The organism is Capnocytophaga felis, from assembly GCF_009684755.1.
Taxonomy (GTDB): Bacteria; Bacteroidota; Bacteroidia; order Flavobacteriales; family Flavobacteriaceae; genus Capnocytophaga; species Capnocytophaga felis.
This window is the reverse complement of record NZ_BLBC01000005.1, coordinates 574,649-689,991: the sequence shown is the minus strand read 5'-3', so window position 1 is coordinate 689,991 and position 115,343 is coordinate 574,649. Positions and strand designations below refer to the sequence as shown.

The window sequence follows — 115,343 nt, the reverse complement described above, 5'->3', positions numbered from 1 at the left end:
CGTTTTTTTGTTCATCTTTTTCTCTTTGATCTTGAGTGCTTTAAAAAAACATTTGTTATTTTTTGCTGACAAACAAGGTTTTAGCATTTTGCAAATTTTCAATCTTTTTAGTTTTTTTGATTAGTCTGCAACGACTTTAAAACTTCTTTCTTATTCAACACATTAACCATCGATTGTAGAAATTCTTGTTGGGCGGTGTAGAGTTGCAATTGGGCTTGTCGCAGTTCAAAACTTGTTGCCAAACCTTCGGTGTATTTGATTTGATTTTTGCTTTCGATACGTTTTGCCAAGTCCAAATTCTCTCGTAATGTATGATGTTCTTCAATGGCAAACTGCAAGTCGCTCAATGCTTTATCGTGCTGCATTTGCAATTGTTGTTTTGCCAAATTCAAATCGTTTTTTGATTTTTCCAATTCTATTTTCGAGCGTTGCACCTTACTTGAACGCATCCACGAACTGAAAATCGGGATTTCCAAACTCACTCCAAAAAGTGCACTGCCAAACCATCTTTTGTTTGTGTCGAAAAATGAAAATTTGTTGTCAAAAGCGTTGTAACTTCCGTTTAGAAAGGCACTCAAAGTAGGCAACGACTGACTTTTTTCGTACTTTACGAGCAATTCCTGCGAGCGAACACCATTGGAAGCAATTTTAAAATCAATGTTCGATTCTAAATTAAAATCATTCTGATTTTCAATGCTTTCAATTACCGTTTGTGTGGTGAGTTGCTCCAAATTATCTTTCAATTCCACGCGGTCGTCCAAATTCAAACCCAAAGTGATGTTAAGCATCTTTTTGGAAAGTTCGTACAAACGCTTGGTATTGTTGAGGTTATTGTTGATATTGGCAAGGGTGATTTGAAGTTGTTCTACGTTTTCCTCTTCGCCCAATCCGTTTTTGAAAATGGCTTTAGTTTCATTCAGATTTTTTTCCAAAACGCTTTTGTTTTCTTCCAAAATACGGATGCTTTCTTCGGAAAGCAGCACATTGGCGTAAGCATCAACAACGGCTTTTCTCAGCTCGATGTCGCTTTTCTGTTTGGAAAGTTCCGAAATTTGCAAATACACCTTGGCACTTTGCAATCCTACCAAATAAGCACCGTTGAAAATCAATTGCGAAAGCGTTGCCGAGGCGTTTACGTTTTGCTTGGTTCCGAAAGTAGCTTCGGCAAAGTCGCCTTTTTTTCCTCCGAAAAATTCTGCAGGAATAAGCGTAACTTGCTGTTTTAAAAAATGTTGATAATCTACTTTGGCATTGATTTGAGGCAATCCGGTGGCGGTGGCTTCCCATTTCTTTTTGCGAGCGGCTTCAACGTCGGCTGCCGCATTTTTTGATTTTAAATTGTTTTCAATGGCAAAGGAAATGGCTTCTTCCAATGAAAATTGATAGGTTTGAGTTTCTTGCGAAAATCCTGATAATCCGCAGAATATCAGTAAAATAAAAATAAATTTATGATTCATTGTATTTATTCTAAATTTTTAATTCTTTTCAGTTTTTTGATTTTTAATCTTTTCTTAAAATTTCTTCTAATACAGCAACACCTTTTGGAGTGGCGATACCTCGTATATGGTGTTCCAAATAAGTGGCAACGATTGTATTTTCATCATAATCACTGAAAAATAGCAAGTTATTGCCCGATTCAATCATTATATGTAAATACAGACGCATTGTGAAATCCAAATTGATGTTCTCACGATATAGTCCGAGTTTAATCCCCGTTTTGAGGTTCTGTAAAATTAATCCGCCAACCTCTTGCAACTGTTTGTTTTGTAATTCTTTATAAATTTTCGGATAGTATTTTTGCAATTGTTTCTGTGGTGAATTGTTTACAATTACTGGCTGACACGAAAAGAATCGCTCGGCTTCGTAAAGTTGCTCTATGGGATTCTGTTCGCTCGACATAATTGTTTTGGCTTGGTCGTTGAGTTCGGCACTAACGTACAACACAACGGTTCGGATAAGGTCGGTTTTATCTTTAAAATGTTGATAGAGTGTTTTTTTGGAAACACCTGCTTTTCGGGCAATATCGTCCATCGTAACAGACTTGATTCCCAAATCAATCAACAGATTTCGAGCAGTAATTATAAGTTGTTCTTTCATCGGTTTTCAGCTTGATTGCAAAAATACTCAGGAAACTCAAAAAACCAAATAAGTTTCCTTGTTTTTATAATTTATTTAACTATTGAGTTTGTAAAGAAAATTGATTTTTCATAGAAACAACATCCGTTTTTGATTTGTTTTCTTACCTTTGTCGCTGAATTTTCTACAAAAAGTTTATGCCTACGTACGAAAGTATTTTTGAGAACAACAGAAAATGGGTAGCAAAAAAGAAGGGAGAAAATGTTGATTTTTTTAAAGAATTGGCAAAAACTCAAAATCCGGATTTTTTGTATATCGGATGTTCGGATAGTCGTGTAACTGCCGAAGAATTAATGGGTTTAGGTCCCGGAGAGGTTTTTGTACATCGCAACATTGCCAATGTAGTAAACACTTTGGATATGAGTTCAACGGCTGTAATTCAGTATGCTGTGGAGCATTTGCAGGTAAAACACATCATTGTTTGTGGGCATTATGGTTGTGGAGGAGTAAAAGCAGCAATGCAATCAAAAGATTTCGGATTGCTAAATCCTTGGCTTAGAACCATTCGTGATGTATATCGTTTACATCAAACGGAATTGGATAGCATTCAAGATGAAGAGCTTCGTTACCAACGTTTGGTAGAAATAAATGTTTTGGAACAGTGCTTAAATGTCATCAAAATGGCTTGTGTGCAGGAGAGTTATCTTGAAAACAGATTTCCTACAGTTCACGGTTGGGTTTTTGATTTGAAAACCGGACGACTGATTGATTTGAATATTAACTTTGAAGAAGTTTTAAGTGAAGTTCAAAAAATTTATAATTTAACCGGGCAAGAAAAATGTAGGGATAGAAGATAGTTTCTTTTATTTTTATGAAAGAATGATATTTTACATCCTTGAAAAAGAGTTTTAATTAAAATAAAAATAATAAAAAACGACAATTATTAACGATTTGGTAACACGCATCGTTTTCGATTGACGGATATTTGCCCAAAAAGATTTGGTATGGAACAAGTGTACATCTTTATGCTATTCGTGTTTTTCGTCCTTGCTGTTGTAGACTTAACAGTGGGGGTGAGTAACGATGCAGTGAATTTTTTAAACTCGGCGGTAGGTTCAAAAGTAGCTACATTGCGAACTATTATGATTATAGCGAGCATTGGTGTGGCTTTCGGAGCTATTTTTTCCAGTGGAATGATGGAAATCGCCCGAAAGGGAATTTTTAATCCAACGGAATTCTACTTTGATGAGGTGATGGTCATTTTTATGGCGGTTATGCTCGCCGATATATTACTGCTTGACCTTTTCAATACTTTGGGATTGCCTACATCAACTACTGTTTCCATTGTGTTTGAGCTACTTGGAGCAGCAGTTTGCTTGGCTATCATCAAAATAAGTGCCAATAAAGAGCCTCTTTCAACACTCGGGCAATATATCAACACCAAGGAAGCTACCAAAATAGTAACAGGAATCTTTACCTCTATCGTAATTGCCTTTACTGTGGGTACCATAGTGCAGTACTTGGCACGTTTGGTTTTTTCTTTCCGCTATGAGAAAAGCATCAGATATGTGGGAGGTGTTTTTGGAGGTGTTGCTCTGACTGCACTTACGTATTTTATAATATTCAAAGGATTGAAGGGAATAGCCTTCATTTCAAAGGAAACAATAGCTTGGATGGATACGAATATTTTTTACATCTTAGGCGGATGTTTCGTATTTTATTCGGCACTTTCACACATTTTAATTCAACTGAGGGTCAATATATTCCGAATTGTAATTTTGAGTGGTACGTTTGCATTGGCTATGGCTTTTGCAGGAAACGACTTGGTTAATTTCATTGGGGTTCCTGTGGCTGCTTGGCAATCTTTTGTGCTTTGGCAATCATCAGGTTCGGAGCACGACAGCTTCTTGATGTCGGGGCTGAGTGAAGGAATGACGGCACCAACGGCTTTGCTGCTCTTGGCTGGAGCGATAATGGTACTAACGCTTTGGTTCTCAAAAAAGGCACGCAATGTAATGGAAACAGAAGTAAGCCTTTCACACCAAAACGATGGAGAAGGAGAAGAAAAATTTGCTTCAAATATGCTTTCCCGGCTCATTGTAAGAATTACGGTTTTTATCTCTTATGTAGTTAATGCTGTCATACCCAAATCATTAAGCCAAAAGATAGACAGTCGTTTTGAAAAACCCGAACACAATCCTGCCATTAGTAAGGAAGATTTACCTGCCTTTGATTTGGTTCGTGCAGCAATGAATCTTGTTGTTTCAAGTAGCTTGATAGCTATGGGGACTTCTTTAAAGTTACCGCTATCAACTACTTACGTTACGTTTATGGTGGCAATGGGTTCGTCATTAGCCGATAGGGCTTGGGGTAGAGACAGTGCTGTTTACCGTGTGGCCGGAGTAATCAGAGTTGTGGGAGGATGGTTTATGACGGCAATAGTAGCTTTCTTTGGGGCATTCATTGTTGCAGGTGCTCTCTATTATGGAGAAGTTATAGGTCTGATTTCGCTGATTTCTTTTGTAGGGTTTCTTTTATTCCGAAGTGCTGTGAGCTACAAAAAAAGACAAAAAGAAAAAGAAGCAAGCAGAAAACCTATGTTTGAACAGGCTGATTTGGCTACCATTAGCGGAGTTATCAAAGAAAGTTCAAATTACATAGCAAACACAATTTCGAAAATAGAAACCGTTTATAGTGAGGTTGTTACAAATTTAGGAACACAGGATTTAGGTAATTTGACCAAAGATAAAAAAACAACCAAAAAATTAGAAAAAGAGCTTGATGGATTGAAAGGAAATGTGTTCTACTTTATTAAATCATTGAATGATAGCTCGGTAGCTTCAAGTAAATTCTATATAATGATTCTGGATAACTTGCAAGATATGGCACAATCATTGCACGCCATTACCACGCACAGTTACGAACACGTTAATAATAATCATAAAAATTTGAAGTTTAATCAATTAAGGGATTTGAAGTGGATTTCTGAAAGTCTTGAAAATTTATTGGAAAATGAGGTGAAACTTTTCAAAGGAGAGAATTATGCAAATCTGAATCAAATTCTGCAAGATGGTATGGTTTTGAAGAAAGATGTTTCAAGAATGGTACAAAAGCAAATTGACAGAATCAGAACATCCGAAACAAGCCCGAAAAATACTAAGCTATATTTTAACTTGTTACTCGAAACCAATGCGTTAGTGCGTGCCAATAATAATCTCTTATTGCAGTTTAAAGAATTTCAAGAAGAACAGAAAAAATTAAAGTAAGAGAATAGCAAAACAACAAAAATGAGCTCCGCATTTTGTACAGAAATGCGGAGTTTATGTTTTTTTAAGATTAATTCTTTGTTTTCTCTGCGAAAAGATATATCTTTGGGGAATTATTAATTAGTAATTTCGGATTTTTTAATCTTTGTTTCGCTTGCATAATTATGAAAATTTTATTTACAGAACAAATACAACAAGCATATAATCAAACTACCAAAAGGCAGCGAACCACACGCAAAAAGTTGACGGACAGAGCCGCTGAACAAGTTTTCTTGTGGTTGCAAAACAATACGGATTTGAGTAAAAAAGTTGTTGTATATGCAGGCGTAGGCAACAATGGTGGCGACGGACTTGCAGTTGCCCGAATGCTTGCCAAAGCAAAAAGAAATGTAGAGGTTTATATCGTTAATTTCAACGAAAATCCAACAGATAATTTTTTGAAGAATTTAGGAGTTCTTGTGCGAGGCAAAAAGGTAAAAATCACGGATTTATATTCTTGCTCAGAGGCTCCTGAGGTTATGGCAAGCGACATCGTTTTAGATGCTGTTTTTGGAACGGGACTTAACCGATATGTTGCCGATTGGATGCAGTGTATCTTTGAAAAAATCAATGAATCAGGGGCTTACGTGGCAAGCATAGATGTTCCTTCAGGCTTTTATTTGGATAGAGTTCCAATGGAGGACGAAATTTTCATCAAATCGGATATCGTGCTTACATTCCAAACGCCAAAGTTAATTTTTCTCCTTCCTCAAACCGGAAAATATATTCCGAATTGGGAAGTTTTAGACATTGGTTTGGAACCATCTGCATTGAGAGATATTAATTCTGAATACCAGTTAATTACTGATAGCTACGCAAATGAAATTTACAAACCGAGAGATAAGTTTTCACACAAAGGTTCTTTCGGACACGCCTTGCTTGTAGGGGGAAGTTACGGAAAAATGGGAGCTATGGTATTGGGCGGAGTTGCTGTACTTCGTTCAGGTGCAGGGCTTTTGACGATGTTTGCTCCTAAATGCGGATATGAAATCTTACAAACAGCCGTACCCGAAGCAATGGTCATTACCTCTAAAAGCAAAAAATATCTTTCTCCTACTCAAATTCCGATAGTACCTTCCGTTGTAGGCATAGGTATAGGAATGGGAAATCAGCCTCAAACAGCAGAAGTTTTGTTTGAATTGTTTGAGCAATATTCAAATTTGCCATTTGTGATTGATGCCGATGCTCTCAACATACTTTCCGAAAATCCGGAGCAGGCACATAAAATTCCTAAAAATGCAATTCTTACACCGCATCCCGCGGAATTGGAAAGGCTTATTGGTAAATGGAAAGACGATTTTGATAAAATGGATAAAGCTAAAAAATTTGCCAAGAAGCACCAAATAATTTTAATCATAAAAGGGGCTTATACAATGATTACCAACGGAATACGATTTTGGATAAATTCCACAGGCAATGCAGGAATGGCTACGGCAGGTAGCGGAGATGTACTTACAGGAGTCTTAACCGGATTACTCTCGCAGAATTATAGCCCTTTAGAAGCCGCCATTTTAGGTGTTCATACACACGGAAAAGCAGGGGATAAAATCGCTTCTAAACAAGGACAAGAAAACTTGATAGCAAGTGATTTATGCAGAGAAATAAAACTTAAAACGGAATAACTATCAAATACTTGTGATGCTTATTTTTATTTGATGTAATTAAATATAAAGAAAAGGGATATTTAGTGTTTAAGTTTGCCTACAAAATCAAACAAAATTAAAATTGTGGCATTTGTTTTATTTCTATATCTTTGTCGGGTGTAAATACTAATATGGAAGAATTTACTTTTTTACAAACTCCGGAAATAGTTGCAGCTTGGGTCTTTTCATTGTCCTTTGCTGTGTGCTATTTGGCAATGCCTAGCATCATATACGTTGTGCGGAGAAAAAAATTGATGGATGCTCCCAACGAACGAAGCTCTCATTCACAAAGTACTCCTACAATGGGAGGGATTGCTTTCTATGTCAGCCTGATGTTTACTCTTTTCTTTATTCGAGAATATGATGTTGATTATGTAGGAGTTAACATAGCTTCGGCGGTTAGCGTTATGTTTTTTTTAGGGCTTAAAGATGACCTTACGGGAGTAAATCCCAGTACTAAAATTATAGGTCAGTTTTTGGCTACTTTTGTGTTGTTATTCGAGGCAAAACTAAGAATATATTCATTGGATGGCTTTTTATGGCTTGATGAAATTCCCTTTTGGTTTTCGGTTATTTTCAGCTGTTTCATAACGATGTCCATTGTTAATTCTTTTAACTTGATTGATGGAATAAATGGTTCGGCGGCAATGGTCGGTATTGTTATTTTCGGGTGTTTTAGCTATGTTTTTTACCAATCGGGAGATGAGTATTATTTCTTATTCTCGCTACTATGTGTAGGCTTTTTGTTGGCGTTTTTAAGATACAACCTGTCCTCCAGAAAGAAAATTTTTATGGGAGATGCAGGCTCAATGGTTGTGGGCTTCATTATCGGGATTTTAGCTCTGAAATTTCTTTCATTGTCTTCTTTGAGTTTGGAAAAAGCTCATATCAATCCTTCAAACAAAATGTGGGTGTTGCTTGCCATTGTATTCGTTCCGTTTTTTGACACAACGCGTGTTTTCATAGCAAGAACTATCCGCCACGGAAAACCTTTTAAAGCTGACCGAAATCACATACATCACGTAATGATTGATTATATGGGACTTTCACACGCAAGGGCGAGTTTGCTTCTGGCAACAATCAATCTGATAATTTTTCTGGTTGTTATGCTTCTCAGTACAATATCTGAATCTTTTTATTTATTTGCATACATAATGCTGATTTATACCGCATTAGTGCTGATGTTGTTCTACTTCAATAAAAGTTACATAACAAGGAAAAGCAAGCAGAAAATACGTAAAATATTAAATTCATCAGGATTAAATAAAAATCATAATAAAATAAAACAATAAACTGTGGCAAAAAATACGGCAAAAGAAACCCCCTTAATGAAGCAATACAACCAGATTAAGGCAAAATATCCGGATGCGTTGTTACTTTTCAGGGTGGGCGATTTTTACGAAACCTTTGGTGAAGACGCCGTAAAAGCGGCACAAGTACTTGATATTGTGTTGACCAATCGCAACAACGGAAGTGAGCGTACCGAACTTGCCGGATTTCCACACCATTCCATCAATAATTATCTACCCAAGTTAGTAAAGGCGGGTTACCGTGTTGCCATTTGCGACCAACTTGAAGACCCCAAAACCGTAAAAGGCATCGTAAAACGTGGCGTTACCGAGTTAGTTACTCCGGGAGTTGCGTTAAACGATGATATTCTTCATTCCAAATCGAATAATTTTTTGGCTTCGGTTTGGTTGGGAAAAACCACTAACGGAATCAGTTTTTTGGATATTTCTACGGGCGAATTTTTGGTAGCTCAGGGAGATAAAGCTAACATTGATAAGCTTTTACAAAATTTCAAGCCCAGTGAAGTTTTGGTTGCCAAAAAGCAAAAAAAAGAGTTTTCGGAAAGTTTTGGGGAGGATTTTCATCTTTTCTATTTGGAAGATTGGGTGTACAAGGAAGATTATGCCCGTCAAACCCTCACCCAGCATTTTCAAACCAATTCCCTGAAAGGGTTTGGGGTTGAGGAACTTACTGAAGCCTTACTAGCAGCGGGTTCTGTGCTTTATTATCTGTCTGAAACACAGCACAACAAATTACAACACATTACTTCCGTTCAGCGTATTGCGGAAGATGCTTACGTGTGGCTTGATAAATTCACCATTCGTAATTTGGAACTTTACACGGGAACGTCCAGCCAGTCGGTAACACTTTTAGATGTTATTGATAAAACGATTTCCGCAATGGGAAGCCGAACTCTGAAACGTTGGCTGGCACTTCCGCTGAAAGACATTATCAAGATAAAACAACGCCACGAGGTGGTCGCTTATTTTATCGGGCATATTGACGTGTTACAAAAAATCAAGGAAAATATCTCGAAAATAAGTGATATTGAGCGACTTATTTCAAAAGTAGCGACAGGAAAAATCAGCCCGAGGGAAGTCGTTCAGCTTAAAAATTCGTTAGAGATTATTCCTCCGATAAAAGAAATATGTCTGAAATCCGATAATCCCGACCTGAAACTTTTGGGCGAAAAGTTGCATTTGTGCCAATCGCTTTGCCAGCGTATCACGCAGACAATCAGTGAAGAAGCTCCTGTAAACGTTCTCAAAGGAAATGCAATAGCCGAAGGATTTTCAGCTGAATTGGACGAGCTTCGTGGGCTTTCCGTTTCAGGAAAAAACTATCTGGACGAAATGCTCAAACGCGAAACTGAAAAAACAGGAATTTCTTCCTTAAAAATTGATTATAATAACGTTCACGGATATTATATTGAGGTACGTAACACGCACAAAGATAAGGTTCCGCAGGATTGGATTCGCAAACAAACCTTGGTGAATGCCGAGCGTTATATTACCGAAGAATTAAAAACTTACGAAGCTAAAATTTTAGGAGCAGAAGAAAAAATTTCGCAGTTGGAACAAGCCATTTTTGCCGAACTGATTGCTTGGATAGGAAGTTACATTCCTAAGGTTCAGCAAAATGCAACGCTTGTGGGGCAGTTGGATTGCCTTTGCGGATTCGCCTCACTTGCCCTTGAAAATAATTACAATCGCCCTGAAATAGATGAATCGTTTGTGTTGGATATCAAAAATGGGCGGCATCCTGTGATTGAAAAACAATTGCCGGTGGGAGTGCCTTACATTGCCAACGACGTGTATCTTGACCGTGATTCACAGCAAATTATAATGATTACGGGACCTAATATGTCGGGTAAATCGGCGATTTTGCGTCAGACGGCACTCATTGTTTTGTTGGCTCAAATTGGGAGTTTTGTTCCGGCAGATTCGGCACAGATTGGCGTTGTAGATAAGATTTTTACGCGTGTGGGAGCCAGCGATAATATTTCGATGGGGGAATCGACCTTTATGGTGGAAATGAACGAAGCAGCACTGATTTTGAACAACATATCTGAGCGGAGCTTGGTGCTTTTAGATGAAATCGGGCGGGGAACAAGCACTTATGACGGAATTTCCATCGCTTGGGCAATAGCCGAATATCTGCACGAACATCCGTCGAAGGCAAAAACCTTATTTGCAACCCATTACCACGAACTCAACGAAATGACTGAAAGTTTTGAGCGGATTAAAAACTTCAATGTTTCGGTAAAGGAAACGAAAGATAATGTATTGTTTATCCGAAAGTTGGTTTCGGGAGGCTCGGCACACAGCTTTGGAATTCACGTGGCGAAAATGGCGGGAATGCCTCAGTTTGTTATTCAGAAAGCCAACAAAATGCTGAAAAAGTTGGAAAGTTCGCACGCTTCGGAAAATACTTCGCAAACGTTGAAATCTGCCCAAAAAGAAATGCAACTGAGCTTTTTCAATATGGACGACCCGCTTCTGGAAGAAATCAAATCGGAAATTTTACAACTGGATATCAATACTTTAACTCCCGTTGAAGCACTGATGAAGCTCAATGAACTTAAACGGATGATAGGACCATAGTTGAAACATTAAAATTGTTTTGTGAAATATTTAAGTTATGTCATATCATTTTTATTTCACCCGATATGGTTTCCCATATATGGAATGATACTTTTTTTGTTGGTAGCTCCTGTATTTTTGCCTGTCGAGGAGATGAAAAACGCTTGGACGATGTTAGTTATTGTTTCCGTGGCTGTTCCTACTTTGTTGTATCTTATCTTACACATTATAAATTGGATAGATTCCCCTTTTGAAGTTCCGATTGAGAAACGAAAATGGATTCTTTATGCCTATATTTCTCTTCTGATAATTATTGCATTAAAAATCATTACAATAGATAAATTTCCGATATTATATTTATACATAATAAACTTAGCGATAGGTTGCTTTGTGATTGTTTTTATGCAATTTTTAAAGTTATTAGGGAGTTTATCTGTAATGTTGATGGGAGGAATTACGGGATTTACCATTTTTTTGAGCGTCTTTTATAATATTGATTTGATGTATGTTATATCTATTTTGATTTTTGTGGGTGGTTTGGTTGCTTCTGCCAGAATATACCTAACACAACAAACTCTTTGGGCTTCTTTTTTAAGTTGGGTTGCTGGTTTTTTGCCACAAGTGATATTACTTTATTTGCTTCAGTAATGAAAATCTCTGTTTATGCAAAAGAATTACATCATTTTAGCTCATAGAAATCCAAAACAACTTGCTCGTATGATAGATAAACTTGATGACGGGCAGGCTTACTTTTACATACATTTGGATTTAAGAGTGAAAATTGATGATTTCCAGAAAGAAATTAATAAACCTAATGTTTTTTTTATTTCGAAGAGAGAGAAGTGTTTTTGGGGGGACTTTTCTATCGTAAAAGCAACGTTAAACTTGATGGAAGCCGTCAAGAATGATAACCGAAAGGGATTTGTTATATTGATGAGCGGACAAGATTATCCTATTAAAAATCAGGTGGAAATTAATAAATTCCTAAGTGTTAATAAAGACTATAATTTTATAGAAATTATACCGATAGAGAAGAAATGGAAAAAGAAAGTGGTAAAAGACAAGATTTTCCACTACCATATTTTGCATTCTTCTAAGCGTAGTGATAGTAACTCGTATGCACCTTTTTTTCATACAAATATAAAGCAGAAAATCCGTATTTTAATTCATTTTCTGAAAGGAAGGTTGTCCTTTAAAAATCTCAAAAAATTGTTTCAATTACCTAAAAGGGAGCCTATTTTTCTGAAACAATATGCAGGTTCACAATGGTGGGCTTTTAATGAACAAACATTTCAGAAAATGGTTTTCTATCTGCGAGAAAATAAGGAAAACTTAGAGGATTATTATAAGTTTACTTCTTCTCCCGATGAGATTTTTTTTCATTCTGTACTGATGCATTTGCAGGAATCGGATGTGGGAATTAAGATAAAACCTTCAGTTACATACGTAAATTGGGATAGAAAAGGTTGTCAGCTTCCTGTTTTATTTCAATCGACAGATTTACAGGAACTTATTCAACAAGAAGAAAAATTATTTGCTCGAAAATTTGATGTAGAAATAGATTCGGAAATTTTGGATTTGTTAGATGATATATAGGCAATTTATGGAATCTTTGGAGAAAAAATTAAACAATGTCATAGGGGAAATTATTAATTATCTTCCTGTATTGGGATGTCTTTCGGTGTTATCTACTGACATTTTTTATATAAGTAATACTCGTGATTTATGGTATGTGATTCCTATTACATTATTAATAGAATTTATTTATAATAAACGTTGGAAGACCTTTACTTATAACAAAATGCATATCTATTACGGAGTTGTATTTTTGTTCTTTCTGTTGTTCTTTTTATATTATCCTTTTGAGCAACATACTTTGTATTTTGATTATCTGCTAAAAACTCGTATTCCACTATCAGGGCTGGCTTTATGTGGAATTTTAGGATTTACGAATTATCATAAACTGAGTTATTATTTGAATGCAATTATAGTTGTTGCCTTGTTTTCTGTTTTTTACTTGGTTGTATTGAAGATAGGTTTTTTTGAATTTTTAAATTCGGGTAACAGAGCAGAATTGTTTACACAAACTCGTATTTCCTTTGTGAATCATCATATGAAATATAACATATACCTAAATTTGGCTTTAGTTAGTATCTGGTACATTGTTTCAAATAAATATAAGAGTCTTTCAAAAATAAAATGGATTTTTTATGTATGTAGTTTTTTGTTGATTTTTAGTATATTGCATATTTCAGAAGGGCGAAATGGCTATTTGACTTCGTTGTTTATTGTAGGATGTATTTCTTTAGTAGAAACCTGGAAAAGATCTAAATTTTGGGCAATTTTTGTAGGTGGAATTGTTATTATTCTAATTTTTTTCAAAATTTCAAGCCACGGACGACTCTCTGAAAATGATTTAAAAGAAAATCCACGAATTTTTCTCTGGGAAATAGCTTGGGAAACTATAAAGGAAAATCCTTTATTGGGAAGAGGTGCCAGCCAAGCACAATATGTCTTTACAGAAAAGAGATTAGCTCATCCTCTCAATGAAACGTATCAATATTTTTATAGTTATCTTGGTGATTATATGCACGCTGATAACCAATACTTTCAAACAACAATGGAATTTGGATTTATGGGGCTGATATTGTTACTGATTATTTACTTTTATCCATTCTTTTTAGCTGACAAAAAGCATAAAGTTTTAGCTTTTTTGATGATTTTTGTTATAGTTTTTCAATCATTTTTTACAGTTGTACTAACAGACGAGTATGCTTCCTTGGTTATGATTATGTCATATATGATTTTACTTGTCAAAGACGATGTCGTTATTCAAAGAAGCAACGATATAACCACGAGCTAAAGGCATATTTTTTGATGATTTCAGGAGCAACTTTCTCGTAATCCGAAAACAAAAAAGATTCTAAATCTGCTGAATTATCTTTGTGTAATATGAAAATATTATTCGGATTGTAGAAATCATAATTTACCACCGAGGCGTTATTTGTAATTATTTTCTTTTCATATTTTAAGGCTTCAAAAAAACGTAATGAAAGTCCGTTGTGTTTTTTCATTTTGAAATCCAAAAGAATTTTAGCTTGTTTTACCTGTTCCAAATAGTCAAAAAAGTTCATTTGCTCTTGTAAAAACTGAATATTTTTGTTGATAAAGGGTAACGTTTTTCTATGATAAACCAGTTTGACATTAAGAGGGATATTATATTTTTCTAATTCTTCTACTGCATAAATTACATCATCAACTCTATTTTCTATGTAACTTCCCATATAAAAGATAACATTTTTTTCCTTTTCTTTTAATGTATTTGAATCAAAATCAAAATAGAAATTACTATTGAGTTTAATATTTGGGTATTTTTTGACATACTTTTCAAAGTCATTCGGGTCAAAAACATAAAATTTTTCAAATTGGCTAATGCAGTCAAACACGGAAGGAAAACGCTCTAATCCATCCCATTGGTATGCTACTACATTTTTTCCAATTTTCAAAATATGGTTTAAAGTTGATTTTGAAAGTAGGTCGGGGCGAATGACAAAAGCATAATCAACCGATTTTTCTTTTAGAGATTTAATTTCATTAAGGATGTGTTCCGAATAATAGGCTTTGATGAGTTTTTGTTTATAAGTTCTGTCGCCTAAGAATGTTTTTTTTACAAAATTAATGACTTTATCTTTCGTTTTATATTTAAAACTATGTGGTTTTAAGGGAATCAGATTAAACCCAATATTTTTGAGGTTATGAGCAAAAACTTCATACAAATTGAAGTCGTTAGGCATAACAAACAAAAAATTTTTATTTTTAAATATACTCAAATCCATTAATTGTAACTTTTATTCAATTCCTGATATTCATAAATCTTTGCTAAACAGGAGAATTTATATTGTGCCTTAAGACAGGCAAAGATGAATCCTTTTTTTCCGTCCAGAAATCCTTTTTTGATGAAGTAATATTTTAGAAACCAAAATAATGGAGAAAAAATAAGACTGAAAGTTGTGACTTTTTTATTCTTTTTACGCTCAATTTCAGCATTGCTATAAGTGTCAGTTTTTCTTAAAATTGTGCTGATAGAATCATTTGCTAAATGGTCAGAAGCTAAATCAATTCTTCTTCTGGGAATTTTTATTACATCGCCTTTTACCTTTACAGTGGAATGAATCTCATTAGGCCAATATGCTCCTTCTTTTCTGAAAAATCGCAATTTGAAGTCAGGATATGCCGAACGCATCCATTTGCCTATAAAGAAATTCTTAAACGGAATATAAACTCCTCCCAAGTTGGGAGTTTTGATAATGTTATATAGATATTCTTTTAACTTTGGAGGGACAGTTTCATCAGCATCAATTACCAAAACCCATTCGTTTGTAGCTTGATGAATAGCGAAATTCCGAGCAGGTTCTACATACGTAAAACGCTCGTGATAAACGATTTTGCAATTGTATTTCTTAGCAATTTCGATGGTTTTGTCTGTGCTATACATATCACAAATCACAATTTCATCAAAATCTTTTACTGTTTCCAGAACCGTTTGTAGGTGTTTTTCAGCATTATATGTATTGATGACTACGGATATTTTCATTCATTTTTTATTTACGAATTATTTGATTGTTCTGATTTTAAACAAAGAAGTAAAGAATATTCCCGTATCGCAAAGATATGTTTTTTTGTTGAATAAACGGATTCTTTTGCAAAAGAAAGAGAGTGACAGAAATAATATAATTTTGTTTTTCTTGAAAATATTCATACATTTGTCGCAACAATTCACATACTTCTCAAAAATAGTAATCTGCCCATTTGATATTTAAAGTAGGGGAGGTTGCTTCCTGTTGAAAAATACGTAATAAATTGCTTTGTTGGCAGTATGCCAATTGGGGTAGTCATATGTAAATGTAATTGAGATGGAAAAACGAAAATTAAGTTTTTGGGAAATATGGAATATGAGTTTTGGTTTTTTGGGTATCCAATTTGGGTTTGCCTTGCAGAATGCCAATACCTCACGGATATTTGAAACATTGGGAGCCAACGTGGAAAGCATTCCTATCTTGTGGATTGCCGCTCCCGTTACGGGACTGATTATTCAGCCCATTATCGGGTACATCAGCGACAGAACTTGGACACGTCTTGGGCGTCGCCGACCGTACTTCTTAATCGGTGCGATTTTATCTTCTATCGCACTGTGTATTATGCCAAATTCGCCTTCACTCTGGATTGCCGCCGGAACGCTTTGGATGATGGATGCCTCTATCAATATTTCAATGGAGCCTTTTCGAGCTTTTGTTGGCGATAATCTTCCTGACAGCCAAAGAACTACGGGATTTGCGATGCAAAGTTTTTTCATCGGAGTGGGAGCGGTTGTAGGTTCGGCATTGCCATATATTTATACGAATTATTTCGGAATCAGTAATACGGCTCCCGAAGGGGTTATCCCCGATTCGGTAAAATGGTCGTTCTATGCCGGTGCGATTGTGTTTTTGGTGGCAGTTTGCTGGACGGTTTTCTCAAGTAAAGAATATTCTCCCGAAGAACTAAAATCCTTTGAAAATCAGAAGAATGAAGAAAAATACACTGAAACGGTTACTCCAACAGAAAAAGCCAACCGATTAACCACGGCAGGAACTATCGCTTTGGCAGTTGGGTTGCTTTTAACTTTTGCTCTCTTTCAAATAGAATTAGAAAAAGAATTATTCATACTTTCTTTCGGGTTGATAGGTTTGGGAGCTTCCTTTTTGCTGACGGCTTTTGCCCATCGTAAAGGATTTTCCGAAAACGGTTTCGTAACCATCACTACCGATATGCTTTATATGCCCAAAACGATGAAACAACTGGCTTGGGTGCAATTTTTCTCGTGGTTTGCCCTTTTCTCGATGTGGATTTACACTACGGCTGCCGTAACAGGGCATATTTACGGAGTTCCCGAAAAAGACACTACGTCAGAGCTTTACAATCAGGGAGCAGACTGGGTTTCAGTACTTTTTGCCGTTTACAACGGTGTAGCGGCGTTGGTAGCGTTTTTGCTTCCGGTGATGGCGAGAGCAACAAGCCGAAAGGTAACACATCTTATTTGTTTGGTTTTCGGAGGATTAGGATTGATTTCTATTTATTTCATTTCCGATCCTAATATGCTCATTCTCTCAATGATAGGCGTAGGGATTGCGTGGGCAAGTATTCTTTCGATGCCGTATGCGATTCTGTCGGGAGCATTGCCTTCCAACAAAATGGGATATTATATGGGCGTATTTAATTTCTTTATTGTACTTCCGCAGATTGTTGCCGCTACGATTTTGGGTTCTATCGTTAGTAAATTCTTTAACCATCAACCTATCTATGCTCTGATAATTGGCGGATGTGCAATGATTTTAGCAGGATTTTTAACCCTTCGGGTGAGAGATTCCATCAAGTAGGCAATAGGGATTAGTGGTTAGTGATTAGGGATTAGCGGTTAGTGATTAGATATTTGTCCTTTACACTTGTAACTTGGTTCTTTATCCCTTACACTTTATCCTTTATCCTTGCAACTTGGTTCTTTATCCTTGTAACTTTACACTTTATAACTTAATATTTAACAAATGAAAGCATACATATTTGATTTGGACGGCGTAATTGTCGATACGGCAAAATTTCACTTCTTGGCGTGGAAAAAAATCGGGGAAGAATTTGGGTTTGAACTCACACACGAACTCAACGAACAACTTAAAGGTGTGAGTCGTGTGGATTCACTCACAAAAATTCTCGGCTGGGCGGGCGTTTCGGTTTCTTCTGAAAAGTTTGATGAGCTTGCCACCCGAAAAAATGCCGATTACCTGAGCTATGTAGAGAAAATGAACGAAAACGACATCTTGCCCGGAGTAAAAACCTTTCTGGAAAAAGCCAAAAAGGAAAATATTGGTATCGCATTGGGTTCGGCAAGTAAAAATGCACGTCCTATTTTGCAGAAACTTGGAATCATTTCCTACTTTGATGTCATTGTGGACGGAAATGACGTTACCAAAGCCAAACCCGACCCCGAAGTTTTCGTGATTGCTGCACAAAAGTTGGGCGTGGATAACGAAAAGTGTGTGGTTTTTGAAGACTCCGAAGCAGGCATTCAAGCAGCTAAAACAGCAGGAATGAAAGCCATAGGCATTGGTTCGCCCGAGGTTTTAACACAAGCCGATGAAGTCTTTTCAGGGTTTGATGCGATTCTAAATCAGTAGAGAAACTACCGTTTTATATACGTAATCCCAAGTTTATTGGAGTGTTTTATCAGAAGATATATAGTAAGATATATTAACAAGCTACAAAAATGGAAAAGTTAACAAACATACGTTTGATGGAAGTAAGTGAATATCCACTATTAGAGAATTTTCTCTATGAAGCTATCTTTTTGCCCGAAGGAGTAGCTCCACCGCCACGAGATATTATTCTTCTGCCTGAATTACAACTCTATATTGCAGGCTTCGGAACGCAAAAGGCTGACATTGCTGTCGTAGCCGAAGTAGGCGGAGAAGTTATTGGTGCAGCGTGGTCGCGTATCGTTAATGACTATGGGCATATTGACAATCAAACACCCTCACTTTCTATCTCGCTTTATTCGGCATATCGAAATCAAGGTATTGGCACAAAATTATTTCAAAAATTGCTTGACCAACTTGCCAACGAGGGTTACGAAAAAGCGTCATTATCTGTACAGAAAGCCAATTATGCAGCAAGAATGTATTTAAAAATGGGTTTTCGTATTGTTAAAGAAAACGAGGAAGATTACGTAATGGTAATTGATTTGAATTCGGCAAAAAAACATTAGCAATCAAACGAAATCCGAATGAGATGACAGAGTTACAGTTACTGATGGTATTGCTTCCTGCGGTGTTTATGGTGCACGATTTTGAGGAAATTATAATGTTCGAGGCGTGGCTTTCCAAAAATCGGGAAGAATTGAGGCAACGTTTCCCGAAACTCGAAAATTTCCTTGCCCGAAACGGATTTTTTGCCTATTCCACAGCCGATTTTGCCGTAGCAGTAGCCCACGAGTTTTTATTGCTTTCAGTCGTCTGTTATTTGTCAGTTTGGTTTGGAAGTTATGGTTGGTGGTTTGCCGGATTTATGGCATTTTTTGTACATTTGTTTATGCACATCGGGCAGTGGCTGGCGTACGGAAAGTATGTTCCGGTGATAATTACCTCCCTGCTGTCGCTTCCGTACTGTTTCTATACCTTTTGGGTCTTTTTTGAAGCAGAAGTTTTAACAATCGGACAAATGCTATGGTGGACGTTGATAGGAACGCTGTTAATGCTTGCGAGTTTTCCGTTGGCATTCTTTTGGGCATCAAAATTTCATAAATTTCGGAAAGAAACACAAAGGTAACGCAGTTCAACAGCTTCAGAATGCAGATGTACTTTTATAAAACAATTAATTTCTGTTTAGAAATTAGCAGAAAGTAGTTAGTGATAACCAATTTCTGTTTAGAAATTGATAGAAAGTAATTCATTTTAGGAAATTTCTGTTTAGAAATTAACGAAAAGTAACTCAGGACAACAAATTTCTATTTAGAAATTGATAGAAAGTAATTCATTTCAGGAAATTTCTGTTTAGAAACTGACAGAAAATAATTAGGAATAAAAAATTTCGGTTTAGAAATTGATGGTATCTGTCGCAAAATAATAAAATATGAATCAAAAACCGTTTACATTGGAAACTGCTTTGGAAGCCGTGAGCGAACGCTTCTGTAAAGGGCATCATTATAAGCATAAACCCGTAACCGATGCGATGGTTGAGCAGATTTGTCAAGTGAAATCACTGGTAAATATGGGCTTTATCGGAACATAAATTACCGATGAGGCACTCAAATATTTGGCAACGCTGCCCAAATTAAAACTTTTGTTTCTTGAAGAAGATAAAAAGATTACGGGCGAGGGCTTTAAGCATTTCTTACAGCATCCGAAGCTCGAACATTTGGGACTTGACAAAACCAATGTCAATGACGAAACATTAAAAATCATCGTTCAGATTCCGAAATTGAAAACGATTTCGCTCAAAGGCACAAAAGTTACTTTTGAAGGGCTGATGGCAGTTGCTTCCTCCCGAAAAATCGTTTTCTATTTAGAGGGTTCATTTTCAGAAGAGCAAATAAAAACTTTTGAACAAGCTCAACGCAATGCGGGCAAAAAGAAACCTGCCGTCAATCAAGAAGATTTTGAGCATAACAAGCAATTATTACTCAATTTCTTTGACGAAATGACCAAGTGGGAAGCCTTTGCAGGTAATAGAGATGCTCTTGAAGATGCTTATGACGGATATGATAGTCAAAACAGGGAGCTTCAAAGCCGTTGCCGAGAAATTTTTAAAAAATATTGTACGGATAAAAAACGAAGCGGTTATCGCCCGGAAGGAATTTCGTATTCACTGATGAAAGGCGGCACATACGGAAGACATAAAATCATTGATAGCGAACAGATAACCAAGAATAAAATGTATATTTATACACAAGATGAATCAAATCTGCAACATCGTTTCTTATTCATTCGAAAAGAAGACCAATGGCTGATAGATGACGCTCAATGTAACTTCGGAGGAAGATGGGATAAATGCGGTTTGTAATTTAACGGTTAAAACATTCATCAAGAATTGCAATTGCTGTTTAAAAATAGATAGAAAGTAAATTAAAATAATAGGTTGTGTTATAAAAGTATGATGGTGGTTCTGATTGTCAGGCTGAGCGTAGTCGAAGCCCTGTAATGATAAGGCTTCGTTACATACTCCGTTTTCAAGGGCTTTGCTCAGCCTGACAAAAACACTTCTTTTTTAAGGCATCATACTTTTACATCACCTCCAAACAATAAATTTCAGTTAGAAAACTTATTAAACACAGACATAAAGAGTTATAAAATCATAATTGTTAAACAAAAACATACATAAAATGAATCAAGATTATATCGTACCGGATAATTGGTGCATCATTGAGGAAGGATTTGAGAAAGACCGCGTTATGCAGTCCGAGAGTTTGTTCAGTTTGGGCAACGGTGCGATGGGGCAGCGTACCACTTTTGAAGAACATTATTCAGGAAAAACTTTTCAAGGAAGTTATATCGGAGGTGTCTATTATCCCGACAAAACCAAAGTAGGTTGGTGGAAAAACGGCTATCCGGAGTATTTCGCAAAGGTGTTGAATGCACCGAGTTGGGTGGGCATTCGCGTAAAAATCAACGGAGAAGAATTGGATTTGAACACCTGCAAGTCAGTAAAGGATTTCAAACGTGTATTAAATATGAAAGAAGGTGTTTATACGCGTTCGTTTGTGGCGATTTTGCCAAACGACACTGAGGTTCAGGTCAAAGCTACCCGATTTTTGTCGTTGCAATACGATGAGGTGGGCGTTATCCGTTATGAGGTTACGCCGCTAAATTGCAATGCTGAAATTACTTTTGAGTCGTATTTGGATAGTTCCATCGAAAACCACGACACCAACTGGGAAGAGAAATTCTGGAACACTCTCGAAGTGGCAAAATCAGACAACAGAGGGTTCATCGTGGCAGAAACCAAAAAAACAGCCTTCCGTGTGTGTACCTTTATGGAAAACCGATTGGAGGTTGCCGGGCAAAATGCAGCCCTGAAAGAAGTAAAACAGGAAGAAACGTACATTGGTTTTGTGTATGAAGTTTCGGCAGAAAAAAACCAAACTGCCCGATTTGAAAAGTACGCAGGATACGTAACTTCGTTCAATCATCCGAAAGAAAAATTGATTGACGAAACCGAACAATTACTTCTGAAAATAAACGCATTGGGCTTCGATGAATTGCTCAAAAATCAAAAAGAAGATTGGGCGGAAGTATGGAAAATGGCAGACATTACCATCGAAGGAGACGTGAAAGCCCAACAGGCAATCCGCTTTAATATCTTCCAACTGAATCAAACCTATTCAGGAAAAGATGCCCGTTTGAATATTGGTCCGAAAGGATTTACGGGCGAAAAATACGGCGGAAGCACTTATTGGGATACTGAAGCCTATTGTTTGCCTTTCTATATGGCAACCAAAAATGCCGAAGTGGCTCGCAACCTGCTGAAATATAGATATGACCAACTCGGGAAAGCTATCGAAAATGCGGAAAAATTAGGCTTCAAAAACGGAGCGGCACTCTACCCGATGGTAACAATGAACGGGGAAGAATGCCACAACGAGTGGGAAATTACCTTTGAGGAAATCCACCGAAACGGAGCCATTGCCTTTGCCATTTACAATTATGTGCGTTACACGAACGACTTTTCGTACGTTCCTGAAATGGGCTTGGAGGTGCTTATCGGAATTGCACGTTTTTGGCATCAGCGGGCAACATTCTCAACGGATAGAAATAAATATGTAATTCTCGGAGTAACAGGACCTAACGAATACGAAAATAATATCAATAACAATTTCTATACGAACTACATCGCTGCTTGGTGTATCAAATATGCCAAAGAATGTTTGGATAAAGTGAAAACTTCTTATGGTGATGATTTTCAGAGAATTTGGAAGAAAACTAACATTTCCGAAAAAGAAATTGTCCAATGGCTTGAAGTAGCTGAAAATATGTATTATCCGTTTAGTGAAAAACACAATGTGTATCTGCAACAAGACGGCTTTTTGGATAAAGAACTCATCACGGTAGCGAACTTGGACAAAAAAGAACGTCCTATCAATCAGCATTGGTCGTGGGACAGAATTTTACGTTCGCCTTACATCAAACAAGCCGATACATTGCAAGGTTTCTACTTCTTTGAAGATCATTTCACGAAGGAAGAATTGGAACGTCATTTTGATTTCTATGAGCCGTTCACGGTACACGAGTCATCGCTTTCGCCTTGTGTACATAGCATTTTGGCGGCTTCACTTGGCAGAATGGAGCAGGCGTACACATTCTATTTGCGTACTTCTCGCCTCGATTTGGACGATTACAACAAAGAAGTTCACGAAGGATTACACATTACCTCAATGGCAGGAACGTGGATGAGCATCGTGGAAGGTTTTGGTGGTTTGCGTATGCGAGACGGAAAACTCCATTTCACACCGCAAATTCCTAACCAATGGGAAGGATATTCGTTTAAAGTGAATTTCCGCGGACAGATTTTGCAAGTTTCTGTTACTAAAAAACAAGTAAAACTCTCATTGGAAGGAACATCTTTATCAGTGAATATCAACGGAAAAGATGTAACTGTTGAAAACGGAAAAGAAGTTATTGTGAATTTACAATAATAAAAATAGAAAAGGCTACTTGAATAAAGTAGCCTTTTTTATAAAAATATTATTTTGATTTTTTCGTTTTTATTAATCTCTTGAAGAGGTTAAAATTCTGAATGCCCAGTATAATAATGTAGCAAGTGAACCTAATGCGGCTACGAGATAAGTTCTTGCAGCCCATTTTAAAGAATCCTCAGCACCTGCGTATTCTTGTTGTGAAACCATATTTTTGTTTTTAAGCCACGCCAAAGCTCTGTTACTGGCATCATATTCAACAGGTAATGTGATGAAACTGAATAAGGTAGCCAATGCTGACATAATAAGTCCAGCAAGTGCCACATAAATCCCGAATTTAGAAGCTGCCATTAGCATCAATCCTCCCATAATTACCCAAGTAGAAAGATTGGAAGAAATACTAACAATAGGCACCAGCTTGGAACGCATTGTAAGCCATTGATAAGCCTGAGCGTGTTGCACTGCGTGTCCGCACTCGTGAGCAGCAACAGCTGCTGCGGCTGCATTACGCTGATTATAAACAGCTTCGCTTAAGTTTACGGTTTTGTTCATTGGGTTGTAATGGTCGGTAAGCATACCGGGAGTGGAAACTACTTTTACATCGTAAATGCCGTGATCGTGTAACATTTTTTCGGCAATTTCCGCCCCTGACATACCGTTACGCAAATGCACTTCCGAATAGTGTTGAAATTTTCGTTTTAGTTGCCAGCTTACTGCCATACTAATCAGCCCGAAAAGACCAAGAACAAGGTAATATCCCATCATAATAATTTGTGTTTTTTAGGTTACTCCGTTTTGTGTAGCAAAATCTTTGCCAAATTTGGTGCAAATATATTGTTTTTTATAAGAAACTGACTTTTTTACAGATTTATTTTATGAAATTTTGCCAACAATGATTTTTGACTATATTTGCTGACAGTATAAAACATAATGTATGAGAAAGAATATTTTTATTTTTCTGTTACCATTTCTTTGTTTTGCACAAAAGCAGTACAATTATGAGAATATCAAACTTAATTCTCCTTATCTTTTTTATGAGGATAAACGTGAGGAATAAGAAATTATTTTATCACTCATAGATGCCTATTTTTCCAAAAATCTTTCCCATCAAGACAAAATAACCTTTTGGAAAAAACCTGAGAATTTGTTTGCATTAAAAAATGATGACTTATATTGGATAGAAAATGAGGCTGATAACGGAAATTACATACCTACAATTTTGTCAATGCTTTATATTGATGAAAAATATCAAATTCGAATAGCTTGGTTGGGAAATACTCCTGAAGATGACAAAATATTGGCTACTTACAATTTTTTGGTAAATAAAGATTATCAGTTCGAAAATATGTTTGATAATCATTTTGATACATTTACAAAAAGAAAAATTAAAAATCTGACATTTTATTACAAAAACTCGAAACTTTTCCGTAAAGAAGATGTGAAAAAAGCTTTGAAATTTAACAAGCAAATGGCGGAGTTTTTTGATCTACCCGAAATTGATTTTTCGTGTTTTATTTTTGATAATTATTTCGAGCAAAAACACTTGAGAGGTTTTGATTTTGATACAGATATGAGGGTAGGAAGTGAAAAAGGAGGTATGGCCTTTCCTTATTTAAAAGTTATTTTCTCGGGCAATGGCACGGCTTATTATCCACACGAAATAGTACATTTGTACACTCGCCAAAAGGCAAAACACAAAAATTCATATCTTGATGAAGGGATAGCTGTCTATTTTGGTGGTTCAGGGGGACTCTATTTCCCTCAAATTATGCGAGAACTATATTCATTTTTGCAACAAACAGATATTGATATTTATCAAATTATTGAAGCAAATGACAATCTATTTGTTAAAACGGATATAGACTTCCATTATGCTTTTGCTGCTTTGTTATGTCATACCATTTTGGAACATCATAGCAAAGAAAAACTTTTCGAACTACTTGATTCAGGTAACGATAGGGAAGAATTTCTGTGCAAGATTGAAGAAACTTTTAATATACAACCTTCTGAATTTCATAATTTCTTTTTGAAAGAATTGGAGAAATATGTAAAAAGCAAACCATAAAAAACTCTGTAACGATGTTAAAATATTTGAAAATCATTTTATTAATCCTTTTTCCTGTCTTTTGTTTTGCACAAAAGCAATATAATTACGAGAATATAAAGCTCAACTCTCCCTATCTTTTTTATGAGGATAAACGTGAGGAACAAGAAATTATTTTATCACTCATAGATGCTTATTTTTCCAAAAATCTTTCTTATCAAGATAAAACAACCTTTTGGAAATACAATGGAGAGGAAATAGACGTTAGAGGAGGAGATTTATATTTTATAGAAGAAAAGGCAAAGATGGGAAGTTACACACCCACCATTTTGTCAATGTTATATATTGATGAAAAATATCAAATCCGAGTGGCTTGGATGGGAAATACTCCAGATGATGACAAAATACTGACAACGTATAACTTTTTAGTAAATAAAGATTATCAGTTCGAAAATATATTTGAAAATCAAATAAATACATTTACAAAAAGAAAAATCAGAAATCTAACATTTTATTACAAAAACCCTAAACTTTTCCGTAAAGAAGATGTAAAAAAAGCCTTGAAATTTAACAAGGAAATGGCTGATTTTTTTGAGCTACCCGAAATTGATTTTTCGTATTTTATTTTTGATAATTATTTGGAGCAAAAAATTTTGAGAGGTTTTGATTTTGACACGGATATGAGAATAGGTGAAGCTTATGGAGGCTTAGTTTCCACAGAGCAAAAAGAAATTTTCTCAGGAAATGGCACAGCCTACTATCCACACGAAATGGTACATTTATATACGGCTGAAAAAGTCGAAAACAAAAACCATCTAATAGATGAGGGTATTGCTACCTATTTCGGAGGTACACGAGGGCTAAACTTTTCTGAACTGATGCAAATCTTTTATTCATTTTTAGAAAAAGAAAATGTTGATATCTACACGATGCTTAATAAAGGAGAATTTACTGTCATCAATACAAAAGCTGATTCGTATTACGCTTTCTCGGCTTTATTATGCCACACCATTTTGGAATATCACGGCAAAGCAAAACTTTTCAAACTACTTGATTCAGGTAACGATAGGGAAGAATTTCTTTGTAAGATTGAAGAAACTTTTAATATACAACCTTCTGAATTTCATTCGTTCTTTCTAAAAGAGCTGAAAAAATACATCCAACATAACAAATTAGCAAAAAGATAAATATTTGAAGAATAATTAAAAAGGTTCAGACGTTTAAACGCCTGAACCTTTTTATCATTTATTATAAAAATTACTTTTAATTTGATTTTTTACGCATTCGCATATTAAGGAATTCAACTCCTAACGAGAAGGCGATTGCGAAATACAAGTATCCTTTTGGAACGGCTCCAACTTCTTGTCCTGCAAGTACTGCGTGTGATAGGTGCATACTTTCTGTAATAAGCATAAAACCAATCAAAATCAAAAAGGCAAGCGCCAAAATTTGGATAGAAGGGTTGCGGTTTACGAAACTTCCGACAGGATTTGCAAACATAATCATAATGCCCACCGAAACGACCACGGCAATAATCATAATGTACAAAGCTCCTTCAAGTCCGTTAGTCATACCCACAGCAGTTAGGATACTATCCACCGAGAAAATCAAGTCAATCGCCAGAATTTGAGCGATGATATTACTAAAAGAAGCACCTCTGGATTTTTCAGCTTCTTTTGAGTCGGTAACGTGGTCAATATGATTTACTTTTGAATGAATTTCTTTTGTGGATTTATACAACAAGAAAATTCCTCCAACCAGCAGAATGAGTGCCTGACCATTGAATGCTGCACTGAACCAACCCCAGTCAAAACTTATCCAAGGTTCTTTAAGTTGAACTAATAACGAAATACTGAAAAGCAACGCAATACGCATAAACATTGCCAAGAAAAGCCCCAAACGAGTGGCTTTTTTACGTTTTTCTTCAGGAAGTCGTCCTGTTACGATAGAGATAAAGATAACGTTATCTATCCCAAGAACTATCTCTAAAAAGGTTAGAGTAAGTAATGCTACAATGGCATCGGCTGTAAATAGAAATTCCATATAAATAATTTAAATATAAAAACAGGGTTAAAATTCTGATTTTTTGTGAGTTGCTTCCTGATTTCGGTTTTTCATTGCTTTGAAAAAAGCCGCTCTGCTCAGAGGTTCGTAAGTGTCTTGTTCCCCAAGCATATATAAGTTTTCATTCTCAGTTTTTCGAAAACTAAAATTTGCTAAATTTCCGGTGCGTGTGCAAACGGCGTGTACTTTGGTTACATACTCAGCAGTTGCCATTAATGCAGGCATCGGACCGAAAGGCTTTCCTTTGTAATCCATATCCAGTCCGGCAACAATTACACGCATTCCTCTGTTTGCTAAATCATTACAAACATTTACAATTTCATCATCAAAAAATTGAGCCTCATCAATGCCTACCACATCGCAACCATCTGCTAAAAGCAAAATATTGGTAGCCGCAGGCACGGAAGTAGATTGAATTTCAGTGGCATTGTGAGAGACTACTTTATCTTCGTTATAACGTGTGTCAAAAGCAGGTTTGAAAATTTCTACTTTTTGTTTTGCAAACTGAGCACGCCGTAGCCTTCGGATGAGCTCTTCCGTTTTTCCGGAAAACATAGAGCCGCAAATGACTTCAATCCAGCCAAATTTTTCTGTATGATTTGTAGTATTTTCTAAAAACATTTTAAGTTGAATGATTTAACAATTAAATTCCAAGAATATGACTCTTGCATTTAAAAAGTGTACGAAAGCCCAATTCCTAAAACTTGTTTTAATTGAGTTCTTGCACCGTACTTGTGTGTTTGTCCGCTGGCGTCTTTATATGAATAGAATTTTACATCGTCATCATATTTTATATGTAACCCGATTCTGGCTTGTACGTAACTATTGACCTTAAAATTCAGGTTTGCTTCCCAATCCAAATCAATATTACCGAAATCTTTCAAATAATCGCCATAGAAATTGAAAATATTTTCCAAACGGATATTTTCATCGATTTTTTCGTTCCATCTTCCTGAAACAGAAAAACCAAGCTCTGAATTAGTTTTCTTTCCGGATTTGATTTTTCTTCCATCGGGGGCATAAACAGCTCCTTTAACACCAAACACGCCTTGGTCTGCCAAATCATTATCCAAAACCAAAGTTGTTTTCATTGTCAAAGGAGATAGAAACAAGTTGAATTTGTTTTTATTGTTAGGAGCATATTCAACCCCCAATCCTAAGAAAACATAGGCAGGAGCCAAAAATTTCGAAATTGCTTTTTCCGTATTAGGGTAAGAATAACCATTACTAAGTTGGGTAAGAAATTGAAAACGAGCTGTATAATACCAGAAAGATTTCGCATTTCCTCTGTAACCCAAAGCAGAAATCAATGACAATTTGTCATCTGTTTTGCGAGGTTCTCTTCCTTTTTGAGCATTTACACCATAATTTATTTCCAATTCATTATCCCAGAAGTAGGTACGCTCAGAATACCGACGACGAAATTTTGCGTTAAACAATGCCGAAATAGAATTTTCACCCCCAGCACTCCAGTTTGAAAAAGCTACCTCACTCAAATTTAGGTTTACTTGGTTGAATTTGAACCATTTTTCTTGGGCTTTGTTAAAACGAGTGAACACAAGCTTTAAGGCTTCTTCATCTTCTTGTACTTGAATGGTGTCTACTTTTGCTGGAAGTTCCACGCCCTTTGCACGACGAATTTGTGCAGAGATTGTAGCAACACTCGAACTAATAGTAATAAGTAATAACAATGTGATTTTTTTCATTTATGTATTGATTTTTAAGGTTCAAATATTTTTTATTACGTTTTCCGTTTTTAACATTTCACTTATAGATTTATCATCTAAAGCAGTCATTTTTTGTAATTCATCAACACTTCCGTGTGAAATGAATTTATCTGGTATTCCTATGATTTTTAAAGGTTTGCTGTAATTGTTTTTTGATGCAAATTCGGCAATGGCACTCCCTAAACCGCCTTTTTCCGAGCCTTCTTCAATGGTAAAAATAATTTTATAGGTTGCAAAAATAGTATGTAAAAGTGATTCGTCCAAAGGTTTTAAGAAACGTATGTCAAAATGGGCATAATCTTCAGGATTTTTTAACAAACGGATTGCCTTTGTTACATTTTGCGAAATAGTGCCGATGCTCAATATAGCATATTTTGAACCTTCTTTGAGTTGTTCTGCCGTTCCGATTTCAATTTTTTGAAAAGGTCGTTGCCAATCCATTTCGCTACATCTTCCTCTTGGATAGCGAATTACAAAAGGGAAATTCACACCAAGTTGTGCCGTGTAAAGCAAATTCCGAAGTTCGGAAGCATTTCGTGGTGAAGCAATTACCAAATTAGGAATAGGACGCAAGAAAGCCATATCAAACACACCGTGATGTGTGGCTCCATCTTCTCCTACAAGTCCTGCACGGTCAATGCAGATAATTACAGGAATGTTTTGCAAAGCCACATCGTGAATAATTTGGTCATAAGCACGTTGCAGAAAGGTAGAATATATCACACAAAACGGAATAAAGCCTTCCAAAGCCAATCCTGCCGAAAATGTAACTGCGTGTTGCTCAGCAATTCCCACATCAAAAACACGCTCAGGAAAAGCACGTTGCATAAAAGTGAGTGAACTGCCGCTGGGCATTGCGGGCGTGATGGCTACAATTTTATTATTTTCTTGAGCTAATTCGTTTAATGTCAGTCCGAAAATATCTTGATATTTGGCTGGGAGAGAACTATCTTCCGAAAATTGCTCGCCCGTGATTTTGTCAAATTTTCTGGGTGCGTGATATGTAATTTGTTCTTTTTCAGCTTTTTCAAGTCCTTTTCCTTTGGTGGTAATTACGTGTAGTAATTTTACGCCTGGTTCATTTTTGAGCAATTCAAACGAATTGATGAGTTCAGTGAGATTATGTCCGTCAATTACTCCTTTGTATTTGATATTCAGGTTATTGAAAAACGTTTCGTTTTTGCCTTTTTCAGATTTCATTTTGGCAAAATAATTTTTCAGAGCTCCTACCGACGGGTCAATCCCCATTGCGTTGTCATTCAGTATGATAAGAATGTTGGTCGGAGTTGTTCCTGCGTGGTTCATCGCTTCAAATGCCATTCCGCTCACGATGGAAGCATCGCCAATAACTGCGATGTGATTTCGATGAGAATTTCCTTGTAAAGTGGAAGCCATTGCCATTCCTAAAATTGCTGATATTGAAGTAGATGAATGTCCTGTTCCAAATGTATCGTACGGGCTTTCGTCTATTTTTGGGAATCCACTAATTCCTCCCAACTCCCGATTGGTGTGGAATTGTTCTTTTCTGTTTGTCAATATTTTATGAGCGTATGCCTGATGTCCCACATCCCAAATAAGTTTATCGTCAGGCGTATTGAAAACATAATGCAAAGCAATGGTAAGTTCCACCACTCCCAAACTTGCTCCTAAATGTCCTCCTTTGCCGGAAACTACGTCAATGATAAATTCACGCACCTCCCTTGCCAAAAAAGGAAGTTCTTCTTTCGGCATTTTACGTAAGTCATCGGGTGAATTTATGTTCGATAAAAGCATAGGGCAAAGGTATGTAAAATTTGAAAACTGAAGAGAAATATTTTTTAATCATTTTGTTGATGTTAAAATTTTTAAGAAATGTAAATTTAACAAAAAAGAAATGTAAATTTGCATCTGTTATTTTAATTTTCTCTTTAATGTCAAGAGAGTATCTTGTTAATCAATTATCTGAAAATATAATTAAAATTTTGAATTCAATGAAAACACTAAAGAAAATCAAATCATTAGGCTTAATTTTTTTGGGAATTGTAAGCCTGCTACTAACATCTTGTTCAAGTACCCCTGAAGGGTTAAAAACAGTTCCTAACAATGCTAATTTTGTAGGAGTTATTGATGTATATTCTCTCTACAAAAAAGGAGATTTGCAGCAAGTCAGGAACTTTGAGGCGTTCAAAATGTTGCAAAAGGAGATTAGAAGCGAAAGTAAAAATCTTTCTGATTTCATTGATCAAATTCTTGAAGACCCTACAAAAACAGGTATAAATTTGAAAAAAGATGTGTTTATTTATAATGTTGGTAACTTTCAGGAAGGTCAGGCTTTTTGTATGTCTTTTGAACTCAGCAGCGAATCGGATTTTTCTAAATTTCTTCAAAAAATATTGGATGAGACCAAGATGGGATTAGAAATAAAAAAATCTGAAAAATATAGCTATATAAATTATACAACTACGACTATTGCTTGGGATAAAGATAAGGCTTTGATTGTGAGTGATATGAGATATGGAGGTCAGGACGAGTCGGAAAAATATGTTTCAAAATTGATGAATTTGCCTGCGAGTGAACAAGTCTCAAAAGATTCATCATTTAAAAAATTCTATCAAGATAAAAAAGATGTGAGTTTTTGGTTAGGAATGGAAAATTTTCAAAAACAAATTGGTGGAGCAAGTGTTTTACAAGAATTTGGTTATGATCTTACGGATTCGTACCTATCCCTCTTCTTGTCATTTGAAGATAAACATATCTCGTTGAAAACCAATTTCCAACCTGGTAAAGAATATGCAAAACGCTTGAAAGAATATAATATGTATGGAAAATCTTTTAATAAGGATTTATTAAACTTTCTTCCTAAACAAACTTATATGACATCGGGTGTGGCGATTAATCCGCAAGGATTTTATAAATATTTAAAAGACTTAAAGAATTTCAATTTTATTGAACAGCAAATCGACGGGAATGAATTTGGGTTTACTCTCAAAGAAATATTTGATGGTTTAGGCGGAAGCTTTTTATTTAGTCTTTCTGGATTTGAGAAAATTAAATACACTCGTGAAAGATTTTGGTATGAGTATGAAAACCAAGATGAAAGACAAGAAGAACTTATAGAAGATGAAAGATTATTCCCAATAATGGGATTGGTTTTCGATTTAAATGGAAGTCAAGTTGTTGAAAAAATACTTAAGATATCTGGAAATAAAATAGATAAAACAGAAGATTACTATTATTTCTTATTTGACGGAAAGTACCCGATGTATTTTACATTTAATGACAAAACTTTCTTCATTACAAATAGTGAAAAAGGCATTAAAAGCTTCAAAAACGGAGGATTGTCTTCTGAAAATTTAAAAGAAACGGAGATTGCTTCTCAAATTTCAAAACATTCAACATATTATTATTTAAATTTGAATTATGATGAGTATCCGGAATTGCTTAGAAAAGAATTGAATTTCACACAAAACGCAAATGTATCCAAAGTTTGGATTGATATTTTAAAAGAAGCTGAATTTAAACAAGTGGATAATTATTCAGGAGAATTAATCATCAAATTTAAGAAAGATGGCAATAGCTTGAATACCATTTTACAAGGAATTGACCAAACCAGTAGCAATTTCTTAAAATTCTGAAAATGAAAATTGAACTTAATCGCATCAAACCTATTTATATGTCAGAAGGAGAAATCACTCCTTCTGATATTTATTTGCAGGAGCAGGTTTTGTTTGAAAAAGGTAAGAAATATCTCATTAAAGCTCAGTCGGGACACGGAAAAACTTCATTTTTAAATTTCATTTACGGAAGTAGTTTTCATTATGAAGGAAGTATAAAATACGATGGAGTTTTTAATAAAAAAGATGTTTTTGAGTTCAGAAAGAATAAATTGAGTTATGTTTTTCAGGATTATAAACTCTTTCCAACTCTGACAGCTTACGAGAACATACAACTTAAAAACGACCTTACACAACATAAAACCGAACAAGAAATTAATTTGTTGATTGACAGGGTTTCACTCTCACATAAGCGTGATACTTTGGTGCAAAAATTATCACTTGGGCAACGCCAACGAATTGCTATTATTAGAGCGTTGTGCCAACCTTTTGATTATTTGCTTTTAGATGAGCCTTTTAGTCACTTAGATAATAAGAATATTGAAATTCTTGCAGAAATCATAAGCCAAGAGCTTCAAAATCAAGAAGCGAGCCTAATTATGACTTCACTTGAGTTAAGTCAGGTTTTTGAATTTGATAAAATTTTGAATTTGTAACACGTTTATTTCCAGCAAAAATGCTTCTTAAATTACAGAAAAATACCTTAGTCAAATCACAAATTGCAGGATATGCTCTCACATTATTTGTTGGGGTAGTTATCATATTGATTACTATTCAGTTGTATTTTGATGTTCGTCCATTACTTGAGCAACAATCCGATGTGTTTAAAAATCAAACTGTTGTTATCAGTAAAAATGTATCTATCTTTAAATTAACTAATAAAGACCGAATTTATTTTACGGAAAATGAAATTCAAGAGCTTCAAAAACAGGATTTTATAAGTGATGTGGCGGCTTTTAAAAATGCGTCGTTTAAGATAGGAGCTTTTACCAAAGGAACAGGTGAAATTCCCCGATTTTACACAGATTTATTTTTTGAAAGCATTCCCGACAGATATTTAGATGTACAACCTGAAGACTGGCAATGGGATGTTTCTCAGGATTTTGTCCCGATAATTATTCCTGAAAATTATTTGAGTTTGTACAATTTTGGATTTGCTGAAAGTCAGGGACTTCCCGTTCTTTCAAAAAATATGATTTCGCAAATTCAGTTTAATATTGAAGTGGAAGGAAATGGGAAAACCAAGCATTTTGAAAGTAAAATTGTCGGATTTTCTAACAAAATTAATTCAATCTTAGTTCCAGATGAATTTTTACGTTGGGCAAATGTAGAATTTGGTAGAGGAGATGGAGACAAAATTAATCGTTTATTGATTGACTTCAAAAACCCGTCTGATGAAAGAATTTTACAATTTTTCAATGAAAATAATTATTCTATTAATAAAGATGAGTTAGAATTCGGAAAAATGGTGTTTTTCTTTAAAACTGCATTGTTTTTTGTATTTTTTATAGCTTTCATAATTGTTACTTTGTCTGTTGCCTTTATTTTGTTGAGTGTTAATCTGATAATTCAGAAAAATAAAGAATTGCTTTTGAATTTGTATCAAATCGGATACAGTCATTGGCGAATAGCTAAATTTTATGGTATTGTTATTAGTGTAATTACTTTAATTTCAGTTGTTTTTGCTGTTTGGGTAAGTAATTCTGTTAGAGGAGTGTATCTGACGAAACTCAAAAATTTCTTTGACTTTTCGCAGCAACATAATGAAATTTATTTTATAGGTTTTTTACTTTTAACTTTGTTGATTTTTATGTATAATGTTTTGTTAATCAGAAATGTAAGAAAGGCTGTTGGAGCTTAATTGTAATGGTAAATTATTTTTCTGTGCCAATGCTTTATTTTTAGAAAAAAATTAATATCTTCGGCACGAAAAAATGTATTCAAGAATATTTCTTGAACTTATTTGAAGATGAATTTTAATAAATAAAATAGGAGATTTGAATATGCAAAAAAGAATAATTCCTTTAGGAAGTTTGCTTTTGATGGTGGCTTGCCAAAATACGCAACAATCAGAAGATGTTAAGGTTACATATCCTGAAACTAAAAAAGTGGATACGGTTGATGTGTACTTCGGAACAGAAGTAAAAGACCCTTATCGTTGGTTGGAAGACGACAGAAGTACTGAAACTGCCGATTGGGTAAAAGCTCAAAATGAAGTAACTTTTGGGTATTTATCACAAATTCCATACAAAGAAACGATTAAAAAACGTTTGGAAAAATTGTGGAATTATGAAAAAATTGGGGCACCTTTCAAAGAAGGCGATTTTACGTACTATTATAAAAATGACGGATTGCAAAATCAGAGCGTGCTTTATCGTAAAGATAAAGATGGAAAAGAGGAAGTATTTCTCAATCCTAATGAATTCTCAAAAGACGGAACTACTTCATTAGGAGGAATTAGCTTTTCTGATGATGGTTCTTTGGTGGCATATTTGATTTCTGAAGGTGGAAGCGATTGGCGTAAGCTTATAGTTATGAATGCTTTAACAAAAGAGATTGTAGGTGACACTTTGGTAGATATTAAATTCAGTGGAGCTTCTTGGAATGGAAATGAAGGGTTCTATTATTCAAGTTACGATAAGCCCAAAGGAAGTGAGCTTTCTGCAAAAACCGATACACATAAGTTATATTATCATAAATTGGGAACTCCTCAAAAAGAAGATAAACTAATTTTTGGTGGCACGCCTGAACAAAAATATCGCTATGTTTCAGGTTATGTTTCTGATGATAAGAATTATTTATTCATTTCAGGAGCGAACTCTACTTCTGGTAATAAAGTGTTTGTGAAAGATTTAAGAAATCCAAAATCGGAATTTATAGCCATCACGGAAGATTTCAATAATGACACGCAAGTAGTAAATAATAAGGGTTCAAAGTTGTTTATGATTACAAATTTGAATGCACCGAACAAGCGTTTGGTTAGTGTGGATGTTTCTAATCCCAAACCTAATAATTGGAAAGATGTTATCCCTGAAACTGAAAATGTTTTGTCAATTTCATTAGCAGGCGATTATCTTTTTGCAAAATATATTGTTGATGCTGTTTCAAAAGTAAAACAATATGATTATGAGGGGAATCTAATCCGTGACGTGGAATTACCCGGAGTTGGTTCAACCGGAGGTTTTTCTGGAAAAGAGGAAGATAAAGAAGTGTATTTTTCATTCACTAATTACAATACGCCAAGTAAAATCTATAAAATGGATTTAAATTCCGGTAAATATGATTTGTATTGGGAGCCTAAAATTGATTTGAAGTCAGAAGATTACGAATCCAAACAAGTTTTCTATACTTCAAAAGATGGCACAAAAGTCCCGATGATTATAACATATAAAAAAGGAATTAAGTTAGATGGGAAAAATCCTACCATATTATATGGTTATGGAGGGTTCAATGTTAGTTTGACTCCGTCATTTAGCGTTTCAAATGCGGTTTGGCTTGAAAACGGAGGTGTTTATGCCGTTGCTAATCTTCGAGGAGGAGGTGAATATGGGAAAAAATGGCACGATGCAGGAACAAAAATGCAAAAACAAAACGTGTTTGATGATTTTATTGCAGCAGCGGAATATCTGATTGCTGAAAAATATACGTCTTCAAATCATTTGGCAATTCACGGAGGCTCTAACGGCGGATTGTTAGTGGGGGCAACAATGACGCAACGCCCTGATTTGATGAAAGTAGCATTGCCTGCAGTTGGTGTATTGGATATGCTTCGTTATCATACATTTACAGCGGGTGCTGGTTGGGCTTATGACTACGGAACAGCCAATGACAGCAAAGAAATGTTTGAGTATTTGAAAAAATATTCACCAATTCACAATGTAAAAGAGGGAGTTGCATATCCTGCAACGATGGTAACTACGGGTGATCACGATGACCGTGTGGTGCCGGCACATAGTTTTAAATTTGCAGCGGAATTGCAGGCTAAGCAATCTGGAAATAATCCCGTTCTTATTCGTATAGAAACTAATGCAGGACACGGAGCGGGAACACCTGTAAGCAAATTGATAGAACAAGCTGCTGATATGCAATCTTTCATTCTTTGGAACGTCGGTGTTAAAGAGCTGAAGTAATAAAAACATAAAATAATTGAGGAAAAGCAGCCATTATTTGGCTGCTTTTTTCTGTGAAAGCAGTTTTTTTATTGTGAAAAGAAAGCTAAAATTTACACTTTAAGAAATATTTGTTTTTTTTGTTTTTGTTTGTTGATAAAAAGTGCTTTTTTGTTAAAAAATAATTCAGATGGTTGGTTATCAATGCTAAAAATTTTTAGATATCGCAGGGATTAATACTAAAGAATTCTAAATATAGTGTTAAACTTAATTCGGTAACATTAAATAAAAATGAATAGTTATTGCAGATTTCAAAATAATTATATAGGTTTGCAACCTGAAATAATGTGAATTTAAACAATGTTTATGGCAAGGAAAATATTTGTAATGCTACTAATGCTTACTGTAGTTTATGCGTGCGGTCGTGGTGGAGATAACAAAGGAGAACTTGTAGGCGTTAAAGGGAAGAGTTGGAAACAGCCAAGACCTTATGGAATGACCCTTATTCCAAGTGGATCTTTTATTATGGGTAGCTCCGACGACGATAAAGCAGGAAGCTTAAATGCACCTGTCAAAACAGTCAGTGTAGGTTCGTTTTATATGGACGAAACAGAAATTACAAACAGTGAATATCGCCAGTTTGTTAATTGGGTACGTGACTCCATTATCAGAACAAATCTTGCAGAATTAGCTGACGAAACGGGGCAATCTCAAGGGGGAGGAGGCATAGGTGATTATGCTTATCTGGACGCAAATACTGAGAATATGAGTGCTTACGAACAGTACTTGCAGAATACTTACGGCGATGAGCGTAAACGTAAGTTGAACAGAAAAGTGAATTTAATTTGGGATACTAAGAAATTTCCCGATGAGTACTACTCAGAGGTAATGGATAAAATGTATCTGCCAGAGGAAGAATCTTATAATGGAAAACGCATTATGGATGTTGAAAAATTTGTTTTCAAGTACCAATGGTTGGATATGGAAAAGGCAGCTCGTGCAAAAGGTAACAGAAAAGATTTCTTCAGAGAAGAGCTGATAAAAGTATATCCTGATACAACAGTTTGGGTTCGTGACTTTAATTATTCTTACAACGAACCAATGCATAATCAATATTTTTGGCACGAAGCTTATGGTGATTATCCTGTAGTTGGGGTTAACTGGATGCAAGCTAAGGCGTTTTGTGAATGGAGAACGTTAAATAAAAATACGTACCAAAAGGCTAAAGGGCAAGATGAAATTAATGCTTTCCGTTTGCCTATTGAGTCTGAATGGGAATATGCTGCCAGAGGAGGGCTTGAAGGAGGTACATATCCTTGGGGAGGACCTTATACTACGGATGATAGAGGTTGTTTCTTGGCTAACTTCAAGCCACTGCGTGGAGATTATGCATCAGACAATTCTTTATACACAGTAGAAGCAAAATCGTATGAACCAAATGGTTATAATTTGTACAATATGGCTGGTAACGTATCAGAATGGACAAATACATCATACGACCCAAATTCATACGAATATATGTCAACAATGAATCCAAGTGTTATTGATGAGAAAAATAAACGTAAGGTAATTAGAGGAGGTTCTTGGAAAGATGTAGCCTATATGTTGCAAGTTAACACACGTGATTTTGAATATCAAGATTCTGCTCGTAGTTACATTGGTTTCAGAACAGTTCAAGACTTTATGGGAGTTAGTGACGGAGCAAAGAGTAAAGGAGTAAGAGGTTTTAGATAATATAGAAATTGAAATCAGTTCCATTTAGTAAAGTTTAATAAACAAAAATATAATTAATAAACATTTAAATACTTAATCTTATGGCAAAAGGGAATAAAGGAAGAAAAAAAATCTTTAACGCAGTTTACAGTCTTGGAGCATCAGTTGTAATCCTTGGTGCATTATTTAAGTTGACTCACTGGAGTCTTGGACCTCTTAACGGAACAGTTCTGTTGGCAGTGGGGTTGATTACAGAGGCAATTATATTTTTCATTGCGGCATTTGAGCCAGTTGAAGAAGAATATGATTGGTCATTGGTTTATCCTGAGTTGGCTGGAGGTATGGCTCGTCAGAGTGTTGTAAAATCTGCTCCTGTTCAAGAAAAAGAGGATAAATTATTGAAAGAATCTCTTTCTGAGAAATTAGATGGTATTTTAGCAGAAGCTAAAGTTGATGCTAATTTGATGCGTACATTAGGAAAATCAATTGAGAATTTTGCTGGTGCAGCGAAAGAAATTACTCCGGTTGCAAATTCAATGGCGGCTACTCACAAGTATGGAGAAGAGCTTTCATTGGCGGCTACTCAATTGGAATCATTAAATAGTCTTTATAAATTACAATTAGAAAGAACAGAAAATCAAGTTACTGCTCAAGCAGGAGTTGTGGATAACTTAAATTCATTGAATGAGCAAATGTTGTCCTTCAAGAATAACTTGAAATCTTTGAACACAGTTTATGGGGGAATGCTGTCTGCTATGGGAAAATAATTTAGTTTTTTAATCAACAACTTAAAGAAATAATACTATGGCAGGAGGAAAATTAAGTCCCAGACAGAGGATGATTAACCTTATGTATTTGGTCTTTATCGCAATGCTTGCATTGAATATGGGTAAAGAGGTTTTGAATGCATTTGGATTAGTCAATGAGAAATTCGAGTCGTCAAATGTAAGAGCTAAGGCTACTAATGAGGCAGCAATTGACGCTTTACACAATAATGCAAAGGAAAATCCTGAGAAGTACGAAGCAGATTACAACAAAGCAAAAGAAGTGAAGGCTTTGTCTGACAGTTTCTATGAGTACATTGAGAAAATCAAGGATGGATTGAACAAGGAAATCGGGCAACAAGACAAAGCTCCGGCAGAAAGAGATTATCAGGCAATGGATAAATCTCAGTACACTGATGATTTGTTTTTCTTGGGAGAAGGATATGCTAAAGATGGAAAAGAATTCGTTCAAAACATAGACGATTATAGAAATAAATTTTTAGCTATCTTGGGAGATAATCCTAAATATGCATCTTTGGCTGAAAAGGTGAAAGCTAATTTTAGTACAGAAGATGTTAAAGATAAAGATGGAGTTAAGAAAAAATGGTTGAATTACCATTTTGAAGGATTCCCTTATATTGCTTCCTTAGCTAAATTCTCTATGATGCAATCTGATATCAGAACAAATGCTCAAGAATTCTATGGTATGTTGATGGAAGGAAACTTGAAAGCACAAATTTCAATGACCAACTATACAACTTTGTTAGAACAAGGGAAAGGAGCATACTATCAGGGAGAAACTTTTGACGGAGCTATCGTGCTTGGAAGAAAAGATGCTTCAACAAAACCTAACGAAGTAGATTTATCTTTGGATGGAAGAAAGTTATCTGCTTCTGAGTATGAAATTCAAGAGGGTAAAGTAAGATTAAAAGTGGGTGCAGGAAACGCTGGTGAACACAAAATCACAGGTAATTTGCACTTTGACCAAGATGGAGAACGAATCTCTGTACCTGTTGAACAGTCATTCTCAACCATTCCAAAACCAAATTCTGCAGTTATTTCAGCTGATAAAATGAATGTGGTTTATCGAGGAGTATCTAACCCGATTACAATTTCAATGCCTGGAGTGCCAAATAACAAAATATCGGCTTCCGGTTCAGGTTTAAGCAGAAGTGGTAATGGCTGGGTAATGAATCCTGGTGCTGGTCGTGAGGTAACAATCAATGTTTCAGGAGAAATAGATGGTCAAAAGTTCAGCTCTTCAAGATTGTTCAGAATCAAAAATATTCCTCGTCCGTTGGCTTCAATTGGAGGGCAGGTGGAGAGTGTGAAATTACCTAAGTCAAACTTGGGAGCAGCCACGATAACAGCTAAGTTCGAAGATTTTGATTTTGATTTGAATACAAAAATTACTTCATTCAAAGTTTCAATTCCTGGGCAACCAACTATTTCTGTACAAGGAAATAAAATGAATGATCAGGTAAGAAATGCTTTGAACAGAGCGAGAAAAGGGGATATAGTAAATATATTTGACATCAAAGCTGCTATTGTAGGAAATTCGGATTACAAAATGCCAACCGTTATTCCTATAAATGTTGAAATAACAAATTAGAAACTGTATTATTATGTTTAACTGGAAAAATATCGGCTTATTAGTTGCTGCAATTTTCACATCTCAAATATCTTTTGCTCAATTTAACATCTTAAATGCAAAAGAAGTTGAGGAAATTGGACAGAAAAGTGAAGCCCAAATAGAGTCAGACAATGACAAACCATTACCTTATGGATATGTAGATGATAGGGATATGCTTTGGTCTGTGGAGGTCTGGGAAATCATTGACTTAAATGAGAGAATGAATTTTCCGCTTCTATTCCCTACCGATACGATGGACGTTGATAAATACAGACGTTCTTTGTATGATGTTTTGGTAAAGAATATGAAAAATGGAAAGTTAAAAGACACCTACGCTGATTCTTATTTTACAGAGAAAAGAACATATGATCAGCTAAGTAGTGCCCTATCTAAAATTGATACATTATCAGCAGGTTACGATCAGTTGAATGCCGGAGAGGCGATTGACCCAGTGAATATCGCTAAGAGAGATTTGACAGCTGGTGATATAGTTCAGTATCGCATCAGAGGGATTTGGTACTTTGATAAGCGTCAAGGGGAATTAAAATATCGATTATTAGGAATTGCTCCTGTAGCTCCGGATGTACACTATGTTGACTCCGAAGATGCTCAAAATAGATTGGTAGAATTGTTTTGGGTGTTCTATCCAAAAGCAAGAGAGATTCTGCACGAAGCGAAAACGTTTAACCGAAAAAATAATGCAAGACCAATGTCATTTGATCATTTGTTAAACGCAAGATTGTTTAGTGCTGTAGTTTACAAAGAGGCGAATGTGTACGGTGATAGAAAAATTAGAGACTATTTGCCTGATAATTCACTCTTCCAGCTTTTGGAATCGGATAAGATTAAAGAGTCTGTTCGTAATAAAGAGCAAGATATGTGGGCGAACTAATTTAAATTCACAGAAATATCCATAGAACTGTTTTAAGACATAACTGTTTTAAAACAGTTTTTTTTTGAAAGATTAAACTTTTTAGCTTATATGTTTGATTTTATTGTAGTTGGTGCAGGATTAGCAGGTGTTTCTTTTTGTAATGTGTTGGAGCAAAATGGTAAATCATTTTGTTTGATTAGTGATAATTCGCAGATAGCAAGTTTGGTTGCAGGAGGTGTTTACAATCCTGTGGTTTTAAAGCGATTTACGTCTGTTTGGAAGGCTAATGAGCAGATGAGTTTGTTGAGTTCCTTTTATGATGAAATTGAAAGGAAAATCAACAAAAAAATTAATATTTCAATTCCCATTTTGAGAAAATTTGCCTCGGTGGAAGAGCAAAACAATTGGTTTTTCGCCTCTGATAAGGAGGTACTTTCTACTTATTTGAATCCTGAAATAATTTCGGAAAAAAATAAATATATTCAAGCTCCTTTTGGATTTGGTAAAGTGCTTAAAACGGGTAGATTGGATGTAAAAACCTATCTGCAAGAATGTACGAAGCGATGGAAAGATGAAAGCATATTTCATCATAGGAAGTTTAATTACGAAGAACTTGATATAAATTCAGATAGAATTGATTATCAAACTGTTTCTGCTCGAAATTTGGTGTTTTGTGAAGGATATGGCGTTGTGCAAAATCCCTTCTTCAATTATCTTCCAATGAAGCCTTGTAAGGGAGAAACTTTAACATTTTATGCGCCTGATTTACAACTTGAAGAGATTGTGAAAAGCGATGGAGTGATTCTCCCAATCGGGGATGATTTTTATAAAATAGGGGCTACATACGAATGGAACGACCTTAGTGATACCATTACAGAAAAAGCAAAAAATGAGCTTTTAGAGAAACTTAATAAGTTGATTTCGTGTAAGTATGAAGTTACGGAACAAGAGGCATCTGTTCGACCAACGGTATCTGACCGCAGACCATTAGTTGGAAAACATCCTGATTATAACAATATTTGGATTCTGAATGGTTTAGGAACGAGAGGTGTAATGAACGCTCCTTTTGCTGCAAAAAAACTTTATGAAATGGTTTATGAAAACAAACCGATAGACAAGGAAATGAACGTGGAAAGATATACAAAGTACAAAGTTTGATGTTTGAAAAAGTTTTAAAGTTAAAATGATATGAAAATACTTCACTTGGATACAAATCATCCACTGATGATTGCCCAACTTGCTGAAAACGGATTTGAAAATTATGAAGATTATAAAAGTTCCAAGAGCGAAATTGAGTCAAAAATACATTTGTATGACGGCATTATACTTCGAAGCCGTTTTTCAATTGACCAAAATTTCATAGAAAAAGCTACAAATCTGAAATTTATAGCGAGAGTAGGAGCGGGATTGGAAAATATTGATTGCGAATTTGCTGAAAGTAAAGGGATTATGTTGATTTCTTCTCCGGAAGGAAATCGTAATGCGGTGGGGGAACACACATTAGGGATGTTATTGGCGTTACTCAACAAATTCAAAAAAGCAAATGCGGAAATTAAAACAGGAAAGTGGTTACGTGAGGAAAATCGTGGTTGGGAGTTGGATTATAAAACCGTGGGAATCATTGGTTATGGAAATATGGGAAAATCCTTTGCTAAAAAACTGAAAGGTTTTGATTGTAAAGTGATTTGTTATGACATAAAACCCAATATGGGCGATGAAAATGCCATACAAGTTTCATTGGAAGAATTCTTTAGTCAAGCAGAAGTTGTAAGTTTGCATACACCACAAACTCCGTTGACAATGAGGATGATAAATACAGACTTTATTAATAAATTTTCAAATCCGTTTTGGTTTTTAAATACGGCACGTGGCAAAAGTGTAGTTACGAATGATTTGGTAAGTGCTTTAAAATCAGGCAAAATACTTGGAGCAGGATTAGATGTTTTGGAATATGAAAAGTCATCGTTTGAAGATTTTTTCACAGAGGATAATTTTCCTGAAGCATTTGGATATTTGTTAGGAGCTGATAATGTGATTCTTACGCCACATATTGCCGGTTGGACAATGGAAAGTAAAGAAAAATTAGCTCAAGTTATTGTAGATAAGATTATTGAGAATTTTAAGAAGAAATAGATATAAACATAAAAGTGATGAAGCAAATGCTTTGTCACTTTTTTTATTAATGATTGTGTATAAATCCACCCATATCAGCGAGATAAATCAATAAAAGTGATAGTAAAAAAGAGATAATTGGTGCAATCATCCACATAGTGAAAAAGCGTTTTACTTGGGTTTTGTTAAAGATATTTTTAGTCCCCATTTTTGCAACACCAATTCCTAAAATAGCGGCTACATTTACCTGTACCAACGATGATGGAATTCCTTTCGTTACAGAAGCTAAAAGGAGTAAACTTCCTGATATAAAAGCAATTATAACAGCTTCAAATTTTCCGAAAAGAATGATTTCTTTTCCTGTGTTTTTTACAATTTTATGACCAAACAGAGAGCTTCCAATACCAAAACAAGGAGCAACAATTAATGAAGATAATATCAAAATAACCATAAAATCATTTTCATTTTGTAATTCTAACTCATTGATAGTCATTGCTGCAATAGGTCCTGCACCATTAGCAACGTTGTTCGAACCAATGGAGAAAGACACATAAATTGACATCACAATCAAAATAGTATTCCAAACGGGTTTAAGGTTTTCATTTTGAGCTCTTTGCATAGTAAATCCTCTTCTCCGCATAGGTTTGTAGATATATTTTCCGCACAAATAACTCAAAAAGTACGAAATAACAGGAAGAATAAACCAAGCAGGAATAATTTCGTAAAACAATTTTTCGGAATCTAACTGATTGAAATATAGAGAAGGAGCTGCAAAAGCAAGAACAGCCGCCTGGCTTGTTGATTGAGGAATTCCTGAAATGTTAGCTATCAAAAGTGTTATCGCAATGGAAAGCAAAGCTACAGATACAGCCGTGAAAGTCATATAGTTAGCGGGTAAAATACCATTTCCCATTGTTGTAGCTGTATTTTTTCCGGCAACAAAAGCTCCTAAAAAAACTGCGATGCCAAAAATTCCCGGTATTAAACTTTTTCTTATTACATTTGCTCCGTAACTTGCTGAAAATGCAGGCGCTGTGCCACTTCCACCCATAGTTATGGCAAGAGCCATTGCTATGAGATAGGGTATTAGTAATTGGTTATAAATGGGTGCCATCTTTTTATCTTCAAATCTTTAAATAAACGATAAAATGCTGGGTTTAAATTCTAAAGAAAATAATTCAAGGCAATTACCGAGCCTAAATGCATACTTTCGTGGGTATTATTAAAATTAATAGCGTCTTCTACGGAATTGAGCTCAAAACCATAGCTGGTCATATATGTGTTAAATTCTTTAAAAATACCCTTTTTGTAGTCTTTTTGAAGTTGTTCTTGTGTAGAAAGAAGTAATTCTTTCAGATTTTTGATTTCTTCTTCTGAAGGAATATGCCCGTCAGGAGCAGTTCCTTTTCTGTAAGTGTTTATAAAATCATCGGAAACCAAAGGGGTAATTCCGCTGAGTTTGTAGCACAAAAGTTGTTGAGTAACAATGCAATGAGCGATATTCCAAAAAACGTTGTTGCGAAAATTATTTGGGATTTTTGCTAATTTTTCAGGTGATAAATTTTCCAGATAATTTAAAAGGTTTGAACGTGTAGCTTTATGTAGCTCAAAGGTTTGTTTTGTTAGTAACATAATTTGTTCTAATAGGTTATTGTCGCAAAAATAGGAAAATTTAATGGATAATTGATGTTTTGTAGTGAAAAAGTTTATAAAAAGAAGGCAATTTGTTCCAAGTCATTCTCTTCAAAAAGATTAATATTTTGCTACATTCACCTTTTTTCGCTACTTTTACGGCTTCAAATTAATGTTGAAAAGATGACAAAAATACGCATTACCAAAAAATTTGAGTTCGAGGCGGGACACGCTTTGTACGGTTATGACGGAAAATGTAAAAACCTGCACGGACACAGTTACAAATTGCACGTTACCGTGATTGGCACGCCCATAGATAATCCCAACGATGTAAAACACGGAATGGTGATTGATTTTGGCGATTTGAAACGCATCGTAAAGCGGGAAATCATTGACGAATTTGACCATACGATGATTTTCAATGCCAATTCACCACATTTGGAGTTGGCAAATGAGCTGAAAGCCAAAGGGCATCATATTATTTTGGTGGATTATCAGCCTACGAGTGAAAATTTGGTGGTCGATTTTGCTGAGCGTATCAAAAAATATTTGCCTGAAAATGTAGCTTTATTTTCGCTTCGTTTGCAAGAAACGGAAAGCTCTTACGCCGAATGGTTTGCTTCGGACAATCCGTAAGAATAGGCAATATGCAAAGGATGATGAGGTAGATTTGCCTTTGGTTCTTTATCCTTTTAAACTTTGTTTTTTATCCTTGTTTCTTGTCCCTTTTCCCTTGGCTCTTTGTTCTTTATCCTTTTAACTTTATCCTTTTAACTTTGAACATAGAATTACTTTCCGATAAAAAGATTTATTTCGCTTCTGATAATCATTTGGGAGCACCTGATTTCGTGGCAAGTCGCAAGCGGGAATTGGCTTTTGTGCGGTGGCTCGACAAGATTGAAGCCGATGCAGGGGCGATTTTTCTGCTCGGGGATTTGTTCGATTTTTGGTTCGAATATAAAACGGTGGTTCCGAAGGGGTTTGTACGAACGTTAGGGAAATTAGCTTCGTTGACCGATAAAGGAATCCCGATTTATTTCTTCGTTGGGAATCACGATTTGTGGATGCGTGATTATTTTCAGAAAGAATTGAATATTCCCGTTTTTTATAAACCGCTGGAATTTGAATGCAACGGGAAGCGTTTTCTGGTAGGGCACGGAGACGGACTCGGACCGGGCGACAAAGGTTTTAAACGGATGAAAAAAGTGTTTACCAATCCGGTGGCAAAATGGTTTTTCAGGTGGTTACATCCGGATATTGGGGTGCGATTGGCACAGTATCTTTCTGTAAAAAATAAATTGATTTCTGGCGATGAAGATGTAAAATTTTTAGGAGAAGATAATGAGTGGTTGGTGCAATACTGCAAACGCAAATTGACCCTTAAGCACTACGATTATTTTCTGTTCGGGCATCGGCATTTGCCTTTGGAAATTGCACTTTCCGATACTTCCAAATACATAAACACCGGTGATTGGATACATTATTTTACGTATGCCGTGTTCGATGGAGAGAAAATGAATTTGGAAAAACACTAACACAAATCCGCAACCATTCTGATGTTTAAAAAGCTACTCAGTTATATTATTCCTATTACCGTTCACAAACAAAAATCGTCAATCAATAAATCAATTGATGTGGTGATGCGGGGTGGGCGTTTGGTTTTGGATACGCCTAATACAAATTATTCTTACGGAAGTTTGCAGCGAATTTTGCGATTGGGTTTGAGGAAGATAGGTTTTTCTGGAGTACAAAAAATGCAAAACATTTTGGTTTTGGGTTTGGCAGGAGGAAGCGTTGTAAAAACTTTGGTTGATGAGATTGGTTACAAGAAGAAAATAACGGCAGTTGATATTGATACAGAGATTGTTAATGTGGCGAAAACCTATTTTAATCTTGACAGAATCAACAATTTGGAAATTATTATTGATGATGCTCAGCAGTTTGTACAAAAAACAAAATCAAAATATGATTTGATTATCATTGATATTTTTCAAGATGATATGATGCCTGAATTTTTGTTTTCCCAAAAGTTTATAAATCAAGCACTTTCTTTGTTGACTTCCAACGGAAAAATATTGTTCAACACAATGAAAAACAATAAGAAGCAAGCCGAAAGGAACGCAGATTTTATCGAATTTTGCCAACAAACGAATTTTGTAAAAGTAATTTCAAATGTGGAAGGAAGCAATGAACTAATAATCATTTCAAAGGAAGAAAAATAGTTTTCTTGAGGAAATTTCGTGTTTTAAACTTGATTTTTCGTGTAAAATTTGTGAGTTTCAAAAAAAAAGTGGATATTTGCACCCCAAATGAGAGGAGGTGTATAGATTATGTTAATAATACCAGTAAAAGACGGCGAAAGCATCGACAAAGCGTTAAAACGTTACAAAAGAAAATTTGACAGAACGGGAGTTGTTCGTAAACTTCGTGAGAAACAGCATTTTACAAAAAATTCTGTAAAGAGAAGAAATGAACTACAAAAAGCTCGATACATCCAATATTTGAGAGATCAAGAGGAAGTTTAGTCATTTTAAAGATAAATTAAAAATCCGTTTCTAAAACAGAAGCGGATTTTTTTTGCGTAAAATTTATAGAATAAGTTCAGGCAGAGATTTTTCTCTGCTTTTTATTTTTCTTCTTTTTCCTTTGCACTTTTTTCGTATCTTTGCCAATTACAACAAATTGAAAACAAGAGAAATGAAAAACATACGCAATTTTTGCATCATTGCACACATTGACCACGGAAAAAGTACGCTGGCTGACCGACTTTTGGACTTTACCAAAACCATCACCGAACGCGAAAAACAAGACCAACTTCTTGATAATATGGACTTAGAGCGTGAGCGAGGCATCACCATCAAGTCCCACGCCATTCAGATGGAATACGAATACAAAGGCGAAACCTATATTCTGAACCTCATCGATACGCCAGGGCACGTGGATTTCTCTTATGAAGTGTCGCGTTCCATTGCTGCCTGTGAAGGAGCTTTACTGATTGTTGATGCCGCACAAAGCATTCAAGCTCAGACGATTTCTAACCTGTATTTGGCTTTGGAAAACGATTTGGAAATTATCCCTATCTTGAATAAAATCGACCTTCCGTCAGCAAATCCTGAGGAAGTGAAAGACGATATTGTCGATTTGCTGGGGTGCGACCCTGACGAAATTATTCCCGCCAGTGGAAAAACAGGTTTGGGCGTGGAGCAAATCCTTGAAGCTATCATCGAACGCATTCCTGCCCCAAAAGGCGACCCAGAAGCTCCGTTGCAAGCCCTGATTTTTGACTCGGTTTATAATCCGTTTCGTGGCGTGGAAACTTATTTCCGCGTGATGAACGGAAAAATTTCCAAAAATGACAAAATCAAATTTATGTCTTCCGACAAAATTTATCAAGCCGATGAGGTGGGAACGCTCAAACTCAATCAAGTACCTAAACCTTTTGTAGGTTGTGGCGATGTGGGCTATCTTATCACAGGAATTAAAGACGCTCGTGAAGTGAAAGTGGGTGATACGATTACTTTCGCTCAAAACGGTTGCACTGAAGCCATTGACGGATTTGAAGATGTTAAACCGATGGTATTTGCAGGAATATATCCTGTTGATACAGAGGATTATGAAGAACTTCGGGCTTCAATGGAGAAACTCCAACTTAACGATGCATCTTTGGTTTTTACTCCTGAAAGTTCGGCGGCGTTGGGCTTTGGTTTCCGTTGTGGTTTCCTCGGAATGTTGCATTTGGAAATCATTCAAGAGCGATTGGAACGCGAGTTCGATATGACGGTAATTACTACCGTTCCGAACGTTAGTTATCTGGCTTACACCAAGAAAGACCCCGAAACTCCGATTATAGTAAACAACCCTTCCGACCTTCCCGACCCGTCGAAATTGGACAGAGTGGAAGAACCGTACATCAAGGCATCGGTGATTACCAAAGCGGATTTTGTGGGGCAAGTGATGTCGCTTTGTATCGAAAAACGCGGACAAATTACCAATCAGACGTACCTGACGCCCGAGCGTGTGGAACTGAATTTTGATATGCCACTGGCGGAAATCGTGTTCGACTTTTACGACCGATTAAAAACAGTATCAAAAGGTTACGCTTCGTTTGACTATTCGCCTATCGGGATGAGAGCTTCCAATTTGGTAAAAGTCGATGTGCTTATCAATGCCAATTCGGTGGATGCCCTTTCAGCTTTGATTCACGCCGATAATGCGTATAATATTGGGAAGAAAATGTGTGAAAAACTTCGCGAACTGATTCCGCGTCAGCAGTTTGACATTCCGATTCAGGCGGCTATTGGGGCGAAAATCATCGCTCGCGAAACCATCAAAGCTCTCCGCAAAGACGTTACCGCCAAATGTTACGGTGGCGACATTTCTAGAAAACGAAAACTCCTTGAAAAACAGAAAAAAGGTAAAAAACGTATGCGTCAAATCGGAAATGTAGAAGTGCCGCAAAGTGCGTTTATGGCAGTGTTGAAACTTAATGACTAGTATGTGTTTTATGAGTAAAAAAGAAAATAGAAAAAAAGGACAAGAAAATACATTGGAAAATGTAAAATCAATAGGAGATTATCTTTCTAAAATTAAAGAAATACAACCATCAGGAAATATATTTTACAGAGGGCATTCTGACAAGAGTTTTCAATTAACTCCTTCAATTTATAGGAAGGATAGTTTCATTGAAAATGAACATTTGATATATCGTGAAATGATTAGTAAAGTTCCCTATGATTTCAATGGTAAATCAACCATAGAGTCGTTGGTTCTGATGCAACACTATGGAATACCCACTCGTATTTTAGATTTGACAACTAATGCGTTGGTGGCTCTGTATTTTGCTTGTGTTGATAATGAAGACAAGGATGGAGAAGTAATAATTTTTGATATTTCTCAAAAAGATACTTGTTATTTTGATAGTGATAGGGTTACTATTTTAGCTAATTTAGCGAAATGTGATAGTGAATTTTATTACACTTTTGGAAATTTGGATAAAATGGAAGCATATAAAGAAAAGTTATCGGAGTTAAAAGATAAAAATAAAGTATATAGCTATGATAAAGAATTAGAAAAAAAAGTTGATTTTGAATCGGTAATAAACAACCTCCCTAATTATTTTTATATAAATCCAAATGAAATAGAGACTCTTATAAAACAATTTATGGAGGATAAAGCAGGATTTTTGGAAGAAGATAAATTATGCTGTATATTTATATTACTTGATAGACTTGAGAGGAAAATTGACTCACTAATTTGGGAAGATAGACTATATAATAATAAGAAATTCTTTGGAAAGCTATTACATTATATAAGAGAAGACAAATCATACTTTCAAGCCATAATAGATACTAATGATATAGGAAAGGTTTTTGCCGTCAAACCTAAATTAGATAATCCTCGTATAGTAAGGCAACACGGAGCTTTTCTAATTTTTGGAACAAAAGAAAAAGCAATTAGTCTATATGCGAATAAAGTTTTAAAAGGAGAGGTTAATTCAATGCCTCAAGTTCCCTCAGAATGGATTAAAACAAAAATAGGAATTGATGCAAAATCAAAAGAAGACATTTTAAAAGAACTCTCTCAATTGGGAATAGATAAAAGTACATTGTTCCCAGAAATAGATAAAGTAGCAGAATATATAAAAGAAAATTTCTAATTAAAAGAATCCACAAAATCTGAAAGAAGCACCGAAGTTTTATGCCAGTGCCAAAGCCGATGGCGAAATCACCCTAAAGGCAAAAAGCAATTTTCAAATTAAAAAATAATAATAAAGTTTTACTACCCCCACAAACCTCCAAACCGCGGAAATAGAAAACAAAATAGACGGAAAATAAAAACAAATCAGTTATGAAAAAGCCTCCGTATTCGTACACTAAAAGTATGTTCAAAGAGCGTCGTCCTGTAAGAACAGCCGTGCTTACTGCGATGTTGCGATGTGTGCATATTTATAAGGTTCGGGATGCGTGTTACCAATTGTTCAAAAATCCTAAGTCGGACGAGTATGCAGAGTTGATGACGCATCTTATCAATCTGATTTACCAAGACGATATTTCGCAAGAGGAACTCTTCCCTTCCGCAGATATTGCAGTAAACCGAATTATCGACTTTACCAATGCTTTGACTCAGCTCAAAGAGTCAATGCTTGAAGGTCTTTGCATCGAAAAGGAATACGTGGACTATTTCACCGAAAAGGCTAAAGTTTGCGATGAGTTGTACAAATCCATTGGGCAAATTGGCGGGGAGGCCTGTTCCATATATGAACTAATTTGGCAGTATGAATTGGGGAAGTTTACAAAGCAAGAATGCGAGGAGAAAATCCAATCCTTTGTGAATCATAATCCGAGGGGGGAAATAACAGGAGCCAAACTTCGTCGAATGTACGTGCAATTAGAAGCCCTTTTTTGGGAAACTTTTGAGCAATTCTACGATACGGATGTGAACGCTCCCTTTATTGAAGATGAGGCTTCCGAGTGAGATTTTATAATAAGATACCGTCATTATAATAATCCTTGAGCAATACTTGCTTTCTTATAAAAAATCTGTATTTTTGTAGAGTTAAATTTTAAAAAAGATAGAACAATGGCTGAGATAGAAAAAGTGAAATGCCTGATAATTGGCTCAGGACCTGCGGGATATACAGCAGCAATTTATGCCTCGCGTGCTAATATGTATCCCGTTTTGTATCAGGGCGAGCAACCTGGTGGGCAATTAACCACAACCAATGAAGTGGAGAATTTTCCCGGTTATCCTAACGGAATTACGGGTACGGCAATGATGATGGAATTACAACAACAGGCTGAACGTTTCGGGGCAGAAATACGCAACGGATGGGTAACGAAGGTGGATTTTTCACAAAAGCCTCATAAAGTGTGGATTAATGAAGAAAAAGAAATCCACGCACAAACGGTAATTATTGCCACAGGAGCTTCTGCCAAGTATTTAGGCTTGCCATCGGAGCAACATTATTTGAAAACAGGCGGAGGAGTTTCGGCTTGTGCCGTGTGCGACGGTTTTTTCTACCGAAAGCAAAAAGTAGCTATCGTTGGGGCGGGCGACTCGGCTTGTGAGGAAGCACTTTATCTGTCGAATATCTGTGAGAAAGTAACGATGTTGGTGCGTCGTGATGAGTTCCGAGCTTCTCGAATTATGAAAGAACGTGTGCTGAAAGCGTCTAATATTGAGGTGCTTTTTAATACGGAAACGGAAGAAATCTTGGGAGACGGACAGGTGGTAAGCGCCTTAAAAGTACGTAATAACAAGACGGGAGAAATTTCTGAAATTCCGATTACAGGTTTCTTCGTGGCTATCGGGCATAAACCAAATACGGATGTTTTTAAAGAATTCATTACACTTGATGAGGTAGGATATATCAAAAACGTACCAGGAACATCTTTGACCAATGTGGAGGGAGTGTTCGTAGCCGGAGACGCTGCCGATAGTCGTTATCGCCAAGCAATTACAGCCGCAGGTTCAGGATGTATGGCTGCTTTGGATGCAGAGAAATATTTAATGACTTTGGAAGGTTAAAAGAATTTGAATTTATATTTTATGAAGAAAGGGAACGCTTTTGTGTTCCCTTTTTTGTTTTTTTAATTACTTTCTTTGCCTAATTTTCTTTGTATAATCCGATGCATATAATCCTGCATAAAGGCTTGTAAATCTTTGATTCCCTTTTCTATTTCAGAATTATTTTCTTTCTCCAAAAGATTGTTAGTCAGTCCTTCATCTTCCTTTTTAAAGATGCCATTAACGCTTCCGTCTTCATTTAAAATGTATATGTAATTGCCTTGCATCATTCGGTACACGTGGGCGTCGGAAATGTAGGCTCTGGGAGTTTCTTTCTTGTCGGAAAACAAACTTCGTCCCCACGAACGGAAAGGTTTGTTATATCCCATTAAATCAACCACAGAAGGATAAAGGTCTATCTGTTGACTAATTTCTGAAGAAATACCTTTACCGACCAATTCCGGATTTGGGCTAAAAAACATAAGGGTAGCTCCGTTTCCTGTTATAGGTTGTTTATACATAGGATAATACACTTGGTTGTGATGGTCATTTGTGAATACAAAAATAGTATTTTTATACCATTCTTCCTTTTTTGCACTTTCAAAGAATTTTTTTAAAGCGTAATCTGTGTACTGAATGCATTGGTGTATTTCTACATTTCCTTTGTCGAATTTTCCTTCGTATTTATCGGGAATTTTGTATGGATGATGTGACGAAACTGTGAAGATTGTCCCCAAAAAAGGTTGTTTTTTCTTGCTCAATTCTTGATTCATAAATTGTAGGAAAGGTTCGTCCCAAATGCCCCAAAAGCCATCAAAATCAGCATCATTGCCATATTCAGTCATTCCGTAGTAGTTATCAAACCCCAAAATATTTGAAAATCCTAAGAATCCCATTGAACCATTGGGTGCGGAATGAAAAAAAGATGTATTGTATCCCATTTCTTTGGCAATAGAAATCACGGATTCAGTGGGTTGCTGCACGTAAGGTGATGAGGTGTAGGCTACTTGAAAGGTGGGAATTCCTGCGTAAACTGAGGACATTCCGTGTATGGATTGCCTTCCGTTGGCATACGCATTATCAAAAACGAACGAATGTTTCGATAAAGAATCTAAAAAAGGTGTGTATGATTTGTAATCGGGGATATTTCTATTCGTATTCATACAACCTACATATTCTCTTCCGAAGCTCTCCAGAATGAATATCACAACATTGGGTTTTATTGCTACTTCCCGATGGTAATTTTTGATAGGTTTGATGTTTTCTTGGATGTAATCTTCTGAAACAAAGCTATATTCTTTAAAGCTTTTATTCTTCCCGATGGTTCGGATAAGTGTAAAAGGGGTATTGAGAATTACATCAGCGTGTGAAGAAATGGTTACGTGTCGGCTTGCGTCTAAAATGTTAATGGGACGCGATGAATGTGCCAAGCTTCCACCTCGAATTCCAGCTAAAACACCTACGCCTATCACTCCCAAAATCAAAACAGATGATACAAAATAAGGAACGTTGGCAATTTTAGCGGCTTGTACTTTTTTCTTTTTATAGAGGAAAATCCACAAAGCGATGAGCATAATAAACAGCAAAGCAACATACCAGTACATACCCAAAAAGGTAAAAAGCATCGTAGTTTTGTTCTGTTCGTTTTCAACTACGGCAAATGAAGCGGTGGTCAATCGTGATTTGCTGAACGGATAATAAATCATATCCACAAAATTGGTGGCATAAGCAATTCCGTTTGTCAGGAAATAAATCCAAAATAAAAATTTTTGATATGTTTTTGTTGTGTTAATTCGTAAAGGGATGATACTCATTAAAATAAATAACAAATTAACATATAAAATAGCTGTTGTATCGAACTGAATCCCAAAAAGGAATAGCTTTGAAAACTGACTTGTGCCAAGTTTTCCTATGATTTCTTTATTAAATAGAAAAAATAAAAGTCGGGCGATGAAGTAGAAAAAATACGCTAAAAATATTCGATAAAAAAATACAGAATATTCATTGGTTCGAATGTGTTTGCTCATTTTTTAGAAATTAGAAAGCAAAGATACAAATAGTTTTAAAAATATCTTTAACCGTAAGATGTTTAAAATTATTGTGAAAAAAAATGCAAATCAAAATCGGATAGTTGTCATTTTTAATTGTACTAAACTAATTTTAAGGAATTGAAAATTAAAGAGAATTAATTTTTTATAAGTTAAAATTATGCTAATTTTACAATAATATACGTTTTTTTTATACATTTGTTTCGTGGAAGACAGATCTTAATTAAAAATCATTGCATATGAAAAGAAATTTCTTATTATTCGTGTTGTTGCTTACAATAATGTCGTGCAACAAAAGTCCATCTGAAGAAGTTCAACCTAAAATTGAGGAAAAATTATCGTTTTCAATGGGAATTCGAGAAAGTGTAAATGTTACCAATTTTCGGGTAGGTAGCCACATTCCTGTTGATGTAACAGAAATTGTTGATTCTCACAAAGGGAACGATTTTATTTATCAGCTAAGAGTTGTGGGAAATGATGCTACACGGCATCAGGTGCTTGGTGTGGACTATGATATGAGGGTCAAAGAAGGTTCTGTTTTTAAAGATGTAGCTTCTTTTGAAATTACAGATATTTCAAAAATGCCCTCATTCGTTATCATTCCAAAGGTTCCCGGTACATTTCAGCTTGATTTTTACTTACAAAAGTATGACAAAACCAATCAACGAAATGTAGGTGAGCCTATTGCTAAGCAGTTGATTTTTAGCGCTGTAAAAATCAATTTCAGTTTTCCTGCTACGGAGGTAAGAGAGGCTGATTTCTGGAATCATTCCGTTCATCGTAGGGAATTTAAGTTTTCAATCGATGATGGTAATCGGGAGTATGACACTTATTTGAGTAACTTGTCAAGCAGTAAGAGGTATGAATATTACACGTCTTATGACGGACAGGTAAGGCAGGGAGAGTTTGTGCAAGGGCAATGGTATGAATTTAGGGATAGCATTGAAAGAAAAAAAGGACCTACCCCAATACAAGAAATGCCACAAACGATAACCATTTACATTACACAATATTTGAATAATGGACTTAAAAACATTATCAAATATGAAAATGTACAACTTGAATATTAATTAAAACACTTAATGAATATGAAAAAAAGAATTCTGAGCTTGTTGGTAACAACAGCAATCGTAATGATTTCGTGTGGCGATAAAGGAGACGACACGCCTAAAACCATTGAGCAATTAAAGCCGGTGGTGTACGAAAAAGAAGCTCCTAAAACTATTGCCAGCAAAAAAACAGGGAATGTAGTGATTGACCCTACCACGGGTAAAAATCAGTACGAATACCTTTCCACCGTACAAGAGCAGTACGCTATCACGCCGCTTTCAATAGTGTCAGAAACAATGAGCGATGTGATTTATCCGGGTAGTATGTTGCGAGGAGATTCATTTGTTAAAGGAAAATACGATCCTTTAACGCTCCGAAATGAATTTGCACCTGTAACCTTGTCAATATCACTAAGGGGAGACATTAAAGTCTCTGAGACAACAAAACCTACGCTAAGTGATGTGAGGCAAGTTATGAATGACTTGATAACTCTTCAGGCGAATAAGGTAAATTATCATTTTGTACCTACTGTTTTTGCTTATGAAAGTAATACGGTTACAACTGAAGAGCATTTCAAAACCTCGTTAAAAGTTCATGCTGAGGCAAATGTGATAGCCGGCTTGCTAAAAGCAAACTTTGATTATCAAAAGGATAATAGTAACTCATTAACTAAAAGTTACGTGATGGTGGCTTTCCGCCAACATATTTACAATGTGTCAATTGACCCGAAACACTATTCTACTTGGGTGATAGGATACATTGATGTTAAAGATATGGGCGAATATGAGCCTCTTTACATTAGTAGCGTGGATTACGGACGTGTGGGTTACATTTTTGTTGAAACTAATAAATCTGCCGAAGAAGTGCGTAAAATGGTGAAAGCCTCATTGGAGGTGGCGGTGAAATACATTGATGCCAATGCCAATGCACATTACACTAATGAGTTTCAGCGTCTGTTCCAAGAAGGAAAGGTAAAATTAAAAATTTCAGGAGGACCTGTTGAATTGGGCAACAAAGTGGATAATTATGAAAGTTTCAAAAAATTCGTGCAGATGCCAAATGAAAAAAACATCACCGAAACTTCTGTGCCTATTTCATACAAAGTACGTCGTTTAAAAGATAATACTGAGGTACAAGTAATTGATACTTATACACATAATATTGTGGAGTTAAAGAAAAATTAGGAAGTTAAATTGATTTTGTTATTTTTAAAGCTCGTAATATATTTCATAAATATGTTACGAGTTTTTGTTTTTTATTTATTGTGTAAAACAAAAATCTAAAAGAGAGAAAGAATTTTGTATATAAATGTTTTATTTTGAAGGTAATGAGTGAAAAACAATTGCAAATAAACCATATTGAATATCAGAAAATTAAATGTAATAGCTGCACCATCGTTGGCTGGTGATATTTCTGAGTAATTATCAATTTGAATTAATGAAAAATTAAAATGTATTAAAGTTGATTTATTAATGGTTAAAAAGAATTAATTTTTCAGGGGCACTTCTTTTCCTGTTAACAAACTATTGAGAAGCAAGGTTTTGATTTTGTGAGGAATTATTATCTTTGCCCCCGGTTAATTTTAAGCAGAAACTATTTCACTATGTGAAAGCATCGTAAGTCTTAAAGAAATTAAATGAGATGATTAATGCAAAAAGGAGGTATCTTTTTACAATTTTGGGATTGCTTAGTTTTGTTTGTATGTGTTTTACAATCAATGATGAACAAATCAAAGAAATTCAAGTTCATAGGAATTTTGTTGTAGAAGAGCCTCAGTTGGCAACTGTACTGCCAGAAGAAGAAAATGAAAAAAACATTACTTTAAATCCGCCGTTAATTGGAAAAACATTTATTGGTTTCAAAGAAGCGTTGGCTTACAGAGAATCAAGAGGTAATTACTTTATTGTGAATGAGTTCGGTTATATGGGGAAGTACCAATTTGGTAAGTCGGCATTGCGGTTTTATGGTGTTAAAAATGCTGATGAATTCCTAAAATCGCCCGAACAACAAGAAAGACTTTTTACATTGAGCGTAAAAAGAAATAAATGGGTGTTGAGAAAAGAGATAAGTAAGTTTGTAGGCAAGCGAATTAATGGAATACAAATTACTGAGTCAGGAATTTTGGCTGCTGCTCATCTTGCAGGAGCTCAGAATGTTAAGAATTATTTTAAAAGTAGAGGAAATTATGCCTTTGCTGATGCTAACGGGACGACTTTGCAGAATTACTTGAAAAATTTTGCGGGCTATGAAGTAGAACACATTATTCCTGAAAAGTTGCCAAGATTTTAACTATTTATTCCCGCTTTAAGAAGCTATCCTAAAAAGGATGGCTTCTTTTTTTTAATAAAATACGTATATTTGCAACACAAAACGTAGGTAGATTGGCGTAATTGGTTTTAAAATTGAGAAATGCAGTTGTTTTATCACACATATAATGAAGCAGGAACAGATGAGGCGGGCAGAGGTTGCCTTGCCGGTCCTGTTACGGCTGCTGCGGTAATTTTGCCAAAAGATTTTAAAAACGATGTACTTACAGATTCCAAGAAACTTACCGAAAAGCAGCGATTGTTGTTAAAAACTGTCATTGAAGAGGAGGCGATTTGTTATGCGGTAGCACACGTGTTTCCTGCTGAAATTGACGAACTAAACATTTTGCGTGCTTCCATTTTGGCGATGCATAAAGCTTTGAAACAACTTTCAAAAAAACCTGAATTTATTGCCGTTGATGGAAATAAGTTCGTGAAATTCAGCAATATTCCGCACGCTTGTGTAATAAAAGGAGATGCCAAAATACAAACAATTGCGGCTGCTTCCGTTTTGGCAAAAACGTATCGAGATGCTTATATGGAGCAAATTGATGAAGAATTCCCGATGTATCAATGGAAGAAAAACAAAGGGTATCCTACCACAGAACACAGAAAAGCAATTGAGAATTACGGAATTACGCCTTACCACAGAAAAACATTTCAGTTATTACCTTCGCAATTGAAGTTAGAATTTTAGAGATTAATCAGTGTTAAAAATACGGATATGAAAAAATATTACAACTCACTTTTTGTGGCAATGCTTCTGTTAGTGTCACTAAAAGTACAGGCACAGGAAAAGAAATTTATGGTTAGAACAATCGCTTTTTATAACGTGGAGAATTTGTTTGATACGATTAATGATCCTCGAAAATTTGATGACGACCGTACTCCGGAAGGAGCAGATCGTTGGATGTCAAAGGTTTATAATGACCACGTTCAGAAAATAGCAAAAGTGATTTCGGAAATAGGAAGTGACGTAACTAAGCAAGCTCCCGATATTGTAGGATTATGTGAGGTTGAAAATGAAAATGTTATAGTCGATTTGATAAACACAGATTACCTGAGAAAGTATAACTACGGCATTGTGCATTTTGATTCTCCTGATAGTCGTGGGATTGATGTTGCTTTGATTTACAAAAGAAATGTGTTCAAGCCTATTTCAGAATCAAAACATCCTTTGAAAATCTATGATGCTGACGGAAAACGCAGATACACACGTGACCAGCTTTTGGTAAGCGGAATGTTTGATGGTGAGTTGATGCATTTTATCGTAAATCACTGGCCTTCAAGAAGTGGAGGAGAAGCGGTAAGTCGCCCGAAACGCGAAGCAGCGGCAACATTGAATAAGACAATAATTGACTCGCTTTTGGCAAAAAATCCTGATGCAAAAATACTAAGTATGGGGGATTTTAATGACGACCCTACCAACACAAGTTTTAAAAAAATACTGAAAACGGAAGGCAAAAAAGAAAAGGTAAAGTCGGGTGGGTTGTACAATCCTATGGAAGAAATGCTGAAAAAAGGCATTGGCTCGCTTGCGTATCAGGACGGTTGGAATTTGTTTGACCAAATTTATTTCACGCAAGAGTTATTAAAAGAAGATAAATCAACCTATCGTTATTGGAAGGCCGCCGTGTTTAACAAATCTTATTTGGCAAATCCTCAGGGGCGTTACAAAGGATATCCCTTCCGGAGTATGTCCAACGGGAATTATACTTGGGGATATTCCGACCATTTCCCTGTGTATCTTTACCTGATTAAAGAGAAAAAGTAAACTAAAAAGAAGTTTGAAAAACATTCCCGTTCTTCAAACTTCTTTTTTTATCAAAATTTAATGTGGTAGGTTGATTTTACAACGAAAAATAGAAAACTATGTTGAAAAGAATTAAATTATCAGATAATCAGGTTTATACAATAAAAATTTCGGAGGAAATTTTTAGCATTGTACAACATCGTGAAAATACTTTTTTTGAGTTCTTCGATATTTTCTTTAATCAACCCAACGACAAGAAATTATTACATTTGGACTTAAACACAATTCCTGTGCTTTGTACGTACTCGTTGGCTACTAATAAATTAAAGGATTTTTTCGTGCGAAGAGAAACTTTGATAAAGCCGAACGAGCGAGAATGTAATCGCATTTTTTTTCATCCGTTTCATTATATGATGGAAAGTTTACGGCAAGGGAAAAATCTTCCGGAGGGTATAGCTTTGATTCAACGAAAATCATTACAGAGTGTTGATTATGAAGTTTTAATAGAGTATTTAAACAGAAAAGACCATTTGAATGAAATTTATCAGTATAATAGTTTGGGAATGGCAGGAAGCACCCAAAAGCTACAAACTGAATTGCTAAAATATGTCCGAACAGGTGAGTTTTGGAGTGAATCCAAAGTGAGTTTATTTCCTGAGGTAGCTCCTTATCAAAAAGGTAAACCTATTTTGCACGAGGTAAGCGAATTTGAAAGCGAGAAATAATTCAATTTTGAAATAAAAACCGCCAAACTACGAAAAACTTCATACTATTTTAAAACGATTTTTGCACAATTTTTTATTGAAGCAATGGTCATCGTCATCTTGATTTTCTACAATCAAATAATAAATCATCTGTTTTTTTAAGGAATTTTTCTTTTCCAAAAGAATGTTGTTTGGGAAATTTTTAATATATCATAGTGGTTTTAGTAGAAAAATATTTTATGATTTGTGAAATAATACATATTTTTGCACGCTAAAATTTTATTTCTGTATTAAAATGTCTTTAAAGAAAGAGTCGGGGATTGTTTCGGTAATTCCGTTACTGGTTTTTGTTATTATCTTCTTGGGAGGAGGAATTTACTTTGATGATTTTTATTCTTTGCCAACGCCTTTGGTGGCTTTGATAGGGGTTATTGTGGCTTTGCTGATTTATAAAGCTCCTTTTGCAGAAAAGATGGATGTCTTTTTCAAAGGGGCAGGGAACAATAATGTATTGACAATGTGCGTTATCATTTTGTTTGCCGGAGCATTTGCTACCGTGGCGAAAGCCTCCGGAAGTGTGGAAAGCATCGTCAATTTGGGGATATCGTACATTTCACCACAATATTTTCCGTTAGGAATTTTTGTAATAGCTTCATTTTTATCATTTTCAACAGGAACTTCCGTGGGTACAATCACCACATTGGCTCCTGTTGTAATTAGTTTGGCAGAACAAAGTGATTTGAATGCTTCTTTGGTTGGGGCTTGCTTACTTTCGGGGTCGATGTTTGGCGATAATCTTTCTCTGATTTCGGATACAACTATAGTAGCCACACAAACGATGGGCTGCAAGATGGACGAAAAGATGAAGGCCAATGCACGAATTGCCTTTCCAGCAGCGGTATTAACTGTGATAATCCTTCTGTTTTTGGGGAATTCTCAGGCGAAGGAAATCGCTATAGAAACACAGCAAGATGTTAATTATGTTTTGATATTGCCCTATTTGGCGGTTGTCGTGCTATCTTTATTGGGAATAAATGTTTTTGTTTCACTGCTTTTGGGAGTGTTTTTTTCCGGAACTCTTGGAATGATTTACGGAAAATTCGATTTTCTGGAGTTTGTAAATCACACCTACCGAGGTTTTACTGATATGTCTGAAATTTTTCTTCTATTCTTCTTTACAGGAGGATTGGCAGCCTTGGTGGAGCATTTCGGAGGAATTCAATTTATGATGAAATTCATTCAAAAACGCATCAAATCACCTAAAACAGCATTATTGGGAATGGGAACTCTGGTCGGAACTACTGATTTTTGTGTAGCAAACAACACGGTTTCCATTCTGATAGTATCAAAAATTTCCAGAAAAATAGCCAATCAATTTCATCTTTCCGGTAGAGATGTTGCTTCTGTTTTGGATATCTTTTCGTGCTATGTGCAGGGAATTATTCCATATGGGGCACAAATCATAGCCTTGATTGAACTGAGTAAAGGCACGATTAGCTATCCGGAAGTGGCTGGTTATGCCATTTATTTGCATTTGTTATTGCTTTCTGCGTTAGTGTATATTTTTATCAGAAAATACAAAAAGTCTGATTTTCAAATGTCTTTATAATGTTTAGTGAATATAAAATTCTCCCTCATAGCAAAGTTTGAGGGAGAATTTATTGTTTAATTTAAAGTTCTATTTTACATAGTTTTCAGCTTCTTTTAGTGCTTCTTCAATTCCCGCTGGGTTTTTACCGCCCGCCGTGGCAAAGAAAGGCTGTCCGCCTCCACCTCCGTGAATGTATTTGCCCAATTCGCGAACCACTTTGCCTGCGTCTAAGCCTTTTTCTGTAACTAAATCTTTGGATATGTAGCACAACAACAAGGCTTTACCGCCTTCCTGTTCAGAACCGAACAAAATAAACGCATTCGGTACTTCATTTCCTAACTGAAAGGCGAGGTCTTTCAAATTGGCAATGTCTAAATTTACTTTTTGCGATAGAAATGCTACTCCGTTTACTTCCTTAAATTCGTTTTTAAGGTTGGATTTGAGATTTTTAGCTTGCTCTTTTTTCAAATTTTCAAGTTCTTTTTGTAAACGAGCGTTTTCTTCTTGTAGGTTTTCAACGGCTTTGAGCGGGTCTTGCGTGTTTTTCGTTATTTGACGAAGTTTTTCCACAATTGCCTCTTGCTCTTTGAAATATGCTAAAGCAGTTTCTTGTGTGATGGCTTCAATTCGGCGAATTCCTGAAGCTACTGCCCCTTCCGACAAAATTTTAAAATACCAAATATCTCCCGTGTTTTTTACGTGCGTTCCTCCGCAAAGTTCCTTACTGTCAGAAAATTGAATCATACGTACTCTGTCTCCGTATTTTTCTCCGAAAAGTGCCATCGCTCCGGCGTCCATTGCCTGCTGAATCGGTATGTTTCGATGTTCTTGCAGTTCGATTTTTTGTTCAATGCGTTCGTTTACAAGCTTTTCAATTTCGGAAATTTCTTCGTTAGTTAATTTCTGAAAATGAGAAAAGTCAAACCGAAGACGTTTAAAATCAACCAATGAGCCTTTTTGTTCCACGTGCGTTCCTAATACTTCACGAAGTGCTTGATGCAGAAGGTGCGTTGCGGTGTGGTTAGCCTGCGTCAGTTTTCTGCTTAAAGGATGCACTTCTGCTTTGAAAGGGTCGGTAAGATTATCCGGTAGGGTTTCGGAAATGTGAATAATCAGGTTGTTTTCTTTCTTAGTATCAACGATATAGATAACTTCTCCGTTTGCCGATTGTAGCGTACCTTTGTCGCCTGCTTGTCCACCTCCTTCCGGATAAAAAGGCGTTACGTTGAATACCAATTGGTAAAACGTTCCGTCTTTTTGGCTTTCTACTTTGCGATATTTTACCACCCGCACGATGGCTTCCAAAGTATCATAACCGATAAATTCTTCTTCCTCATCATCACGAAGAACCACCCAATCATCAGCTTTTACCTGTGCTGCAGCTCGCGAACGTTCTTTTTGTTTTTGAAGATTTTCCTCAAAGCCTTTTTCGTCCAAAGTTAATCCTTTTTCGGAGAGAATTAACGCTGTAAGGTCGATAGGAAATCCGTACGTGTCATAAAGTTCAAAAGCCTTACTTCCAGAAAGTTGCTTATCCGTAACATTGTTTATCATTACATCAAGCATTAATAAACCTTGCTCCAAAGTACGTAAGAAAGAGGCTTCTTCTTCTTTGATGACGTTTTCCACCAAAATTTGCTGTTTTTCAATCTCCGGAAAAACTTCACCCATTTGTAAAGCTAAGGTTTCCACTAATTTATAGATGAAAGGTTCTTTTTGATTTAGGAATGTAAATCCGTAGCGAATGGCGCGACGCAAAATACGACGGATAACGTAACCAGCTCCGTTGTTGGAAGGTAGCTGTCCGTCAGCAATAGCGAACGAAACCGCACGGATATGGTCGGCAATTACGCGTATGGCGATGTTTGTTTGCTCTTCTTCAGAAGAAACCTCGTTTCCTTTGGTGTATTTATGTTGGGTAATTTCTTCAATTTTGTGAATCAAAGGCGTAAAAACATCGGTGTCGTAATTGGATTGCACGCCTTGCAGTACCATACAAAGTCGTTCAAACCCCATTCCGGTATCTACGTGTTGAGCAGGCAATTTTTCGAGCGAACCGTCTGCTTTACGATTAAATTCCATAAAGACGTTGTTCCATATCTCAATAACTTGCGGATGGTCTTTATTAACCAAATCACGCCCTGCCGTTTTGCTTTTCTCGCTTTCCGAACGCAAATCCACGTGAATTTCAGTACACGGACCACACGGACCTTGGTCTCCCATTTCCCAGAAGTTGTCTTTTTTATTTCCGAGCAGAATGCGGTCTTCGGCGATAAGTCCTTTCCAAATGTCAAACGAGTCTTGGTCAAACGGAACATTATCTTCCTTACTTCCTTCAAAAACAGTTACGTACAGATTTTTTTTCGGGATTTTATATACTTCGGTTAAAAGTTCCCACGCCCACGAAATGGCTTCCTTTTTGAAGTAATCGCCAAACGACCAGTTTCCGAGCATCTCAAACATTGTGTGGTGGTAGGTGTCTTTTCCAACTTCTTCCAAATCATTGTGTTTTCCTGAAACTCGCAGACATTTTTGGGTGTCGGCAATGCGTTTGCTTTTGGGTTTTCCGTTGCCCAAAAAATATTCCTTGAACTGATTCATTCCGGCATTGGTGAACATCAGTGTGGGGTCGTTTTTAATAACCATAGGAGCAGAAGGAACAATCAAATGCCCTTTGCTCTCGAAAAATTTCAAAAATTCTTGACGTATTTCCTGTGAAGTCATATTAATGTGTGTGTTTTTTTGAAAAACTTGATTTTTCGTGCAAAAATAGAAATTATTTGCAAATCATCTTGTTAGATTGTAAAATAATTTTATGAAATATTTTTCTTGCTTAATGTTGAGTAAAAAGTTGTTTTACAGTGAGTTAAAAATATCGCCTATTTGCCGAGGTTTTGTTTTTTGATTTACTTGGTACTTTATCGGCTGATTACGTAAGGCAGGGACATCGCATTAATCCAGAAATCATCGCTGCACCTTACATTCGTTGGTTCTTTCCCTTCGTTGAAAAGATAATCGTACCAAGGCATAAAGTAAAGCCAACATGTTCCGTTTGCCCATTGTTGCTCAATTGAGGCTTGTTTTTTGATGATTGTTCTTCCTGCCAGCAAATTTCCGCATTCGCTGAGGCTAATCATTTTCTTCTTGTGTAACTTCTTTATTTGTAGCCAATTATTGTGATTTTGAGATACATTTTTTCCGTAAAGGTCTTTTCCTATAATATCAACATAATCATTACCCGGATACCACTGGGAATCACCTTCTTTTTCCGTAGTCCAAACCCATATTAAGTTGTGAATTCCTTTCTGTTGCAGGTAGTTATATACATACTTCCATAGGCGTACATAAGCTTCAGCTCCCTCTTTTCCCCACCAGAACCAAGCTCCGGAAGCTTCGTGAAAAGGTCGCCAAAGGGCTGCTATCTTTTCGGATTGTAATTTGGATAACGTATTGCAAACCTTGTCCAATTGTTCGTGAAAGAAACGACTTTCCCACGTGTTTGACAGAAAAATATTAGAAATTTTGAATTTAGTGTCCGTTTTGTAGGTGTAAGAATCGGAATTTTCAGATTTTGGGACGTAAAAATGCCACATAAGAGAAACAATTCCTCCTGCATTTGCCCAATCTTTTACCGGAGTAATGTCAGAATAATCAATCCAATTTGCGGGAGAGTGATGAATGTGAATGAAATCAAAACAGTTCATTGCCGGATATTTCCCGGTGAGTTTATAAACGTTTTCGGCTTCCGTTGTATTCCAATTGACGTTTGCCATTGTTGAAGACAAGATTTTCTTTCCGTATATGGAACGAAGGTAATTGTAGAGGTTTTTAGCTTCCTCAGATGCTTGATTATCAGCAAGGGTAGAAGTTATTTCTTCAGTGGGCTCATCGCTGATATCCTCCTTGCGGCAAGCATTGAAAATAAATGATAGTAACATAATGATAATTAAGTAAATAACAGACTTCATTACAGAAAAATATAGCCATTGTGTGAGACAAAAATAAATAAATTTATTTAAATATGATTGACTTCAAATCGGTTAAAAAATCAAACAGAAAATGTTATGTTTTTCAATTTGTTTGAAAAAATTTTTACCTTTGTAAAATCTGACAAATTTTTTGAGAGAAATTAATTGTCGGGATTTTTATCACAACTAACAAAGATGAAAAAAATTAAATATTATTACGACCCGGAAACACTCTCTTACAAGCGGATTATCAGTAGAAAACGTACTAAAGTACGAAATGTCCTTCTTTTTTTGACGGCTTCGGCTCTTTTTGGAGGCATTGCGATGTTTTTGATGGTTAATACGCGTTTTTTTTACACTCCGCGAGAAGTTTCTTTGCAACGTGAAATAAAGCAATACGAAACCAATTTCCAGATTTTAAACAAAAAAATGGAACATATGGAGGAAGTTCTGGCAAATATCCAAGAACGAGATAACAATATGTATCGGCTTTATTTTGAGGCAGCTCCGATTCCTGAAGAACAACGGCGTAGTGGCTTTGGCGGAGTGAATCGGTATGAGCATTTGGAAAACTACGATAATTCAAAATTGATTATCAGTACCACAAAACGATTGGAAATTCTTCAAAAACAATTAGTTGTTCAATCAAAATCGTTAGATGAAATAGCGGATTTGTCCAAAGAAAAAGAAAAGTTTTTGTCCTCAATTCCTGCAATACAACCTGTTGATAATAAGGATTTAACCCGAATGGCTTCAGGGTTTGGTTGGCGTAATGACCCTTTTACTAAAGCTCGTAAATTTCACAACGGAATGGATTTCACAGCTCCTCAAGGAACACCGATTTACGCCTCAGGCGACGGAGTTGTAATTCGTGCCGATGATGCTTCTTCCGGATACGGCAAACACATACGCATCAATCACGGTTATGGTTATGTAACCTTATATGCTCATTTACACGAATATAAGGTGAAAGTGGGTCAGAAAGTAAGAAGAGGAGATATGATAGGAACTGTAGGAAATACAGGACGCTCCCAAGCTCCGCACCTGCATTATGAAATCATCAAAGACGGAGAACATATCAACCCAATTCATTTCTATTACGGAAATTTAACCCCAGATGAATATGCCGAAATGATTCGCGTTTCAACTCAAGAAAATCAATCAATGGATTAATAAATGGAAATCAATTTACCTGAAAAATTATATTACACCATAGGCGAAGTGGCGAAGGCTTTCAACGTAAATACTTCGCTGATACGTTTTTGGGAAAAGGAGTTTGAAATGATTAGCCCAAGAAAAAATGCTAAAGGGAGCCGAAAGTTTTCTGCCGATGATGTAAAAAAATTGCAATTAATTTATCATTTGGTGAAAGAACAAGGGCACACTTTGGAAGGGGCCAGACAAAAACTTCAAGAAAATACACAAAAAACATTTTCCAATTACGAAATTGTTGAAAAGTTGGAACGCGTCAAACAAATGTTGATATATTTGAAGGAAGAAATGGATTAATTGTGTCATTTTAAAATAAATTGTTTTGAATAAAATATATTACCTCAGCACTTGCGACACTTGCAAGCGTATTCTTAAAGAATTAGATTTTTCCGAAAAGTTTGATTTACAGGATATTAAGAAGAATCCGATTTCGGAGGAAGAACTCAGTTTCCTGAAAGACAAAGTAGGAAGCTACGAAAAGCTTTTCAATAAACGTTCACAACTTTACAAACAACGAAATTTGAAAGACCAAAATTTATCCGAAAATGATTACAAAAACTTCATTTTGGAACATTACACGTTTTTGGTTCGTCCTGTGATGATTGTTGATAATCAGGTGTTTGTGGGGAATTCTTCAAAAGTGATTTCAGAAGTGAAAGATAAACTGCAAATATTACATAACCAATAAGTTACAGCCTCTTATGTCGGCATTGTCAAATCTGCCTAAAATCTCAAAAGAGCCATCGTTGTAAACTTTTCCCAAATCTTGAGTGGCGATAAAACTGCACGAATGCACATTCGCCAAATCAATGACATTTACGCCGCCACTTTTCCCATTAGGAAGAAAAGACAAAGCGTCGTTGGTGTCACGAATCAGAACTTTCATCCAAGGAACGGTTTTGAAAATTCCGTTTCCTTTTGAATATCCTTGTGAAAGTAATTCCGTCATACCATATTCAGAATGAATATTTTGCAATCCGAATCCATCACTCAGAATTTGATGCAGTTCCTCTCGGATGAGTTCCTTTCGGCGTCCTTTCATTCCTCCAGTTTCCATTACAATGGTGTTTTTCAAATTAAATTGATGTTTTTCAATCAAATCCAATAATGCAAAAGAAACGCCAATTAGCAATGTTTTTTGTCCTTTTTTGTCCAAATCTTTAAGAATTTCGGCTAATTTATCCAATTCGTAAAGATAAAATCCACTATTTTTATTTTTTGATTGCTTGATAAGGTCTTCCACCATATAAATTAATGAAGAACCAGACCGTTCCAAATAGGAGGGAAGAAGTGCCAAAATCGCATATTCCGAAGGCTTTCCGTAGAACAACTCAAATCCTTTTCGGAAACTTTTCTCATAAACAGCAATATCTTTCACAAAATGTTTGGAGGTAACCATTCCTGTTGTTCCGCTACTTGTAAATACTTGTTTTTCAAGATTATTTCCACAGAAAATTCGTTTTGATTTGAAGAATTCAATTGGTAAGAAAGGAATGTCATAGACAGAACGCACATTATCAGGATTTTTCTTCAAATAAGAACAAAATTCCTTGTATATCACATTATTTTTAAATTGATAATCAAATATTTCTAAAGAAATTTGTTCAAATTCTTTATCTGTTTTGATAGAAAAAATACGCTCCTCAAGTTTCATTTTTGATTTTGAAAAATAATTCTTTGCAAAGATAAGAGAGTTTTGAATAAAAAATAAAACTGCCCGAAAAACATTTTGTCTTTCAGGCAGTGATTGAGTGTTAAGAAACTATTGTAAAGAGAAATTTATTTTCGTTCTGATATCTGAAGATGAACTTCCTATAATGGCTTCAAATTCACCTTTTTCGGCAATCCATTCGTGTTTTTTGTCATCAAAGAATGAAAGAGCTTCTTTGTCGATGGTAAATTTTACAATTTTGCTTTCACCGGCTTTTAAATACACTTTTTCAAAACCTTTGAGCTCCTTGTACGGGCGCATCACAGACGATTTCACATCACGAATATACAACTGAACCACTTCGGCTCCGTCTCTGTTTCCTGTGTTTTTTACGCTAACGGAGAAAGTTATTTTGTCATTGACTGACATCGTTTTTTTGTCGGCTGAAACTTTTCCGTATTCAAACGTGGTGTAGGAAAGTCCGTGCCCGAAAGCAAATAACGGTTTGATTTTTTTGGTATCTGCCCAACGATATCCCACCAAAATTCCTTCGTGATAAGTTTCATTTTCGCCTCCGGGATATTCGCCCATAGCGTGAGCACCGTTGTCTTCCAATTTTACAGGAAACGTAAAGGGAAGTTTTCCAGAAGGATTCACATCGCCTACCAAAATATCAGCTAAAGCATTTCCAGCCTCTGAGCCTAAATACCAATTCTGTACGATTGCCGGAACTTCTTTTACCCAAGGCATTGCCACAGCATTTCCTGAAATCATCACTACAATCAGGTTTTTGTTGGCTTTTGCCAAAGCACTGATTACAGCATCTTGTCCGTAAGGTAATCCGTAAGATTTTCGGTCATTGCCCTCACAATCTTGCCCGTCGTGTTTGTTTAATCCGCCGATGAAAATCACATAATCCGCACTTTTGGCGACGTTTACGGCTTCTGAAATCATTTCAGAAGCAGGGCGTTTGTCTGCAATGTTCTGACCCGCACTAAGTCCGTCTTGGTCTTTATAATCATCACTGGCATAGCCTCTTGCAAAAATAACTTCTGCTTCATTGCCGATGCGTTTTTTTATTCCGTCGAAAGGAAGAATTTCGTGAACAGCTTTTAAAGAAGAACTTCCGCCACCAACAGTCATCACTTTAATTGCGTTTTCACCAATGATGGCGATTTTTTTAGCTTTTTTCAAGTCTAAAGGCAATACGTTTCTTTCATTTTTTAGTAAAACAATTCCTTCCTGACCGATTTTTCGGGCTACTGCGAAATGTTCAGGCGAAGCGAACGAACCAAAAGGACGATTTGGAGCCATATTGGTACGGAACACCAAGCGTAAGATGTTCCTTGCCTTTTCATTTACGACTTCTTCTTTAATTTCACCTGATTTTAATTTCTTTAAGAAAGGTTGAGCCAAATAATAGCTATCATAAGCATTTTTAGTGTTTTGGGTCAGCCCATCTGTCCAAGTACCGAATTCCATATCCAATCCGTGGTGTGCGGCGTGGTCGGTGTTATTTACAGCTCCCCAGTCGGAAATCACAGCTCCGTCAAAATTCCATTCCTTACGAAGAATATCCACCAAAAGGTATTTATTCTGGCTTGCCCATTGGTCTTTGTATTTGTTGTAAGCTCCCATAATTGACCACGTTTTTCCTTCTTGAACGGCAGCTTTGAAGGCAGGAAGATAAATTTCGTACAAAGCACGGTCATTTAGCTTAACATTAACGGTATGGCGATTGATTTCTTGGTTGTTAAGAGCAAAATGTTTCACACAGGCTGCCACTCCGTTGGACTGAACTCCTTGAATGTAAGGTACTACCATTTTAGAAGCCAAATACGGGTCTTCGCCCATATATTCAAAATTACGTCCGTTTAATGGTGTACGATAGATGTTAATTCCGGGACCTAAAAGTACATTTTTATTTCGGTAGCGAGCCTCTTCCCCGATTGCCTTTCCGTAGAGTAATCCCATTTCAGGATTCCACGAAGCGGCAAGGCAGGTAAGAGCAGGAAAAGCAGTGCAGGAATCGTTCGTCCAGCCGGCTTGGTTCCACTCGTCCCACAGCACCTCGGGGCGTATTCCGTGAGGTCCGTCGGTCATCCAATTTTCAGGAATTCCCAAGCGAGGAACGCCCGGTGAGCTGAATTTGGATTGAGCGTGGCACATTGCTACTTTTTCTTCCAACGTCATTCGTGAAAGTGCGTCTTCAACACGCTTTTCAATGGGCTGGGAAGTATCTAAATATACGGGGAGTTTTTCTTGTGCCGAAAGAAATCCTACCGCACAAAAAAGAAAAATGGTTTTTATCGTTATTTTTTTCATTTCGTTGGATATTTTAATAAGTTGTTGTTTCTTTTTAAGGAATTTGATAATCAGTTCTGTAAGAGAAGAGCTTTAGAGTTACTACAAGCTCTTCCTCTTACATCACCGGAACTACTAACCCTAAATTTTACCACTAATTATGAAAAGTATTCTATTTTACTAAATAAGGCTTAATTATTTCAGTCCAAAGTCGGTAGCCTTCGGCATTGAGATGTAATTTATCTTCCACAAAAATATCTTGGCGTAAATTTTCTTCTGCATCGTACATCACTTTGGTAATATCGATATAAGTGTAATTTTGTTCTTTGGCATTTGCTTGCAAGAAACTGTTTACCAATAATTGGTCAGGCAATTGGTCGGCTTTGTGTTCGGAAGGTTTTAGCGATACAACGTAAAGCGATGCATTTGGGTAATCTTTTTTTAGCTTGGATATAAAAATTCGGAATAAATCAAAACATTTTACTGCCGAAACACTTTCTTTGTTAAATCCTAAATCATTTTCAACATAAAGTACGATTTTTTTAGGATTGTATCCTTTGGCAATCACTTTGTAATTGTAAATCATATCACGAAGCGTAGAACCTCCATACGAACGACGAATAATCTTCAAAGGAGCAAAATCTTCATAGATTGTTTTCCAAAGGTTTATGGACGAACTTCCAAGGAAAAGTACATCGCACGAACGATTGTTTAATTTTTTGTTTTCCTCTTTGTATTTATCGATATCGTGTTGATAACGTTTAATCCAAGCCGTTTCGTCGGTTTGTTTGAAAGGAATTTTAGTTTTGATAGAAGTAGTTTGTCCCCAAATGATTGCATTTGAGAATAATACGAATAAAAGAAATATTTTTTTCATTGTTATTTTGAATTTTTATCAAATATTTTAATTATTTCCATCTGAATGAAGCCACTGCATTGGCAGGAACGTTGTAAGAAAAATGTTTCTGACCATCGGTAACAACTATCTGAGTTTCTTGTTTGTTTTTGTTAAGCAATACTAAAGCGTAACTTCCGTCGGTATTTTGGAAAGAAGTACAGAGAATATTTTGGTCTGTATTTTTCTGGTTTTCAATCCGAATTGCGTCGGGTTTTATCACTGACGACAGATGCCCAATAACGTAATAATGCGAATTTTTGGTGATGGTTTTGTAATCACTTGATGAAATATCAACTGCTCCGTAGCAAGTTTTGCAACCGCCTTCACGATTGGGAGCTCCGTTTTCATCGAGCATTAAATTCCATACAATCACCGCTTTACACCAATTGTTTAACGTTCCGAAACCTATTTGTTCCATATCATCAGTCAAACGATGAGAAAGATTGCGACCGTCATTCCAGGTACCGATAGAGGTTTCGGTGAAAATCAATTCTTTATCAGGGTATTGATTGTGAATTTTTTCCAATTCGGAATAGTGCCCTCCGTAGTTGTGATACGCCGCTCCTGTGATGTATTTTGAGGCTTCTTCATCTTTGTAAATATGCGTTGGATAGCCCTGTTGTTCAGGCATATTGTCGTAATTGTAATTATGGTCAAACAGGTATATTTTATTGGAAAGATTATTTTCTTTCAGTGTTTTTCCTAAAGCTGTTTTTACAAAATTCAGCTGTTCTTGCCAACCCATAAACATTGATGCCGAATTTCGTCTATTAAGTGGTTCGTTTTGAATGGTAACTGCATCAATTTCAATGCCGTAACTTTTCATCGCTTGAAGCCATTTCACGAAATATGTAGCGTAATCCTGATAATATTTCGGGTTGAGACGACCGCTTGTCCATTGATTATGAGGCTGTAAATCTTTCAAATTATTGACTTTCATCCATCGAGGAGGTGTCCAAGGTGAGCCTATAATCTGAATATCAGGGTTTATTTCCAGAATTTCTTTCAAAATTGGGATAATGTACTGTGTATCTTCTTCTTGCAAAGCAAAATTTTCAATTCCGGGCGTATCGCAACAAGTGTATTCGCTGAGTGAAAAGTCAGAACAACCTATCGGAACACGGAGGTAACTCTGTCCAAGCCCTTCACTGACCGAAAAAGTTTCTTTTAAGAAAGATTTTCTGTCTTCTGGATTCATCTTCAGAAGGTTGTAACAAGTAGAACCTGTGATTGCCGAACCAAATCCGTATATTTTTTGAAATTTTCTGGCTGGATTTAACGTAATATTTGCCTGAATTGACGTTTTGTTTTCTTTAAGTGTAACTTCCTCTTTATGAAAGCTTTTCTCGCGATTTCCTGTGGAAACTAAAACCATTGCCTTGCCCAAATTATTACTAATCGGTGGCTGAGGAACTTCCGGGTCTCCAACGTTTTTATTTGATTTTGGGGTAGAACAAGCTACCCCAAAAAAACAAACTACAAGTAATGAATATACACTTTTCATTAGTATCCGGGATTTTGTGTTAACTTCGGATTGTTTTCAATTTCCGATTGCGGAACAGGGAATAATAAAGTGTCTTCCGTTAAAGGATATTTCATTTTTAAACGACCAGAATCTCTGGTATTAAGAGAGTTAATGGTTTCAATAGCCATATCGTTACGTACCAAATCAAACCAACGATGTCCTTCAAAAGCCAATTCCAAACGACGTTCGTTTAAAACGGCTTTCTTGACCTCTTCTTGTGAGTTTGGAGCAATGGGAGGTAGTTTTACTCTTGCTCGAACTCGATTAACCAAAGCCGTAGCATTTTGTAAATCGCCCAAAGCGGCATATGCTTCGGCTTTTAGCAAAAGGATATCCGCTAAACGCAGTTTTATAACGCTATTGGCACCGGAACGAATTTTGTACATAAACGGGTAGTTATCCGAAGGGTAGTAAATACTCCACGAGGGTTGCCCCCAAATGATGGCTTGATTTTTACGTATTTGGTCATTTTCAGCATCAAAAGCGGTAATCAAATCGCGTGAAGGAGTTACCCATTTTGCCCAATCGTAACGGCTTTTTGGGTTGATGTAATTTTTACCAAAGAGAGAAGTCAACCAATTTTGTCCGCCGGTTGAATAGGTAATTTCAAAAATTGACTCTGCCGAATTTCGTATTTTCACATCGGTACTAAAACCATCGGCACCGGGTTCATTAAGCTGAAATAAATCGGCATAATCGTTTAAAAGTGTAAAGCCATACGATTCCACGGCGTTACAATATTCGATGGTTTTGCTGTAATTCCGAATCGGTTTTTCCGCATACACTTTAGCCAGAAGTGCATTGGCTACTGCTTTATTCAGAACAAACTTGTCATTTGCTTGTACTTCAGGAGCATCGGCTAATGCTGCCTCAAGATTACTTTTAATTTCGGCATATACTTCCAATACGGGTTTTCTTTCTGGGAAAAGCAACTCATAGGTTTGAGCTATATTTCCCGATGAAATTTCGGGTATTTCCAATGAAGGAATTGGAATATCTCCCCAAAAACGAACCATATCGAACAACATCCAAGCCTTTAGAATGCGAGCTTCTGCCTTCCATTTTTTGCGTTCCGTGGGGGTAAGTGTAGGGTCCGTTACCCGATCTACATTAACAATTACGGCATTCGCTAAATTTATTCCTTGCAAGTATTTATTCCAATCACGTTTTATATTTGAATTGGATTGATCTTGACTGTGTTCCTCTATGCTAACGATACTGTTTGTGGTGGCACCAGCATAGGCGTTATCGGCACGAGTTTCTGTGTTTTGTAAAAGATCCAAAGTCCAAAACTCTTGTCCACTTTGTTTCATAAAGCTATAAATAGCTTCGTATTGGGTTTTCATTTGGGCTTTTGTTTCTATCTTAGAAGACTTGCTTTGCTGTTCCATATTCTTTTCGCTGAATTCGGAAATAGGATCTTTATCCAAATCACAAGCAGTTAGCAAGCTCAACGAAATTCCGATATAGTATATGTGCTTTTTCATAACATAATCATTTTAAAAATCAATGTTTAAACCAAATATAAGTGTTTTAATTTGAGGATATGTTCCCCAATCAATGCCTTGAACAGGGCCGCTCAAACCTTCGTTTACCTCAGGGTCAAAGCCTTTGTAATTGGTCAATGTCCACAAATTTTGCCCCGTTATGTAAGGTTGAATTTTATTTATGCCATATTTTTTAAGTGTTTCATTCGACAGGTTATAGGAAAGGGTTATTGTTTTCAATCTTAAATAAGAACCATCTTCTACCCAACGAGAGGAAGCTCTTACGTTTTGTAGGCTGTTAACAGCTCTGGGAATATCGGTGATTTGCCCTTTTTTTCTCCAACGATTTAGAACAACAGTAGATTGATTTTGGTCTTTGTACATACCTTCGGTTTCAATTCGAGAGGCATTGTAAATGTCATTTCCGTAAGAACCTTGTAAAAATATGCTGAGAGCGAAATTTTTATAAGAAAAATCATTGGTCATACCAAAGGTAAAGTCAGGATTGGGGTCGCCAATATAGGTTTTATCCGTAACTGATATTTTTCCGTCCCCATTTAAGTCTGTAAATTTGATATCTCCCGTATTTGGGTCAACGCCTTCACTGATAAGTCCCCAAAATTTACCAAGGGGTTCACCTTCCGTGATACGAACCACTTGTTCGGAGGTAGACTCGGAGGTATTTCCGTAATAGTAAGTTTTTTGCAGACTCAGTTTTGTAAGTTCATTTCGGTTAAATGAAATGTTGAAAGCAGTATTCCAAGTAAAGTTATTTACAAGATTTTGGCTGCTTAAGGCGAATTCTATTCCTTTATTAACCATTTCTCCTTCATTTCGATATATATTCGGAATTGGAGAAGTTGCCGGAAGCGGCACGTCCATCAACAAATCGGTTGTCTTTTTATAATAAGCATCTACGGTTAGGGAAAGTCTGCTTTTAAATAACGATAAATCTAACCCGATATTGGACTGGGTAGTGGTTTCCCAAGTTAAATTGGGGTTGGAAAAGGAGTTAGGGGTGAGGGTTATCATAGCATTTCCTTTGCCGGGCTCCCACCAATTTTGACGCCCAATGCTATAGCGTTGTAAATAACCATAATCAGAAATACCTGCTTGGTTACCCACTTGCCCCCAGCCTCCGCGTAATTTTAAATCGGATAACCAGGCAACGTCTTTTAAGAATTCTTCTCGTGAGATTCTCCAACCTACCGATACGGAAGGGAAATACCCCCAACGCTTACTCGGAGCCAATTTTGAGGAGCCGTCGGCACGGAAATTAGCCGTTAGTAAATATTTTCCGTCGTAATTGTAAGAAAAACGCCCCAAATAAGACATTATTGCCCACTGTGCCGCTTTTGTTCCGCTTCCCTGCAGAACTTTATTTCCGGCATTTAGTGTTTTAATATCGGAAGAGAAAAAGTGAGAAACATACAAGTAGCTTTCATTCCAATCGGAGGTAGTTCCTGAAGTACCTGCCAGAAACGACAACGAATGTTTATTGATATTTTTGTCGAAGGTTAGCAAATTATCAAAGGTAAGTACCGTATTATTGGTACGGGTATCACTGGCCAACCCGAATATACTTCGTCCGTAAGAGGTGGCTATAGGATCCGTCCAACGGGTGTCTTTTCTAACTAATCGGTCAATAGCAAATGTTGATTTGAATTTTAATCCGGGTAATAGCTGTATGATGGCTGAACCACTTCCGGTGAAACGATTGTTTTTCCAAGTGTTATCTGAATTTCTTGAAATATTTTCAATTGGGTGCGTTAGGTTAGCTCCGTAAAAATTGTAGTAATACCAGCCTTCTTCACCGGATTTGTTGCTCCAAATAGGAGCATATTTTGGTGCATTAATAACTGAAAGTACCACACCGGCTCTATTTGAACCCAGCCCCGTGATAATACCGTTTGACGAATAATCACCATAAGAAACATTAGCCTCAAAGCTGAGCCAATCTCTTACTTTGTTTTCCAAATTTAAACGTACGTTATAACGTTCAAAAAATGAAGTCCTGATAACCCCTTCTTCTTTTGAATGCCCTAAAGAGATGTAATATTTGGTTTTCTCAGAAGCATTAGAGAGGGCAAGTTGTTTACTTTGAGTGATACTCTTTCTGAAGGTTTCATCAAACCAATCGGTTTGGTCGGTAAGCCCATCGGGAAGCACAATTATCCCGATTTCGTCCATCAATTCTTTGTATTGAGCTGTGTTTAAGGATTCGATTCTCTTTCCTACCTGAGATAGCCCAACATAGGAATTGAATGAAACTTTAGGCTGATCTCCTACCCCTTTTTTGGTAGTGATTAAAACTACGCCATTGGCTGCACGAGAACCGTAAATAGCTGATGATGACGCATCTTTTAAGATTTGCATATCTTGAATATCGGTAGGAGCGATACCGCTAATGTCCTGTACCGGAACGCCATCTACCACATAAAGCGGGTCGTTTGAAGCACTGATAGAGGTATTCCCACGAATGCGTACTATCAATCCTGCTCCCGGTGAACCATTGGGCTGCACGACCTGAACCCCCGCGGCACGCCCTTGAATAGCCTGAGCCGCTGACGTTACCGGACGTTGGTCAATATCCTTCGTGCTTACTGAAGTGATGGCAGTAGTTACATCGCCTTTTTTCTGAGTACCGTAACCAATGACAACAATTTCGTCCAGTTCCTCGGTTTCTTCCTGCATTTTTACGTTAACGGTATTTCCCGTTACTCGCACATCAATAGTTTTGAAACCTATAAATGAAAATTCCAAAATGGCTCCTTGCGGGACATCTTTTAATTCAAATTTTCCATTAAAATCTGTTGATGTACCTTTGGTAGTTCCTTTCACCATTACAGAAACTCCTGAAAGAGGCATTCCTGTATCGTCGTTCACTGTTCCTGTTACTTGGAGGACACTTTGTGCCTCAACCGAAGCTATCCATCCGAGTAACAACACAAAACTAACTACATATTTTTTTAGTACTTTCATAAATAAAAATATTTAGATTATTAGTAACTCCTTGTGATGAAATTTAATCAATTCTTTCACAACCCAAAATTAATGAAAAACCAAATCCTGAAAATTTAGTGGAGTATAAAAGTACCGGTTTAAAAATACATTTATTTGTTTTTTAGTGAATTATGTTTTAAAATATGTTGAAAAAAGTACTAAAAATGAAATAAAAAAACAAATCGAAATAAATTTTATTTCGACTTGTTTGCGGTTGTTTTCGTTTTGTTTCGATGTTTTATGTTGCTTTCCACTGTCCGATGGTTTTTACTTTCTCTTCGAACTCGTCGCGTTCACCTTTGGCTTTGTTTCGTACTTTGGTGCGATAGTTATAAACCGTTCGCAAGGAATAACGTAAGAACTCTGCAATTTTGTTGCTATCGGTAATCCCTAAGCGAATTAAGGCGAAAATTCGCAATTCGGTGTTCAGCAATTCCCCTTTTTTGGGAATGATTTTTTCTTCTTCCAATAACAAATCATTAAATTCTTCTACAAAGGTTGGATAAATATTCAGAAAGATAGTGTCCAAGTTTTTGTACAATTCTTGAATTTCCTTTTCTTCTACTGTGTTGGATTTCAGTAATTTTAATAATTCATCAAACTGTTTCCTACTTGCCTTTTTATACAAAAACTTGCGATAGTTTTCAATTTTATCAATATAAGCCGAACATAAATCAAAAAAGTGGGCTATGTAATGTTCTTTAATGTGATTTACTTCTTGCAGATTTCTGTTTATTTCTGAAAGGTCAGCATTGAGTTTGGCAAGTTGTTTGTTGCTGTAATGCAGTTCTTTACGGATTTTCACAAGCTTTTTTACTTGTTTGTAAACATATACGAAAGCCCCAACCAAAGCCAAGGACAAAATACTAATTAAAGCCAAATATATTTGTAGCGTTTTTTTCTGTTTTTCTTCCTTTTGTTGGTATGCGGTGTTGATAATCGTATAAAAAGAAGTTCCTTCTTCAGCCCGATGACGCACATTGCAGAAAATAGCATCTTCTATTGCCATTTTTATGAACAAATATGCCATATCAAGATTGCCTTTTTCATAATGAGTTAGGGCAAGACTTTGTAAAGAAGCGTTATTTTTAATAGTATTTTGAATATCTGTGATGGCAGACATCGAAAAATAAGCTTCTTGCATATCAATATTTCCTTTTTCTTGATGAATTTTACCTAAAAAATATGCAATTAAAGCCCTTTCCGGATTTTTATCTGTAGTTTTTGGTAGTAAATTTAGAAATTGTACTTCGGAAAGTTCCTTTTTTTGGGAGAAAAAGTTCTTAATGGCACTTTCTATTTCAAATTCGATACTTTCAGGCGGAAGATTGAGTAAAAGCGAGTCGCGATATCGATTGCTTTGATTGAAATAACTGATATTGTTGGTACTTTGCCCATAATGACTATAAAAAGAATAGTATGAATCGTAATATTCACATAGCATTTTTTGGCTCAAAACAGATTTGTCAATGGACTTTAATAAAGCCAACGCTTCAACGTACATTCCTTTGATGGAGAAAAGCCTTGAAAGAAGTATGTTTACTTCATTTTGTAAAATAGGTTCACTAAGTGTGGTTGCTATTTTCTTGTTTTTCAACAGATATGCCACGGCGGAATCCACCTTATATTTCTGATATTCTTCATATAATTTTAAATTTATATGATACACCTCAGAAGTTGGCAGTCTCTTATCAGACAATAATTCTTTTAAGGAATTGATTTTGGCTTCTTTTTTGTTTGTATATATCTTGCTGTTTTCGATGATGTTAGATAAATATTTTACAATGGAATCTTTGTTTTGTTGTGCATAAAATCTATTACAACAGAACGTTACAAAGAAAATTAGCAAAATATGTTTTTTCATAGCGATTTCTGCAAAAAATTAAAATTCCAATTCCGTTTGTCCATTACTTTCATCATCATCTTCTATAATTTCCTCGTCACCCAAATCCTCTTCAATGATTCCTGTTTCTTCCTCCTGCTCGTACGGAAGCGATTCCAAAGCTATAATTTCTTTCACTTTGTCAGTAGTGAGTTGATTACCAAGAGCTTTTATTCCTTTTACGGCGATAAATTCCTCCAAGTTTACCGATATGTTTTCCTTTTCTGGTTTTCCTCGTTCTTTAGCAAAAATTACCTCAGCCATTGGTCGCCAATCGGAAGAAATGAACAATAGTTGCGATTTTGGATGTTCCGTAATGATTAATTCTTCCTTGTTTTCATTTTCAATTACGAAACGTTTTACGAAACAACGCTCCTTTTCTCCGTCATAATAAATTGCTGAAAGAGGTTTTTCAGGAATCCATTTTTCCATAATCAAAATATTGTCATCGAAATGCAAGCTTAAGTCAGGAATAACGGTTTTTACATTGCCATCTTTTGTTGCTAAAAGCAATCGGTCACTGCCTTTGAAGGCTCCTAATAGCTTTCCTCTTTCGTCTGTATTTAAGCGTTTTACGATGTCGTCATACCAAATTTTTCGCGGTTTGAGAGTGGAAACGCCTTTTTCCTTCAGCTCAATGCGTTTAATTGGATATTTTGAAACGAGATTTCCTTTTACGCCACGCCCTTTAATGAGTGTGTCGGCGAAATCAATGTCCCATTTCAGTTTGCGAATGCTTCCTACTTGACGTAAATTCACGGTAACAATTTCTGCTTCTCCATTCGGATTAGCGCTGAAATACAATATTTTAGAATTTTTGTTTTTTGGAATAAGCTCGTATTCTTTATCGCGGATAACTCCCGTTACGCTAAAACGTTTGATGTACGAAAATCCCGTTTGCCCGTCTTTGTAAATGAGATTATAAATGGTGCGTTTGTCGTCTTTTTTGAAAACCGCAGCGTGAATGATATTTTTATCAACATAAGTTTTGTCGCTGACTTTCACTACTTTCATTATTCCGCTTTCGGTGAAAACAATCACATCATCAATGTCGCTGCAATCACCTATGTAATCGTCTTTTTTGAGTGATGTTCCCACAAAACCTTCTGCTTTATTGACGTATAATTTGATGTTACGAACAACTACTTTGGTAGCTTCGATATTGTCAAATGGTCGAATTTCAGTTTTGCGTTCTTTTCCTTTTCCGTAAGTTTCCTTTAAGCGTTTAAAATGATTAATTGCGTAATCAATCAGATTTGCCAAATGATTCTTAATCTCTTCAATGTCAGCCTCAATTTTAAGCATATTTTCGTCTGCTTTGAAGGTATCGAATTTGGTGATACGAATCATCGGGATTTGCGTCAAACGTTGCAAATGGTCGTTTGTGATTTCTTTGATAAGTTGTTCTTTGAAAGGTTCGAAACGGTTGCGCAAATATTGGTAAAGTGCCTCTCTTTCAGAATATAATTTAAAGTCAATGTACATTTCTTCTCGGATAAATATCTTTTCTAAAGAAGAAAAATGCCATTGTTCTTCAAGTTCGCGAAGTTCTACTTCCAATTCTTTTTTCAGAAGTTGAACGGTGTTGTCAGTGGAACGTCGCAGAATTTCCGAAACGGTCAAAAAATGTGGCTTGTTGTCTTGAATTACACACGCAAGCGGAGAGATTGATGTTTCGCAAGCGGTAAAAGCATAAAGGGCATCAATGGTTTTGTCTGGTGAAATTCCTGACGGCAAATGGATGAGAATATCTACATTTTTGGCAGTATTGTCATCAATTTTTTTAACTTTTATTTTTCCTTTATCGTTCGCTTTCAAGATAGATTCAATTAGTGAACCTGTTGTGGTTGAAAAAGGAATTTCGGTAATACGAAGCGTACTTTTATCCACTTGTGAAATTTTTGCCCGAACCCGAACCCGTCCGCCACGTTGCCCGTCATTGTAGTTGCTTACGTCCATAATTCCGGCAGTTGGGAAATCAGGATAAAGCTCAAAAGGCTGATTTTTCAGATATGAAATGGAAGCGTCAATAAGTTCTAAAAAGTTGTGTGGTAATATTTTAGTAGAAAGACCTACCGCGATTCCTTCTGTGCCTTGTGCCAATAACAAAGGGAATTTTACGGGTAAGTTGACCGGTTCTTTTTCCCGACCGTCATAACTTACTTGCCATTCGGTTACTTTTGGGCTAAAAACCACGTCTAACGCAAATTTGGAAAGCCTTGCCTCAATGTAACGTGAAGCAGCAGCGGCATCTCCCGTTAGGATATTTCCCCAAGCTCCTTGAGTATCAATTAGTAATTCTTTTTGTCCGAGTTGTACCAATGCATCGGAAATACTGGAATCACCGTGTGGGTGAAATTGCATTGTATGTCCTACGATTTTGGCAACCTTATCCAAATGTCCTTTGTATAACTCCTTCATAGAGTGCATAATACGGCGTTGTACAGGTTTGAATCCGTCCTCTATGGCTGGTACGGCACGCTCCAAAATAACGTAGGAGGCATAGTCCAAAAACCAATTTTGGTACATCCCTGTAATTTTGATGATGCTTTCGCCTGATTGCTGTGGAGTTTGCGGTGTGTTTTCTTCGATTGACATAAGGTAAGGATTTTGATAGCTCGCAAATATATGGAAAAATTGGCAAACTTCGGAATTTTGATTTTTGTTTTTGGTGTAGATAAAAAATACTCAGAAAAGAACTTTTTGAACAGATGTTAAATGTTTGATTTTTTTGCTGAACAAATTTTTCACTAACCATAAAGGTATAAAATTAGTGTTACGAAGTTTAAATTTCTTAGGAGATAATGATTTTTGGCTTGAATTTTGATGGTTCGCTGAGGTTGAAATGAAAAACAATGAGAAAGATATTTTTTATAGTTTTATTTGGTGTCCTGACAGCCTTCACACCTCAAAACGATTTCAGAAGCAAACTTTCCGAAGCAGCCATTAATATCATAAATCCTTCGGTTAGGTATGTTTCTGATTATGTGTCTATTTCATATCCGGGCGGAGATGTGCCAGCAAATACGGGAGTTTGTACTGATGTTGTTATAAGGGCTTATAGGAAATTAAATATCGACCTTCAAAAAGAAGTTCACGAGGATATGAAAAGAAGATTTTCTGCCTATCCAAAAATATGGGGACTTAAAACTACTGATAAGAATATCGATCATCGTCGGGTTCCAAATCTGCAAACTTTCTTTAAAAAACACGGAAAAGAGCTTCCGATAACTAAAAATCCGGAGGATTACAAAGCAGGAGATATCGTAACGTGGATGCTTTCAGGCAAATTGCCTCATATAGGAATTGTAATTAGCAGAAAATCAAATGATGGTAAACGACCGTTGATAGTACATAATATTGGGAATGGGCAAGTTGCTGAAGATGTGCTTTTTAAATATCCGATAACAGGGCATTATTTTTATGACGGTAAATAATTTTGAGTGAAATGCAAGAGAATCAGGAAAATAGAGATTTTTATTATTCCGAAAGAGGATATAAAATTTTTACGGAAGAGTATCTTTTAAAAAGAGGATATTGTTGTCAAAGTGGTTGCAAACATTGCCCGTACCGATATAATAAAAAGACGGGAAATTTTGGTAGAAATAAATCCGAAAAAAACATTGATTCTTCAACTAAAAATGAAGATTAATTTTTTTGGGCAGAAATTTTGCAAATAAAAAAAGAATTATTACCTTTGCACCTGCAAATGAGATGGTGGTTTTAGCTCAGTTGGTTAGAGCGTCGGATTGTGGTTCCGAAGGTCGCCGGTTCGAGCCCGGTATTCCACCCGAAACATTTTCCATTTTAAAATTTTATGGTTACTGAAAAGGAGTGATTTTTGTGAAAAAGTCACTCTTTTTTTGTATAGAGAAAAATGAAAAAGACAAACATTGCGTTTGTCTTTTTACTTATAATTTTCTAAAAGATTAGTATCTTATTGTGCTAATTACGTATAAATCAGTAAAATCCTCCTTAGTCCAGCCATATTGAGTGATTTCTCTTTGCCCAAAAGCAAAAAGTTTGTCCTCGTAAAAAATCAAATCTTTGAAACTTTTGTTTTCTGAGTGAACAAGTGTCGGATTTGTCGGGTCTGCAATATTGAAGAATTTTAAATCATCGTCGCAAACCGCTAAGTAATTGCCTTTTAGAGCAAGCCCTTTGGGTTGAGTTAAGTTTCTTTCGTGAATTTTTACAGGGTTTTTTAAATCTCCGATGTCGTAAATCTGCAATACATTCAAATTGTTGCCACAAAAGCTGTTGGAATGTAATGTAACGAAAGCGTGTGAGGCATTTGCAACAATGGGGTCACAAGCATTAAAGTGCCTGTACTGAGAAAGTTTTTCGGGTGCTTCGGGTTTTGTGATGGAATAAATAAACATTCCGTTTCGTGAACCAATGAACAAAAACTCGTTTAATGAGAATAATGTTTCAATGTCAAAACCTACATAAATAGTGTTTACCTTTGACGGATTTGTAGGGTTTTGAACAGAAAAAACATTTAACCTTCCTGAATCCACGACGTACAAATAATTACCAACCAAAGCAAAAGTAGCTAATGACCCGCCAACGCTATCCGAACTCTTGCTCATATCATTGCCGGAATCTTTACTGCAAGCAATGAGCATCACGGCAATCAGTAAAAAACAAATAATTTTTTTCATATTCTAAGGAATTTTAATTATGCTTAACTCTTTTGTGCCAATCTACAACTACTTTACCTTCCGAGGAAATTGGATAATAACCATCAGGAGACCTCAGGACAGGAAAAGTATTCCGGATACGGTCGTGAATTGTGATTTTGTTTTGTGATAAATCAAAGCTAAACGCCACCAAATCTACCGCCTGATTTACATACATAATATCTCCTCTTATAGCCAAATCCGTAGCTCCGGGAATTTTTAAAAAGGCTATAAGAGTTGGTTTTTCAGGGGTATTATTGTTGTAGATATAAAATCCTTTGTTGGTGTCCCCGATGAACATATAATTATCTTTAAGGTAAATTTTTCCTGCATTCTTTACATTTGCATTTCCGGAAGTTTTGCTTAAAGTGATTGAATTTTCAAAAGCAGAACGTTCCATATTTTCGGGTTCATAATCAGAGTAATAGATGTCGTCTCTGTTATGAGGACAAGAATAAAGAATCAAACTTGTCAGAGCAAAAAGTAAGTAAACTTTCATAACTTTATTTTTAAGGGTTAATATTAAGAAAGATATTCCCCACAAAAATAAATATTATTTTGTGAATAAGCAATTTATAATGAATAAAAATAATTAAAATTTTATTTTATGAAAAATTTAATAAATATTTGTTTTTATTATTTTAACAATAATTTTATATTATTACATAATGACATTTTTAAATTATCCATATTTTTTTAACATTTTCAATTTAAAATATTTTCAATAAAACAATAGTTTTATTGAAAATATTTTAAATAAATGTGTTTAAAAATTTGTATATTAATGTTTATTCTCTATATTTGCAAAATAAAAATAAGTATGCATACTCAAATCAGGTAGAATTAAATTGACAACCGAAAATCAAAGACTGCCTTGAAGTGTTAAAAACACATCTGAGATTGTAGGCTATTAAATTATTTTTTTATTATGAATAAATTTAGAAATTTTTTGAATGTATTCCTTTTTAGTGGAATTATTGCTTTTGCTGTTAGTTGTAATGAGAAAAGAGATGATGAGCCTTCTGTTTACACAGAAGTTGTGGAAACTGTGCTTGAATTGCCACGTAAGGAAGGTAACGGAATAGAAAAACTGAACGTTACTTTTAAAGGAACCTTTGACGAGGAAGGTAATTGGATAAGTAAGGAGGTTTCTAAAAATGTACTTGATTATTTTGGATTGGATTCTCAACTCTCTTTTGAAAACTTTATAGAAAATAAAGTAGCTGAACAACAAATGGCACAAGCCCTTGCAGCAAGGAATGCTAATTTCCCTGAAGTCTATATGGAAGCAACAGGTGGTCATTCAGACTGTATTGAAAAATGTAATGATAAATACACAGATGAAGACGGTAATAAAATAGAAGGAAGAGGGAAATGCAAGTTTAATTGTTGGGTAGATACTGGAATAAAAATCTTAACAGTTGCGGCAACAATTGCAGCAGCCTTAAAGTAATATCCATTTTTGATATCTGAACAAAGTTAAAGTAATTTTAGCCAACTTGAGTTTTTAATAAAAATTCAGGTTGGTGTTGTTTAAAAATGAACATACTTATGAAGAAAATCATTTTAATAGTACTATTAACCTTAACACTTAGTTCTTGCCAATGCTTATTACTGAAAACTTTTGCAATAACCAAATCAGCATTAAAACACAAACGAGTGATGGTCAAGGGAGACAGAGAGATAATTTATATCCCAATGGCTCACTTAGGCAAGCAGGCATATTATGATGAAGTTAAAGCTTTTGTTACAGAAAAACGCAACCAAGGTTACAAGATTTATTATGAAGCGGTTTTAGTAGATACTTCAGCTGTTAAAAAAGGACAGTTAGATACATTATCTTTAAAAGCAAGAAAATTAATAGGACACCATTTATCTTTCAATTATGCTGACAAGGATAATAAATCACTACCAAAGTGCTATAAAAAATATGTAGGGCAAACCTTGGAAAATACAGGGGTTTTGCAAGGGATAGATGTAAATGCAGACCTACATTTTGAGGAAATCATTGCCCGTTATGAAGCAAAATACGGGGAAATTCCGTTAGATGAATGTGATTATAATACACCTTTAAATGCTCCTTATCAATGCAACCCTATACCTAATGTACGCAAAAGTAATAGCAGATACGGCTTTACAAAAGAGTTTCGTGATGAGCATTTGAAGCAATTACTAATAAATAGCGAGGATAAGAAAATCTTGTTGCTTTACGGAAAGGCTCATTGGTTACAAGCAATATGGCCTGCCTTGCGTGATGAAGGTTTTGAGCTTGTGGAAGGAAAAATTTAAAGTTTTTAGGTTTGTTAATTCACATCAAAACAAGGAATAAAACTTCAATTTGTTAAAAAGACAAAAACTTTTATTCCTTGTTTTTCTCCTTTTTTCCTTTTCTCAAAATATAAAAAATCTGTACAAAAGCCAGAAAAGCATTCGGCAAAATAATTGGGATGCTATCAATGGCAAAGCCGTAAAAGACAAATAAAATACAGCCAACCAAATTGGTCGTGCGGATGTAAATGAGGTTGTCTTTTATCAAAAAACTAAGAACCACGAAAAAGGAAGCTGCATAGCCAATAAAGTCAGTCATATATATCATATTTAAGAAGTTATAAAGCTTTTGAATCAGAAATTTTCACTCTTGAAGAAGCTAAAAATGAAGCCAATATGCCCAAAATTACAATCGTTCCAAAAACAATAAAAATGTTAGTCCATTCAATTTCAACAGGATACGGAAGCGATGAACTTATCATAATCCATTGAAAATGCTTTTGTAACAAAACAATAATAATTCCCAAAGCCACCCCGACAAAAGCTCCTATCACAGAAACCATCGTCCCTTGCAAAAAGAATATTTGTTGCATCTGTTTTTCAGTCATTCCAAGGGCATATAACGTTCTCAAATCGTTCTTTTTGTCCAGAATCATCATTATGATAGCTCCCACCAAATTAAAAAGAGCGATAATTAATACAAGAGTGAAAATGAGATAGATAGCTATATTTTCCGTATTTAACATTCGGTACAGAGCATTGTTGAGTTGAGCTCTGTTTTTTACGATAACAGAATCTCCAAAAATCCGAGAAATTGCTTCAATAGCTTGTTTTTCAGGAATATTCGGAGAAAGTTTTACCTCAATTGCCGATATTTCATTGGGTTGTAATCCTAAAATATCCCGAGCCTGTGAAAGTGAAGAAAATACGTACTTCTTGTCTAATTCTTCGGTTATCTGATAAATTCCCGAAATAATGACAAACGCCTCCCGATAAGGTTTCGTTTCCTGCATAATACTTCCTTTACCTGCCTTAGGTACAACAATTTGCATCGGTGAAGAACCATCAAAGAAAGCTAATCCTAAGTGATTGAAAATAGTTGCCCCAACCACCACACTTGGCGGACTGACGTCCCAACTTCCTAAAACTAAAATGCTATCAACCTTATTTACAGAAGAATAATTTTCATCAACGCCTTTTATGTAAGCAATGTGATTTTTCTCTTTATGGTTTAGAAATACTTGTTCTTCAATTATTTGGCTGAAACCGACGATTTCTTTGGTATTTCTTAATTTTGTGATTTCTCTTTCGGAAATTGAAATGGTTTTTCCCGTTTTAGGAAATATCTTTAAATCGGGGTCAAAAAAAGATGAAAATGAAAGTGTAAAAGTTTTCAGTCCGGCAAATCCTGCCAAAACAATGAACAATGCCGCTCCGCCTATCACCACTACCAAAGCCGTAATTCGGTTGATGATATTGATGACATTCTGCGAACTTTTCGCAATCATATAGCGTTTTGCTATGTGAAAGACGGCTTTCAACAGCTTATGACTTTTTTCGTTTGTAAAGTAAGTCGCGGTTTTCTATCGGATTTTCTTCTCCTTTAAGAGATTTCTCAATGCCTTCGATATATTGCAGAGAATCATCTACATAAAAGAGCAAATCAGGCATACGTTTGAATTGGTTTTTTGTGATTTGTGATAGTTCGTGTTTAATCATCGGGGCGTTGGAAGTCAATCCTTTAAGAATTTCGGGAGCTTTTTCTTCAGGAAATACGCTTAGATATACTTTCGCTACGGATAAATCTACTGTGATGTTTACTTTCGTTACTGAAATTAGTAAATTATGCTGCCCTGCATCGCGGATTGATTGCTGCAATACTTTGGCGAGTTCTTCCTGAATAACTCCTGCTATTTTTTTTTGTCTGTTACTTTCCATAAGGCAAAGATAAGGTATTTAAATTTAAAAAGACGGGAATGAAATTTAAAATGTGTTTAATTGACTGATTTAGAAAGATGAATTTCTAATTGTTTTGAATTGACAGAGCGAAAAGTGTACTGTCTTTTTCTGAGAATCCCATTCGTTTGTATAGGCGATGAGCTGCTTCTCTTTTTGGATTAGAATATAAAAGTAATGTATTTACTTCCAGTTCTTTAGCTTTTTCAATTAATGATTGCACCAAACGCTCACCAATTCCTCTTTTCCGATGATTTGATGAAACCACCACATCTTCAATCCAAGCCTTTCGCCCAGAAATTACCTCATACACAGCCATTGTAGCCATTCCCACGATTTTATTCTCATCGGTACATATCACAATATGAGGAGGTTCGGCGAGTTGAAAAAGTTTTTCCACAGGAGTTGTTTGAATGTCAGAAAGTTCGGAAAACAGAATTTGTATTTGACTTTCAATTGTTGGTGTCAAATCTGTTTTTTTGATGAAATGTATTTCCATAGAGATAATTTTTTTGATTTTCAGATGATAAGAATCACATTTTGTGTATCCAATATTCCGGATTTAAGCGGGTTGTATTCTTGTATAGGAAAAATTTCATTTCGGTTTTTCCGTTACTGTCAGTGAAAATTTTCCCCAAAGATTCTTTTGTTTTCACTTTATCTCCCTTTTTTACATACACATCTGTTAGATTGTAGTAAATGGAAATATAATTTCCGTGACGTACCTGAACTACTTTATTACTTCCGGGAATAGACTGAATGGCAGACACTTCGCCTTCAAAAACAGACCGTGCTTCGCCTCCTTTTTCCGTAGCGATAGTTACACCGTTGTTGTAGTGCTTTACATCGGGGTACACAGGGTCGCTATATGTCCCGAATCCTTGTGATTTATAGCCTTTTACCACAGGCCAAACCAAATTTCCTTTGTTAGCTTCAAAATTGTTAGCCACTTTTTTAGATTCGGGAGTAAGTACAAAAGAAATTTCACCTGAGCTTATCGCCTGGCTTTCCGTTGTATTTTTCCCTTTTGAATTGAGTGCTTTTTCTCTTTTGTTAGCTTCAATGATTGCTAAGCGGATAAGCCTTTGGATTTCACGGTCAATGGCATCGGCTTGTTTTTGTTTTTCTCGGATTTGCTTCTCGTAGTTACGTTCCTTTTTGCGTATGTTGGTCGCCAACACTTCCAATTCTTTTTTTTCTTGCAGAAGGGTTTGCTCTTCTTTTCTGTTTTCTTCCAAAACAACATTCTTCTCGTTACGTTGCACTACGAGTTGATTGTTAATTTGTTTTATTTTTTCCGATTTTACTTGAATTTCGCTTACTTGCTTCTTACGATAATCAGCATATTGTTTCATATACGAAAATCGTTTGTATCCTTGCCAAAAACTTTCGGAAGAAAGCAAAAACATCAATCTATTTTGTGAAGATTTGCTTTTGTATGATTGTTTTATGAGTTTTGCATATTCTTGTTTGTGAAATTTTAATTCCTTTTGCAAAACGCCCAATTGCTTTTCGTTGTCATCGATTTCCTTTGAAATGAGATTGGCTTGCTGTTGTGTGATTTGAATCAATCTTGTACGAGCTTGTATTTTTTCATTGGCTTCCTCAATCTGCAAAACGGTGGATTTGCGTTGTTGAGTTTGTTGAGCACGCAGTTCGGACATTTGCTTAATTTGTTCAATAATAGCCTTTTTTCGTTCTTCTAAATCTTTTTGTTTGGTTTGTGCAGAAAGAAATAAAGGCAGAAACAAAAGCAATATTTGAAGATGAGCAATGCTGAATATTTGAAATTTAAAATTCCAAATATTCAAGTTGCAAAAGTTCCAAGTTTGAAGGTTATTCCATTTTTTCATTTTCAAAAATTACTTAATTTCTTTCGTTCCTGACGGAATTTTGAAAGGGAAGTTTACATTTTCATTGAGTTTCATTCCGTTAAAAGTAAGTTCAATGTTTGTGTTTCTGTTTCCGTGTAAAGTGCTAATTTTTACGGTAGCAGGAATTAGCACATTATCAATCTGTTGGTAAGAAAATTCGGCTTTGCCCTTTGTTCCTGAATTTCTTTCAAGAACGTCAAAGAAACCGAGACGGAAATTTCCCGGATTAATTCCGTAAGTAACATCAATATCTGGATTTTGTTTCGCTTCCAAAATGTAATGCTGATTGCTTCCTTGCAAAAGTTGTGCTTCTTTTGTTAGCGGATAGATAGATTGTCCCAACAATAAATTTTGTAAATTTTCAAAATCCACATCAAATCCCAAAAGCTTACTGATGTATGAAAAATCTCCATCAAAATGCTCATTCTCCAACCTATTGTAATAACTTGCTTTTTCGGGAGTTATGAGTGCTTTTGCAATTCCTAATGGGGCAGAAAGCCAAATGGCTTTGTCTTTTTCCATTCGGAAACTCAGTGAGATGGATTGCGAGCCTTTTCCGTCATCGTATGAAGCCAAAACACTTCCGCTGAGGGTTTTGAATTCAGGGAAAGAACGTTTGTGCCACTCTACAATGTCTTTGGCTTTCAAATTTTTGTTTACTTCTTCTGAAGATACTAATACTTTTTTTGATTTACAACTTGCTAAAAATAGGCAAACTGCAAAAAATGTAATTATTTTTTTCATTGTTTTAATCTGGTTTTGTGGAAGTTTTATTTCTGTCCTGTACTTCCAAATCCGCCTGCTCCTCGCTGGGTTTCAGTGAGTTCTGTTGCTTCTGTAAGCTGTGCTTTTTCATATTTTGCAAAAACCATTTGGGCTATTCGCTCTCCGTTTTCAATAGTGAAAGGCTCGGAAGAAAGATTTACTAAAATCACACCGATTTCACCACGATAATCGGCATCAATAGTTCCGGGGCTGTTCAAAACGGTAATTCCGTGCTTGGCAGCCAATCCGCTTCTGGGGCGAATTTGTACTTCATAGCCTTTCGGGATTTCCAAAAATAAGCCTGTTTTCACTACCACTCTTTCCAAAGGCTGCAAAACAATAGGCGTTTCCAATGAAGCTCGGATATCCATTCCGGCAGAATCTTCCGTTTGATAACAAGGTAACGGATTTTGAGAAATATTTTTAATTTTTACAATCATATTTTTTTACTATATCAGAAGGGCAAAAGTACCAAAAATAGTTGAAAAGTTGAAAAAAATCTATACCTTTGAAACGTGTAATAAATAAATTAGTAGAGATGAACTTAAAATACACTGTTTTTTCAGCGTTAAGCATTTTGTTTTTAACCTCTTGTGAAGATAAAAAAACAACGAATCAGAATGTTGAACAACAACCTCCAAAACCGCTTACAAGTTACGTTGATCCTTTCATCGGAACGGGCGGACACGGGCATACCTACCCCGGAGCTACAACGCCCTTCGGAATGGTGCAAGTCAGTCCCGTAAACGGAATCAGCGGTTGGGATTGGTGCTCGGGCTATCATCACAGCGATACGCTTTTGATTGGCTTCGGACATCTGTCGCTCAGCGGAACGGGAATTGGCGACCTGAATGACATCTTGCTAATGCCCGTAAATCAAAAATACGACCTTTCCCAACTTTCCACCGGAAAAAAAGACCAATATCCCAAAGCTGCTTTGGAGTTCCGAAACCAAGTGCCGTATAAAGCACGCTATTCGCATCAAAACGAAAAAGCCCAACCCGGTTATTATCAAGTCTTTTTGGAAGATTCTAAAGTGAATGTAGAACTCACCGCCGATACATATTTCGGTTACCATAAATATTCGTTTCAAAAAGGCGACAAGCAATCCGTGATTTTGAATTTGGGATTTGCCATCAATTGGGACAATCCTACAGAAACTTTTATCAAAAGAGAAACCCGAAAACTTGATATAAATAATAACGGAAACATCATTACGGGGCATCGTTTCAGTACGGGGTGGGCAAAAAATCAAAAAGTGTTTTTCGCCATTGAGTTTTCAAAACCCATTCAGGAAATTCAACTGCAACAAACGGATAAACAAATCACTTCGGGGCAATTTTTCTTCGATGAAACCTCTGGGGAAGAACTAACGGCTCGTGTGGCGATTTCTTCCGTAAGTGAAGACAATGCGTTGGCAAATTTGGATTTGTACGACAAGCGTTCGTTTGAAGAAGTCCGTCAGAAAGCTCACGATATTTGGCAAAAGCACCTTTCTTCCATAGAAATTGAAACGCCTGTCGATTCGCTCAAAACCATTTTCTACACGGCTTTGTATCACACGCAAATTGCTCCCGTAACGTTTTCCGACAGAAATGGGCAGTTCCGTCAGCAGAATGACAAAATCACCCAAACAGATGGTTTTACGGCATATTCAACGCTTTCTCTTTGGGATACGTTCCGTGCTGAAAATCCGCTGATTACTTTGCTTCAACCTGAAATTGCTGCCGACATTGTCAAATCGATGTTGGCCTATTCGGATGTGATTGGAAAATTGCCCGTTTGGACGCTCTACGGAAATGAAACCGATTGTATGACGGGCTATCATTCTATTCCTGTGATTGTGGAAGCCTATTTAAAAGGCGTTCGTTCGTTCGATGCCGAAAAAGCATACCAAGCAATGAAAAAAACGATGATGGGCGAGGAACGCGGACTGAAATTCTACAAACAATACGGCTACATTCCGTTTGATAAATGGGACGAGTCCGTAACCATTTCGTTGGAATACGCCTACGATGATTGGTGCGTAGCTCAAATGGCAAAAGCCTTGGGCAAAACCGATGATTACGAGTTTTTTATGAAACGAAGTGAGGCCTACAAACATTTGTTGGACACCGAAACGGGCTTTATGCGAGGCAAATCATCAGACGGAAAAAGGCGTACGCCTTTTGACCCGAAACACTCCAACCACCGCGAGGCAACCGACTACACCGAAGGAAACGCTTGGCAACATTCGTGGTTTGTGCCTCACAATCCGCAAGGATTTATCGATACTTTCGGTGGAAAAGAAAAATTCGTACAGCATTTGGAAAAACTCTTTACCGAAAGTTCCGAAATTACGGGCGATAATGTTTCGGCGGATATTACGGGGCTTATCGGTCAGTACGCTCACGGAAACGAACCGAGCCATCACATTGCCTATCTTTTCAACAAAGCAGGAAAACCGCATCGCACCCAATATTGGATAAACGAAATTTTGAAAACGCAGTATAACACTACGCCCAACGGTTATTCAGGCAATGAGGACTGCGGACAGATGTCGGCTTGGTACGTGTGGAGTGCAATGGGCTTGTATCCGATGAATCCCGCTTCGGGCGAGTATGAAATCGGGCGACCGCTATTTCCGAAAGTGAAAATCAATCTTCCTAACGGAAAAATATTTACTATTATTGCCGAAAACGTTTCTGCGGAAAATATGTACATTCAGTCGGCAACGCTCAACGGACAAAAATTAGAGAGAACCTTTATCACCGATGAAGAGTTAAAAGCTGGTGGCGAGTTGAAATTCGTAATGGGGTCAGTAGCACCAACAGGCAAATAAATAAATAATAATGTAGGGGCGGAATATATTTCTTCTCTACATCCGAAAGTGTATAAATCTAAATTATAAAAAAAATAAATTTAAATTATAAATATATGAATATCAAAGAGATTAATCCGAATACAGTTGTAGTAACCACCTCTTATGTTACACAAAATCAACATCCTATTGTTTCTGTTTTTTATGATGAAGATGGTGATCTTCAGGTTTTTAGCCAAGAAGGTGCCGATATGGAAAAAGTACAACTCATTACCTTTCAACAAATACTTACTATTGACCCAAGCCTTCTTACAATTGGCAACCTCAACAAAGGTGAACAATTTTACAGAGATAGTCCTAAGGAGCAATGGAGAAAAAAATAAACCATTTACAATCGAACATATGAAAATTTTTGAATCAGAAATACAAAAATATTTAAATGAGGCTAATTTAGGTATGAGAACATACATAAAGAAGGAGTATAGCAAAAGTATTTTTAAAAGCTACTATGCCTTTTTTGATGATTTTTTGTTCAAATATGGAGTTATATCCATTAATATTCACGGAATTACAGATAAAGAAAATAAATTTATACCTTACTTAAAGTTCGCTAAAAAGAATATTTTTAGAGAAAATGAAGGCTTTTTGGATTTGTCAAGTCAAGGAGTTAGTGGAGATGTAGCTCAAAGATTAATGGCGAATTATTTAATTTCAAATTTGAATTTTGTGCCATTGGATAGACTTGAAAATTGGTCTGATGATTGATTTGATAAAATAGAAATTCATAATATCCATTCTTTATACTATTTTCTTCAATCATCGTGAGGGAAGCAATAGGAAAATTCCCAAAGGTCAAATCAACGTGAGGGAGGTAATGGGAAATTTCCCAAAGGTTAAATCAACGTGAGGGAAGTAATAGGAAAATTCCCAAAGGTTAAATCATCGTGAGGGAGGTAATGGGAAAATTCCTAAAGGTCAAATCATCGTGAAGGACGTAATGAGAAAATCCCCATTATGGCATTCAAGGGAGGGTTAGCGATTTTTACTTAAAATTTCTGAAAAGATAAATTTGTTTTCTAAAAAAATAGAAATATCTTTGTGATATCAAAAATGTTTTTGTTATGAAAAAATTAAACTCAAAAGCACGTGTATCGGAGGTGGCAGACGTCGCTCACCGTCTTGTAGGGCAGTTTGCTCAGGAAACCACATTGCAAAATGATGCTTTCCTAAAAGGAGTATTTACCAAGATGGAAGCCCAAACTACCGAAATTTCGGTAGCTCTGAAAAAAGAAGCCGCCATTTCCAGATTGGAAGAAGCCGATGACCTTCGTGATGAAACCATCGGGAACTTCAAACAGATTCTGCTGGGGTACAAAGCGATGCGTTCTGCTGAAATTAAAGGATGGGCAGAGCGGTTGTACGCCGTTTTTGACCGTTACGGAATGCGTATTACGCGGGAGAATTATTCGAGTGAATCGGCACATATTGAGTCGCTCTTACGAGATTTGTCAGCGTCAGATTTGCAGGATGCCATTAATGGACTCTCGGGCGTGGCGGAAACCATAGAGGAGCTTCGCACGCGTCAAACGGCTTTTCATACCGAGCGAATGGCGTACGAAAAAGCCGTGTCGGAACAAGGAGCAACGGCTTCGGCAACCTCGCTGAAAAATCCTTTGTTGGAGCTTATCAATACCAAATTAGTAAGTTTTCTCACCGCAACGCAAGAGGAAGAACCCTACAAGAAATTTGCCGGCGTAGTGGCACAAGTTATCGGTGAGATGAACGAAACCGTTTCCCGACGAAACAAAAAGTAATCCTCAAAAGAGCGAAAAATTTTTCGCTCTTTTGTTTGTATTGCTATCAACATTAAAATCACTTTAAGAGTACTAACAATTAAATATATAAATACAATGAAGAATTTACTGTTATTTTTAACGAGTTTCTTGTTTTTGATGGCTTGCCAAAAGGAAGAAAATCCGCAAAGCGAGGAAACAGACATTCCACAGACTTCCGTTTTTGCTACCGATGACGGGGCGATAGCCTTAAACGGAACAAAAATGGAAAATTTCAAACAACTTTTGGAAAAGACCGATCTAAAATACATTTCCACACCATACGAACCGCACCTTACTGCCTCTCAAATACGTGAAATAAAAAAAATAACCGACGATTTAACAGTGCAGGGTGATGCATCGAAAACTTTTAAGAACATCTTCGACTGGGTACATAAAAACATCCGATACAATCTTTCAGACAATGAACCCTATGCGGTGTTTCGCAATCGTGTGGCGGTATGCCAAGGATATGCTAACTTGTTAAAAGTGATGCTTGAAACGCAAAACATACCGGCTATCGTTGTTTATGGTAATCTGAAAGACCCCAATGCAAGAGGTGCTAACGACACGTCGTTAGGACACGCTTGGAACTATGTGTTAATCAACGGAAAATGGATGGTCAGCGACCCTACCAACAACAGAAATTTTAAAGCCGATGAATTTAAAACGTATGCCCATTTAGAGCCGATGTATCTGAATACTCATCTGTTTGAAGACGATAACTTTGCGTATGCTTATAACGAAGGAAGATTGTCAATCCGGAAGGTAAAAAAAGGCAATGAAAAATTGATTGTTCCGTTTAGTGTGATGGGATTTCGCATAACGGCATTTAATCCTGACCAAGAACTTCCCAATACTATTAAAGAGATTTACATCGGTAAAAACATTACCTCTCTGGGAAAAAACATTGTGGGGCTTAAAGCGTATGCCGGTAACATCGAAAAAGTATTGATAGATACGCAAAATCCGCAATTGGAAGAATACAAAGGAGTTGTTTACCAAAAGGGCGAATCTCTACCTTATCTTATTCCTAATAAGTTGCAAAAAATGGAGTTGAAAGGCATTGAAAAAGTTGGGAAAAATACAATTTTTGGGCATAACTCGCTCACCGAAATTATTTTTTCAAAAGAGACCAAACTCATTGAATCATACGCCGTAGAATCTTGCCCGAATCTTAAACAAGTACACGTCCATAAAGATACGGAAATTAAAGAAAATGCCTTTTATGGCTGTTCGCCCAATCTCAAAATTATAAAATTCTAAGTAAAGTTACTTTAATTTTTAAATTTCTTATAAAGAATTCTGTCAAAAGAGCGAAAAAACTTTTTCGCTCTTTTTGTTTTTCTTTCAAAATAATACGATTTTTTCCGTTGGTAACGTGTTGTCCGGTAAGGGCAGAATATGTTTTGTCTCCTCGTATGTTCTGCATTTTGTAGAAGTTTATTACATAAATCCGAAATCAATGAATATAATGGGAAAATTCTCACGAGTTAAATCATCGTGAGGGAAGCAGTGGGAAAATTCCCACGAGTTAAATCATCGTGAGGGGAGCAACGGGAAAATTCCTACGATTTAAATCATCGTAAGGGAGGCAATGGGAAAATTCCCAAAGGTTAAATCATCGTGAGGGAAGCAATGGGAAAATTCCCAAAGGTTAAATCATTGTGAGAGAGGCAATGGGAAAATTCCCAAAGGTTAAATCATCGTGAGGGAAGCAATGGGAAAATTCCCACGAGTTAAATCATCGTGAGGGAGGCAATGGGAAAAAATTTTCTGTGAGAACAAAAGATAACGTAATCTATGAAAAATACCCTCATTTTTGATGAGGGTTGTAATTTTTTCATTCTGAAGAAATTTTGGGAAGATTCTGGAAAAATAAATATTTTTGCATACAAAAACGAAGAAATGAAACAAACAATTACTAAACTACTTACACTTTTGTTTCTGATAGGGAGCGTAACGGCTTGTAGTGGGCAGAAAGTCTATAATGAAAATTCGAAAAAACAAACCGTAAAAACAAACCGTGCAAAAGCTCATAAAAAGAAGGTTTCAACCAACAAAAAAAGTACAAAACCTCAAAAGAAAAGCGTTTCCAAAAAAATAACTCATCAACAGGAAGCAAAATCTGCTCCGGTCAAAAATGCCGTACTTCTGCCTACGGAAACTTATAAAAAACAAGTAATTGCCACCTATTATCACGATAAATTTAACGGACGCAAAACTGCCAATGGTACTATCTTTGACAATACCAAACAAACCGCAGCACATCGTACGCTTCCTTTTGGTACTGTGGTTAAAGTGATTAATCGCATAAATGGTAAGTGGATTTATGTTACGATAAATGACAGAGGTCCCGTGAAGAAAACCAGAGAAATAGACCTAACCCGAAGAGCTTTTATGGATATCACAGACAACAAAAACAAAGGGGAATTATTAGTGGATATAGAAATAGTCAAAGAAAATTAAGTCTTCAATACGGAAGTTTTTTCAATTTGAAAGCATAAAAAGGGTAGGGTAAACGCACGAATTTTTTGATAAAGCAAATAAATGTGTATCAAGAACAAACACTCTTTGATACGCTTTATTTCGCAAATTACTCGAAATGATGAGGTAAAACGTCTTTTGTATAAACCGACATTGAAAATAATTTTGTGCGTTTGACTTAAAAAAAGAGGCGTAACGTCATCATATATCTTCTTTTATTTTACATTTGCACCCAAATTAATTTTAAATTTCTAATAATCATTATTAATTATGGAACTTTGGGTTGTTACCATCTTTTTTATCGGCTATCTTTTTATTACGATAGAACATCAGGTAAAAATTGACAAAACGATTTCGGCTTTGGGAATGGCTTCGGTTTGTTGGGCATTGTTGAAAACGACAAATCTTACGGTTTTTGACATAGGAAGCGAAGGACTCGAACCGATTAATATTGAAGATAATACGTCGGCTATTGATGGTATTTTATTGCATCATTTGGGTAAGGTAGGAGAAATTCTTTTCTTTCTTATCGGGGCGATGACCATTGTGGAAATTATTGATATGCACCGAGGGTTTGAAATAATTAAGAAAATCATAAAAACCAGAAAGAAGAAAAAGCTTCTTTGGATTTTGGGTGTGGTGGCGTTTCTTCTCTCGGCTTTAATTGATAATCTTACGGCAACAATTGTATTGATATCTATCGTTCGTAAATTGGTTCCGCTTCGTAACGAACGTATGTGGTATGTTTCCCTCGTGGTTATTGCTGCCAATGCGGGCGGTGCGTGGTCGCCCATAGGTGATGTAACCACAACAATGCTTTGGATGGCGAATAAAGTAACTCCTGCAAAATTAACGGAATATGTGCTTATACCTTCAGTTATCTGTTTTGCAGTTCCCTTTTTGGTGGCTTCTTTTCTGCCGGTGTTTCAAGGGAGATTGGATATTCCGCGTTCGGACAAAACGCAAGCTTTTAAAAGTAGTATGCCAGTGCTCATCATAGGATTTGTATCGATTATTTTCGTTCCTATTTTCAAAACGGTAACTGGATTGCCTCCGTATATGGGAATGCTTTTTGCTTTGGCTACGATGTGGTTTTTTTCGGAATTGCTTAAACCAATTAAAGAGTTAGATGAGGATAAAGCCATTTCATTTTCTCCGCACAAGGCACTATCTCGGATTGAAATGTCAAGTATTTTATTTTTCTTAGGAATTTTGCTCGGAGTGGCTGCGTTGGAATCTATCGGAGTTTTGTATAATTTTGCCAACGTATTGAAAGAAACCATTCCAAATCAAAACATTGTGGTGGCGTTATTGGGAATTGGTTCGGCAGTAATTGATAACGTTCCGCTTGTTGCGGCGAGCATCGGTATGTTTCAAGAACCTATTGATAGCGGATTGTGGCATTTTATTGCTTTTGCAGCAGGAACGGGAGGAAGTTTGCTTATTATCGGTTCGGCAGCGGGAGTGGCAGCAATGGGAATGGAAAAAATAGACTTCTTTTGGTATGCTAAAAACATCCTTTGGCTGGCGTTATTAGGTTTCGTTAGCGGATTCTTATTTTTAATATTGTTGGAAACTTTCCACGTTTTTGGATAAAATCTTGACTTTTTCGGGTTAGTAATATATTTAATTTTTTAATAGTTATGAGAAAAGTAAATTATGTTTTTGGGTTGCTTATTGTGTTGGCAATAAGTGTATTGAGTTGTAAAAAAGATGATAATTCGCAGGAAGTTCCGCAATTGGAGCCGCCATATATTCGTATGAAAGTGGACGGTGAATGGTGGATTTCAAAAGAGAAGTTAGACGATTTTACCGTGTATCCGGCAGGAGAATCAAATGCGAAATATCCTTGGGAAATGGAAGCGAAAGGTATTAATAAAGACACTTGGGAAGATGATTTGTATGAATTCAAAATTCGTTTTCCGTTCAAAGAAAAACCTCAGGTAGGAAAAACGTATACTTTTCAGGTAACTAACCCTAACCAAAGTGAAACAAATTTCGAGTTGAATTTTCGCGAAAAACCTAAGGGAAAAAATACCTCTGGATATACCAGATATTCGTCGCACTTTGTAACTTATGTTAATGGAGTCCCTAAGAAAGTAGATTCACATCCTATTACAGTAACGATAACAGAGCTAAAACAATTGCAATCATCTCCTGACGGTTATACAGAATATCTTGTTTCGGGTACATTTTCTGGCAAAATGATACATAAAGAGAGCAAAAAAGTAATTGAAATTACAGACGGAGAATTTAAATCGGTAATCAAGAAATAGTTTTAAAGTTTAGATAGAAAACTTTTTAGAAAAACGAAAGAGTCATTCTTTTCAAGGAATGACTCTTTTTTAGTTTGTGTTTTTTGAAGTACAACTCTTCAAATTTATTGTTATTGTTGTCAGAAATTCATTATTTTTGCGTCTTTAATCAGATTATTAACCATTTAATAAAAATTCCCTCTTTTTCGGAGAGGGTTATGGAGAGGAATGAACTACAATCACAAAGACATCGAAGCCAAATGGCAAAAATATTGGGCAGAAAACCAAACTTTTAAAACAGAAAACAATTCGGAAAAGCCGAAATTTTATGTATTAGATATGTTTCCGTATCCGTCGGGAGCGGGCTTGCACGTGGGGCATCCGCTGGGGTACATCGCTTCGGATATTTTCGCACGATACAAACGCCACAAAGGCTTCAATGTGTTACATCCGCAAGGGTACGACAGTTTCGGGCTTCCTGCCGAGCAATACGCCATACAAACCGGGCAACATCCTGAAAAAACCACTCGTGAAAACATAGCTCGTTACCGCGAACAGCTCGACAAAATCGGGTTTTCTTTCGATTGGAGCAGAGAAGTAAGGACTTCCAATCCTGATTATTACAAATGGACACAATGGATTTTTATTCAACTTTTTCACTCGTGGTACAACAACACAACCGACAAAGCCGAAAGCATTGATACTTTAATTCGGCATTTTGAGCAATTCGGAACCGAAAACTTAAATGCTGCTCAGACCGAAGAACTTCATTTTACTGCTGAGCAGTGGAAAAATTATAGCGAAGAGGAAAAACAAAACATTCTCCTCAATTATCGTTTGGCGTTTCGTGCCGAAACTACGGTGAATTGGTGTCCGGCTTTGGGAACGGTTTTGGCAAACGATGAGGTGGTAAACGGTGTTTCGGAGCGTGGCGGACATCCTGTTTTCCAAAAGAAAATGATGCAATGGAGTATGCGTATTACCGCTTATTCCGAGCGATTGTTACAAGGATTGGATACGGTGGATTGGAGCGAATCCATCAAAGAAAGCCAACGCAATTGGATAGGGAAATCGAAAGGGGCATCAATCAAGTTTAAAGTTCTAAGTTCAAAGTCCCAAGACCTTGAACCTGAAACTTCAAACGTTGAACATATTACTGTATTTACAACAAGACCCGACACCATTTTTGGCGTAACGTATTTAACTCTTGCTCCTGAACACGAATTGGTTTTAAACATCACAACCGAAGCACAAAAGCAAGCTGTTTTGGATTACATCGAAGCGACTTCCAAGCGTTCGGAAAGAGATAGAATGGCGGATACGAAAACCATTTCGGGCGTATTCACGGGAGCTTATGCGGTCTGCCCAGCAACAGGTTATTACTTGCCAATTTGGATAGGCGACTATGTGTTAGCAGGTTACGGAACGGGGGCGGTAATGGCGGTTCCTGCCGGAGATGAGCGTGATTATGCTTTTGCAAAACATTTTGCAGGTGCGGAAGGAATGCCTGAAATCATCAATATTTTTGATAAAGATATTTCACAAGGAGCTTATACGGAAAAGGGTGGTTTCAAATTGCAAAATTCGGATTTTCTCAACGGAATGGATTACGAAGAAGCCACCGAAAAAATCCTTGAAGAATTGGAAAAATCGGGAGTAGGGAAAGCTAAAATTAACTACCGACAAAGAGATGCTATTTTCTCGCGTCAGCGGTATTGGGGCGAACCTGTGCCTGTTTATTACAAAAACGGCGTACCTTATACGTTGCCGCTTTCTGCCTTGCCGTTGGAACTTCCCGAAGTGGAAAAATACCTCCCCACAGAAGATGGCGACCCACCATTAGGAAACGCAAAAGAATATGCTTGGAATGAAGCGGAAGAGGAAATCGTAAGTACTGATTTGATTGACAATCAAACGATTTTCCCTTTGGAACTTTCCACAATGCCGGGTTGGGCGGGGTCGTCTTGGTATTGGCTTCGCTATATGGACGCACACAACGAAAACGAATTTGTTTCGCAAGACAGCGTAAATTATTGGCAAAATGTAGATTTATACATCGGTGGAAGCGAACACGCCACAGGGCATTTGTTGTACTCTCGATTTTGGAATAAATTCCTCAAAGACAGAGGGTATATACAAGCCGAAGAGCCGTTTAAAAAGATGATTAATCAAGGAATGATTTTAGGAACGAGTGCGTTTGTGTATCGATTGGAAGGCACAAATACTTTCGTTTCCAAAGGGCAAATTGGGGATAAAAAAGTACAAGCTATTCACGTAGATGTGTCACTTGTGAATGCTTCGTCCGAACTTGATATTGAAGGATTTAAACAATGGCGACCTGATTTTGCTGATGCTGAATTTATTTTAGATGAAAACGGAAAGTATATCGTAGGACACGAAGTAGAAAAAATGTCAAAATCCAAATATAATGTTGTGAATCCTGATGATATTTGTGAGCAATACGGAGCGGATACGTTGCGTTTGTATGAAATGTTTTTAGGTCCGTTGGAGCAGGCAAAACCTTGGAACACCGCAGGAATTACGGGCGTTTCGGGCTTCTTGAAGAAGTTTTATAACTTGTATTTTGAGGGTGATGCTGCGGCAATCTCTAACGAAGAACCTACCAAAGAAGAATACAAAATCTTGCATACGCTCATCAAAAAAGTGGAGTACGACATTGAGAATTTCTCGTTCAACACTTCGGTATCGGCGTTTATGATTGCCGTGAATGATTTGCAAAAATTAAAGTGCAACAAACGAGCGATTTTAGAACCGATGGCAATTTTGATTTCGCCGTATGCACCGCACATTGCTGAGGAATTGTGGGAAGTTTTAGGGCATAATGGAAGTATTTCGCGAGTGCCGTTTCCTGCCTTTGAGGAAAAATATTTGGTGGAAGATTCCAAAGAATATCCAGTGTCGTTCAACGGAAAAGTGCGTTTCAAAATCGAATTGCCATTGGATATGCCCAACGAAGAAGTAGAAAAAATCATCTTAGCAGATGAACGCACCCAAGCCCAACTCGGTGGCAATTCTCCGAAGAAAATCATCGTGGTAAAAGGAAAAATCGTGAATGTGGTGGTGTAGGTATATCCATTTCAAAAATATTTATAAGAAATAGATAGAATTAGAAAGTAAAATGAAACTCATAGAAATTTTAAAAGATACAAATTATAAGCTCACACAATTTAGCGAAGAGCATATCGCTGATTTTGAGAAAAATATCATCGTTAAGGAAATAAAAGGCAAACCAACGCCGTATGTGGCTTGTGCTATTCGCAATAAGGAAATTAAGCTCACGCCAGAGGAGGTGGTACGTCAGTTGTATGTAAACCTTTTAATGCAAGATTTTAATTATCCTAAGGATAGGATAGTTTTGGAATATGAAGTTACATTTGGTAGAGAGAAAAAGCGTGCCGATATTGTTATTTTAGACAAAGACAACATCACCTCACCTTACATTATTGTAGAGGTCAAAAAGCCTAAGCTCAAAGATGGAAAGGAACAATTGCGTTCATATTGTAATGCCACAGGAGCTCCTATAGGGGTGTGGACAAATGGCGATTCTATTTCCTACTATCATAGAAAAGACCCTAATTATTTTGAGGATATTTCACATATTCCCTCTGTATATCAGAAATTATCCGATATTTTAAATGAGCGTTACACCATTGAAGATTTAATCAAGAAAGATAAATTGGTTAATGAACGAAAGTCGCTCAAAGACCTGATTTTAGAAATGGAAGATGAGGTGTTGGCAAATGCAGGGGTTGATGTTTTTGAGGAATTATTTAAATTGATTTTCACGAAATTATTCGATGAAATGCAAAGTGGAAGAAATAAATCTCGTTTCTTAGAATTCCGAAATAGTGGCGATACTGAAACCGAACTCAAAAACAAAATTCAAAAACTCTTTGACCAAGCCAAAAGCAAATGGGAGGGCGTTTTTTCTGATGATAGCAAAATTCAGTTGACACCTTCGCATCTTTCGGTTTGTGTATCTTCGTTGCAAGATGTAAAACTTTTCAATTCCAATCTTGATGTGGTAGATGAAGCCTTTGAGTATCTCATCAATAAAAGTAGCAAAGGTGAGAAAGGGCAATATTTTACGCCTCGCTATGTGATAGATATGTGCGTAAAAATGCTCAATCCGCAACGGCATGAGACTATTATCGATACAGCTTCTGGAAGTTGTGGTTTTCCTGTGCATTCCATTTTTTATGTTTGGGAACAGATTTTAAAAGAAAAAGGACTTTCCAAAAGTCATCTTTTTACTTTGGAAGATAAACCCCAAGAATGCACAGATTATGTGGTGGATAAAGTTTTTGCCATTGATTTTGACGAAAGGGCGGTGCGTGTGGCTCGTACGCTCAACCTCATTGCAGGGGACGGACAGACCAATGTTTTACATATCAACACCCTTGATTGGGAACGATGGGATGAAAAAACAAGCGATGAAGATTGGATAGACACCTATAATGAAGGTTGGAAAAAACTCAAAAAGTTAAGAGAAGATAAAAACAGCAATCGCGATTTTCAGTTTGATATTTTAATGGCAAATCCACCGTTTGCAGGTGATATTAAAGAAAGTAGAATATTAGCCAAGTACGATTTAGGCAAGAAATCCGATGGAAAATCTCAAAACAAAGTAGGGCGTGATATCCTTTTTATTGAACGAAATTTGGATTTCCTCAAAGAGGGAGGGCGTATGGCAATCGTACTACCACAGGGGCGTTTTAATAATAGTTCCGACAAGGCTATTCGTGAGTTTATAGCCGAGCATTGCCGTATTTTGGCAGTGGTAGGTTTGCACGGCAATGTGTTTAAGCCTCATACAGGCACGAAAACTTCGGTGCTTTTTGTACAAAAATGGGATGATGAACTTTGCCCAAAAGTAGAAGATTATCCTATTTTCTTTGCCACAATGCAAGAACCGAGCAAGGACAATAGCGGAGAAAAAATCTATGTTACACAGCGTTTTATCCGTTATTTTGAAAATGGAGAAATAGCAGAGTTGTTGGAAGAAGACTATATCCAAAAATACGGCTCTATTGAAGAAAATACTTTGTGGTTGCCTAGAATATACGCCAAAAACATTGGGAAAATATCCAATAAAAGCAATGCTCTTGAATTGGGAGCGATTAACAATATAGAGTATAAACTCTTAGATGAAGAGGAACAGAAAAATTATGTAAATTTATTTACTCCTATTTTAGAAACAAGATATAAACTTGATAGTCACGGACACCTTATCGTAAAACACGACCTCTTTAATCACGACGGACTCACCCAAGACGGCATCGCCGAAGCCTTTATAGAGTTTGCTAAAAAAGAAAAACTCTCTTTCGTGGGAAAGAACTAAGCCCTTTTGATAAAGAAAAATACAACGCTTTATTAAAAGGGCTGGAAGTGAGTGAGGTTTTGTTGTCAAAGGTATTTGAAAATAAAGATTTTCGTTTTGATACGGATTTTTGGACAAAAGAGCCTAAAATAAATCCTTCGCTGAAATATATGAAAATAGGAGATTGTTTAAAAATATCTCAATATGGTATTTCAATTTCAATGAATGAGGAGGAAAGAGGAATTCCAATTTATCGTATGAATGAAATTCATAATATGCTATGTGATTTTTCTGTATCTAAATATGCTGATACTACTGAGAAAGAGTTAGAAATATTTAGGTTAAATGACAGAGATGTTTTATTTAATAGAACAAACTCATTCGAATGGGTTGGTAGAACAGGTATTTTTTACGAACAATCTAAACAAGATTTCATTTTTGCTTCATATTTAGTTCGTTTTGTACCCAATGAAGAAATTATTTTGCCTGAATATTTAACAACATATTTAAATACGAGATATGGGATTTGGGATTTGAAAAGAAGAGCGAGACAATCTATCAATCAAACAAATATAAATCCCGAAGAAGTTAAGGAAAGTTTAATTCCAATCCTTGATAAAAGTTTTCAGTTACAAATAAAGTCATTTTTTGAAATATCAAGAGATAGCCTAAAACTCTCTCAACAAAAATACACCGAAGCTGAAAACCTACTTTTAGAAACGCTTAATTTAAAAGATTTTCAGCCTACCAATGAGTCGGTAAATATCAAAACCCTAAAAGAAAGTTTCTTGCAAACAGGCAGGTTAGATGCTGAGTTTTATCAGAAAAAGTATGAGGAATATTTTAATATTATCAGTAAAAAAGATTATTCTACAATAGGTAAAGAATATGAACAGATTAATGATAGGGTAGAAAATTTTTCGGAATATAACTACATTGAGATAGGTGATGTGAATGTTTCAAATGGAGAATCAAAACCCAATATCGTTTTGGCGGAAGATTTACCTGCCAATGCGAAAATCAAAGCTAAAAAAGGAGATGTTCTAATCTCAAAAGTTAGACCTTACAGAGGTGCGGTTTCCATTATTGAAGAAAATTATTCTAATTTGGTGGTAAGTGGAGCATTTACAGTTTTACGACCAAAAAATAATTCCGTGTATAGTGCTGAATTTTTGAAAGTCCTTTTGCGAACAGAATTATACAAAGATTGGTTGTTGCAATTTAATGTAGGAACAAGTTATCCAGTTATCAAAGATGAGGATATTTTAAATTTGCGAATTCCTATTGTGAGTGAGAGTGTTCATTTAAAAATCGCCGAGTATATCCAAAAAGCCAATCAGCTCCGAACCGAAGCCCAAAGTCTGTTGCAAAATGCTAAACTTTCGGTAGAAAATGCTATCGAAAGCCAACTTGCTGAAAATCAAAATATCAGTGGGGGAGGGTAAATCGCTTAAAATCAATTAATTATGAAATATTGTATTACGAGCGATTAGCCCAATGGACACTATATGAAGATCTTTTTGGTTTGGCCGAAAACCGATTTTCGCACCTCAGTATTGCCGTTCAAACCCTGCAAAATTCTTTTGCGAAAACAGGACGCTTGGATGCCGAGTATTATCAACCGAAATATGAACGACTAATTCAAAAACTCAAAAATCATACTTGTGAAAAGCTCAAAAATGTAGTAGATATAAGAAAATCGATAGAGCCAGGTTCTATTGCCTATGATACGGAAGGGATGCCTTTTATTCGTGTTTCGGATTATAGTAAGTTTGGACTTTCTACTCCCGATAAATATCTATCAGAAACCTATTATCGCGAAAATCAAAAGACTTTGGATAGGCTGAAACCAAAAAAAGACACAATTTTGTTTTCCAAAGATGGAAGCATAGGGATTGCTTATCAACTCACGGAAGATTTGCAAGGCATTACATCGGGGGCAATTCTGCATTTGCAAGTAAAGAACAAAAAGGAAATTTTACCCGAATATCTGACCTTGGTTTTAAACTCTTTAGTGGTGCAGATGCAAGCTGATAGAGATGTGGGAGGGTCTATTATTCAGCATTGGAGAGTAAACGAAATAGAAGAAGTTATAATTCCTGTTGTCAATAAAGATTTTCAGCAAAAAGTAGCCCTTTTGGTACAAGAAAGTTTTACACTGAAACAAGAAAGCGAAAAACTTTTACAACAAGCCAAACAAATGGTAGAGGCAGAGATAAAAGTCTTTCCGAAAAAACACTTGTAGCCTTAAATTTGAAAGAAGTATTGAATTTTTTGAGAAAATATACGGATTTTAAGTAGTATTCTTGAGAAAAAAGATGCTTGAAAATGTTAAATTTTTTTATAAAAACGTATTAATTTTTTTCTAAATAGAATAAGTTTATTTCGATTTATTGTTTTGTGAATGAGTGTTTTATGTTTTGATTGGTGTGAGTTTGCCAAAGGTTAGGAAGTTAAAATGTGTGGATTATAACTTTTATTATAGAAAGTTTTGCTATCTTGCACCCGAAATTTATGTTAACAATATAGGTTTACTATGAAGAATAATCTGTTTAGAATTTTCGTTGTAGTGGCTATTTTTTCAGGTTTGTCTTTGGCTACAAGTTGTGGAAAGAAATCTGACAAAAATATTTCAAATGCAACAGGATGGAAAATTAACTCTAAAGAGGGTGGCTTTCAGTACAATACTGATTTTAAAGAGCAGGAAGCCGCTCCGGGACTTGTGCTTGTAGAAGGAGGGACATTCACTATGGGGCAAGTTCAAGATAATGTGATGCACGAATGGAACAACGTTCCTACTCAGCAACACGTACAATCATTCTATATGGATGAAACAGAGGTTACCAACAAAATGTATATGGAGTATTTGGATTGGTTGAAGCACGTTTTCCCTCCAGACCAAGAACAATACAGAAACATATATGTAGGGGCTTTGCCAGATACTTTGGTTTGGAGAAGTTCACTCGGTTTTAATGAATCAATGGTAACCAATTACTTGCGTCATCCGGCTTATGCAGAATATCCTGTTGTGGGCGTGAATTGGGTACAAGCTGTTCAGTTCAGTGTTTGGCGTACAGACCGCGTGAACGAAGCTATTTTGGAAAAATCTGGGTATTTGAATAAAGATACTCGTTATCAAGTAGATTCAGAAAGTACTTTTAGTACAGATGTATATCTTAACACGCCATCAAATTCATATGGAGGAAAAGTTTCTGAATTTGCAGGTAAAAAAGCAGTTACTAAGGAAGGAGAGCCAACTTATGCAAAACAAACAAGCGGAATTTTAGTTCCTGAGTACCGATTGCCTACTGAAGTTGAGTGGGAATACGCTGCCAAATCATTGAACGGAATTCGTGAGTATAATAACATCAGAGGAAGAAAGAAATATCCTTGGGATGGGGCGTATAGCCGTTCAACAAAACGTGCTACACGTGGTGACCAATTGGCTAACTTCAAGCAAGGAAAAGGAGATTACGGCGGACTTGCAGGATGGTCAGACGATAGAGGTGATATAACAGTTGCGGTAAAAACGTATCCGCCAAATGACTTTGGGTTGTATGATATGGCAGGAAACGTAGCTGAGTGGGTAGCCGATGTTTATCGTCCGATAATTGATGACGGAGAGAGCGACTTCAATTACTATCGTGGTAACGTGTATATGAAACACGCTATCGGAGAAGATGGTAAACAAGTTGTCGTAACAGCGGATAATATCAAGTATGACACACTTAGTAATGGTAAAATTGTTGCAAGAAATCTTCCAGGAAACTTAGCGACAGTTCCTATTGATGAGAATGAAACATACTTGCGTTATAACTTTACAAGAAGTGATAACAGAAGTTTCCAAGATGGGGACAGATCTTCTTCACGTGCTTATTACGGAAGTAGAGATGATCTAACTTCTTCAAAAGAGGATAAAGATTACAGAAATACAATGTACAACGCTCCAAAACATAAAATTGAAAAAGATTCTATGGGATTGAGCCGTATATTTGATAAATCAAATGAACGTACAACCTTGATTGATGACGAAGTACGTGTTTATAAAGGAGGTTCTTGGAGAGACCGCATATTCTGGATTGACCCTTCACAAAGAAGATATTTGCCTCAGTACATTGCAACTGACTACATCGGATTCAGAAATGCAATGAGCCGTGTGGGAGCAAAATCATCTAGAAAAAATAAAACTCCGAAAGGTTAAACTTATTCCAATACTAAAATTGAAAACTCTGTAGATATATATTTACAGAGTTTTTTTAATGAAATATAGATTTATTTTATGGAAGATTTGTATAGAAAATTTCTTGCTTCATCGGGCGTTTGTACCGATAGCAGGAATATTACCGATAATTGCATTTATTTTGCACTAAAAGGGAATTCTTTTGATGGGAATTTATTTGCAGAAGAGGCTCTTGAAAAAGGAGCGTTATTCGCTGTTGTAGATAATCCTAATATAGAATTATCCGAAAAGATGATTCTGGTAGAAGATGTGCTCACAACCTTACAAAAATTAGCAAATTACCACCGCAGAAAACTCAAAACACTCATTATAGGCATTACAGGAAGTAACGGAAAAACAACAACCAAAGAGCTTATAAAATCCGTTTTGTCAGAAGCTTTTAATGTAGTGGCAACACAAGGAAATCTGAATAATCATATCGGAGTGCCTTTAACACTTCTTTCAATTACGCCAGAAACAGAAATTGCGATTGTTGAAATGGGAGCAAATCATCCTAAGGAAATAGCGTTTTTGTGTTCAATTGCTGAACCTGATTATGGTTATATTACAAGTATCGGAAAGGCTCATTTAGAGGGATTTGGCAGTTTTGAAGGTGTTGTAAAAACAAAAGGAGAACTGTACGATTATCTTAAAAAGAATAATAAAACTATCATTTTCAACAATAATGATGAACTTCAAAAGAAATTGTTGAGAGATTATCAAAATGTGTATTCTTTTGGAAATCAGAAGGGAGCGAATGTTTTTGTTGAGTGTTTGGCAACCAATCCGGTTGAAGTTTGTTTTAAAGAAACTTCCGTTAGGGAAGAACTGAAAACTTCTGAAGTAGTGACAGAAATTCCTGAAATTGAGGGTTTTTCTGATGAGAAAATACAATTAAAATCTCATTTGGTAGGGAAATACAATTTTTCAAACATTGCAGCAGCGATTGCTTTTGCAAAGTATTTTAAAATATCATCGGAAGCAATTAAACGGGGAATAGAAAAATATATTCCTACAAATAATCGAAGTCAAATTCTTCATCAAGGTACAAATACGATTTTGTTGGATGCTTACAATGCTAATCCCAGCAGTATGTCAGAAGCTATTAGTAATATAGTTGATTTAGAGGGGTTTGAAAAGAAAGTTCTTGTGCTTGGCGATATGTTTGAGTTGGGTGATTATGCGACTCAAGAACATCAAAATATTGTCAATTTGGTTGAAGAGAATCACTGGGAAAAGGTGTTTTTCATCGGAGAGAATTTTTATAAAACAGAGAGCAAACATTTAAAATTTAAAACTTTTGAGGATTTTCAGAAAGTCTTTTCTTTGAAAGATTTTTCAGATAGTTTTATTCTCATCAAAGGCTCAAGAGGAATGGCTCTTGAACGAATATTAAAATAAAGTATTGATACAAACAGCGGATAGTTAAACTTTTAACTATCCGCTGTTTGTATGGTTAATTTACTATTGAATCCAGAGAATCTTTTACGATATTGGGCTTTGTTAGCGAGTCATTTTCAATAGTTTCATAATCTTCAAAATCATCTTCACTTAGGAAGGGAGAAATTAGCTTTTTGAGTAACTGATATCTCTCGTTATATAACTTCTTGTCAAATTCCTCTATTTCAACAAGTAATCCCATATAATATCTTATTGTAGTGTCAAGATTTTCATATTGTTGATAAATTTCATTTGCAGGAAGTTGAGTGTAATATTCCAGCTCTTCTTCGTATTTTTTCATCACTTTTAGAGCCAATTCACGTCCTTTTTCAGCCTCACCTACCTGATAATAGCCTTGAATGAAAGGAGAAAGGAATGTGTAATAACCATAATGCTCCATTGGCATATTTTTCATTGCCAAATTGATGATGTTTTTGGCTTTGTTAATTTTCTTTTCCTCAATTAATTTTTCAAGCAAACGAGCTAAATTTATACGGAAAGAAATTGAACTTCTGCGAGTTTCAACGTCGTGATAGATGTTTGAATCTCCCATATTACCCCATTTCCACTTCGTTACAATATCATACATCAAATCGCTGTCAATGCGTCCCATTTCGGAAGAATTTTTCTTAACAGGAGTTTTGATAGGTACTAATTTGTAAACCAATCCGTCCATTTGCAGATAATCTTTCATCCAAATGTATTCTTCGTCGTCAATGCTTCCGCCTGTGAAGTAAATAGGGCGTTTCCAATCGTTATTGGCGATTATATCAAGCATCATCAAGCGGGCTTTATCAATGCCATTAGGTAATTTAATATCAATATAATCAACAATTAGATGAGCATCTTCAGGTTTTACAACGCCGCTTTTCAGAACATTTTCTTTATTGACCGGAATGCGAATTTTGTTGGTTGGATAGTAATGAATTGTTCTTCCGTCTTCGAGTACGTTTTTAGTGTTTGGGTCATCGCTGGCAATCCAATTCATTAGGTCTTTTACATTCCACACGTTTTTGGTTCTTTCTATGAAATAAATACCTTCACGAACTCCGTAAGCATACTGACTATGTTTTAATTGAGACGGAATTGGCTCACTTTCGTAGGCTTTTCGTTTCATTTGGTCAATGTACCAATCGGTTTGAAGCAAACTTGTGTTGATGGTTCGCACATCAGTTCGGTAACCTTCAATTTCTTGGGCATACCAAAGCAAGAATGTGTCATTATCTCCAATGGTAAAAATCATAGCTCCTGTATCTTCAGAAACAGAATCCAAGTAACAATGTGCGATTGCTTGAGCCGAATATTTTCCAGAGCGGTCGTGGTCGTCCCAGTTTTGGTAAGCCATCAGGGTAGGAACACACAAAAGAGAAGCGATAACAGCAATTGGAGCGGATAACTTCTGGCTTGTTATTCTTTTAAGAAGTTCAAAAAGAGCATATACGCCCAAACCAATCCATATTGCAAAGGCAAAAAATGACCCAACCAAAGCATAATCACGTTCTCGTGGTTCAAACGGTTTTTCGTTGAGATATACTTTCAAGGCTAAACCCGTGAACATAAATAACACGAATACTACCCACGTTTTTTGTTCACTTTTCAATGACATAAACACCAAACCTAAAATACCTAAAATCAGTGGTAAAAAGAAATATGTGTTTCGTGCTTTGTTATTCAAAACATCTGAAGGAAGATTGTCTTGCGAACCTAATCGTATCGAATCAATAAAGTTGATGCCACTAAGCCAGTTTCCGTGACCATTGTGCATTTTTCCTTGTATATCATCTTGTCTTCCCACGAAGTTCCACATAAAATAACGCAAGTACATATAGCTCATTTGGTAGCTGAACATATATTGCATATTTTTAAAGAAACTCGGTTTTTCAACATTTAAATAACTGCTAAATCTGCTCAGGAATAACTCATATTCGTTAGGAGTAACTCTTCCTAAATTTACTTGTTTTTTGAATTCGTTTACCGCCTGATGAAGTTCTTTATTTGAGAAATATTCCGGTTTAATTGAAAAATCAAGAAAATCAGTAAGCATCATATAATTTGCGGCGTGTTGCGGATGCCACATACGCGGAAGCAAACCTGTGTGCTTTGAGTTGGGCGAAACTCGAGCGTTTTCATAGTGATTTACAATAATGTATTTGTTGTTTTCGTAATCCCTTTCGTATTTGGGTTTATCGTCCTTATACGGATTTTCTTCATCTTGTCCGGCATATTTGTCTGAAAACATTGGTCCGTAAAACAAGTGAGTTTCAGGATATTGCTCTAACTTATAATAAGCTAATAACAAACGTGCATCGGTAGGGCTATTTTCATTGATAACTACATCGGCATTGGCACGAATGGGAATCATCAGCCACGATGAAAATCCTATGAAAACAAACATTATGCAAAGCGTAATTGTCTGTAAATAAACCTTTTGTTTTTTAGCTGCATAACGAAGTACGAAGAAAAAAGCAATAATAATTGAAAGTCCTGCCGCAATTGTTCCCGAATTGAAGGGCAATCCTAACGAATTTACGAAAAAGACTTCCAAATTCCCGAAATAAGCCAGTGTATAAGGAAGTATTAGTTTGAAAATCAGTAATAAAATTGCAATGGAAATCACATTTGCAATCACAAAGTTTTTAAAATTCTTTTTGTAATTACTGTTAAAGAAATAAAGCATCCCGATTGCCGGAATGGTAAGCAATGCCATAAAATGCACACCGAATGATAATCCTATTACTAAAGAAATTAAAATCAGCCATTTATCGCCTCTTTCTTTATGAAGATTGTCCGTCCATTTAATTCCAAGCCAAAACATTGCTGCCATAAAAAGCATCGCCATTGCATAGACTTCAGCTTCAACGGCATTGAACCAAAAACTGTCGGAAAAAGTATAGGTCAAAGCTCCTACCAAGCCACTTCCTAAAACAGCAATTGCTTGAGGTACAGGTAATCCTTCTGTTTCTGAAATATTTTTGAAAGCAATTTTTTTTGTGAGATTTGTAATGATAAAGTATAAAAACAGAATCGTGAAGGCACTTGAAAATACGGACATATAATTCACGAATAAAGCTACTTTTCCGGGTTCAGGAGCAAAAAAAGCGAAAAAAGCTCCCATCATCTGGAAAAATGGTGCTCCTGGCGGATGTCCTACCTCTAAC

97 protein-coding genes and 1 tRNA gene (2 of these 98 running past the window's edge) are annotated in these 115,343 nt (G+C 36.1%); 64 read left to right on the top strand and 34 right to left on the bottom strand.

Translation table 11 applies throughout. From position 1 onward, the window contains the following. From GN105_RS04400 to GN105_RS04390, 3 genes are all read right to left on the bottom strand, one after another. Window positions 1-15 carry the 5' portion of a hypothetical protein gene (locus GN105_RS04400; RefSeq protein WP_155284198.1) on the bottom strand. It extends 681 nt beyond the left edge of the window, so only the first 15 of its 696 coding nucleotides appear in the window; it begins with the start codon at window positions 13-15; the stop codon falls past the left edge of the window. Window positions 16-107: 92 nt separating this feature from the next. Continuing rightward, complete coding sequence (locus GN105_RS04395; RefSeq protein WP_155284197.1) at window positions 108-1,457, bottom strand: TolC family protein; 1,350 nt, start codon at window positions 1,455-1,457, stop codon at window positions 108-110. A gap of 43 nt (window positions 1,458-1,500) precedes the next feature. Further along, window positions 1,501-2,097, bottom strand: a complete 597-nt coding sequence (locus GN105_RS04390) for a TetR/AcrR family transcriptional regulator (RefSeq protein ID WP_155284196.1) — start codon at window positions 2,095-2,097, stop codon at window positions 1,501-1,503. Window positions 2,098-2,273: 176 nt separating this feature from the next. On the opposite strand from GN105_RS04390, the gene GN105_RS04385 reads away from it, so the two are divergent. From GN105_RS04385 to GN105_RS04350, 8 genes are all read left to right on the top strand, one after another. Continuing rightward, complete coding sequence (locus GN105_RS04385; RefSeq protein ID WP_155284195.1) at window positions 2,274-2,933, top strand: carbonic anhydrase; 660 nt, start codon at window positions 2,274-2,276, stop codon at window positions 2,931-2,933. Between the two features lie 147 nt (window positions 2,934-3,080). Then, entirely contained in the window at window positions 3,081-5,342 is a 2,262-nt protein-coding gene (locus GN105_RS04380; protein WP_155284194.1) for an inorganic phosphate transporter, read from the top strand. A gap of 164 nt (window positions 5,343-5,506) precedes the next feature. Then, window positions 5,507-7,003: an NAD(P)H-hydrate dehydratase gene (locus GN105_RS04375; protein ID WP_155284193.1), complete on the top strand. Its 1,497-nt coding sequence runs from the start codon at window positions 5,507-5,509 to the stop codon at window positions 7,001-7,003. Window positions 7,004-7,155: 152 nt separating this feature from the next. After that, window positions 7,156-8,316: a glycosyltransferase family 4 protein gene (locus GN105_RS04370; protein ID WP_227977312.1), complete on the top strand. Its 1,161-nt coding sequence runs from the start codon at window positions 7,156-7,158 to the stop codon at window positions 8,314-8,316. Window positions 8,317-8,352: 36 nt separating this feature from the next. Then, window positions 8,353-10,917, top strand: coding sequence for a DNA mismatch repair protein MutS (mutS, locus tag GN105_RS04365; RefSeq protein WP_173014964.1), 2,565 nt, complete (start codon window positions 8,353-8,355; stop codon window positions 10,915-10,917). A 21-nt stretch (window positions 10,918-10,938) separates the two neighbouring features. Beyond that, window positions 10,939-11,544 (top strand): hypothetical protein, encoded by a 606-nt coding sequence (locus GN105_RS04360; RefSeq protein ID WP_227978805.1) that lies wholly within the window; start codon window positions 10,939-10,941, stop codon window positions 11,542-11,544. Window positions 11,545-11,559: 15 nt separating this feature from the next. Further along, a complete protein-coding gene (locus tag GN105_RS04355) occupies window positions 11,560-12,492 on the top strand; it encodes a beta-1,6-N-acetylglucosaminyltransferase (protein ID WP_155284191.1) in 933 nt (310 codons plus the stop codon). Beyond that, window positions 12,482-13,759: an O-antigen ligase family protein gene (locus GN105_RS04350; RefSeq protein WP_155284190.1), complete on the top strand. Its 1,278-nt coding sequence runs from the start codon at window positions 12,482-12,484 to the stop codon at window positions 13,757-13,759. The genes GN105_RS04355 and GN105_RS04350 overlap by 11 nt, the downstream gene beginning before the upstream one ends. Here GN105_RS04350 and GN105_RS04345 read toward each other — a convergent pair. Both GN105_RS04345 and GN105_RS04340 read right to left on the bottom strand, forming a co-directional pair. Then, complete coding sequence (locus GN105_RS04345) at window positions 13,725-14,690, bottom strand: WaaS/CpsH family glycosyltransferase (protein ID WP_155284189.1); 966 nt, start codon at window positions 14,688-14,690, stop codon at window positions 13,725-13,727. The genes GN105_RS04350 and GN105_RS04345 overlap by 35 nt on opposite strands. A 41-nt stretch (window positions 14,691-14,731) precedes the next feature. Beyond that, window positions 14,732-15,490 carry a glycosyltransferase family 2 protein gene (locus GN105_RS04340; RefSeq protein ID WP_155284188.1) on the bottom strand — a complete coding sequence of 253 codons (759 nt, stop codon included), beginning with the start codon at window positions 15,488-15,490 and terminating at the stop codon, window positions 14,732-14,734. A gap of 319 nt (window positions 15,491-15,809) precedes the next feature. Here GN105_RS04340 and GN105_RS04335 point away from each other — a divergent pair, with 319 nt between their 5' ends. The 7 genes from GN105_RS04335 to mdxK all read left to right on the top strand — a co-directional run bounded on the left by GN105_RS04335 (window position 15,810) and on the right by mdxK (window position 23,113). After that, window positions 15,810-17,312 (top strand): MFS transporter, encoded by a 1,503-nt coding sequence (locus GN105_RS04335; RefSeq protein ID WP_155284187.1) that lies wholly within the window; start codon window positions 15,810-15,812, stop codon window positions 17,310-17,312. A 165-nt stretch (window positions 17,313-17,477) separates the two neighbouring features. Further along, the gene (gene pgmB / locus GN105_RS04330; protein WP_155284186.1) at window positions 17,478-18,104 is read left to right on the top strand and encodes a beta-phosphoglucomutase; all 627 of its coding nucleotides are present in this window, start codon (window positions 17,478-17,480) and stop codon (window positions 18,102-18,104) included. Between the two features lie 89 nt (window positions 18,105-18,193). Continuing rightward, the gene (locus GN105_RS04325; protein ID WP_155284185.1) at window positions 18,194-18,691 is read left to right on the top strand and encodes a GNAT family N-acetyltransferase; all 498 of its coding nucleotides are present in this window, start codon (window positions 18,194-18,196) and stop codon (window positions 18,689-18,691) included. A 23-nt stretch (window positions 18,692-18,714) separates the two neighbouring features. Further along, complete coding sequence (locus tag GN105_RS04320; RefSeq protein ID WP_155284184.1) at window positions 18,715-19,251, top strand: HXXEE domain-containing protein; 537 nt, start codon at window positions 18,715-18,717, stop codon at window positions 19,249-19,251. Between the two features lie 303 nt (window positions 19,252-19,554). Next, a complete protein-coding gene (locus tag GN105_RS12945; RefSeq protein WP_227977314.1) occupies window positions 19,555-19,713 on the top strand; it encodes a hypothetical protein in 159 nt (52 codons plus the stop codon). A gap of 24 nt (window positions 19,714-19,737) precedes the next feature. Continuing rightward, on the top strand, window positions 19,738-20,484 hold the full coding sequence (locus GN105_RS04315) for an NTF2 fold immunity protein (RefSeq protein ID WP_227977315.1): 747 nt from the start codon (window positions 19,738-19,740) through the stop codon (window positions 20,482-20,484). A gap of 319 nt (window positions 20,485-20,803) precedes the next feature. After that, entirely contained in the window at window positions 20,804-23,113 is a 2,310-nt protein-coding gene (mdxK, locus tag GN105_RS04310) for a maltose phosphorylase MdxK (protein ID WP_155284183.1), read from the top strand. A 72-nt stretch (window positions 23,114-23,185) separates the two neighbouring features. On the opposite strand, the gene GN105_RS04305 is transcribed toward mdxK, so the two are convergent. Next, window positions 23,186-23,878, bottom strand: coding sequence for a zinc metallopeptidase (locus GN105_RS04305; RefSeq protein ID WP_095895814.1), 693 nt, complete (start codon window positions 23,876-23,878; stop codon window positions 23,186-23,188). Between the two features lie 379 nt (window positions 23,879-24,257). Between GN105_RS04305 and GN105_RS04300 the strand changes: the two genes are divergently transcribed. Both GN105_RS04300 and GN105_RS04295 read left to right on the top strand, forming a co-directional pair. After that, window positions 24,258-25,178 (top strand): hypothetical protein, encoded by a 921-nt coding sequence (locus GN105_RS04300; RefSeq protein WP_155284182.1) that lies wholly within the window; start codon window positions 24,258-24,260, stop codon window positions 25,176-25,178. Between the two features lie 14 nt (window positions 25,179-25,192). Continuing rightward, entirely contained in the window at window positions 25,193-26,344 is a 1,152-nt protein-coding gene (locus GN105_RS04295; protein WP_155284181.1) for a hypothetical protein, read from the top strand. Between the two features lie 76 nt (window positions 26,345-26,420). Here GN105_RS04295 and GN105_RS04290 read toward each other — a convergent pair whose 3' ends face one another. The 4 genes from GN105_RS04290 to GN105_RS04275 are packed head-to-tail and all read right to left on the bottom strand — an operon-like array spanning window position 26,421 to window position 30,721. Next, complete coding sequence (locus GN105_RS04290) at window positions 26,421-27,200, bottom strand: TerC family protein (RefSeq protein WP_155284180.1); 780 nt, start codon at window positions 27,198-27,200, stop codon at window positions 26,421-26,423. A gap of 27 nt (window positions 27,201-27,227) precedes the next feature. Beyond that, the gene (locus GN105_RS04285) at window positions 27,228-27,842 is read right to left on the bottom strand and encodes a thymidine kinase (RefSeq protein ID WP_155284179.1); all 615 of its coding nucleotides are present in this window, start codon (window positions 27,840-27,842) and stop codon (window positions 27,228-27,230) included. Window positions 27,843-27,892: 50 nt separating this feature from the next. Continuing rightward, on the bottom strand, window positions 27,893-28,927 hold the full coding sequence (locus GN105_RS04280; RefSeq protein WP_155284178.1) for a DUF3078 domain-containing protein: 1,035 nt from the start codon (window positions 28,925-28,927) through the stop codon (window positions 27,893-27,895). Window positions 28,928-28,948: 21 nt separating this feature from the next. After that, window positions 28,949-30,721: a 1-deoxy-D-xylulose-5-phosphate synthase gene (locus GN105_RS04275; RefSeq protein ID WP_155284177.1), complete on the bottom strand. Its 1,773-nt coding sequence runs from the start codon at window positions 30,719-30,721 to the stop codon at window positions 28,949-28,951. Window positions 30,722-30,918: 197 nt separating this feature from the next. On the opposite strand from GN105_RS04275, the gene GN105_RS04270 reads away from it, so the two are divergent. From GN105_RS04270 to GN105_RS04225, 10 genes are all read left to right on the top strand, one after another. Beyond that, entirely contained in the window at window positions 30,919-32,562 is a 1,644-nt protein-coding gene (locus tag GN105_RS04270) for a DUF4836 family protein (protein ID WP_173014963.1), read from the top strand. Between the two features lie 2 nt (window positions 32,563-32,564). Continuing rightward, window positions 32,565-33,197, top strand: coding sequence for an ATP-binding cassette domain-containing protein (locus tag GN105_RS04265; protein WP_227977316.1), 633 nt, complete (start codon window positions 32,565-32,567; stop codon window positions 33,195-33,197). A 20-nt stretch (window positions 33,198-33,217) separates the two neighbouring features. Beyond that, window positions 33,218-34,402, top strand: a complete 1,185-nt coding sequence (locus tag GN105_RS04260; RefSeq protein ID WP_155284175.1) for a transporter — start codon at window positions 33,218-33,220, stop codon at window positions 34,400-34,402. Window positions 34,403-34,544: 142 nt separating this feature from the next. Continuing rightward, the gene (locus GN105_RS04255) at window positions 34,545-36,671 is read left to right on the top strand and encodes a prolyl oligopeptidase family serine peptidase (RefSeq protein ID WP_155284174.1); all 2,127 of its coding nucleotides are present in this window, start codon (window positions 34,545-34,547) and stop codon (window positions 36,669-36,671) included. A 339-nt stretch (window positions 36,672-37,010) separates the two neighbouring features. Then, a complete protein-coding gene (gene porK, locus GN105_RS04250; RefSeq protein ID WP_155284173.1) occupies window positions 37,011-38,384 on the top strand; it encodes a T9SS ring complex lipoprotein PorK/GldK in 1,374 nt (457 codons plus the stop codon). A gap of 80 nt (window positions 38,385-38,464) precedes the next feature. Next, entirely contained in the window at window positions 38,465-39,130 is a 666-nt protein-coding gene (gene porL, locus GN105_RS04245) for a type IX secretion system motor protein PorL/GldL (protein ID WP_155284172.1), read from the top strand. A gap of 37 nt (window positions 39,131-39,167) precedes the next feature. Further along, window positions 39,168-40,739, top strand: a complete 1,572-nt coding sequence (gene porM / locus GN105_RS04240) for a type IX secretion system motor protein PorM/GldM (RefSeq protein ID WP_155284171.1) — start codon at window positions 39,168-39,170, stop codon at window positions 40,737-40,739. 13 nt (window positions 40,740-40,752) lie between these two features. Beyond that, window positions 40,753-41,652 (top strand): type IX secretion system ring subunit PorN/GldN, encoded by a 900-nt coding sequence (gene porN / locus GN105_RS04235; protein ID WP_155284170.1) that lies wholly within the window; start codon window positions 40,753-40,755, stop codon window positions 41,650-41,652. Window positions 41,653-41,742: 90 nt separating this feature from the next. Next, complete coding sequence (locus GN105_RS04230) at window positions 41,743-42,792, top strand: NAD(P)/FAD-dependent oxidoreductase (RefSeq protein WP_155284169.1); 1,050 nt, start codon at window positions 41,743-41,745, stop codon at window positions 42,790-42,792. Between the two features lie 30 nt (window positions 42,793-42,822). Beyond that, a complete protein-coding gene (locus GN105_RS04225) occupies window positions 42,823-43,767 on the top strand; it encodes a 2-hydroxyacid dehydrogenase (RefSeq protein ID WP_155284168.1) in 945 nt (314 codons plus the stop codon). A gap of 46 nt (window positions 43,768-43,813) precedes the next feature. Here GN105_RS04225 and GN105_RS04220 read toward each other — a convergent pair whose 3' ends face one another. Both GN105_RS04220 and GN105_RS04215 read right to left on the bottom strand, forming a co-directional pair. Continuing rightward, window positions 43,814-44,860, bottom strand: a complete 1,047-nt coding sequence (locus GN105_RS04220; protein WP_155284167.1) for an inorganic phosphate transporter — start codon at window positions 44,858-44,860, stop codon at window positions 43,814-43,816. A 50-nt stretch (window positions 44,861-44,910) separates the two neighbouring features. Beyond that, a complete protein-coding gene (locus GN105_RS04215) occupies window positions 44,911-45,378 on the bottom strand; it encodes a DinB family protein (protein ID WP_155284166.1) in 468 nt (155 codons plus the stop codon). 183 nt (window positions 45,379-45,561) lie between these two features. Between GN105_RS04215 and queD the strand changes: the two genes are divergently transcribed. The 8 genes from queD (at window position 45,562) to trxB (ending at window position 52,905) form a co-directional block, all read left to right on the top strand. Continuing rightward, a complete protein-coding gene (gene queD, locus GN105_RS04210; protein WP_155284165.1) occupies window positions 45,562-46,014 on the top strand; it encodes a 6-carboxytetrahydropterin synthase QueD in 453 nt (150 codons plus the stop codon). A 140-nt stretch (window positions 46,015-46,154) separates the two neighbouring features. Beyond that, complete coding sequence (locus GN105_RS04205; RefSeq protein WP_155284164.1) at window positions 46,155-46,913, top strand: UDP-2,3-diacylglucosamine diphosphatase; 759 nt, start codon at window positions 46,155-46,157, stop codon at window positions 46,911-46,913. A gap of 21 nt (window positions 46,914-46,934) precedes the next feature. Further along, a complete protein-coding gene (locus GN105_RS04200; protein WP_155284163.1) occupies window positions 46,935-47,600 on the top strand; it encodes a spermidine synthase in 666 nt (221 codons plus the stop codon). Between the two features lie 108 nt (window positions 47,601-47,708). Continuing rightward, complete coding sequence (rpsU, locus tag GN105_RS04195) at window positions 47,709-47,903, top strand: 30S ribosomal protein S21 (RefSeq protein WP_018278300.1); 195 nt, start codon at window positions 47,709-47,711, stop codon at window positions 47,901-47,903. 172 nt (window positions 47,904-48,075) lie between these two features. Further along, window positions 48,076-49,872, top strand: a complete 1,797-nt coding sequence (lepA, locus tag GN105_RS04190; protein WP_155284162.1) for a translation elongation factor 4 — start codon at window positions 48,076-48,078, stop codon at window positions 49,870-49,872. Window positions 49,873-49,882: 10 nt separating this feature from the next. Then, window positions 49,883-51,034: an FRG domain-containing protein gene (locus GN105_RS04185; RefSeq protein WP_173014962.1), complete on the top strand. Its 1,152-nt coding sequence runs from the start codon at window positions 49,883-49,885 to the stop codon at window positions 51,032-51,034. Window positions 51,035-51,225: 191 nt separating this feature from the next. Further along, a complete protein-coding gene (locus GN105_RS04180) occupies window positions 51,226-51,852 on the top strand; it encodes a hypothetical protein (protein ID WP_155284160.1) in 627 nt (208 codons plus the stop codon). Window positions 51,853-51,957: 105 nt separating this feature from the next. Continuing rightward, window positions 51,958-52,905, top strand: a complete 948-nt coding sequence (gene trxB / locus GN105_RS04175; RefSeq protein WP_155284159.1) for a thioredoxin-disulfide reductase — start codon at window positions 51,958-51,960, stop codon at window positions 52,903-52,905. Between the two features lie 62 nt (window positions 52,906-52,967). Here the strand turns inward: trxB and GN105_RS04170 are convergent, their stop codons facing one another. Next, on the bottom strand, window positions 52,968-54,911 hold the full coding sequence (locus tag GN105_RS04170; RefSeq protein WP_227977317.1) for an LTA synthase family protein: 1,944 nt from the start codon (window positions 54,909-54,911) through the stop codon (window positions 52,968-52,970). A gap of 260 nt (window positions 54,912-55,171) precedes the next feature. Here GN105_RS04170 and GN105_RS04165 point away from each other — a divergent pair, with 260 nt between their 5' ends. From GN105_RS04165 to GN105_RS04135, 7 genes are all read left to right on the top strand, one after another. Continuing rightward, window positions 55,172-56,002: a hypothetical protein gene (locus GN105_RS04165; protein ID WP_155284158.1), complete on the top strand. Its 831-nt coding sequence runs from the start codon at window positions 55,172-55,174 to the stop codon at window positions 56,000-56,002. 18 nt (window positions 56,003-56,020) lie between these two features. Further along, entirely contained in the window at window positions 56,021-57,166 is a 1,146-nt protein-coding gene (locus tag GN105_RS04160; protein WP_173014961.1) for a thiol-activated cytolysin family protein, read from the top strand. A gap of 517 nt (window positions 57,167-57,683) precedes the next feature. Next, window positions 57,684-58,271 carry a peptidoglycan-binding protein LysM gene (locus GN105_RS04155; protein WP_373279392.1) on the top strand — a complete coding sequence of 196 codons (588 nt, stop codon included), beginning with the start codon at window positions 57,684-57,686 and terminating at the stop codon, window positions 58,269-58,271. Window positions 58,272-58,391: 120 nt separating this feature from the next. Then, on the top strand, window positions 58,392-58,985 hold the full coding sequence (gene rnhB / locus GN105_RS04150) for a ribonuclease HII (protein ID WP_155284155.1): 594 nt from the start codon (window positions 58,392-58,394) through the stop codon (window positions 58,983-58,985). Between the two features lie 27 nt (window positions 58,986-59,012). Continuing rightward, on the top strand, window positions 59,013-60,062 hold the full coding sequence (locus GN105_RS04145) for an endonuclease/exonuclease/phosphatase family protein (RefSeq protein ID WP_155284154.1): 1,050 nt from the start codon (window positions 59,013-59,015) through the stop codon (window positions 60,060-60,062). Window positions 60,063-60,160: 98 nt separating this feature from the next. After that, complete coding sequence (locus tag GN105_RS04140; protein ID WP_095895758.1) at window positions 60,161-60,766, top strand: DUF8309 domain-containing protein; 606 nt, start codon at window positions 60,161-60,163, stop codon at window positions 60,764-60,766. Window positions 60,767-61,040: 274 nt separating this feature from the next. Further along, window positions 61,041-62,354: a Na+/H+ antiporter NhaC family protein gene (locus GN105_RS04135; protein ID WP_155284153.1), complete on the top strand. Its 1,314-nt coding sequence runs from the start codon at window positions 61,041-61,043 to the stop codon at window positions 62,352-62,354. Window positions 62,355-62,423: 69 nt separating this feature from the next. On the opposite strand, the gene alaS is transcribed toward GN105_RS04135, so the two are convergent. Next, window positions 62,424-65,060 carry an alanine--tRNA ligase gene (alaS, locus tag GN105_RS04130; protein WP_155284152.1) on the bottom strand — a complete coding sequence of 879 codons (2,637 nt, stop codon included), beginning with the start codon at window positions 65,058-65,060 and terminating at the stop codon, window positions 62,424-62,426. A gap of 194 nt (window positions 65,061-65,254) precedes the next feature. Continuing rightward, window positions 65,255-66,274 (bottom strand): glycosyl hydrolase, encoded by a 1,020-nt coding sequence (locus GN105_RS04125; protein WP_173014960.1) that lies wholly within the window; start codon window positions 66,272-66,274, stop codon window positions 65,255-65,257. 225 nt (window positions 66,275-66,499) lie between these two features. On the opposite strand from GN105_RS04125, the gene GN105_RS04120 reads away from it, so the two are divergent. From GN105_RS04120 to GN105_RS04110, 3 genes are read left to right on the top strand one after another with little or no spacing between them, the layout of a single operon-like run. After that, on the top strand, window positions 66,500-67,477 hold the full coding sequence (locus GN105_RS04120; protein ID WP_155284150.1) for a M23 family metallopeptidase: 978 nt from the start codon (window positions 66,500-66,502) through the stop codon (window positions 67,475-67,477). Window positions 67,478-67,480: 3 nt separating this feature from the next. Further along, on the top strand, window positions 67,481-67,813 hold the full coding sequence (locus tag GN105_RS04115) for a MerR family transcriptional regulator (RefSeq protein ID WP_155284149.1): 333 nt from the start codon (window positions 67,481-67,483) through the stop codon (window positions 67,811-67,813). A gap of 25 nt (window positions 67,814-67,838) precedes the next feature. Next, window positions 67,839-68,204, top strand: a complete 366-nt coding sequence (locus GN105_RS04110) for an arsenate reductase family protein (RefSeq protein ID WP_155284148.1) — start codon at window positions 67,839-67,841, stop codon at window positions 68,202-68,204. On the opposite strand, the gene GN105_RS04105 is transcribed toward GN105_RS04110, so the two are convergent. The 8 genes from GN105_RS04105 to GN105_RS04070 form a co-directional block, all read right to left on the bottom strand. Next, on the bottom strand, window positions 68,190-69,170 hold the full coding sequence (locus tag GN105_RS04105; protein WP_155284147.1) for a LuxE/PaaK family acyltransferase: 981 nt from the start codon (window positions 69,168-69,170) through the stop codon (window positions 68,190-68,192). The two genes, GN105_RS04110 and GN105_RS04105, sit on opposite strands and share 15 nt — an antisense overlap. Window positions 69,171-69,278: 108 nt before the next feature. Then, entirely contained in the window at window positions 69,279-71,492 is a 2,214-nt protein-coding gene (locus GN105_RS04100; RefSeq protein ID WP_155284146.1) for a glycoside hydrolase family 3 C-terminal domain-containing protein, read from the bottom strand. Between the two features lie 151 nt (window positions 71,493-71,643). Then, window positions 71,644-72,348, bottom strand: a complete 705-nt coding sequence (locus GN105_RS04095; protein ID WP_155284145.1) for an SGNH/GDSL hydrolase family protein — start codon at window positions 72,346-72,348, stop codon at window positions 71,644-71,646. A gap of 31 nt (window positions 72,349-72,379) precedes the next feature. Next, a complete protein-coding gene (locus GN105_RS04090; protein ID WP_155284144.1) occupies window positions 72,380-73,873 on the bottom strand; it encodes an endo-1,6-beta-glucanase in 1,494 nt (497 codons plus the stop codon). Further along, on the bottom strand, window positions 73,873-75,381 hold the full coding sequence (locus GN105_RS04085; RefSeq protein ID WP_155284143.1) for a RagB/SusD family nutrient uptake outer membrane protein: 1,509 nt from the start codon (window positions 75,379-75,381) through the stop codon (window positions 73,873-73,875). The genes GN105_RS04090 and GN105_RS04085 overlap by 1 nt, the downstream gene beginning before the upstream one ends. A 12-nt stretch (window positions 75,382-75,393) precedes the next feature. Further along, on the bottom strand, window positions 75,394-78,363 hold the full coding sequence (locus tag GN105_RS04080) for a SusC/RagA family TonB-linked outer membrane protein (RefSeq protein ID WP_155284142.1): 2,970 nt from the start codon (window positions 78,361-78,363) through the stop codon (window positions 75,394-75,396). Between the two features lie 259 nt (window positions 78,364-78,622). Further along, window positions 78,623-80,248, bottom strand: a complete 1,626-nt coding sequence (gene susR, locus GN105_RS04075; protein ID WP_155284141.1) for a SusR family glycan utilization regulator — start codon at window positions 80,246-80,248, stop codon at window positions 78,623-78,625. Between the two features lie 18 nt (window positions 80,249-80,266). Beyond that, window positions 80,267-82,858, bottom strand: a complete 2,592-nt coding sequence (locus GN105_RS04070; RefSeq protein ID WP_155284328.1) for a DNA gyrase/topoisomerase IV subunit A — start codon at window positions 82,856-82,858, stop codon at window positions 80,267-80,269. 263 nt (window positions 82,859-83,121) lie between these two features. Here GN105_RS04070 and GN105_RS04065 point away from each other — a divergent pair, with 263 nt between their 5' ends. From GN105_RS04065 to GN105_RS04060, 3 genes are all read left to right on the top strand, one after another. Continuing rightward, the gene (locus GN105_RS04065; protein WP_155284140.1) at window positions 83,122-83,703 is read left to right on the top strand and encodes a DUF1287 domain-containing protein; all 582 of its coding nucleotides are present in this window, start codon (window positions 83,122-83,124) and stop codon (window positions 83,701-83,703) included. 11 nt (window positions 83,704-83,714) lie between these two features. Next, window positions 83,715-83,918, top strand: a complete 204-nt coding sequence (locus tag GN105_RS12845; RefSeq protein WP_173014959.1) for a C1orf53 family protein — start codon at window positions 83,715-83,717, stop codon at window positions 83,916-83,918. Between the two features lie 64 nt (window positions 83,919-83,982). After that, window positions 83,983-84,058 (top strand) — tRNA-His (locus GN105_RS04060). Between the two features lie 137 nt (window positions 84,059-84,195). Here GN105_RS04060 and GN105_RS04055 read toward each other — a convergent pair. Together GN105_RS04055 and GN105_RS04050 are read right to left on the bottom strand one after the other, a co-directional pair. Continuing rightward, on the bottom strand, window positions 84,196-84,930 hold the full coding sequence (locus GN105_RS04055) for an LVIVD repeat-containing protein (RefSeq protein ID WP_227977318.1): 735 nt from the start codon (window positions 84,928-84,930) through the stop codon (window positions 84,196-84,198). A 13-nt stretch (window positions 84,931-84,943) separates the two neighbouring features. Further along, the gene (locus GN105_RS04050; protein ID WP_155284139.1) at window positions 84,944-85,447 is read right to left on the bottom strand and encodes a hypothetical protein; all 504 of its coding nucleotides are present in this window, start codon (window positions 85,445-85,447) and stop codon (window positions 84,944-84,946) included. A 429-nt stretch (window positions 85,448-85,876) separates the two neighbouring features. Here GN105_RS04050 and GN105_RS04045 point away from each other — a divergent pair, with 429 nt between their 5' ends. Together GN105_RS04045 and GN105_RS04040 are read left to right on the top strand one after the other, a co-directional pair. Further along, the gene (locus GN105_RS04045; protein WP_155284138.1) at window positions 85,877-86,401 is read left to right on the top strand and encodes a hypothetical protein; all 525 of its coding nucleotides are present in this window, start codon (window positions 85,877-85,879) and stop codon (window positions 86,399-86,401) included. Between the two features lie 98 nt (window positions 86,402-86,499). Beyond that, window positions 86,500-87,237, top strand: coding sequence for a hypothetical protein (locus tag GN105_RS04040; RefSeq protein WP_155284137.1), 738 nt, complete (start codon window positions 86,500-86,502; stop codon window positions 87,235-87,237). 70 nt (window positions 87,238-87,307) lie between these two features. Here the strand turns inward: GN105_RS04040 and GN105_RS04035 are convergent, their stop codons facing one another. The 7 genes from GN105_RS04035 to dut all read right to left on the bottom strand — a co-directional run bounded on the left by GN105_RS04035 (window position 87,308) and on the right by dut (window position 92,251). Beyond that, window positions 87,308-87,535, bottom strand: a complete 228-nt coding sequence (locus GN105_RS04035) for a uroporphyrinogen decarboxylase (RefSeq protein WP_155284136.1) — start codon at window positions 87,533-87,535, stop codon at window positions 87,308-87,310. Window positions 87,536-87,554: 19 nt separating this feature from the next. Continuing rightward, window positions 87,555-88,724 (bottom strand): ABC transporter permease, encoded by a 1,170-nt coding sequence (locus GN105_RS04030; protein WP_155284135.1) that lies wholly within the window; start codon window positions 88,722-88,724, stop codon window positions 87,555-87,557. A gap of 37 nt (window positions 88,725-88,761) precedes the next feature. Beyond that, window positions 88,762-89,154, bottom strand: a complete 393-nt coding sequence (gene rbfA / locus GN105_RS04025) for a 30S ribosome-binding factor RbfA (protein ID WP_155284134.1) — start codon at window positions 89,152-89,154, stop codon at window positions 88,762-88,764. A gap of 85 nt (window positions 89,155-89,239) precedes the next feature. Next, the gene (locus tag GN105_RS04020) at window positions 89,240-89,671 is read right to left on the bottom strand and encodes a GNAT family N-acetyltransferase (protein WP_155284133.1); all 432 of its coding nucleotides are present in this window, start codon (window positions 89,669-89,671) and stop codon (window positions 89,240-89,242) included. Window positions 89,672-89,705: 34 nt separating this feature from the next. Beyond that, window positions 89,706-91,025, bottom strand: a complete 1,320-nt coding sequence (locus GN105_RS04015; protein ID WP_227977319.1) for a murein hydrolase activator EnvC family protein — start codon at window positions 91,023-91,025, stop codon at window positions 89,706-89,708. Between the two features lie 9 nt (window positions 91,026-91,034). After that, window positions 91,035-91,790, bottom strand: coding sequence for a lipoprotein insertase outer membrane protein LolB1 (gene lolB1 / locus GN105_RS04010; protein ID WP_155284132.1), 756 nt, complete (start codon window positions 91,788-91,790; stop codon window positions 91,035-91,037). 26 nt (window positions 91,791-91,816) lie between these two features. Continuing rightward, window positions 91,817-92,251: a dUTP diphosphatase gene (dut, locus tag GN105_RS04005; protein WP_095895692.1), complete on the bottom strand. Its 435-nt coding sequence runs from the start codon at window positions 92,249-92,251 to the stop codon at window positions 91,817-91,819. A gap of 98 nt (window positions 92,252-92,349) precedes the next feature. On the opposite strand from dut, the gene GN105_RS04000 reads away from it, so the two are divergent. The 5 genes from GN105_RS04000 to GN105_RS03980 all read left to right on the top strand — a co-directional run bounded on the left by GN105_RS04000 (window position 92,350) and on the right by GN105_RS03980 (window position 97,709). Beyond that, on the top strand, window positions 92,350-94,632 hold the full coding sequence (locus GN105_RS04000; protein ID WP_155284325.1) for a GH92 family glycosyl hydrolase: 2,283 nt from the start codon (window positions 92,350-92,352) through the stop codon (window positions 94,630-94,632). Window positions 94,633-94,727: 95 nt separating this feature from the next. Further along, entirely contained in the window at window positions 94,728-94,994 is a 267-nt protein-coding gene (locus tag GN105_RS03995) for a hypothetical protein (protein WP_155284131.1), read from the top strand. A gap of 73 nt (window positions 94,995-95,067) precedes the next feature. Further along, entirely contained in the window at window positions 95,068-95,376 is a 309-nt protein-coding gene (locus GN105_RS03990) for a hypothetical protein (protein ID WP_155284130.1), read from the top strand. Window positions 95,377-95,732: 356 nt separating this feature from the next. Continuing rightward, window positions 95,733-96,425, top strand: coding sequence for a DUF6261 family protein (locus tag GN105_RS03985; RefSeq protein WP_095895688.1), 693 nt, complete (start codon window positions 95,733-95,735; stop codon window positions 96,423-96,425). 96 nt (window positions 96,426-96,521) lie between these two features. After that, a complete protein-coding gene (locus GN105_RS03980; RefSeq protein WP_155284129.1) occupies window positions 96,522-97,709 on the top strand; it encodes a transglutaminase domain-containing protein in 1,188 nt (395 codons plus the stop codon). On the opposite strand, the gene GN105_RS03975 is transcribed toward GN105_RS03980, so the two are convergent. Further along, entirely contained in the window at window positions 97,696-97,875 is a 180-nt protein-coding gene (locus tag GN105_RS03975; RefSeq protein ID WP_155284128.1) for a hypothetical protein, read from the bottom strand. The two genes, GN105_RS03980 and GN105_RS03975, sit on opposite strands and share 14 nt — an antisense overlap. A gap of 671 nt (window positions 97,876-98,546) precedes the next feature. On the opposite strand from GN105_RS03975, the gene GN105_RS12940 reads away from it, so the two are divergent. The 9 genes from GN105_RS12940 (at window position 98,547) to GN105_RS03930 (ending at window position 112,146) form a co-directional block, all read left to right on the top strand. Next, window positions 98,547-98,912, top strand: a complete 366-nt coding sequence (locus GN105_RS12940; RefSeq protein WP_373279391.1) for a septal ring lytic transglycosylase RlpA family protein — start codon at window positions 98,547-98,549, stop codon at window positions 98,910-98,912. A 288-nt stretch (window positions 98,913-99,200) separates the two neighbouring features. Then, entirely contained in the window at window positions 99,201-100,526 is a 1,326-nt protein-coding gene (gene nhaD / locus GN105_RS03965) for a sodium:proton antiporter NhaD (protein WP_155284126.1), read from the top strand. 47 nt (window positions 100,527-100,573) lie between these two features. After that, entirely contained in the window at window positions 100,574-101,206 is a 633-nt protein-coding gene (locus tag GN105_RS03960) for a hypothetical protein (protein WP_155284125.1), read from the top strand. Window positions 101,207-101,413: 207 nt separating this feature from the next. Then, window positions 101,414-104,272 carry a leucine--tRNA ligase gene (leuS, locus tag GN105_RS03955; RefSeq protein ID WP_155284124.1) on the top strand — a complete coding sequence of 953 codons (2,859 nt, stop codon included), beginning with the start codon at window positions 101,414-101,416 and terminating at the stop codon, window positions 104,270-104,272. 52 nt (window positions 104,273-104,324) lie between these two features. Continuing rightward, on the top strand, window positions 104,325-106,547 hold the full coding sequence (locus GN105_RS03950; RefSeq protein ID WP_227977320.1) for a type I restriction-modification system subunit M: 2,223 nt from the start codon (window positions 104,325-104,327) through the stop codon (window positions 106,545-106,547). Window positions 106,548-106,594: 47 nt separating this feature from the next. Continuing rightward, a complete protein-coding gene (locus GN105_RS03945; protein WP_155284123.1) occupies window positions 106,595-107,971 on the top strand; it encodes a restriction endonuclease subunit S in 1,377 nt (458 codons plus the stop codon). 29 nt (window positions 107,972-108,000) lie between these two features. Next, the gene (locus GN105_RS03940; protein WP_227977321.1) at window positions 108,001-108,771 is read left to right on the top strand and encodes a restriction endonuclease subunit S; all 771 of its coding nucleotides are present in this window, start codon (window positions 108,001-108,003) and stop codon (window positions 108,769-108,771) included. A 291-nt stretch (window positions 108,772-109,062) separates the two neighbouring features. Then, window positions 109,063-110,727 carry a gliding motility lipoprotein GldJ gene (gene gldJ / locus GN105_RS03935; protein WP_155284121.1) on the top strand — a complete coding sequence of 555 codons (1,665 nt, stop codon included), beginning with the start codon at window positions 109,063-109,065 and terminating at the stop codon, window positions 110,725-110,727. Window positions 110,728-110,805: 78 nt separating this feature from the next. Beyond that, window positions 110,806-112,146 (top strand): UDP-N-acetylmuramoyl-tripeptide--D-alanyl-D-alanine ligase, encoded by a 1,341-nt coding sequence (locus GN105_RS03930; RefSeq protein WP_155284120.1) that lies wholly within the window; start codon window positions 110,806-110,808, stop codon window positions 112,144-112,146. A gap of 55 nt (window positions 112,147-112,201) precedes the next feature. Here the strand turns inward: GN105_RS03930 and GN105_RS03925 are convergent, their stop codons facing one another. After that, window positions 112,202-115,343: the 3' portion of a glycosyltransferase family 117 protein gene (locus GN105_RS03925; RefSeq protein WP_155284119.1), read on the bottom strand. 143 nt of this gene lie beyond the right edge of the window; the window shows 3,142 of its 3,285 coding nt (coding positions 144-3,285); its start codon lies off the right edge, out of view; the stop codon is at window positions 112,202-112,204.

Bases quoted from the DNA above. Each gene is read 5' to 3' on its own strand.
- GN105_RS04395 (WP_155284197.1), bottom strand. From the start codon at position 1,457: ATGAATCATAAATTTATTTTTATTTTACTGATATTCTGCGGATTATCA.
- GN105_RS04390 (WP_155284196.1), bottom strand. From the start codon at position 2,097: ATGAAAGAACAACTTATAATTACTGCTCGAAATCTGTTGATTGATTTG.
- GN105_RS04385 (WP_155284195.1), top strand. From the start codon at position 2,274: ATGCCTACGTACGAAAGTATTTTTGAGAACAACAGAAAATGGGTAGCA.
- GN105_RS04380 (WP_155284194.1), top strand. From the start codon at position 3,081: ATGGAACAAGTGTACATCTTTATGCTATTCGTGTTTTTCGTCCTTGCT.
- GN105_RS04375 (WP_155284193.1), top strand. From the start codon at position 5,507: ATGAAAATTTTATTTACAGAACAAATACAACAAGCATATAATCAAACT.
- GN105_RS04370 (WP_227977312.1), top strand. From the start codon at position 7,156: ATGGAAGAATTTACTTTTTTACAAACTCCGGAAATAGTTGCAGCTTGG.
- mutS (WP_173014964.1), top strand. From the start codon at position 8,353: ATGAAGCAATACAACCAGATTAAGGCAAAATATCCGGATGCGTTGTTA.
- GN105_RS04355 (WP_155284191.1), top strand. From the start codon at position 11,560: ATGCAAAAGAATTACATCATTTTAGCTCATAGAAATCCAAAACAACTT.
- GN105_RS04350 (WP_155284190.1), top strand. From the start codon at position 12,482: ATGATATATAGGCAATTTATGGAATCTTTGGAGAAAAAATTAAACAAT.
- GN105_RS04345 (WP_155284189.1), bottom strand. From the start codon at position 14,690: ATGCCTAACGACTTCAATTTGTATGAAGTTTTTGCTCATAACCTCAAA.
- GN105_RS04340 (WP_155284188.1), bottom strand. From the start codon at position 15,490: ATGAAAATATCCGTAGTCATCAATACATATAATGCTGAAAAACACCTA.
- GN105_RS04335 (WP_155284187.1), top strand. From the start codon at position 15,810: ATGGAAAAACGAAAATTAAGTTTTTGGGAAATATGGAATATGAGTTTT.
- pgmB (WP_155284186.1), top strand. From the start codon at position 17,478: ATGAAAGCATACATATTTGATTTGGACGGCGTAATTGTCGATACGGCA.
- GN105_RS04325 (WP_155284185.1), top strand. From the start codon at position 18,194: ATGGAAAAGTTAACAAACATACGTTTGATGGAAGTAAGTGAATATCCA.
- GN105_RS04320 (WP_155284184.1), top strand. From the start codon at position 18,715: ATGACAGAGTTACAGTTACTGATGGTATTGCTTCCTGCGGTGTTTATG.
- GN105_RS12945 (WP_227977314.1), top strand. From the start codon at position 19,555: ATGAATCAAAAACCGTTTACATTGGAAACTGCTTTGGAAGCCGTGAGC.
- mdxK (WP_155284183.1), top strand. From the start codon at position 20,804: ATGAATCAAGATTATATCGTACCGGATAATTGGTGCATCATTGAGGAA.
- GN105_RS04305 (WP_095895814.1), bottom strand. From the start codon at position 23,878: ATGATGGGATATTACCTTGTTCTTGGTCTTTTCGGGCTGATTAGTATG.
- GN105_RS04295 (WP_155284181.1), top strand. From the start codon at position 25,193: ATGTTAAAATATTTGAAAATCATTTTATTAATCCTTTTTCCTGTCTTT.
- GN105_RS04290 (WP_155284180.1), bottom strand. From the start codon at position 27,200: ATGGAATTTCTATTTACAGCCGATGCCATTGTAGCATTACTTACTCTA.
- GN105_RS04285 (WP_155284179.1), bottom strand. From the start codon at position 27,842: ATGTTTTTAGAAAATACTACAAATCATACAGAAAAATTTGGCTGGATT.
- GN105_RS04280 (WP_155284178.1), bottom strand. From the start codon at position 28,927: ATGAAAAAAATCACATTGTTATTACTTATTACTATTAGTTCGAGTGTT.
- GN105_RS04275 (WP_155284177.1), bottom strand. From the start codon at position 30,721: ATGCTTTTATCGAACATAAATTCACCCGATGACTTACGTAAAATGCCG.
- GN105_RS04270 (WP_173014963.1), top strand. From the start codon at position 30,919: ATGAAAACACTAAAGAAAATCAAATCATTAGGCTTAATTTTTTTGGGA.
- GN105_RS04265 (WP_227977316.1), top strand. From the start codon at position 32,565: ATGAAAATTGAACTTAATCGCATCAAACCTATTTATATGTCAGAAGGA.
- GN105_RS04260 (WP_155284175.1), top strand. From the start codon at position 33,218: ATGCTTCTTAAATTACAGAAAAATACCTTAGTCAAATCACAAATTGCA.
- GN105_RS04255 (WP_155284174.1), top strand. From the start codon at position 34,545: ATGCAAAAAAGAATAATTCCTTTAGGAAGTTTGCTTTTGATGGTGGCT.
- porK (WP_155284173.1), top strand. From the start codon at position 37,011: ATGTTTATGGCAAGGAAAATATTTGTAATGCTACTAATGCTTACTGTA.
- porL (WP_155284172.1), top strand. From the start codon at position 38,465: ATGGCAAAAGGGAATAAAGGAAGAAAAAAAATCTTTAACGCAGTTTAC.
- porM (WP_155284171.1), top strand. From the start codon at position 39,168: ATGGCAGGAGGAAAATTAAGTCCCAGACAGAGGATGATTAACCTTATG.
- porN (WP_155284170.1), top strand. From the start codon at position 40,753: ATGTTTAACTGGAAAAATATCGGCTTATTAGTTGCTGCAATTTTCACA.
- GN105_RS04230 (WP_155284169.1), top strand. From the start codon at position 41,743: ATGTTTGATTTTATTGTAGTTGGTGCAGGATTAGCAGGTGTTTCTTTT.
- GN105_RS04225 (WP_155284168.1), top strand. From the start codon at position 42,823: ATGAAAATACTTCACTTGGATACAAATCATCCACTGATGATTGCCCAA.
- GN105_RS04220 (WP_155284167.1), bottom strand. From the start codon at position 44,860: ATGGCACCCATTTATAACCAATTACTAATACCCTATCTCATAGCAATG.
- GN105_RS04215 (WP_155284166.1), bottom strand. From the start codon at position 45,378: ATGTTACTAACAAAACAAACCTTTGAGCTACATAAAGCTACACGTTCA.
- queD (WP_155284165.1), top strand. From the start codon at position 45,562: ATGACAAAAATACGCATTACCAAAAAATTTGAGTTCGAGGCGGGACAC.
- GN105_RS04200 (WP_155284163.1), top strand. From the start codon at position 46,935: ATGTTTAAAAAGCTACTCAGTTATATTATTCCTATTACCGTTCACAAA.
- rpsU (WP_018278300.1), top strand. From the start codon at position 47,709: ATGTTAATAATACCAGTAAAAGACGGCGAAAGCATCGACAAAGCGTTA.
- lepA (WP_155284162.1), top strand. From the start codon at position 48,076: ATGAAAAACATACGCAATTTTTGCATCATTGCACACATTGACCACGGA.
- GN105_RS04185 (WP_173014962.1), top strand. From the start codon at position 49,883: ATGAGTAAAAAAGAAAATAGAAAAAAAGGACAAGAAAATACATTGGAA.
- GN105_RS04180 (WP_155284160.1), top strand. From the start codon at position 51,226: ATGAAAAAGCCTCCGTATTCGTACACTAAAAGTATGTTCAAAGAGCGT.
- trxB (WP_155284159.1), top strand. From the start codon at position 51,958: ATGGCTGAGATAGAAAAAGTGAAATGCCTGATAATTGGCTCAGGACCT.
- GN105_RS04170 (WP_227977317.1), bottom strand. From the start codon at position 54,911: ATGAGCAAACACATTCGAACCAATGAATATTCTGTATTTTTTTATCGA.
- GN105_RS04165 (WP_155284158.1), top strand. From the start codon at position 55,172: ATGAAAAGAAATTTCTTATTATTCGTGTTGTTGCTTACAATAATGTCG.
- GN105_RS04160 (WP_173014961.1), top strand. From the start codon at position 56,021: ATGAAAAAAAGAATTCTGAGCTTGTTGGTAACAACAGCAATCGTAATG.
- GN105_RS04155 (WP_373279392.1), top strand. From the start codon at position 57,684: ATGTGTTTTACAATCAATGATGAACAAATCAAAGAAATTCAAGTTCAT.
- rnhB (WP_155284155.1), top strand. From the start codon at position 58,392: ATGCAGTTGTTTTATCACACATATAATGAAGCAGGAACAGATGAGGCG.
- GN105_RS04145 (WP_155284154.1), top strand. From the start codon at position 59,013: ATGAAAAAATATTACAACTCACTTTTTGTGGCAATGCTTCTGTTAGTG.
- GN105_RS04140 (WP_095895758.1), top strand. From the start codon at position 60,161: ATGTTGAAAAGAATTAAATTATCAGATAATCAGGTTTATACAATAAAA.
- GN105_RS04135 (WP_155284153.1), top strand. From the start codon at position 61,041: ATGTCTTTAAAGAAAGAGTCGGGGATTGTTTCGGTAATTCCGTTACTG.
- alaS (WP_155284152.1), bottom strand. From the start codon at position 65,060: ATGACTTCACAGGAAATACGTCAAGAATTTTTGAAATTTTTCGAGAGC.
- GN105_RS04125 (WP_173014960.1), bottom strand. From the start codon at position 66,274: ATGTTACTATCATTTATTTTCAATGCTTGCCGCAAGGAGGATATCAGC.
- GN105_RS04120 (WP_155284150.1), top strand. From the start codon at position 66,500: ATGAAAAAAATTAAATATTATTACGACCCGGAAACACTCTCTTACAAG.
- GN105_RS04115 (WP_155284149.1), top strand. From the start codon at position 67,481: ATGGAAATCAATTTACCTGAAAAATTATATTACACCATAGGCGAAGTG.
- GN105_RS04105 (WP_155284147.1), bottom strand. From the start codon at position 69,170: ATGAAACTTGAGGAGCGTATTTTTTCTATCAAAACAGATAAAGAATTT.
- GN105_RS04100 (WP_155284146.1), bottom strand. From the start codon at position 71,492: ATGAAAAAAATAACGATAAAAACCATTTTTCTTTTTTGTGCGGTAGGA.
- GN105_RS04095 (WP_155284145.1), bottom strand. From the start codon at position 72,348: ATGAAAAAAATATTTCTTTTATTCGTATTATTCTCAAATGCAATCATT.
- GN105_RS04090 (WP_155284144.1), bottom strand. From the start codon at position 73,873: ATGAAAAGTGTATATTCATTACTTGTAGTTTGTTTTTTTGGGGTAGCT.
- GN105_RS04085 (WP_155284143.1), bottom strand. From the start codon at position 75,381: ATGAAAAAGCACATATACTATATCGGAATTTCGTTGAGCTTGCTAACT.
- GN105_RS04080 (WP_155284142.1), bottom strand. From the start codon at position 78,363: ATGAAAGTACTAAAAAAATATGTAGTTAGTTTTGTGTTGTTACTCGGA.
- susR (WP_155284141.1), bottom strand. From the start codon at position 80,248: ATGAAAAAACATATTTTGCTAATTTTCTTTGTAACGTTCTGTTGTAAT.
- GN105_RS04065 (WP_155284140.1), top strand. From the start codon at position 83,122: ATGAGAAAGATATTTTTTATAGTTTTATTTGGTGTCCTGACAGCCTTC.
- GN105_RS12845 (WP_173014959.1), top strand. From the start codon at position 83,715: ATGCAAGAGAATCAGGAAAATAGAGATTTTTATTATTCCGAAAGAGGA.
- GN105_RS04055 (WP_227977318.1), bottom strand. From the start codon at position 84,930: ATGAAAAAAATTATTTGTTTTTTACTGATTGCCGTGATGCTCATTGCT.
- GN105_RS04050 (WP_155284139.1), bottom strand. From the start codon at position 85,447: ATGAAAGTTTACTTACTTTTTGCTCTGACAAGTTTGATTCTTTATTCT.
- GN105_RS04045 (WP_155284138.1), top strand. From the start codon at position 85,877: ATGAATAAATTTAGAAATTTTTTGAATGTATTCCTTTTTAGTGGAATT.
- GN105_RS04040 (WP_155284137.1), top strand. From the start codon at position 86,500: ATGAAGAAAATCATTTTAATAGTACTATTAACCTTAACACTTAGTTCT.
- GN105_RS04035 (WP_155284136.1), bottom strand. From the start codon at position 87,535: ATGACTGACTTTATTGGCTATGCAGCTTCCTTTTTCGTGGTTCTTAGT.
- GN105_RS04030 (WP_155284135.1), bottom strand. From the start codon at position 88,724: ATGATTGCGAAAAGTTCGCAGAATGTCATCAATATCATCAACCGAATT.
- rbfA (WP_155284134.1), bottom strand. From the start codon at position 89,154: ATGGAAAGTAACAGACAAAAAAAAATAGCAGGAGTTATTCAGGAAGAA.
- GN105_RS04020 (WP_155284133.1), bottom strand. From the start codon at position 89,671: ATGGAAATACATTTCATCAAAAAAACAGATTTGACACCAACAATTGAA.
- GN105_RS04015 (WP_227977319.1), bottom strand. From the start codon at position 91,025: ATGAAAAAATGGAATAACCTTCAAACTTGGAACTTTTGCAACTTGAAT.
- lolB1 (WP_155284132.1), bottom strand. From the start codon at position 91,790: ATGAAAAAAATAATTACATTTTTTGCAGTTTGCCTATTTTTAGCAAGT.
- dut (WP_095895692.1), bottom strand. From the start codon at position 92,251: ATGATTGTAAAAATTAAAAATATTTCTCAAAATCCGTTACCTTGTTAT.
- GN105_RS04000 (WP_155284325.1), top strand. From the start codon at position 92,350: ATGAACTTAAAATACACTGTTTTTTCAGCGTTAAGCATTTTGTTTTTA.
- GN105_RS03995 (WP_155284131.1), top strand. From the start codon at position 94,728: ATGAATATCAAAGAGATTAATCCGAATACAGTTGTAGTAACCACCTCT.
- GN105_RS03990 (WP_155284130.1), top strand. From the start codon at position 95,068: ATGAGAACATACATAAAGAAGGAGTATAGCAAAAGTATTTTTAAAAGC.
- GN105_RS03985 (WP_095895688.1), top strand. From the start codon at position 95,733: ATGAAAAAATTAAACTCAAAAGCACGTGTATCGGAGGTGGCAGACGTC.
- GN105_RS03980 (WP_155284129.1), top strand. From the start codon at position 96,522: ATGAAGAATTTACTGTTATTTTTAACGAGTTTCTTGTTTTTGATGGCT.
- GN105_RS03975 (WP_155284128.1), bottom strand. From the start codon at position 97,875: ATGCAGAACATACGAGGAGACAAAACATATTCTGCCCTTACCGGACAA.
- nhaD (WP_155284126.1), top strand. From the start codon at position 99,201: ATGGAACTTTGGGTTGTTACCATCTTTTTTATCGGCTATCTTTTTATT.
- GN105_RS03960 (WP_155284125.1), top strand. From the start codon at position 100,574: ATGAGAAAAGTAAATTATGTTTTTGGGTTGCTTATTGTGTTGGCAATA.
- leuS (WP_155284124.1), top strand. From the start codon at position 101,414: ATGAACTACAATCACAAAGACATCGAAGCCAAATGGCAAAAATATTGG.
- GN105_RS03950 (WP_227977320.1), top strand. From the start codon at position 104,325: ATGAAACTCATAGAAATTTTAAAAGATACAAATTATAAGCTCACACAA.
- gldJ (WP_155284121.1), top strand. From the start codon at position 109,063: ATGAAGAATAATCTGTTTAGAATTTTCGTTGTAGTGGCTATTTTTTCA.
- GN105_RS03930 (WP_155284120.1), top strand. From the start codon at position 110,806: ATGGAAGATTTGTATAGAAAATTTCTTGCTTCATCGGGCGTTTGTACC.